This is a genomic window from Singulisphaera sp. GP187, from assembly GCF_900129635.1.
Lineage (GTDB): Bacteria > Planctomycetota > Planctomycetia > Isosphaerales > Isosphaeraceae > Singulisphaera.
Genome location: NZ_FSRB01000001.1, coordinates 3,191,615 through 3,306,957, shown reverse-complemented (window position 1 = coordinate 3,306,957; position 115,343 = coordinate 3,191,615). Strand labels below are relative to the sequence as shown.

At 63.1% G+C, this 115,343-nt stretch carries 85 protein-coding genes and 3 pseudogenes (2 of these 88 running past the window's edge); 44 read left to right on the top strand and 44 right to left on the bottom strand.

What is annotated here, in order from left to right:
* Both BUS42_RS12940 and lpdA (BUS42_RS12935) read left to right on the top strand, forming a co-directional pair.
* Positions 1 to 184 carry the 3' portion of a dihydrolipoamide acetyltransferase family protein gene (locus BUS42_RS12940; protein WP_074307268.1) on the top strand. Its footprint begins 1,088 nt before the window's first position, so the window shows 184 of its 1,272 coding nt (coding positions 1,089-1,272); its start codon lies off the left edge, out of view; the stop codon is at positions 182 to 184.
* A 110-nt stretch (positions 185 to 294) separates the two neighbouring features.
* Positions 295 to 1,680 carry a dihydrolipoyl dehydrogenase gene (gene lpdA / locus BUS42_RS12935; protein WP_074307267.1) on the top strand — a complete coding sequence of 462 codons (1,386 nt, stop codon included), beginning with the start codon at positions 295 to 297 and terminating at the stop codon, positions 1,678 to 1,680.
* 312 nt (positions 1,681 to 1,992) lie between these two features.
* Here the strand turns inward: lpdA (BUS42_RS12935) and BUS42_RS12930 are convergent, their stop codons facing one another.
* On the bottom strand, positions 1,993 to 4,473 hold the full coding sequence (locus BUS42_RS12930) for a tetratricopeptide repeat protein (RefSeq protein WP_074307266.1): 2,481 nt from the start codon (positions 4,471 to 4,473) through the stop codon (positions 1,993 to 1,995).
* Between the two features lie 724 nt (positions 4,474 to 5,197).
* On the opposite strand from BUS42_RS12930, the gene BUS42_RS12925 reads away from it, so the two are divergent.
* On the top strand, positions 5,198 to 5,818 hold the full coding sequence (locus tag BUS42_RS12925) for an ATP-grasp domain-containing protein (RefSeq protein WP_074307265.1): 621 nt from the start codon (positions 5,198 to 5,200) through the stop codon (positions 5,816 to 5,818).
* Positions 5,819 to 6,106: 288 nt separating this feature from the next.
* Here the strand turns inward: BUS42_RS12925 and BUS42_RS12920 are convergent, their stop codons facing one another.
* The 5 genes from BUS42_RS12920 to BUS42_RS12900 all read right to left on the bottom strand — a co-directional run bounded on the left by BUS42_RS12920 (position 6,107) and on the right by BUS42_RS12900 (position 9,516).
* Positions 6,107 to 6,511: an HNH endonuclease gene (locus tag BUS42_RS12920; protein ID WP_074307264.1), complete on the bottom strand. Its 405-nt coding sequence runs from the start codon at positions 6,509 to 6,511 to the stop codon at positions 6,107 to 6,109.
* Between the two features lie 4 nt (positions 6,512 to 6,515).
* Complete coding sequence (locus BUS42_RS12915) at positions 6,516 to 6,815, bottom strand: hypothetical protein (protein WP_074307263.1); 300 nt, start codon at positions 6,813 to 6,815, stop codon at positions 6,516 to 6,518.
* A gap of 475 nt (positions 6,816 to 7,290) precedes the next feature.
* A complete protein-coding gene (locus BUS42_RS12910) occupies positions 7,291 to 7,596 on the bottom strand; it encodes a hypothetical protein (RefSeq protein ID WP_074311005.1) in 306 nt (101 codons plus the stop codon).
* A gap of 179 nt (positions 7,597 to 7,775) precedes the next feature.
* Positions 7,776 to 8,816, bottom strand: a complete 1,041-nt coding sequence (locus tag BUS42_RS12905; protein WP_074307262.1) for an LLM class flavin-dependent oxidoreductase — start codon at positions 8,814 to 8,816, stop codon at positions 7,776 to 7,778.
* 166 nt (positions 8,817 to 8,982) lie between these two features.
* Entirely contained in the window at positions 8,983 to 9,516 is a 534-nt protein-coding gene (locus BUS42_RS12900; RefSeq protein ID WP_074307261.1) for a hypothetical protein, read from the bottom strand.
* A 501-nt stretch (positions 9,517 to 10,017) separates the two neighbouring features.
* On the opposite strand from BUS42_RS12900, the gene BUS42_RS12895 reads away from it, so the two are divergent.
* A complete protein-coding gene (locus BUS42_RS12895) occupies positions 10,018 to 10,440 on the top strand; it encodes a BlaI/MecI/CopY family transcriptional regulator (RefSeq protein ID WP_074307260.1) in 423 nt (140 codons plus the stop codon).
* Positions 10,437 to 13,244, top strand: coding sequence for a M56 family metallopeptidase (locus BUS42_RS12890; RefSeq protein WP_074307259.1), 2,808 nt, complete (start codon positions 10,437 to 10,439; stop codon positions 13,242 to 13,244). Before BUS42_RS12895 ends, BUS42_RS12890 begins: the two co-directional genes overlap by 4 nt.
* Before the next feature lie 167 nt (positions 13,245 to 13,411).
* On the opposite strand, the gene BUS42_RS12885 is transcribed toward BUS42_RS12890, so the two are convergent.
* The 6 genes from BUS42_RS12885 to BUS42_RS12860 all read right to left on the bottom strand — a co-directional run bounded on the left by BUS42_RS12885 (position 13,412) and on the right by BUS42_RS12860 (position 21,443).
* The gene (locus BUS42_RS12885) at positions 13,412 to 13,951 is read right to left on the bottom strand and encodes a hypothetical protein (protein ID WP_074307258.1); all 540 of its coding nucleotides are present in this window, start codon (positions 13,949 to 13,951) and stop codon (positions 13,412 to 13,414) included.
* Positions 13,952 to 14,229: 278 nt separating this feature from the next.
* Complete coding sequence (gene lpdA, locus BUS42_RS12880) at positions 14,230 to 15,645, bottom strand: dihydrolipoyl dehydrogenase (protein WP_074307257.1); 1,416 nt, start codon at positions 15,643 to 15,645, stop codon at positions 14,230 to 14,232.
* Between the two features lie 119 nt (positions 15,646 to 15,764).
* Complete coding sequence (gene odhB / locus BUS42_RS12875; RefSeq protein WP_074307256.1) at positions 15,765 to 17,027, bottom strand: 2-oxoglutarate dehydrogenase complex dihydrolipoyllysine-residue succinyltransferase; 1,263 nt, start codon at positions 17,025 to 17,027, stop codon at positions 15,765 to 15,767.
* Between the two features lies 1 nt (position 17,028).
* Positions 17,029 to 19,833, bottom strand: coding sequence for a 2-oxoglutarate dehydrogenase E1 component (locus tag BUS42_RS12870; protein WP_074307255.1), 2,805 nt, complete (start codon positions 19,831 to 19,833; stop codon positions 17,029 to 17,031).
* A gap of 311 nt (positions 19,834 to 20,144) precedes the next feature.
* Positions 20,145 to 20,870: a lipoate--protein ligase family protein gene (locus tag BUS42_RS12865; RefSeq protein ID WP_074307254.1), complete on the bottom strand. Its 726-nt coding sequence runs from the start codon at positions 20,868 to 20,870 to the stop codon at positions 20,145 to 20,147.
* A gap of 120 nt (positions 20,871 to 20,990) precedes the next feature.
* On the bottom strand, positions 20,991 to 21,443 hold the full coding sequence (locus BUS42_RS12860) for a cytochrome c (RefSeq protein ID WP_074307253.1): 453 nt from the start codon (positions 21,441 to 21,443) through the stop codon (positions 20,991 to 20,993).
* 309 nt (positions 21,444 to 21,752) lie between these two features.
* Between BUS42_RS12860 and purM the strand changes: the two genes are divergently transcribed.
* The 3 genes from purM (at position 21,753) to BUS42_RS12845 (ending at position 25,180) form a co-directional block, all read left to right on the top strand.
* A complete protein-coding gene (gene purM / locus BUS42_RS12855; protein WP_074307252.1) occupies positions 21,753 to 22,829 on the top strand; it encodes a phosphoribosylformylglycinamidine cyclo-ligase in 1,077 nt (358 codons plus the stop codon).
* Between the two features lie 131 nt (positions 22,830 to 22,960).
* Entirely contained in the window at positions 22,961 to 24,046 is a 1,086-nt protein-coding gene (locus BUS42_RS12850; protein WP_074307251.1) for a sugar-binding protein, read from the top strand.
* 819 nt (positions 24,047 to 24,865) lie between these two features.
* On the top strand, positions 24,866 to 25,180 hold the full coding sequence (locus tag BUS42_RS12845) for a hypothetical protein (RefSeq protein WP_074307250.1): 315 nt from the start codon (positions 24,866 to 24,868) through the stop codon (positions 25,178 to 25,180).
* A gap of 6 nt (positions 25,181 to 25,186) precedes the next feature.
* On the opposite strand, the gene BUS42_RS12840 is transcribed toward BUS42_RS12845, so the two are convergent.
* Positions 25,187 to 26,128: an IS630 family transposase gene (locus tag BUS42_RS12840; protein ID WP_074307249.1), complete on the bottom strand. Its 942-nt coding sequence runs from the start codon at positions 26,126 to 26,128 to the stop codon at positions 25,187 to 25,189.
* Positions 26,129 to 26,518: 390 nt separating this feature from the next.
* Here BUS42_RS12840 and BUS42_RS12835 point away from each other — a divergent pair, with 390 nt between their 5' ends.
* Positions 26,519 to 27,997 (top strand): IS110 family transposase, encoded by a 1,479-nt coding sequence (locus BUS42_RS12835; RefSeq protein WP_159452220.1) that lies wholly within the window; start codon positions 26,519 to 26,521, stop codon positions 27,995 to 27,997.
* Positions 27,998 to 28,283: 286 nt separating this feature from the next.
* On the opposite strand, the gene BUS42_RS12830 is transcribed toward BUS42_RS12835, so the two are convergent.
* The 6 genes from BUS42_RS12830 to BUS42_RS46425 all read right to left on the bottom strand — a co-directional run bounded on the left by BUS42_RS12830 (position 28,284) and on the right by BUS42_RS46425 (position 40,484).
* A complete protein-coding gene (locus BUS42_RS12830; protein WP_254053475.1) occupies positions 28,284 to 29,570 on the bottom strand; it encodes an IS4 family transposase in 1,287 nt (428 codons plus the stop codon).
* A gap of 429 nt (positions 29,571 to 29,999) precedes the next feature.
* Entirely contained in the window at positions 30,000 to 30,491 is a 492-nt protein-coding gene (locus BUS42_RS12825) for a pentapeptide repeat-containing protein (RefSeq protein ID WP_083670182.1), read from the bottom strand.
* A 472-nt stretch (positions 30,492 to 30,963) separates the two neighbouring features.
* Entirely contained in the window at positions 30,964 to 31,695 is a 732-nt protein-coding gene (locus BUS42_RS12820; protein ID WP_074307246.1) for an RHS repeat-associated core domain-containing protein, read from the bottom strand.
* A 95-nt stretch (positions 31,696 to 31,790) separates the two neighbouring features.
* On the bottom strand, positions 31,791 to 32,261 hold the full coding sequence (locus BUS42_RS42695) for a hypothetical protein (protein WP_143206315.1): 471 nt from the start codon (positions 32,259 to 32,261) through the stop codon (positions 31,791 to 31,793).
* A gap of 11 nt (positions 32,262 to 32,272) precedes the next feature.
* Positions 32,273 to 39,568 carry an FG-GAP-like repeat-containing protein gene (locus tag BUS42_RS12815; protein ID WP_159452219.1) on the bottom strand — a complete coding sequence of 2,432 codons (7,296 nt, stop codon included), beginning with the start codon at positions 39,566 to 39,568 and terminating at the stop codon, positions 32,273 to 32,275.
* A 577-nt stretch (positions 39,569 to 40,145) separates the two neighbouring features.
* Positions 40,146 to 40,484 carry a transposase gene (locus tag BUS42_RS46425; protein WP_074307244.1) on the bottom strand — a complete coding sequence of 113 codons (339 nt, stop codon included), beginning with the start codon at positions 40,482 to 40,484 and terminating at the stop codon, positions 40,146 to 40,148.
* Between the two features lie 428 nt (positions 40,485 to 40,912).
* Here BUS42_RS46425 and BUS42_RS12805 point away from each other — a divergent pair, with 428 nt between their 5' ends.
* From BUS42_RS12805 to BUS42_RS12775, 7 genes and pseudogenes are all read left to right on the top strand, one after another.
* Positions 40,913 to 46,399: a hypothetical protein gene (locus BUS42_RS12805; RefSeq protein WP_074307243.1), complete on the top strand. Its 5,487-nt coding sequence runs from the start codon at positions 40,913 to 40,915 to the stop codon at positions 46,397 to 46,399.
* Positions 46,396 to 46,701, top strand: a complete 306-nt coding sequence (locus BUS42_RS12800; RefSeq protein ID WP_143206313.1) for a hypothetical protein — start codon at positions 46,396 to 46,398, stop codon at positions 46,699 to 46,701. The genes BUS42_RS12805 and BUS42_RS12800 overlap by 4 nt, the downstream gene beginning before the upstream one ends.
* A gap of 106 nt (positions 46,702 to 46,807) precedes the next feature.
* Positions 46,808 to 48,475, top strand: a complete 1,668-nt coding sequence (gene nadB / locus BUS42_RS12795; protein WP_074307241.1) for an L-aspartate oxidase — start codon at positions 46,808 to 46,810, stop codon at positions 48,473 to 48,475.
* A gap of 431 nt (positions 48,476 to 48,906) precedes the next feature.
* A complete protein-coding gene (locus BUS42_RS12790; protein ID WP_074307240.1) occupies positions 48,907 to 49,071 on the top strand; it encodes a DUF3309 family protein in 165 nt (54 codons plus the stop codon).
* A 143-nt stretch (positions 49,072 to 49,214) separates the two neighbouring features.
* Positions 49,215 to 49,439, top strand: coding sequence for a hypothetical protein (locus tag BUS42_RS12785; RefSeq protein WP_074307239.1), 225 nt, complete (start codon positions 49,215 to 49,217; stop codon positions 49,437 to 49,439).
* 22 nt (positions 49,440 to 49,461) lie between these two features.
* Positions 49,462 to 49,664, top strand: a pseudogene (locus tag BUS42_RS12780) (CsbD family protein).
* A gap of 117 nt (positions 49,665 to 49,781) precedes the next feature.
* Positions 49,782 to 49,991 carry a hypothetical protein gene (locus tag BUS42_RS12775; RefSeq protein WP_083670538.1) on the top strand — a complete coding sequence of 70 codons (210 nt, stop codon included), beginning with the start codon at positions 49,782 to 49,784 and terminating at the stop codon, positions 49,989 to 49,991.
* A gap of 311 nt (positions 49,992 to 50,302) precedes the next feature.
* On the opposite strand, the gene BUS42_RS12770 is transcribed toward BUS42_RS12775, so the two are convergent.
* A complete protein-coding gene (locus BUS42_RS12770; protein ID WP_074307238.1) occupies positions 50,303 to 51,829 on the bottom strand; it encodes a tetratricopeptide repeat protein in 1,527 nt (508 codons plus the stop codon).
* A gap of 291 nt (positions 51,830 to 52,120) precedes the next feature.
* On the opposite strand from BUS42_RS12770, the gene BUS42_RS12765 reads away from it, so the two are divergent.
* The 3 genes from BUS42_RS12765 to BUS42_RS12755 are packed head-to-tail and all read left to right on the top strand — an operon-like array spanning position 52,121 to position 54,367.
* Positions 52,121 to 53,029 carry a TIGR04222 domain-containing membrane protein gene (locus tag BUS42_RS12765; RefSeq protein WP_074307237.1) on the top strand — a complete coding sequence of 303 codons (909 nt, stop codon included), beginning with the start codon at positions 52,121 to 52,123 and terminating at the stop codon, positions 53,027 to 53,029.
* Entirely contained in the window at positions 53,029 to 53,874 is an 846-nt protein-coding gene (locus BUS42_RS12760) for an MbnB/TglH/ChrH family RiPP precursor modification enzyme (RefSeq protein WP_074307236.1), read from the top strand. Before BUS42_RS12765 ends, BUS42_RS12760 begins: the two co-directional genes overlap by 1 nt.
* Positions 53,864 to 54,367, top strand: coding sequence for an SCO6045 C-terminal-like domain-containing protein (locus BUS42_RS12755; protein WP_074307235.1), 504 nt, complete (start codon positions 53,864 to 53,866; stop codon positions 54,365 to 54,367). Before BUS42_RS12760 ends, BUS42_RS12755 begins: the two co-directional genes overlap by 11 nt.
* Before the next feature lie 209 nt (positions 54,368 to 54,576).
* Here BUS42_RS12755 and BUS42_RS12750 read toward each other — a convergent pair whose 3' ends face one another.
* The 4 genes from BUS42_RS12750 to BUS42_RS12735 all read right to left on the bottom strand — a co-directional run bounded on the left by BUS42_RS12750 (position 54,577) and on the right by BUS42_RS12735 (position 60,378).
* Complete coding sequence (locus tag BUS42_RS12750) at positions 54,577 to 56,364, bottom strand: GIY-YIG nuclease family protein (RefSeq protein ID WP_083670178.1); 1,788 nt, start codon at positions 56,362 to 56,364, stop codon at positions 54,577 to 54,579.
* A gap of 231 nt (positions 56,365 to 56,595) precedes the next feature.
* Complete coding sequence (locus BUS42_RS12745) at positions 56,596 to 56,997, bottom strand: hypothetical protein (RefSeq protein ID WP_074307234.1); 402 nt, start codon at positions 56,995 to 56,997, stop codon at positions 56,596 to 56,598.
* A gap of 105 nt (positions 56,998 to 57,102) precedes the next feature.
* A complete protein-coding gene (locus BUS42_RS12740; protein WP_074310997.1) occupies positions 57,103 to 59,238 on the bottom strand; it encodes a polymorphic toxin-type HINT domain-containing protein in 2,136 nt (711 codons plus the stop codon).
* A 243-nt stretch (positions 59,239 to 59,481) separates the two neighbouring features.
* Entirely contained in the window at positions 59,482 to 60,378 is an 897-nt protein-coding gene (locus BUS42_RS12735; RefSeq protein ID WP_074307233.1) for an HD domain-containing protein, read from the bottom strand.
* Between the two features lie 519 nt (positions 60,379 to 60,897).
* Here BUS42_RS12735 and BUS42_RS12730 point away from each other — a divergent pair.
* The 3 genes from BUS42_RS12730 to BUS42_RS45075 all read left to right on the top strand — a co-directional run bounded on the left by BUS42_RS12730 (position 60,898) and on the right by BUS42_RS45075 (position 66,155).
* Positions 60,898 to 61,908 carry a DUF1559 domain-containing protein gene (locus tag BUS42_RS12730; protein ID WP_074307232.1) on the top strand — a complete coding sequence of 337 codons (1,011 nt, stop codon included), beginning with the start codon at positions 60,898 to 60,900 and terminating at the stop codon, positions 61,906 to 61,908.
* Positions 61,909 to 62,325: 417 nt separating this feature from the next.
* On the top strand, positions 62,326 to 65,394 hold the full coding sequence (locus tag BUS42_RS12725; protein WP_254053470.1) for a serine/threonine-protein kinase: 3,069 nt from the start codon (positions 62,326 to 62,328) through the stop codon (positions 65,392 to 65,394).
* A 32-nt stretch (positions 65,395 to 65,426) separates the two neighbouring features.
* The gene (locus tag BUS42_RS45075) at positions 65,427 to 66,155 is read left to right on the top strand and encodes a hypothetical protein (RefSeq protein WP_254053469.1); all 729 of its coding nucleotides are present in this window, start codon (positions 65,427 to 65,429) and stop codon (positions 66,153 to 66,155) included.
* 579 nt (positions 66,156 to 66,734) lie between these two features.
* On the opposite strand, the gene BUS42_RS12720 is transcribed toward BUS42_RS45075, so the two are convergent.
* The 6 genes from BUS42_RS12720 to rpmA form a co-directional block, all read right to left on the bottom strand.
* Positions 66,735 to 68,396: a S8/S53 family peptidase gene (locus BUS42_RS12720; RefSeq protein ID WP_074307231.1), complete on the bottom strand. Its 1,662-nt coding sequence runs from the start codon at positions 68,394 to 68,396 to the stop codon at positions 66,735 to 66,737.
* A 47-nt stretch (positions 68,397 to 68,443) separates the two neighbouring features.
* On the bottom strand, positions 68,444 to 69,037 hold the full coding sequence (locus tag BUS42_RS12715) for a hypothetical protein (RefSeq protein ID WP_074307230.1): 594 nt from the start codon (positions 69,035 to 69,037) through the stop codon (positions 68,444 to 68,446).
* A 459-nt stretch (positions 69,038 to 69,496) separates the two neighbouring features.
* Positions 69,497 to 70,723, bottom strand: coding sequence for a GTPase (locus BUS42_RS12710; protein WP_074307229.1), 1,227 nt, complete (start codon positions 70,721 to 70,723; stop codon positions 69,497 to 69,499).
* Positions 70,724 to 71,098: 375 nt separating this feature from the next.
* Entirely contained in the window at positions 71,099 to 71,872 is a 774-nt protein-coding gene (locus BUS42_RS12705) for a type III pantothenate kinase (RefSeq protein WP_074307228.1), read from the bottom strand.
* A 5-nt stretch (positions 71,873 to 71,877) separates the two neighbouring features.
* On the bottom strand, positions 71,878 to 72,918 hold the full coding sequence (gene obgE, locus BUS42_RS12700; protein ID WP_074307227.1) for a GTPase ObgE: 1,041 nt from the start codon (positions 72,916 to 72,918) through the stop codon (positions 71,878 to 71,880).
* 30 nt (positions 72,919 to 72,948) lie between these two features.
* Positions 72,949 to 73,215 carry a 50S ribosomal protein L27 gene (rpmA, locus tag BUS42_RS12695; RefSeq protein ID WP_015249678.1) on the bottom strand — a complete coding sequence of 89 codons (267 nt, stop codon included), beginning with the start codon at positions 73,213 to 73,215 and terminating at the stop codon, positions 72,949 to 72,951.
* Positions 73,216 to 73,456: 241 nt separating this feature from the next.
* Here rpmA and queC point away from each other — a divergent pair, with 241 nt between their 5' ends.
* Entirely contained in the window at positions 73,457 to 74,152 is a 696-nt protein-coding gene (queC, locus tag BUS42_RS12690; protein ID WP_074307226.1) for a 7-cyano-7-deazaguanine synthase QueC, read from the top strand.
* A 62-nt stretch (positions 74,153 to 74,214) separates the two neighbouring features.
* On the opposite strand, the gene BUS42_RS12685 is transcribed toward queC, so the two are convergent.
* Complete coding sequence (locus BUS42_RS12685; RefSeq protein ID WP_074307225.1) at positions 74,215 to 75,033, bottom strand: hypothetical protein; 819 nt, start codon at positions 75,031 to 75,033, stop codon at positions 74,215 to 74,217.
* Between the two features lie 322 nt (positions 75,034 to 75,355).
* Here BUS42_RS12685 and BUS42_RS12680 point away from each other — a divergent pair, with 322 nt between their 5' ends.
* The 18 genes from BUS42_RS12680 (at position 75,356) to BUS42_RS12590 (ending at position 98,146) form a co-directional block, all read left to right on the top strand.
* The gene (locus BUS42_RS12680) at positions 75,356 to 76,387 is read left to right on the top strand and encodes a S1C family serine protease (protein ID WP_254053468.1); all 1,032 of its coding nucleotides are present in this window, start codon (positions 75,356 to 75,358) and stop codon (positions 76,385 to 76,387) included.
* A 187-nt stretch (positions 76,388 to 76,574) separates the two neighbouring features.
* Entirely contained in the window at positions 76,575 to 78,401 is a 1,827-nt protein-coding gene (locus BUS42_RS12675; protein ID WP_074307224.1) for a hypothetical protein, read from the top strand.
* 270 nt (positions 78,402 to 78,671) lie between these two features.
* Complete coding sequence (locus BUS42_RS12670; RefSeq protein ID WP_074307223.1) at positions 78,672 to 81,029, top strand: peptidylprolyl isomerase; 2,358 nt, start codon at positions 78,672 to 78,674, stop codon at positions 81,027 to 81,029.
* 847 nt (positions 81,030 to 81,876) lie between these two features.
* Positions 81,877 to 84,465: an ATP-dependent helicase HrpB gene (hrpB, locus tag BUS42_RS12660; protein WP_315850725.1), complete on the top strand. Its 2,589-nt coding sequence runs from the start codon at positions 81,877 to 81,879 to the stop codon at positions 84,463 to 84,465.
* Positions 84,466 to 85,076: 611 nt separating this feature from the next.
* Entirely contained in the window at positions 85,077 to 85,523 is a 447-nt protein-coding gene (locus tag BUS42_RS12655; RefSeq protein WP_254053467.1) for a hypothetical protein, read from the top strand.
* 402 nt (positions 85,524 to 85,925) lie between these two features.
* Positions 85,926 to 88,253 carry a type II secretion system protein GspD gene (locus tag BUS42_RS12650; RefSeq protein WP_074307220.1) on the top strand — a complete coding sequence of 776 codons (2,328 nt, stop codon included), beginning with the start codon at positions 85,926 to 85,928 and terminating at the stop codon, positions 88,251 to 88,253.
* Positions 88,250 to 88,984 (top strand): LysM peptidoglycan-binding domain-containing protein, encoded by a 735-nt coding sequence (locus BUS42_RS12645; RefSeq protein ID WP_074307219.1) that lies wholly within the window; start codon positions 88,250 to 88,252, stop codon positions 88,982 to 88,984. The genes BUS42_RS12650 and BUS42_RS12645 overlap by 4 nt, the downstream gene beginning before the upstream one ends.
* A 327-nt stretch (positions 88,985 to 89,311) precedes the next feature.
* Positions 89,312 to 89,770, top strand: a complete 459-nt coding sequence (locus BUS42_RS12640; protein ID WP_074307218.1) for a type IV pilin protein — start codon at positions 89,312 to 89,314, stop codon at positions 89,768 to 89,770.
* Positions 89,771 to 89,905: 135 nt separating this feature from the next.
* Entirely contained in the window at positions 89,906 to 91,408 is a 1,503-nt protein-coding gene (locus BUS42_RS12635) for a hypothetical protein (RefSeq protein WP_074307217.1), read from the top strand.
* A gap of 29 nt (positions 91,409 to 91,437) precedes the next feature.
* Positions 91,438 to 91,992: a hypothetical protein gene (locus BUS42_RS12630; protein ID WP_074307216.1), complete on the top strand. Its 555-nt coding sequence runs from the start codon at positions 91,438 to 91,440 to the stop codon at positions 91,990 to 91,992.
* 6 nt (positions 91,993 to 91,998) lie between these two features.
* On the top strand, positions 91,999 to 92,703 hold the full coding sequence (locus tag BUS42_RS12625; protein ID WP_074307215.1) for a hypothetical protein: 705 nt from the start codon (positions 91,999 to 92,001) through the stop codon (positions 92,701 to 92,703).
* Positions 92,700 to 94,427: a GspE/PulE family protein gene (locus BUS42_RS12620; RefSeq protein WP_074307214.1), complete on the top strand. Its 1,728-nt coding sequence runs from the start codon at positions 92,700 to 92,702 to the stop codon at positions 94,425 to 94,427. The genes BUS42_RS12625 and BUS42_RS12620 overlap by 4 nt, the downstream gene beginning before the upstream one ends.
* Positions 94,428 to 94,451: 24 nt before the next feature.
* Entirely contained in the window at positions 94,452 to 95,546 is a 1,095-nt protein-coding gene (locus BUS42_RS12615) for a type II secretion system F family protein (RefSeq protein ID WP_074307213.1), read from the top strand.
* Positions 95,543 to 96,034, top strand: coding sequence for a type IV pilin protein (locus tag BUS42_RS12610; RefSeq protein ID WP_074307212.1), 492 nt, complete (start codon positions 95,543 to 95,545; stop codon positions 96,032 to 96,034). The genes BUS42_RS12615 and BUS42_RS12610 overlap by 4 nt, the downstream gene beginning before the upstream one ends.
* A gap of 2 nt (positions 96,035 to 96,036) precedes the next feature.
* Positions 96,037 to 96,558 (top strand): hypothetical protein, encoded by a 522-nt coding sequence (locus tag BUS42_RS12605; RefSeq protein ID WP_143206312.1) that lies wholly within the window; start codon positions 96,037 to 96,039, stop codon positions 96,556 to 96,558.
* Positions 96,555 to 97,070: a PilW family protein gene (locus tag BUS42_RS12600; RefSeq protein WP_074307210.1), complete on the top strand. Its 516-nt coding sequence runs from the start codon at positions 96,555 to 96,557 to the stop codon at positions 97,068 to 97,070. The genes BUS42_RS12605 and BUS42_RS12600 overlap by 4 nt, the downstream gene beginning before the upstream one ends.
* Positions 97,067 to 97,492 carry a hypothetical protein gene (locus tag BUS42_RS12595; RefSeq protein ID WP_074307209.1) on the top strand — a complete coding sequence of 142 codons (426 nt, stop codon included), beginning with the start codon at positions 97,067 to 97,069 and terminating at the stop codon, positions 97,490 to 97,492. Before BUS42_RS12600 ends, BUS42_RS12595 begins: the two co-directional genes overlap by 4 nt.
* 93 nt (positions 97,493 to 97,585) lie before the next feature.
* The gene (locus BUS42_RS12590; protein WP_074307208.1) at positions 97,586 to 98,146 is read left to right on the top strand and encodes a DUF5658 family protein; all 561 of its coding nucleotides are present in this window, start codon (positions 97,586 to 97,588) and stop codon (positions 98,144 to 98,146) included.
* 288 nt (positions 98,147 to 98,434) lie between these two features.
* On the opposite strand, the gene BUS42_RS12580 is transcribed toward BUS42_RS12590, so the two are convergent.
* The 6 genes from BUS42_RS12580 to BUS42_RS12550 all read right to left on the bottom strand — a co-directional run bounded on the left by BUS42_RS12580 (position 98,435) and on the right by BUS42_RS12550 (position 106,878).
* The gene (locus BUS42_RS12580; protein WP_074307206.1) at positions 98,435 to 99,802 is read right to left on the bottom strand and encodes a DUF1501 domain-containing protein; all 1,368 of its coding nucleotides are present in this window, start codon (positions 99,800 to 99,802) and stop codon (positions 98,435 to 98,437) included.
* A gap of 193 nt (positions 99,803 to 99,995) precedes the next feature.
* A complete protein-coding gene (locus tag BUS42_RS12575) occupies positions 99,996 to 102,041 on the bottom strand; it encodes a M48 family metallopeptidase (RefSeq protein WP_074307205.1) in 2,046 nt (681 codons plus the stop codon).
* 122 nt (positions 102,042 to 102,163) lie between these two features.
* Positions 102,164 to 102,796: a LemA family protein gene (locus tag BUS42_RS12570; RefSeq protein ID WP_074310993.1), complete on the bottom strand. Its 633-nt coding sequence runs from the start codon at positions 102,794 to 102,796 to the stop codon at positions 102,164 to 102,166.
* 283 nt (positions 102,797 to 103,079) lie between these two features.
* Entirely contained in the window at positions 103,080 to 103,607 is a 528-nt protein-coding gene (locus BUS42_RS12565; protein ID WP_074307204.1) for an IS5/IS1182 family transposase, read from the bottom strand.
* 125 nt (positions 103,608 to 103,732) lie between these two features.
* Positions 103,733 to 104,858 (bottom strand): IS3 family transposase gene (locus BUS42_RS12560; protein WP_410001682.1). Its coding sequence is split into 2 segments (ribosomal slippage): positions 103,733 to 104,588 and positions 104,587 to 104,858, totalling 1,128 coding nucleotides; the frame shifts between segments, so codons are not numbered across the junction.
* A gap of 265 nt (positions 104,859 to 105,123) precedes the next feature.
* On the bottom strand, positions 105,124 to 106,878 hold the full coding sequence (locus tag BUS42_RS12550) for a GspE/PulE/PilB domain-containing protein (RefSeq protein WP_074307201.1): 1,755 nt from the start codon (positions 106,876 to 106,878) through the stop codon (positions 105,124 to 105,126).
* Between the two features lie 413 nt (positions 106,879 to 107,291).
* Between BUS42_RS12550 and BUS42_RS12545 the strand changes: the two genes are divergently transcribed.
* Positions 107,292 to 107,531 (top strand): DUF4287 domain-containing protein, encoded by a 240-nt coding sequence (locus tag BUS42_RS12545; protein ID WP_074307200.1) that lies wholly within the window; start codon positions 107,292 to 107,294, stop codon positions 107,529 to 107,531.
* A 431-nt stretch (positions 107,532 to 107,962) separates the two neighbouring features.
* Here BUS42_RS12545 and BUS42_RS12540 read toward each other — a convergent pair whose 3' ends face one another.
* From BUS42_RS12540 to BUS42_RS12530, 3 genes and pseudogenes are all read right to left on the bottom strand, one after another.
* Complete coding sequence (locus BUS42_RS12540; protein ID WP_074307199.1) at positions 107,963 to 108,568, bottom strand: FMN-dependent NADH-azoreductase; 606 nt, start codon at positions 108,566 to 108,568, stop codon at positions 107,963 to 107,965.
* Positions 108,569 to 108,634: 66 nt separating this feature from the next.
* On the bottom strand, positions 108,635 to 109,123 hold the full coding sequence (locus tag BUS42_RS12535) for a MarR family winged helix-turn-helix transcriptional regulator (protein WP_074307198.1): 489 nt from the start codon (positions 109,121 to 109,123) through the stop codon (positions 108,635 to 108,637).
* A 90-nt stretch (positions 109,124 to 109,213) separates the two neighbouring features.
* Positions 109,214 to 109,696 (bottom strand): annotated as a pseudogene (locus tag BUS42_RS12530) (NAD-dependent dehydratase); the annotation flags it as partial.
* Between BUS42_RS12530 and BUS42_RS12525 the strand changes: the two are divergent.
* Positions 109,692 to 109,838, top strand: a pseudogene (locus BUS42_RS12525) (helix-turn-helix domain-containing protein); the annotation flags it as partial. The pseudogenes BUS42_RS12530 and BUS42_RS12525 overlap by 5 nt on opposite strands.
* Before the next feature lie 911 nt (positions 109,839 to 110,749).
* On the opposite strand, the gene BUS42_RS12515 reads toward BUS42_RS12525, so the two are convergent.
* Entirely contained in the window at positions 110,750 to 111,895 is a 1,146-nt protein-coding gene (locus BUS42_RS12515) for an ISAs1 family transposase (protein WP_074304534.1), read from the bottom strand.
* A 553-nt stretch (positions 111,896 to 112,448) separates the two neighbouring features.
* On the opposite strand from BUS42_RS12515, the gene BUS42_RS46005 reads away from it, so the two are divergent.
* Positions 112,449 to 112,580 (top strand): hypothetical protein, encoded by a 132-nt coding sequence (locus BUS42_RS46005; protein WP_256386141.1) that lies wholly within the window; start codon positions 112,449 to 112,451, stop codon positions 112,578 to 112,580.
* Between the two features lie 521 nt (positions 112,581 to 113,101).
* On the opposite strand, the gene BUS42_RS12510 is transcribed toward BUS42_RS46005, so the two are convergent.
* The 3 genes from BUS42_RS12510 to BUS42_RS12500 form a co-directional block, all read right to left on the bottom strand.
* The gene (locus BUS42_RS12510) at positions 113,102 to 114,304 is read right to left on the bottom strand and encodes an MFS transporter (protein WP_074307197.1); all 1,203 of its coding nucleotides are present in this window, start codon (positions 114,302 to 114,304) and stop codon (positions 113,102 to 113,104) included.
* Positions 114,301 to 115,110, bottom strand: coding sequence for a class I SAM-dependent methyltransferase (locus BUS42_RS12505; RefSeq protein WP_074307196.1), 810 nt, complete (start codon positions 115,108 to 115,110; stop codon positions 114,301 to 114,303). The genes BUS42_RS12510 and BUS42_RS12505 overlap by 4 nt, the downstream gene beginning before the upstream one ends.
* Positions 115,111 to 115,215: 105 nt before the next feature.
* Positions 115,216 to 115,343, bottom strand: the final stretch of a protein-coding gene (locus BUS42_RS12500) for an amidohydrolase (RefSeq protein ID WP_074307195.1). Its footprint extends 1,675 nt past the window's final position; the window shows 128 of its 1,803 coding nt (coding positions 1,676-1,803); the start codon falls outside the window, past its right edge — the gene reads right to left on this strand; it ends in the stop codon at positions 115,216 to 115,218.

The following is a 115,343-nucleotide window of genomic DNA, read 5'->3' as shown; positions in this document are numbered from 1 at the left end:
CGCCATTCTCGCCGTCGGGGCCGCCGAGAAGAGGCCCGTCGTTCAGGGGGATTCGCTGGTGATTGGCACGGTGATGACCGTGACCCTCACTGCCGACCACCGCGCCGTCGATGGTGCCTTGGCCGCCGAGTTCCTCCGGACTCTGAAGGGTTTCCTCGAAGAACCAGCGTCGATGCTCCTCTAAGGCCCAGATCGATCTCAGTCGGGCGCGCGAGCCACGTCGTTTCCCTTCGGGGAGAATGGCGTGGCTCACACGCATGATCGGGAGCCGCTCGTTTTCCCTCGAAGGTTTTCATGGCATACGACTACGACATTGTGGTGATCGGTGGCGGTCCGGCGGGCTATGCGGCAGCGATTCGTGCCGCGCAGCTCAAGAAGCGGGTCCTTTGCGTGGAACGCGACAAGCTGGGGGGGATCTGCCTCAACTGGGGCTGTATCCCGACCAAGGCGTTGCTGACCAACGCTCACCTCGTCGACCTCATCAAGAACCACGGCAAGACGTTCGGTTACAGTGGGGAGGCCACCTGGGACTTCTCGCAGATGATCGCGCGCAGTCGCGGCGTTGCCAGCAAGCTGAACAAAGGTATTGAAGGCCTGTTCCGTAAATATAAGGTGGCGTCCAAGCTGGGCACCGCCAAGGTGATCGCGCCCAACACGGTGCAGGTCGGCGACGAGAAGATCACGGCCGAGTCGATCGTGGTCTCGACCGGCGTGCGGCCTCGTCCCCTGCCCGGGGCCGAGTTCGACGGCAAGACGATCCTCTCGTACAAAGAGGCGATGAGCCTGCCCAAGCAGCCCAAGTCGATGCTCATCATCGGCGCCGGCCCGATCGGCCTCGAGTTCGGTTACTTCTACAACGCGATCGGCACCCAGGTGACGGTTGTCGAACTGTTGGATCGAATCTTGCCGGGCGAGGACGAAGAGGTCTCTCAGGGCCTCCGCGAAAGCCTGACCAAGCGTGGCTTGACGATCCACACCAGCTCGAAGACCGGCAAGGTCGAGAAGACCGCCAACGGCGTCAAGGTCGAGGTCGAGACACCCAAGGGCAAGCAAGTCATCGAGGCCGAGACGATGCTCGTCTCGATCGGCGTGCTCGGCAATGTCGAGAATCTGTTTGCCGACAGCCTGAAGGTCGAGCTCTTCAAGAACCACATCAAGGTCGACCCCAAGAACGGCTACCAGACCAACGTCAAAGGCATCTACGCGGTGGGCGACATCATCGGCCCCCCCTGGTTGGCCCACGTTGCGCACCATGAGGCGATCTGCTGCATCGAGCGGCTCTGCGGCCATGCCGATCACACGGTCGACTACACGAATGTCCCGGGCTGCACCTACACCGATCCCGGCGTCGCGAGCGTCGGCCTGACCGAGAAGGCCGCGCGCGAAGCGGGGCACGAAGTCCGGGTCGGCCGGTTCCCGTTCTTCGCCAGCGGTCGTGCCGTCGCGTCCGACGAGACCGAAGGCTTCGTCAAGCTCATCTTCGACGCCAAGTACGGCGAACTGCTGGGCGCTCACCTGCTCGGTTCGCAAGCGACCGAGTTGATCGCCGAGCTCGTCATGGCCAAGAAGCTCGAGGCGACCGAGGAAGAGATCATCCAGGCCATGCACCCCCACCCGACCTACTCCGAAGCCGTGATGGAAGCGGCGGCCCAGGGGCTGGGAGCATCCGTCCACATTTGATGGGATGACGGAACGACCAGGCCGGAACGCATGAGTGGTCCGCCGATTGAGTTTCATGTCGGGCCGGCCGAGCGCTTTCAGAAGCCCGGCCGGCCCGTCGTGTTGGGTGGGCATGGCCCTCCATCTTTGTCCTCGCTTCGACAGCGATTTTCGCTCGCGTTGTGCACAAGGCGAGGAAAGAGGGGTGGCCCTGGCAACAGAACAGGTTGTCCTCAACCCGTGAGCAGAGGCCTGGGATTTGGGCTTACGGATTGGGTACGATTCGTGGCGTCCAGGGTCTGTGTGTGTGTTTGTGAAAATGCATGTTGAAATCTATTTGTTTTTGTCGATCCATTGGTGCCACATCGTACGGTAGGCATTTTCGAGGTTTTTCGTCCAGGTCTGGCCGTCGCCCATGGGCGAACAGTTCATCCTGGTGCGCATCGTGCGCCGAAGCTCGGCCAGATGGGTGCGATCGCTTGCGAATCGCTGGGCGATGTCGAGATACTGCTGAGGGGTTTCCGCGATCCAGTCGTTCAGGCCGAGGCAGGTCAAGACGCTGGCCGTCATGCGCCCCGCGTGGCGATTGCCTCGAAGGGTGACGATCGGCACGCCCATCCAGACCGACTCACAGGCGGTCGTGTGTCCGCTCCAGGGAAAGACATCGAGCGAGATGTCGATATCCTGATAGATCTGGTAGTGGTTGCCTCCCCCCTCGACGATGTTCCGGAGTTCGAGCCGGTCCGCGGTGATCCCTTGCGCCCGGAAGAAGGCTTCGATTTCTTCCTTGCGTTGCCCTCGTAGGTTATTGCGATAGAGCAGGAGTCGTGCGGTCGGAATCGACCTGAGCAGTTCGGCCCAGAGTTCGAGGACTCGCGAATTCAGCTTCGGGAGTTTATGAAGCGACCCGAACGTGACGCCTTGAGCCTGGAGTGCCGGGAGCGGATTGACTTCGGGGGCTTCCTCCGGCGGAGAGTAGCAACAGAAGACGTCGGGCAGGTGATACGGGATCTCGCTCGACCAGGTTGGATCGTCGGGCGGGTCGGCGATGGCATCCGTGAGCAAGTAGTCGATTGTGGCGAGGCCGGTGGTGTTCGGGTAGCCGAGATAGGTGACCTGAATCGGCGCCGGCTTATGGGCAAACAGGCCCATCCGGTGGCGTGCGGTGTGGCCGGAGAGATCCACCAGGATGTCGAGCCGATCGCGCTGGATCAATTCGGCCACTTGTTCGTCATTCATGCCGTAGATCGGTCTCCAGGCGTCCGAGAGCGACTCGAGCTCCGCGGTCATGGCGTCGGGGGCGGTGACTTCGGAGTAACCGATCGGTTCGACCTGGCGGCGATCGTGGTGCCTGAGGACGTGTCTGAGGAAATAGGCCACCGGGTGGACCCGGAAGTCGGCCGAGACGTAGCCGACCCGGAGCGGACGATCTCGCGCTCGGTCGTGAGCCGAGCTCAGTTCGATCGTCGGGGCGTCCTCCTGCTGGCGCAAGCCCCAGCGGCGGTGTTCCGCGAGTAGGGTTTCGGGATCGGCCTCGGGGTCGTAGTTCAGGCCGTAGAGATAGCTGCTTTGCACCGGCCGGGAGTTGGGATCAACCCGCTCGGCCTCGCGGTAAGCCGCCAATGCCTCGGCGATATGCCCTTTCTCGATGAGGACGAAGCCGAGGTTGACGAGGGCCTCGGTCCGGTTCGGGTCGAGCCGGACCGCCTCGCGACTGCACGCCTCAGCCTCATCGAGCTTGCCGAACTTGCCGAGGACGCTCGTCAGGTTGACGTAAGGATCGACGAACTCCGGTTTGAGCTCGATCGCGCGGCGGTAGTTCGCCTCAGCCTCGGTGAGCCGTCCCCGCTCGCTGAGCGCAAACGCGAGGTTGTGGTGGGCCTCCGGCGAGTCGGGGGCGAGGGTGATCGCTTGCCGACACTGGGATTCGGATTCCTCGAATCGCCCCAAACGCGAGAGCACGCTTCCCAGGTTGTAGTAGGCCTCGACGAACCGGGGATCGAGCCGGAGGGCTGCGTGGAAGCAGGTGATGGCCTCATCCCACGTCCCCTTCTTCTCGAGGATGACCCCGAGGTTGTTGTGCGCCCCGGCGAAGCTCGGATCGAGCCGAACGGCTTCCCGGCCGCTCGTGACCGCCTCGTCGAGTCTCCCCATTTGCTTGAGCACCACGCTCATGTTGCTGTAGGCGCCTGGGAATTCGGGGCGGAGCCGAATGGCGGCCTGGTACTGCGCGACGGCCTCGTCGAACTGGCCGGTCATTTCGAGGAGGAGGCCGAGGTCATTGAGGGTCTCGGGAATCTCGGGCTTGATCTGGAGGACCCGCTGGAGCGAACGGATCGCTTCGTCCCACCGCCCTTGCTTCCGCAGGAGTACACCCAGGTGGCGATGGGCGTCCGCGAGGTCGGGCTTGAGCTCGACCACCCGGTGATCGCAGGCGATCGCCTCGTCGAGTCGTCCCAGGCGTTCGAACGTGACGGCCAGGTTTTTATACGCGTCGAGCGAGTTGGGTTGGAGCTGAACCGCGAGTCGAAAGCAGCGAACCGCGTCCTCGAGCGATCCGGCCTGGGCCCAGACGATCCCGAGCTGATTCTGGGCGTCGACATGATCGGGCTGGAGCCGGAGCGTCTGCTGGAACGCCCCCCGCGCCTCGGTCAGGTTGCCGAGTCCGTGGCAGGCCACACCCAGCAGATACCAGGCCGGGACATGCGAAGGCTCGGCCTGAAGAACCTGCCGGTAGGCCAGCTCTGCCTGAGCCACCCGGCCCTCCTGGTGGGCCAGCTTCGCCCGTTCAAACAGGCTCTCGATCGTTGCCATGGATGGTCCGTCCCTCTCACTCACCGTTCCGTGCGTCTGGTCCCGCCCACCAAGACGGAATCGGCCCCCACTATCGCGTTTTTTGAGACCCGTGATCGACACTCCCCGTCGGGTAAGGGGGACCACCACCCCGCGATCGCCGGAGCGAGTGGAACCTCCGACCCTGCCTCCACGGCTCGTTGAAGTTGCGGCGGATGTCTTCGGCCTCGGAAATCGGCACGTCGCCCGCATTTTTATCACAGATCCGCCATCCGCAGCTATCGGAACCCCAAGGCCGATCTGTTGAGTGGGCGACCCGACAAGCGAGAATCTCTGATTGGGCCTCTGCCCGGCTCATCATGAACCTTGCGAGCGTTGACTCCCTTGAGGAGTTGAGGAGGCTTCGCAAGCTGGCGTCGTCGTCTCGCTGATGTATCCTTGAATATCCGACCAAGCTCACGACGCCGGGGGATCAAGAGGGTTGCGGATCCCCTTGCTCCGGGGTGTCGTTTCTCAGATTCGAAGAGGGGTATGAGATGCGTCCGGTTTGGTTGATCGAGGCCGGCGTCTACGGGGCCGAGGTCGAGCCCTTGCAGGCCGAGATCCGCCGGCAGGGGATGACGGCCGATTTCGTGCCGCATCGGGCGCTGAAAAAGGGCTCCGAGGTCGTCGTCGAGGGACGGCCGCTCGGCCCAGAGGACTGCGTCATCGGATATGGGACCTACCCTTCGCGCGGCAGATCCAGTTGCATCGTCGTTGGCTCCCCGGGGCCTGGTGCAGTCCGGAGAACCTGGATTGCGCCACGTATTATGCTTATTTCGGCAAATTTCTCCTCAGTCAGAACTATGCCATCATGCCCGGCATCGAGGCGACTCGTCAGAGCGCCTGGTTGTTCTCGGCCTTTGGGAGGGATGGCGCCTTGTTCGTCCGCCCGACGGGGTGTCACAAGCTATTCGTAGGCCGGTGTGCCACGAAGGATTCTTTCGCCAGCGCACTGGCCCCCTCCCGGTACGACCCAACGACCCTCGTCGTCATCGCGGCACCCAGGCCGATCGCCCGGGAGTGGCGATTGATCGTGTCGGGGGATCGCGTGATCGGGGCCAGTCAATATGCCGTGGAGGGGGCACGCGGCATTGCTCCGGGTTCCCCCGGTGAGGTCCGCGAATTCGCCGAGGCCATGCTCGCGGAAGTGCGCTGGCGACCCGACCCGATCTTTATGCTGGATATCTGCGAGTCGGACGGTCGGCTCTGGCTGGTCGAATTGAATAGTTTCAGTTGCTCATGGCTGTACCAGTCCGACTTGGCTGAGGTGGTGGCCGAAGCGAGCGAACTGGCGGCCCAGGCGTGGGCGAAGCGCCTTTCGTAGTCCATTGACGAACGCCCGGTCGGAGGACGTTCCCCGAGCCCTTTCGGAGATGGGCTGGACAAGACAAGACCGCGGACACGCCATGATCGCTGGGTGCAACAAGTTGTACACAAGCCGTGAGCCAAAAACCCAGGCGATCCTTCACGGGTTGAGTCCAACCCGTGGCACCCAACGGCGATTGCAGCACCGCGGTCACCGATCAGAAAATCAAAGAAAGCCGAGACCAACGGCTTCGGTGCCAGTCCCTGTTCGCCGTTGACCGCCTCTCTTTAGACTCGGTCTGATATCTTACCGCGGCGGAAATGCGCCTTCCTCGATCAGCCCATCCCTGAGTTCGACTCGGTATTCGTCGTTGATGCGAAGCAGGGCGACAGTAACGCGGCCTACCGGCGTGCGGCCCAGGAGATAAGCCCCTTGCCAGAGGAAATGCCTTGCCCATTTGTGGCGGCGGGTGTTAAACAGCGGCGTCAACTTGCGTGTTTTCGGGTCCAGGCTGCCGATATCCGACCCCTTAAATGAGTTGCAGTAATAGCAACTTAAACATGAATTGTTGGTGGCCGTCGGCCCGCCGTGCTTGCGGGCGATGACATGGTCGATCTCAAAGCTGGCGTCGTCCGCCACTTGGGGCATCTGACAATATTCACAGCAATCCATCGCCCGCTGCCAAATCAGTCGCGTTAATGCGGCGTCCATGCGATCAGGTTTTCGGGTGATTCTGAAGCTTTACGCCGAGGGTGCGCCGGGCTTTGGATTTCAGGATGGAAAGCAGTGTGGTGGCCTTGCCGTATGCGTGCATTTCCTCCTTCTCGGCGGGTGACAGGGACTCGTCTTGATTCCGCACCGCCAAGTCGTGCATCCGGGTTTTATCCCGCTCGCTGACATGGAGATCGAGAATATAGCGTGCCAGATCCTTGGGAAGTTGGCCATTCTCGTTACCGAGGATACGGGCCAGGATCGTCACTTCGTTCTCGCTGGCATCGCGGGTCGCGGTGGCCATGGGTATTCCTCTGCATAAGTGCTGTCTGGAAGAGAGTATAGCACTTTAGCTCTCACGGAGAAACAGGGACGGTGCCGGGCGCCTCAGGCTGTCCGAATTTCCGGCGAGGCCTCATTTCGAAGCTCAATCGAGAATCGGCCCCATCCTGGTCCCGTCTCGTGATCGTCGGATTTTGTGGGTATCCCGGCGATGCCGGTCGCCCCTTTCTCCCCGTCGGTACGGTCGGCGTCGGATGCGCGGTAGGAAGTCGTTCCTCATCTTCCACTCAAAGGCCAATCGTAATAGACTGAAATTTCATTGTGCACTTGTTGAGTTCAGCGATTATCGCCCCTGGCTATGGAGGTACGGTCGTCCCTTCGGGGCTACGAAATGCGGACACCCCATGATCGCGCTGGACCAATGCGGCGGCGGCCGTCTTGGTCTCCGCGTCAGCTCACGGTACGGTTCCTGGCGCTTCCGGGTCGAAAATCAACCGTCAAGGGAGCGTGTGGGGCGGTTCGCCCACGGCGCGGGACCAGGGCTGTTCGCGACTGGCACGCCAGGCGTAGCTGCCTCGGGGGAGGTCGGCGAGTTCGAGGAGGCTGGGATCGAACTGGGTCATCTCGCCCAGATCCACGACGAGCGCATTCTCCTCAAGGACATGCTCGCCGTCCAGGAACTGCCAGGATCCATCGTCGTCGTCATGCGTGACCAGCAATAATTCCGACTCGCCACGAAGGATGCGGTCGAGGGTGATGACTTCGGTGCTCTCGTCGTCGGTGAACGTCCAACCGGTGTTCATGTCCAATTACCCGGCTCTTGAAGAGGGAACGGGCCACCCCTCGTTCGTCAGAAATCCCCAAAGCGCTGGCCCTTCCTGAGAAATCTCACTCCCGAGATCATAACGAATGTCGCGACGTGTATCAGTAGGACTTCGCCGCAAGAATTCGTCGTCGTTTCCCCAGGTCCACGTGACGCCCTTCAAAGCCGTGTCCGAGTGTTGTGTGCGGGGCAGGGCCTGGCGTTTTTGATCCGCGGCATCACGTCTTCCATGAGCCGTTGCACGCTGTCGCAGACCCGTTCATGGGACAGCCCGGCCCACCGGACCTCGACGTTGGCCACGTCGAAGGGCGACTGCTCGTGCAACCTGAGGAGTTGCCGCGCCACGGTCTCAGGGCCGCCGACGATGAAGTTAATCGGGTGAGCGCACAACGCTTCCGGATTGGCGGGTTCGCGGGTCTCGGCGGGAATCTTCCCCTCCTGGCGGAACCGTCGCCAGAGCGTCCGCAACGCCGGCTCCACGCGAGCGAAGGCGGTGGCATCGTCCGGGCCGACGAAGACCGGGCGGTTGGCTGCCACGAGCCCCGCGCCACCCGCCGCGCGATAGGCAGAGCAGTAGTCTCGATACTGCTCGGGTGTGCGCAGGTGAGAGAAAAGCATGTTGAAGCCAAGATCTCCGGCAATCCGTGCTGAGCCGAGGCTGTTGACCGCGACCCAGCAGCGGCCCGCCAAGCTCGCCGAGGGGACCGGCAGCGTGCGGTGCGGAGGCACGGAGAAGGCGTGTGGAGTGGTTCCAGACCAATCTCCGCTCCAGGCCGACTGGATCACGCGCAACGCCTCCGCGAACCGGGCTTGCCGCTCCCGGTCGTCGGCTACCGCGGAGCCGAACAAGGCCGACTCCTCGGGCGTGCTCCCACTGCCAAACCCGACCGCCATCCGCCCTCCCGTGAGGATGTCCGCTACGGCCACCTGCTCGGCGACGTCGAGCGGGTGATGGAGGTTGAGGCAGATGATCGCGGTCCCGAGGCGGATTTCTTGTGTCTGGCCGGCCAGGTGCAATGCCATGAGCAAAGGCGTGGGCAGGTGCCCCTGGTGCGCGTGGGCGTGGTGCTCGGAGAACCAGGCGTAGCGCACCCCGAGCCGATCGGCCCGGCGGACCAGGTCGGTCACTTCGGTAAAGATCGCCTCCGAGGGGCCGTCCAGTGGCCCTTCGAGGTGGTCGGTGAGCCCAATCGTGAACATGCGCGGGAGGATCCTCAAAGGTTCGATTCGTTGGCAGCCGCGGTGGCCAGCCTCGGGAGTGAAGTCCCTCGTTGTTCAATGCCGATACCCGCTGTTCCCTCGGACCGCGGGCGTCCCGTCCCCAAACCACTTGACGGATCTTCTCCGCCTCGAACGTGTTCGTGTCTTACTCCGTGTCGGAGATTGGCCGGACCTCCTCGATCGAGACGCCGAGCTTTTTCATGAAGCCTTCGAGGAAATGGAGGTAGCCCTGAGGATGGAGAGTCTGAGAACGCCAGAGATCGAGGGAATGGAGAATCGTCCTCAGAACCCCGATCAGGTCGTCACGACCGGGCATTTCCCCTTTCTCCTCCAGGATTTCCCAGTTTCGGCGGATGCTCTCAATGACTAACTCCTCTTCGTTCCCTTCGACGACGGTGATCACGTTGGATTTGAAGAAGTGCGGGAGCGGCCCTTTGCGCATCTGAATCACCATCCGTTCGATCGCCGCCTCGATCAGGTCGTCGGTCAACTCACGACCGCAGATGACATACGACTCGTAGATGCCGACCTCGGTCCGAAATAGAATCGGTGCGAATTCTTCGGTTTTGTATTTCCGTCCCGAGTAGGCGAGCTTCTCGTGCTTGCCGGTCCGCTCGGCACGTTGCTTGAGCTTGGCTTTGCGCTTCTGGTCGTGGCTCAGTCGGTCGCGCTTGCCCACCAAACACCTCCACGTTCTGAACCCAGAGGATTCCGATGCGTTCTCGCGGGCTGCGAGTCGTCCGCCGTCGCGCGAGTTTCGGGACCACGAGATCTGCTTTTAAACTAGCGATCGAAGTGGGAAAGCTCCATGAGGGAGATTCCCTCGCGGGACGAGTGGAGCCGGTTCACGTCGCCCGATCGTGTAACACTTACGCCTCCGAACCACACATTCTTGGAAGGCACGGAACACCTCGGGGCAGACAAAGCCAGGCGCTTGATCGCGCGGGCGAGCGTCGCCGCAGTCGACCGCAATCGCTTCCAAGTTCCCCCTTGACATCCGTCAGTGCTTGGCTACGATAAAACCAGATCTAGAAAACCAAAACTCAAGCGGTGGGGACGATCGCTGTCGCCTTGAGTCCTTGGGTACAGCTCGATCGTCACGAACCTGACGCGATCCCGCACTGGGGGCGGCCGTGCCGCTGCGCCCTTTTGTCGGGAGCGGAATGGAGGAACCGACACGATGGCCCGTCCGCCCGCGAAGGAGCTCACCGAGCGTGAGCTCCAGCTTATGCACACGTTTTGGAGCAGGGGGGGGACTCCGGCAACGGTGGCCGAGATCCGCGATGCCCTGGCGGCCACCGGGCTCGAGCTGGCTTATACCACGGTCGCCACGGTAGTCCGGATCTTGGCCGATAAGGGGTTCCTCCGCCAGACCAACGCTGACCGGCCGTTCCTCTATGTGGCTGACCGGTCTTATGAAGATGTTTCGCGAAGTCTCTTGGGGGAAGTTCTCGATCGGGTCTTTCGGGGCTCGCGTGAGATCTTGCTCGTCAGGCTGCTCGAGCAGGAGCGGCTGGGCGAGCGCGAACGCGAGCGGCTTCGCGCGATTCTCGATGAAGGGAAAGCTCCCGAGGACCAGCCGAAGAAGGGACGGAAGCCATGAACGACCTCGGTGGCCTTTTGGTCGAAGCCACAGCACGCGTCACCGCGCTCGCGGCCGTCGGCGTCGCGCTCGTCCTGCTCCTCCGCCGGCGGGGACCCGCGGCGGGTGTGCTGGTCACGATGACGACGCTGCTGGGCCTGGTCGCTGTCTCCGTCTCGTCGCTCTCTCCCTGGCCGCGGTTCTGGTCGATCGACGTGGGGACCACGGCTCCCTCCGCTCCGCGCTCGGACGTGGCCGTGAGCCGCCCACTGACGACACCGACGGTGGTGCCCGAGGCGCCGAAATCTCCCCAGGTGAGCGACACGCGGCTCAATGACTTCGCCCGGGAATTTGTCCGGGACCTCCAGAGCCTCGGGATCCGCCCCGTCCCCGAGGCCGCGAGCCGATGGCAGTGGCCGGCCTGGTTTGCGGCGGCACTGCTCGCGGCGTCGGGCTTAGGGATCGCTCGGCTTGCTCTGGCGTTGCGGGCGGTGGCCTCCCTCCGGCGCGGGAGCCGACCGATCGCCGACGCCCGGTTGTGCGACGAGGTGGAGCGGTTGCGACTCGAGTCCGGGTGCTCGCGCCCGGTCGAGCTCCGCGCGACCGATGACCTGACCACGCCGGCCACCATCGGTTGGCGACGACCGGTGCTGCTGCTGCCCTCGGATTGGCGCGACTGGGACGAGCACGAGCGGCGGGCGGTGCTGGCGCATGAATTGGGACACATCCACCGAGGTGATTACATGCTCGGTCTCTGGGCTCAGGTGTGCCTGGCCGTCCACGTCTATCACCCGTTGGCGCACTGGCTGGCGGCCCGGCTCCGGCTCGAGCAGGAACTGGCGGCCGACGCCTGGGGCGCGCGTCTCTCGGGGGGCAATCGCCCCTACCTCGAGGCCCTCGCCCGATTGGCGCTCCGACGTTCGGGCACGCTCGAGTCGTCACTGGCCGCCTGGCCTGCTCGTCCTTTCCTTCCGACCCGTGGGACTTTGCTCAGGAGGATCGACATGCTTCGTGAAGCTGACCCGAACCCGCTCCGGACCCACGCGCTCCCGCTGATCGGGCGCGTCCTCACCGTCGCCGCCCTCGCGGTCGTCGGCCTGCTCGTCGCCGGCATCCGCGGCCCTGCCACGACCGCTCTCGCCCAGCAGAAGGCGACTCGACTCGAAGTGGCCGTCGATCAGGTCGAACCGGACGATGCCGGCACGGATGTTTTCGACCTCTCGCATGCTCCCGTCAACACGATGATGGCCGTTGTCGGCAAGCCGGCCGAGATCCTCCGTCGGCCCGAGTTCCAGCCGGTCGCCGCCCTGCTCAATGACCCACACGAGCGTCTGTGGGCGGGTTCGCCCAACCTCAAAGCGGACGAAGTCGAGAGTATGACCGTGCTCATCCTCCGCGCTCGGGAGGGTGGCGGGACCCCTGGTACGCCGAATCCTCCGACCGTGATCTTGCACTCGACCAAGCCACAGGACTGGAAGGCCGTCGCCAAGTCGTTTGTGAAACGCCCCGAGGTGGTCCAGTTCGACGGCAGCTCTTATACACGTTCGATGGGGGCTCCCAATGACTCGGGGGTTTTCACACCCGACGATCGCACGATCGTCATTGGTTCGGAGGATGCCCTCAAACAGGTAATCACCTCTCGCAAGGGTGGCCCGAGCCGACATGCCTGGGACGGTGCCTGGTCGCGTGTGAAGAAGGGGCAGATCGCGTTTGCCTTCGACCCCATCTGGGTGCTCGCTCAAATGGGGCCAGGGGTGCCGTCGCCGCTTTTCGACGGCATCATTGGCCTGTTTCCCCCACTCCTCGACTCGGCCACGGCCTACGCTGTTGGACTCGACTCGGACAATGGGCTTGGCCTCGACCTGGTCGCGACCTGCTCCTCGGACGACGGGACCAAGCGAGTCAGTGAGATGCTCCAGGCGGTGATCACCTTGGCTAAGAACGCGCTACCGGGCCTCCGGCGGGAAGTCCTCGCCCAGCCTGACCCGACGCGGGAATCATCGCTCAGGCTGTTCGGCTTGGCGGAGCAGCTTCTGGCCAACGCGCGGACCGAGGTTGTGGGGGACAACCGGGTCGTGAGTCTCCATGCCAGGAGTGATGGCGATCTGGCCGGAGTGGTACCGCTCTTCCTGACGGCGGGAACTGCTTCACGGTCCGCCGCGCGACGGGCTCAGAGCCAAAACAATTTGAAGCAACTCCTCCTGGCGATGCACAACTATGCCGATACCCATGGTCACCTGCCCCCGGCCGTCATCCGGCCCGACGATGGCAAGCCCCCCTATAGCTGGCGGGTTGCCATTCTGCCCTTCATCGATCAGAACGATCTTTTCAAGAAGTACAACTTCAACGAGCCGTGGGATAGCGTCTCGAATCGGAAGCTGATTGAGAAAATGCCCGCGATCTATCGATACCCGTCTGACGAGTCCGGCAACAATGCCTACTTCGTGGTGACCGGTGAGCCGACGCTGTTCCCACCGGGCAACCCCGGGGTGAAGTTTGCGGAAGTGTTTGACGGACTCTCAAACACGATCATGGTCGTCGAGGCGAAACGCGAGATTCCCTGGACCAAGCCCGAGGATCTCGCATACGACCCGGCCAAGCCGATGCCCGAGTTCGGCGGATTCACTAAGGAGGGAGGCAATTCCGGGTTCGCCGATGGCTCGGTCCGTTTCATCTCGACGCGGCTCGATCCTCAATTGCTGAAGGCACTCCTGAGTCGAGCAGGGGGTGAGGTCGTCAGACTCAACGACGACCACTCAAACCCCATCCCCGCGACTCTCGACATCCCGACACAGCCGCCAACGGCCACGCCACTGAAACGTTGAGCTCGACCTGATTGCGGCATGTCCTGTCCGACCAGTCCTGGGATTGTGGCCGGCGCCGCCATCCCAGGACTGGTGTGGGGAAAAAGTGCCAGGAGCCGTTGTTCCCTAGTTATCGACGTTCCCTAGTTGTCGACATGTCGTCGGTGGTTTCGGTTCTCAACAAGTGGCTACTCCTCCAGACTGGGGAGCGGCCTGGGGGCTGGTATCACCCGTTGAACGGTGACACCCACCTTTTTCACGAAGCCTTCGATGAAATGGAGGTAGCCCTGGGGATGCAAGGTCTGAGAACGCCAGATCTCGATCGAATTCAGGATGGTTCGGAGGATCCCGATCAGGTCGTTCCGTCCGGGTAACTCCCCGGCCTCGTCCAGGTATCGCCAGTTCCGTCGGATGTTGGCGATGATCAGATCTTCCTCGCCCCCATCGGTGATGGTCACCTCGTCGGACTCGGATTCCGGAGGGAGCGACCCGTCCCGCATCTGAATCACGAGTTGCTCGATCGCTGCTTCGACGTCGTCGTCGGTCAGCTTGAAGTCGCACATCACATACGACTCGTAGATGCCGACCTCCGTACGTAAGAAGATCGGCGCGTTCTCGTCGGTCTTGTACTTCTTGCCCGAGTAGGCGAGCGGCTCATGCTTCCGAGACCGCTCGGCACGCTTCTTGAGCTTGGCCTTGCGTTTCTGGTTGTGACTCGGCTTGGCCATCAAGCACCTCCCTCTCCCTGACGTGGCTCTGCGTCGTGATCCCCGAGGTCTTTTCATTTGCCACCGGCAATCCGACTGCGAAGCGATGCTTGTTGTCGTGTAGGCTTTCACGACCAGCAACCCGAAAAGAGGGCCGCTAAAGCCTACCCTACAAAGCATCCTGAGGACTTCGCAATCCTCCTGCTCAGGACGCGCAACGAAAACCCACGGGTTGCCGGCGCTCCGGCAAATCCGTGGGTTGGTTGTGAGGGCAGAGTGGGGCAGGGGCCTTGGCTTACTCAGCCGTGGATGGCGCGGCGATCGACGGCCATGGCGGCTTCGCGGACGGCTTCGGAGAGGGTGGGGTGGGCGTGGGAGATCCGCGCGATGTCCTCGGCGCTGCCGGCGAACTCCATGATCGTGACCGCCTCGGCGATCAGGTCCGAAGCGCGGGGGCCGAAGATGTGGACGCCCAGGACCCGGTCGGTCTTCGCGTCGGCGAGGATCTTGACGATCCCTTCGGACTCGTCCATCGCCTTGGCGCGGCCGTTGGGGAGGAACGGATACTTGCCCACCTTGTACTCGAGCTTCTGCTCCTTGGCCTGCTCTTCAGTGATCCCGACGCTCGCCATCTCGGGCCAGGTGTAGATCACGCTCGGGATCGTGTTGTAGTCGACGTGCCCGGCCTTACCGGCGAGGATCTCGGCAAACGCGACCCCTTCGTCCTCCGCCTTGTGGGCGAGCATCGGTCCGTCCACCAGGTCGCCGATGGCCGAGATCGTCGGCACGTTCGTGCGGTAGTGGGCGTCGATCGGGACCTTGCCGGTCTTGGGGTCGACGGTGACGCCCGCTTCGACCAGGCCGAGCCCTTCGGTGTGCGGCCGACGGCCGACGGCGACGAGGACCCGGTCGCAAGGGACCGTGAGGACCTGGCCGTCTTTCGTCTCGGCGGTGACGGTGACGCGGTCCCCTTCGACCTTCGCGCCTGTGACCTTGGTCTCGAGGTGGAACTCGAGGCCTTGTTTGATCAGGCTCTTGTGGAGCAAGGTGCCCACCTCGAGGTCGGCCATCGGCACGATCCGAGGGAGGAACTCGATGACCGTGACCTTGGCGCCCAGCCGCTTCCAGACCGAGCCGAGCTCCAGGCCGATGTAACCGCCGCCCACCACCACCAGGTGTTCGGGGACGCGGTCGAACGTCAGGGCTTCGGTCGAGCTGACGATCGTCTTCCCGTTGAACGGGATAAACGGCAGGTTCACCGGTGCACTTCCGGTGGCGAGCAGGATGTGCTTAGCTTCCAGCGTGGTCTCCGCGCCCTTGGCGTCGCGGACCACCACCGTCTCGCCTGAGGTCACGCGGGCGGTGCCGAAGACCGGTTCGATCTTGTTCTTCTTGAACAGGAACTTGATCCCTTCGGTCAGGCTCTTGACGACCGTGTCTTTGCGGGCAAGCATCGCCGGGAGGTCGAGCCCGATCGCATCGACCTTGATTCCGTGCTTGGCGAACTTGGTCTGCGCCAGGTGGTAGAGCTCGCTGGAATCCAAAAGCGCTTTGCTCGGGATGCAGCCGATGTTCAGACAGGTCCCGCCCAGCGACTCGCGTTTCTCGACGCAAGCCACCTTCATCCCGAGCTGCGCCGCGCGGATCGCGGCCACGTAGCCCCCGGGGCCGGAACCAATCACAACCAGGTCGTAGCGATTTGACTCGGGAGCCATTAACGTTCCTTCACTCGCAAAGGGAGCAGACGAGAGACGTGGAAAGACGTTGGGGCGCGTAACGAAGCGGCGGGGGGTGATCGTTTCGTTTCACCCCCCGCCGCATATCGTGACGAACCTCAGATTTCCAGCATCAGCCGTTCGGGATTCTCAATGCATTCTTTGATGCGAACGAGGAAGCTGACCGCCTCGCGACCATCGACGATGCGGTGGTCGTAGGAGAGCGCCAGGTACATCATCGGGCGGATCACGACCTGGTCATCGATGGCCACGGGCCGTTTCTGGATCGAGTGCATCCCGAGGATTCCGCTCTGCGGCGGATTCAGGATGGGCGTCGACAGGAGGGATCCGAAGACGCCGCCGTTGGTGATCGTGAACGTGCCGCCCTGGAGGTCACTGACCGCCATCGTCCCTTCGCGGGCCTTGACGGCGTAGGCGCCGATCGCCTTCTCGATCCCGGCGAACGTGAGCCGGTCGGCATCCCGGATGACCGGGACCATCAGCCCCCGTTCGGTGCTGACGGCCACGCCGATGTCGTAGGCGTTGTGGAGGACGATCTCGTTGCCGTCGATCCGGCCGTTGACCGCCGGGAACGCCTTCAAGGCCTCGACCGCCGCCTTGAGGAAGAACGACATGAACCCGAGGGCCACGCCGTGCTTGGTCTTGAACGTGTCCTTATAACGCGCCCGCAGGTCCATGACCCGCGACATGTCCGCCTCGTTGAACGTGGTCAGGATCGCGGCGGTCTGCTGCGCTTCGACCAGGCGCTGGGCGATCTTCTGGCGGATCCCGGACATGCGCTTGCGCGTCTCGCGCGGCAGCCCCGAGGTGGTTGCCGGCCCGTTGGTGAGCGCGGCCGGGGCCGCGGCTGGCGCACCGGACGGGGCCGCCGGTTCGCCGGGGGTCGCCGCGACGTGCGCCAGGACGTCCCCCTTCGTGATCCGTCCTCCTCGGCCCGTTCCGTCGACCTGGTTGGGATCGACGTTCTCCTCGGCGACGATCCGTCGCACGGCCGGCGAGAGCGTCACCGCCGCGCCTCCGTTGGCCGTGGCCGGAGCGGTGGCGGCCTTGGGGGGAGCGACCGCAGACTTGGAGTCGGCCGGCGGCTTGGGAGCGGCGACCGCCGCCGCGGCCGAGGGCTGGCCCTCGGGGTCGATGGTGCCGACCGTGGCGCCGATGTCCACGGTCTCGCCCTCGGCGACGTTGATTTTCAGGACGCCCGAGGCGGAGGCGGGCACGACGTTATTCGCCTTGTCGGTCTCGAGCTCGAACAAGGGTTCGCCCGCTTTGACGGCCGAACCGTCGGCCTTGAGCCAGCGTGACAGGATCCCTTCGGAAATGGACTCGCCGACTCCCGGCACGGTAATGGCGACGGCGGGCATCTCAGCTCACTCCTTGCTTAAGCGACAGGGCGACGGCGGGACGGACCGGATGAGCGTGGACCAGGTGGGGGATCGCCGACCCGATCGCGGCTTCGACCAGCTCGTTTTGTTCCCGTTCGTGGACCGAGTGCGATCCGGTCGCGGGACTGGCGCTGGCGTCGCGACCGACGTATTGGAACGGGAAACCCATCAGTTCTTGGAGCCGAGGCGCGACGAACGTCCAGGCCCCCATGTTCTGCGACTCTTCCTGGGCCCAAACCCACTCGCGGACGTTCTTGTACCGCGAGAGCGCGGCCTTCAGGGCTTCTTCGGGCCAGGGGTAGAGCTGTTCGAGTCGGACGATTGCGACGTCACGCGTCTTGCCCACTTCCTCGCGCTTGGCGATCAGGTCGTAGTAGACCTTGCCGCCGCAGACCACCACCCGGCGAATCCGCTCGGGGTCGGCGGCGGGGTCGTCGATCGCTTCGTAGAAACGATTCGAGACGAGTTCATCCACCGGCGAGACGGCCAGTTTGTGACGCAGCAGGCTCTTGGGCGTCATCACGATCAAGGGCTTGCGGAAATTACGGCGGACCTGCCGGCGGAGCACGTGGAAGTACTGCGCGGGGGTCGAGGGGGTCACGACCTGAATGTTGTCCTCAGCGCAGAGCTGGAGGAAACGTTCGAGCCGGGCGCTGGAGTGTTCCGGTCCTTGCCCTTCGTAGCCGTGCGGCAAGAGCATGACCAGGCCGCTGGCGCGCCCCCACTTCGACTCGGCCGAGGCGATGAACTGGTCGATGATGACCTGTGCACCGTTGGCGAAGTCGCCGAACTGAGCCTCCCAGAGGATCAGCATATGAGGTTCGTCGAGCGAGTAGCCGTAGTCGAACCCGAGCACGGCGGACTCGGAGAGCAGGCTGTCGTAGATGCAGATCTCCGCCTGCTCGGCCGCCAGGTTTTTGAGCGGGTAGTAGCGCTCTCCGGTCTGGCCGTCGACGATGACCGCGTGTCGCTGGCTGAACGTGCCACGACGGCTGTCCTGGCCGCTGAGCCGCACCGGGGTGTTTTCGATCAGGAGTGACCCGAAGGCGAGCGACTCGGCAAACGCCCAGTCGACTCCCCCCTTGGCCTCCATGACCTTGACCCGGTTGCCGTAGATCCGCTCGATCTTCGGGTTGACGGCGAATCCGGCGGGGACGACCGCCATCGCCGTCGTCATCTGCGCGAGCGTATCGTACGGGATGCCCGTCTCGGTGGGCGCGAACGAGTAGTGGGGGGTGAATCCTTGCCAGTGCGAGCCGAACCCGGGCTGCAACGGCTTGGGGGTACTCTGCCCCTCGTGGACTTCCTTGTAGACCTCTTCCATCTTGTCGCGGAAGGTCTCGGCGATGGTCTCGACCTCGTCGGTCGAGAGCTCGCCGATCATCACGAGGTTCTCGGTGTAGAGCTCGCGGATGCTCATCCGGTCCTTGATTTTGCCGTACATCAAGGGCTGGGTGAACGCCGGCTCGTCCCCTTCGTTGTGGCCGTGGCGGCGGTAGCAAACCATGTCGATCACGACGTCCTGGCCAAACGTCTCGCGGAACTCGAGCGCGAGCTCGGCCACGTAGACGACGGCCTCGGGGTCTTCACCGTTGACGTGGAAGATCGGCACTTCGATCATCTTCGCAACGTCGGTGCAATAGCGGGTCGAGCGGCCCTCGCTGGGGGCGGTGGTGAACCCGATCTGATTGTTCACGACGATGTGAATCGTGCCGCCGGTGCGATAGCCGGGCAACTGCGACAGATTCAAGGTTTCGGGCACGAGCCCTTGGCCGGCGAACGCGGCGTCGCCGTGGATCAGGATCGGCAGGCCGAGCTTGCGGTCGCGGTCCTTGAAACGGCGTTGCTTGGCGCGAACTCGACCTTCGACGACCGGGTTGACGGCCTCGAGGTGGCTCGGGTTGGGGGTCAACGAGAGGTGGATCGAATGCTTGTCGGTCGTGACGTGGTCGGCCGAGAAGCCCAGGTGGTATTTGACGTCGCCGTCGCCGCCGACGGTCTCCGGCATGTTCCCTTCGAACTCGCTGAAGATCATGCCGTAGGGCTTGTTGAGGATGTTCGCCAGGACGTTGAGCCGTCCTCGGTGGGGCATCCCCATGACGATTTCGCGGACGCCGAATTTCGACGATCCCTCGATGATCGAGTCGAGTAGGGGGATGAGCATTTCCCCCCCTTCGAGCGAGAACCGCTTCTGGCCGATGTAGTGGCTGTGCAGGAACGACTCGAAGAGTTCCGCCGCGTTGAGCTTGAGGACGATCCGCCGCTTCTTGCGGAGGTCGAAGTTCGGCCGGTTGCGGTTCGGTTCCATCCGCGACTGAAGCCAGCGACGGACTTCAACATTGCGGATATGCATGTATTCGACGCCGATTTTGCGACAATACGTCTCGCGAAGGACCGCGATCAGTTCGCGCAGCGTCGAGTGAGGGGGGTCGCTGAGTTTGTTGTAAAAGGGCTTATCGAGATCGGCCGAGGAGAGGCCGAACGCGGCAAGGTCGAGCAATTCGTGCGAGTCGCGTGCGGGGTTGAGCTTCAAGGGGTCGAGGTCGGCCAGGTAATGACCGATCTCGCGGTAGGCGTCGATTAATCGGGTGACCGCGGCCTGAGCCCGCGCGGCATCCAGATCGACGTCGGCCCGGGCCATTCCGTCACCGGATTGGCCGAGCTCATAGCCCTCGAAGAAGAGCCGCCACGATTCATCAACCGAGGCGGGGTCGGTCCGCCAGCGCTGGTAGTTACCCTCGATAAGATCGAGATTCCACCGGTTCGCGACCGTCGAGCGATTCATTGGAAAAGATCCCTAGTTGGGCCCGGCGCATGGCCTGACCCGTTGCCGAATTGGCAATCCAGGACGATGGTCGGTCTCGCGGAAAAACGCGACGACACGCATGATCTCAGCATAACCCAAAGGGTCCTGGGCCCAAACCCCTATCCGTTCTCTTTTTCTCAGGATACGCACCCTGGGCAAACGGATCGATATCCATGCCAATTTGAGGCCGTGCTGAGTCAAAAACCCGGATGTTCGTGAACTCACTTTGGGGCCGCAGGTATACATTCGGCGGAACTCTCCCCGAGGTTTGAAGAAGGCTGATAAAACTCCTATAACCGCTCGATCCAGGCAGCATCAGCGAACTTGGCGGCGCGGAGCTCACGAATCAGATCTTCAGGAGGAATCACGAGTTCGGGAGGACGATGGGCCGGCAACCAGGCGCCGGTGACGGCTTCGATCAGTTTTTCGCGAGTGAGCGGGAGGTTGGTCAGGAAGTCCTCATGCGTGCGTTGGCCGCGGTAGGGGGGCTGACGGCGAGGAAGTCCAGTATAGCGGGGGACCAGGTGGAGTGGGAAGTCGTATAGGATCGATGCGTGGACCAGAAAGTGATTGCGCAGCCGGCGCTGGGCACTGCCCGAGAATTTGCGGAGATCGAGGGTCAGGTCGCCTGAACCGAGGACTTCGACGGCCGGCCCGCGCGCCCGGATCGCGTCGGCCAGGCGGTCGAGGACGAACCGCTGCGCCACGTCCACGGCCGTCAGGCCGGGGGCGACGTCGATCGCCAGCACGACCGACACGTTCAGGGCGCCCGGCCCGATGACGACAGTGCCTCCGCCGCTCGCGCGGCGCGCGATTGCCACGCCATCGGCCTTGCAGGCGTCGACCAGGACGTCGTCGTGGAGGCGTCCCGAGGCGCCGAGCACGACGGCCAGGGTCGGCGACTCCCAGATCCTCAGGGAGGCGCCGGCCGCGCGCTCCTCGGCGGCGACCAGCAGGGCTTCGTCGAGCGCCAAGTTGCTGGCGATTTCGGGCAAGGTCAGGTCGAGGTAGCGCATCGCGACGGCAAGGCCCAGGAGAAGCGAAAGCGAACGCCCCGGCCTTCCCGTGAGTCCGCGGGAAGGCCGGGGCCGAATGGATTGGCGTTCCGAATCAGAAGTCGAGGTCGGTGGGGCGGATCAGAAGCCGTCTTCCTCGACGCGGAAGACGTCGTGGCACTTGGTGCAGCTCTGGCTCACCGGGCTGTACGCCGACTTGGCCTGCTCAGCGTTCGTTTTGGTGTCGCTCACCTTGACGTGGAACTTCTCGAGTTCCTTGGTGAACGCGTCGCTCAGTTCGGCCCACTGCTTCTCGGCATCCTTGACGTTCTTGGCCTTCTTGACCGCGTCCTTGGAGAGCTCCTTCGCGTCTTTGGAGAGCTTGACGAGCTCTTCGACCAGGGCCGGCAGTTCCTTTTGGGCCTTGGCGTAGTTCACCTTGCTGCGCGTCGCCTTTTTGATGGCGCCATTCTTGACGTTGACCTTTTCCATCAGATCGTGGAGCGGTCCACCTTCGTCGGCAACCGAGAGGCCGGCGACCAGAGCGCTGAACGAGAACATTGTGGCGATGGCAACGATCCACTTTCGATTCATGACTTCTGGCTCCTCGTCGTTTTTTCGGGAAAGAACCGATGGCGGCGGGAGGGCCGCTCAATCCACGGCCCAAGCGTGCGGAAGGCTCAAAGATATCCCTCGCCGTCAGCCCGATCAAGCGCGTACAGTGGTATTGCCCACGAGAGGTGCTCGGCGGATCCAATGCGCCGCGTACTGGTGGTACAATGGGTGGGGAGCGCTTTGTAAGAACTGCCCGGTTCCTGAGCGCGATCCGAAGCCAAATCAGTCAGGGCACGCTCCGTTGACCGGGCGTACACCTGGACGACCCCAAAGCCCCGCGGAAGTTTTATGTCCGAGTCGATCGATTACCGGGCCGCTGGCGTTGACCTCGATACCTACGAGGAAACAATGGCCCAGCTCCCCCCTTTGCTGAAACGGACCTACCCGCTGACTCCCGCGCGGGTGATCGAGTGGAAGGACGGGTTCGCCGGTCTGTTCCGGCTCGATGCCAAGATCGGGCTCCTGACGCGCACCTACCGCGACCCGGTGCTCGTTGCCTCGACCGACGGTGTCGGCACCAAGCTGAAGCTGGCGTTCGCCACCGGCCGGCACGCGACGGTCGGAATCGACCTGGTGGCGATGTCAGTCAATGACTGCCTCTGCGCCGGGGCCGAACCGCTCCTGTTCCTCGACTACGTGGCCATGAGCAAAGACGACCCCAAGCTGACGCGCGACGTCGTCCAGGGGATCAGCGACGGCTGCATCGAGGCCGAATGTGCCTTGCTCGGCGGCGAGACCGCGATCCTTCCCGACTTCTACAAGGCCGGCGAGTACGACCTGGCCGGGTTCTGCCTCGGGGTCGTCGAGCGCAAGCACATCCTCGACGGCAAGGAAATTCGGCCGGGCGACAAGGTGATCGGTCTCGCCAGCTCGGGCCTCCACTCCAATGGCTACAGCCTGGCGCGGAAGATCGGGCTCGAAGCGGCCGGCCTTGAGCCCGACTCGTTCGTGCCCGAACTCGGGCGCACGGTTGCCGACGAATTCCTCGAGCCGACCCGGATTTACGTGCGGGCCATGAAGACGGTTTACCGCCACTATCGCGTTAAGCGGATCGTCCACGGCATCGCGCACATCACCGGTGGCGGCCTGGTCGACAACACCCCGCGGATTCTGCCCGAAGGCTGCTCGGTCCGGCTCCGACGCGGCTCGTGGGACGTCCCCAAGGTCTTCCCCTGGCTCCAGAAGATCGGCAACGTTCCCGAGGCCGAAATGGATCGGGTCTTCAATATGGGGATCGGCCTGGTGATGGTCGTCGCTGACTACTATGCCGACGCGATCGCGCGGTACGTCACGTCCGAGGCGAAAATTCCGGCCTGGGTGATCGGCGAGGTTGTGAAGGGCGACCGGACGGTGGAGTGGGCCTGACCGAGCCGCTGGGACGGTCGACTTGCTCCCGACCGTCCCAATGCTTGCAACCGGTCGCGGGCGCCCGTAGCATCGGCATTCCTCGACCTGACGGATTGGTCCCCTTTCCCCGTTGCCAAGAGACATTGACGATGCGCCATCTTCTCGGGGTCGGTCTGGCCCTCCTGGTTTGCTGTCCATTCTCGGCTCGCGGCGACGAACCCGCGCCTGTCCCCCTCGCGAACGGGGTGCGTGGTCTGGTGACGCTAGCTCCGAGCAAGGTCGAGATGGACGGCCGGCTCCGCGAGTGGTCGCAAGCCTTCTGCACCCCGCTCAGCTACAACCACAAGGCGGTCGAGAACCGCGCGGCGCAGTTCTTCTATATGTGGGACGACGAGGCCCTGTACATCGGCCTCCGTTGTCTCGACAAGATGCAGGCCAACCCCGCTCCTCTCTCGGCAACCTATAACGGGGACGCCGTCGAGTTTTATCTCGACACCCGCCCTGGTGCAGCGCTCCGAGGAAAAGAGTGGACCCCTGGCGCCATCCATTTCTACTACTCGCCGTTCGAAGGGGCCGAGGTCAAGCCGCGCTGGGTGATGCGGGACCGAATCGCCACCAGCGACACCGTGTTGAAGGGCGTTGAGATCGCCGCGTCGAGCGACGCCGACGGCTATGAGTGCGAGTTCAAGCTACCTTGGGCCAATTTTCCCGAGTTTTCGCCCAAGCTTGGAGCCGTTCTCGCCCTCGACGCCGAGCTCTGCAGCGGCGACGGCAAGTTGCGAGTCGATCGCACCTTCGCATACGGCTCGCCGCTCTCGGTCCAGCAGCCGGCCTCGCAAGGCAAGGTCGAGCTGGTGAAGGCGTTCGACCCGGACTACCTGAGCGTCGTCGGCCCCGCGAGCTTCCCGTTCTGGGTCGATACGCCTTGGGTCCAGCCGGAACGGGCGCAAGTGCAAGCGGTCGTGGCGATCCCCCCGGCGTTCACGGAGATTGTCGGCCAGGTTGAGATTCGGATCCATGACACCGAGGGAAAGGTGGTCAAAACGATCCCGGCCGAGATCGAGGCGTTTGGTCCCAAGGACAGTTCGTTCGTGCGGGCCATCGCTCGGTGGTCGATCGATGATTTCGCGCCCAACACCTACTTTGCCACCGCTCGGATCGCCGCGCGAACCGACAAAACCCTGACGACCGTGGCCCCTCGAATGGTCGCGGAGGCGATTGTTCAGGGGCGTTGATCGGAATCGTTCGCTACTCCGCCGTAAGGGTCTCCCCTCTTTTCCACCTCCAGCGGTTTACGTTCGGGCGACCACGGTTCGAGCGATCTGGGTGGTTAGGGTGATCCAGGGCGTGTCGATTCGGTCACGCCAAGCGCTCTGGACCATCAGATGTCAATCGGGCCACGGGCACTGTGCCGCACAAAGTGCAGGTAGACGGTATCGCCTGGATGGAGAATAAGACGCGGTAAACCCCCTTGCGGCGGCCGTAGACCATCCGCTGGAGGTGATGCCTTGCTGTTCGGATTCCTCCTCAGCGATGGGATGGCGTTCGGGGAAAGTGCGCAGCTTGGCGATCGCTTTTTCCAGGCCCACATACCAGGGGACGGAGGGGATATTGATTCCTGTGGCGTGGCGACCCGTCGCTCCGCGATCCGGCCTGGGTCGATCGAGTGAACGAACCCATCTCGGCGTCCGACTTGCAGAGGCTTCGGGAATCGGTCGCCCGAGAACGCCCGTTCGGTGGCAAGGAGTGAACCCGCCAAACGGCGTAAGCGCTTGGGCTCGAGTCGACCCTCCGAAACCGAGGACGGCCGCGGAAACAGTAAATTCGCTCCGTCCCTTTTCGGCCGCCGGGCGCAAAGACGTAATTAGCTCGCCAATCCGTATGTCAGGAGACTCTGGCAATTACATCCGTGAAGTCGACGTCGGCGAGCTTGTTGGAAAACTCCCAGTGAACAAGGGAGGCACGCCCACCAGCGTGATTACCGTTATCACGGACGTGAAAGGTAACCTTGTGAATACGTTCCCTGGCAGATTGGGGAGAAAGGCAGCGCTTTGATGATGACGATAATTCTTGAGAACCAGGAGGGGGATGTTCTGGCCAAAACTGCCGCACCGGGCAATGAGGAGTATTTGTGCCAGGACGATCCAAGTTTTCCGCTGCTCTTTCAATTCAGCACATCTAGCTATGATTGTTTTGCGGCAACCGACATGCCAGAATTGATTCGTGAACTGAAAAGGCTTCAGTCAATATTAAATGATGAGCTCAGTATAAAATGTATCGATTACGTTGTGGAATTGGCAGGCATGTGCCATTCGTTGCCTGGATCAACTTTGACATTTACGCCTTTCGAAGATGTCATGGAATCCTAGAGCGCCTCACAGTTGCATAGCATACGCCGCACGGTCCTGGAACCATCCGGCGATGTTTTCGGGGGTGACGTCATGCAAGGCCGAACCGAACGCCGCATAGACCGTCTCCTTCGTTCGCGCCGCCGCCGACCTCATCGCACCCTTGACCTTCGAAAACATCTCCTCAATCGGTGTCAGGTCCGGACTCCACGGCGGCAACGGCACCACCTCCGCTCCGGCCGTCTCGACGGCCTCGATCGCATCTTCCGACTGGTGCGGCTTGAGATTGTCCCAGATCACCACGTCCCCCGACTTCAACTCCGGGACCAACACCTGTTCCACGTAGGCCTCGAACACGTCGGTGTTGGTGGCGCCCGGGAAGGCCAACGTCGCCGTCACCCCGGAGAGGCGCATCCCGCTGGTCAGCGTGATCGAATCCCAGTGCCCGGGCGTCGTGGAGTAGACGCGTTCTCCCACCGGGGCGCGGCCGTAAGTCCGGGTCATCGCCGTGTTGGCCCCGCATTCGTCCACGAAAACCAGGCGTTTCGGGTCCACGCCAGCGAGTCGCTCGCAGAATTCGCGCCGCTGCTCCTGGACGTCCGGGCGGTCCTGCTCCTGGGCACGGGGCACCTTCTTCTTGCGTGGCAGCCCCAATTGGCTCAAGGCGCGCGAGATGGTCATCAGGCAGCACGAGAGGCCGAGTCGTTGGCGGCATTCCTCGAGTGTGGCATCGGGTTGCTGGCGGATCAATTCTCGAAGCCGTTCCAAGTCCTCGGACCCGAGCACGGCGGGGTTGCCACCGCCGTGCGGTCTGGGTTCGACCGAGCCGGTCGTGCGATGGAGTTGGAGCAAGCGTGTGACGAAGGAGATACTGACCAGGAACCGTTTCGCGATCTGGCGTACCGACCCGTCACCGCGCTGGATCGTCTCGAGGACCCGCAGTCGGAGATCTTGAGAATAGGGTGTCATCGGCCACCTCCTAACTCAGATCTCCTTTCAAATGGCGTGCCATCCAACTGTTAGGCGCTCTAGTTCTCTAAATAATGTGTAGAGAATCGTTGGGAGCCATGTCAGACCAGGACGTCGAGCATCGCCCACCTACCGTCTTGTACCCACTCGGCCTGGCCGCTCGAGGCGATGTCTCCCTTTGTTTGCCTATGTCCCCCTGGTATGTAGCAAATCAGAGAGAATAACTCTTAACTCTCTGGCTCATAAAGACTTCCATAGTAGGAGTGGGATTTCTTCCCGGTCCTTTCTTGGAGGTCCATTCGCATGGCAACTCGCACTGCTTCCAGGCGGCATCGTCGCTCCCACGAGATTCAGAAGCCTACGGGAACCTTGCATCCCCGAGTGCAAGCCGTGGGCCCAGAACGGTTTGGGATCGTCAGCATCGATTGCGCCAAGGCACGATCCAAGTTCCTGCTGGCCGATTTCTATGGGACGGTCCTGCTCCCTCCCACGGTCATCAACCACGATCGCGGGGGGGTCGAGGCAGCGATTCATGCGGTCCACGAGGCGGCTCAGCGGCTTCGGCTCGGGGTGGTGATCGTCGTGGTCGAACGCACGGGGCGGTTTCACCTGCCGGTCCAGGCCGCGTTCCAGGCGGCTGGCTTTGAGGTCCGGATCGTCCATCCCTTCGCCACCAAGCAATTTCGCCAGCCCGCCGATCCCGGCAATAAAACCGATGACACCGACCTCTCCGCCATCCATCGCGCGGCGGTCAACAGTTTCGGACTCCTCGAGCACGAACCCGACCCCCTCTACGCTGACCTCCAACTCCTGGCTCGTCATCGCCGCGATCTTGTCACCAAGAACGTCACACTTCGAAACCAAATTCACGACCATTTTCAATTGATTATGCCAGGGTTTAGTGCGGTCATTGATCCGTTTGACAGCCCACTGCCGCTCTGGATCGTCAAGAACTTGCAATCGGCCGACGCGATTCTCGAGGTCGGTGTCCTCGGGCTCCTCAGGCGGCTTCGTGAGGCGGGATTCCATCCGCATCTGAAGACCGTCGAGAAGATCGTCGCCTGGTCCAAGGCGGCTCCCGCACAACATTCGCAATCGCCAAGTCATCTGCGGTTGCTCATGTCACTTGATGGAGATCGGATGACCAAGCTTGAGGCCATCCGGACCGTCGAAGGGGATCTCGCCGGGTTCCTGGCTCGCACCCCCTACGTGCTGTTGCTGGGAATTCCGGGGATCAACGTGGCGACCGCCGCCGAGTTCGCTGGCGAGATGGGGCCGATCGGCCGTTATCCCAAAGCCCGTTCGATCACCGGCCGCGCCGGGCTGTTTCCCTCGCGGTATCAAAGCGACACCGTCGACCGGAGCAACGGGGCGTTGGTGCGCCGCGGCAATCACTCGCTCCGCGAAGTGATCCTCCGGATCGCCGACAATTTGATCACATGTAATGATTATTTCAGGATCCAAGCCGCCAAGTGGCGATTGAGTGGCAAGGATCCGCGCGACATCCATGTCAAGGTCGGCGGACGATTCTGCCGGATCGCCTACCAGATGGTGGCGGGGCAATCGGTCTACCGCCACCCGAGCTGTCAGCATCGGCATTATGTTCTTGAAAAACTGATCAAATTTTTGAACGAACACAATGTTGATTGTGCACGTACTATGTTGATCTTGGATTCGGCGGTGTGCCAGCTTCCCCGATCGGAGCATCGGTCGGAGGCGGTCCCGCTGACCGAGGAACTGTCGCGGCCCCGGTCGAAGCGGGGAACCGGTCCGCAACTTTTGGGCGAGATTCTCCCCGCGGTCTTGGCGAAGCTGGGGGTGAATTTGCTACCATCGAGCGTGTCAGGGGAGCCTGATCCCACAGAGTGACGACCCGGCCGAGGGACCGAATAACGTCGAATGTCCCCGTGGCGCAAAGCCGTGGTTAAAGCGTGGCGCTCTGTCCGATCACCAACGTCGGATCCGGCTGTGTGGGGTCACTCCCCTGATATTCAATAGTGTCCGGGATTCCTGATGGCGAGGAGGCTTTTCGTCAGGACATCCCAGAATAATTCGATTTGAACAGCCTTGCAGCCGCCTCCTTCGGTTTGGAGGGCGATCCCGGCGCATGCCGCGGCATGACCTCGTCCGCAGCGCGTGGACGGGCCCTGATCGCTTATTTGGGTTTTTCGGCACGCTTCCGCGCAACGCGGTCACGCTGTAATTGGCACTGACGCTCCCGCTCGCGAAGGATCGGCATGATCTCGTCCATCGTCGCCGTTCCGTTGGCCACCATTCCCAGCAGACTAAACATATACTTGCTGGGGCGATTCCCTGTATGGATGTACATGAGCGTGACGCCGATCACGGCGACGTAGAAGCTCAACAGCACACCCTCGCGGCTGTGACTGATCAGATGATCGAACCGCGCGTAGCTTTTCAGCCAGCGGAAAAACAGTTCAACTTGCCATCTATGACGATATAATACTCCGATAATTGATGCGTCGGGCTCGAGCAGGGTCGTCAAGAGGTAGACCGGATTCTCGGGGTCATCCTTGGGGACGATGACCACTTCGCGAAGGACGATGCCCAGCGGTTTGCGATGCGTCGAGCCGGGAAAACGGACCAGTCGATCGGAGATGACGTCCGCGTCGCGGGCCTCTTGGGTGAGTTCCCTCGTCTCGGTCGTCTCGAGGTTGGGGGTGCGTTCTCCGGGTTTCCGGAACCGCATCACGAAATCCGCCGCCGGTTCTACGTGGGCCTTGATCAGCTTGAAGCTGAAGATCCCCCGGTCGTAGAGATGGATCGCCCCGGGGGTGATGGAGTACGCGGCGGTGGTCGCCTCGCTCTGGCCGGCCTCGGGGACGACGATCAGCTCGGGGAGCCAGGTTTGGGCATCGACATGGAAGTCGAGGCGAGCGCCGGTCTTGCCGCCGCGGCGGCGGACGCTCCAGGCCACTGAGGCGGCGGCATGAAGGAAGGTGCCATCGACGGCGAGGACCTGGCGGTGAAGCGAGCTCAGGGGATCGGCGGCCTGGTTCGGGTTGGGACTGGGCTTGAGAACGTTGCGTCGGAGCTGATCGAGGATCGGCTGCAAGCGAGTGTGGTCGGCCAACTTATTGAAGTCGGAGAGGGTGCTTTTGCAGAGTTTCTGGATCGAGAGGAATTTTTGGGCTTGTCGGGTTTGGCTGAAATCCTCGCTCGTCCTGAGGGTCCGCAGAGTGGGGTTGAAGAAGGCCAGGAGCATGGCAACGAAGACGTCGTCGAGGAAGAGGTCGCGGTTGCCATGGGGGTCCTGGTCGCGAAGTTGTGCGATGAGCCGTTCGATCGAATGGATGTGCTTGGCCCCGACCACTTGATCGGGCCAGATGGGCAAATCACGAGAGAGCCACCCCGGTGCCCCGACCCGTTCAGGTCGCTGGGAAGGGGGAGTGTCAACCAGGGGTGGTTTCTTGGCCGCCATGACGAATACTGTGGCCGACCGTAACCAAAAGCGCAAGCGAAGATTTGATGAAGGTCAATCCCGGACACTATTGCTGATATTACCAGTGTGGCGAGCGTGATCTGCAGCGACAGAGATGGTCCATCGGCCCGCGGTTCGTCCCCGGAATCTGAACAAACCGCCAGTATTCCTGGCCGGGACGGGGCCACTTCGTCCCCAGGCTGCCCGCCCTCGTTTTGACCGATTCCTACATGGCTGTCTTTATTCGCCCATGAATGGCAACATTCCCGTGCAGTTCTGAGGGGAGGGGGTGACGGCGACGTCACCTCCTTACCCGACCCCCGGGGAGCAATCCCCGGTGCGACCCGGCCACTACATAGAATGCGTGACGGCAAGCGTTTGCTCGATGCAGTGCATGTCCTTGTGCGCTCTGGGTGCAGATTCAGTTAGCTACGAAACTTTAATTGCTCCCGTACTTGCAGGATCAAATCCCACTGGCCATTGCGTAAAATCATCGTATTTGGAACCATTGAAATTTGCGGATTTTATATCCGTGCATTTCATGTTCGCCCCAAACAGGGTCGAGTTCCTAAAATCAGCTCCTTCGACATCAACATCCGACAAATCCGCATCACTCAAGTCTGCTTGTGAAAAATTGGCAAAAATAGCCCGTGATCGAGTAAATTGGGCACCTCGGCAGTCGGCCCCAACGAGCCAAGCATTGATCAGCGTGCAATTCGTCAAATTCGCTGCTCGAAGCACCGAACGATCCAAAGAGGCCGACCTAAGATCGGAATCAACGAAGCTTGCTTGAGTAAGGTCTTCACCGTCCAAGACCGCTTGGTGGAGATTGAGACGCTCTAAGTTTGCGCCCGCTAGCCTGTCAGCGTGAATCGTGACATGCGCCCCCGTATTGCATTTGATTTGAAACGTGTGATTCATCTGTTGCCCCAGTCCTTTGGAGAGAACTTGAACTGGTCCCAAGGAACGATGCGAGAGGGATCACCCCCCGGCCAATCTTGAATGGGCGGATTCTTTCCGAAAAGCCTGCCAGCAATGTATCGGTGGACGCCATCAACTATCACACCGTAATCGTTATCAACATTGATGGGCGGAGGTACATCCTCAGCCTCCAGTCTGCGGACATATCGCTCGATAACGGGAATTGAAGCTCCGCCTGACTGCTGAGAGTGCAATTCAGCACCTTGCATGGCTTGTCTAATGGTCTTCTCATTGACTTCGATTGGATTGGGTTTTGTATTGTTTGGAGCAGGACAGGTCTGACGGCTCGGCATTCGACCCGGACGATTGCCGCCAGGGTTGGGCTTGAAGAATGGTCCGGTGGGTCCAAGCTGCAAACCGGTATCCCATCCGCTCCAAAAGGCACCTCTCAACGTGGTATCGGGCGGTGACGTCAATGCCCCCAAGCGCCACCTACTCCGTCTAGAATTCCTCCGAAACTGCTTCCTGACTCGGCCCCAATCCCAAATCCTGCCACGGCTCCTGGGGGGCCTAATACTACCCCTCCCGCCACCGTATCTGCCACTCCCCAGGTCACTCCTCCTGATATCGCTCCACCAGCCCCACCTCCGAGTCCACCCGCCCCAATCACGCCGAGGGACTGGCCGTATGCTCCGACTGTATTTCCCACCCCGCCCCAACTTGGGGTCCAGTTCCAGGGCCACACGTAGCCCTGGCCCCCGAGGTGGAAGTCGGCCAACCCGGACGGGTCGACTTTGCCGGTCGGCCCGTTGCCGACGTAGCGGTAGAGGTTGGCGTCGCCTGCCGCGAACCCGATCGGGTCTTCCTGGGTCCAGCGGCCCAGCGCCGCATCATAGTAGCGGGCTCGGTGGTACTGCAATCCCGTCGCGGCGTCGAGCTCGCGGCCGGTGAACTTGAACCGGTCCCCGGCTGACGGGTTGGATTCGGCCGTGACGCGGCCAAAGCTGTCGTAGACGACGTGGTCGATCACCGTGCCCGCTGTGTTGGCCAGATCGCGGATCGAGCCCAGGCGGTCGGCCAGATACCACGCGGTGGCACCGGTGGCGTCGGTCCGGGCCAGGAGCATGTCGACGGCCGGGCCGTGCAGGTAGCGGGTCCGCAGCGTCCCGGCGGTCGGCGAACAAAGGGGGACATAGGCGAACAAAGGGGGACATAGCGATTATCGACAACTGTCGATAATCGCTATGTCCCCCTTTGTTCGCCCCTTTATTCGCTCTGGCGAGAGGACGATCGCAGATCTTACCGTTGAGGAGGCACTAGCCAGAGACTTCTCCTGAACTCAGCCTCCGTTGATTCTTTGTATTCAAGATAAAGTGCAACTGCATCAGAAAGAATACTTAAAGGCAACGACGGGTCGAGTCGAACGAAATCATGACTTTGATCGTTCCACGGCTCTTTTCCGAGCGGGAACAAATAAATCGACGGAGGTGTAATATCGAGTTCGTAAAAAAGATCGTCTTCGTCTCCAAAATTTATGCCGAGCCGATCCGTCGAGGATCGCAAACTAATACAACCTGCCAGAGTGTATTCTGCGCCATTGGCACAATGTGTCAACATGGAGCCTTCGGCAAGTACTTGCTGGATTCCTCTGATCCACTTGTCCTGGGAATTCAGACTTGGGTCGAGTTCATTTACGTGTATGTCGACAATTTGTCCTGGCGTAACCATGCATGCATGGTTAGATATCCATCTATTGATGTTTTTGCGCATGGATTACGTACTCATTTCGGGATGTTGATCCAGCCGTTTCCTTTCAGCCAATCTTTTTCTGCATTCGAGAGTTGCCGGCCACCATGTTTCCAGGAACCATCAATGTTGAGCGCTGATCCATCATCCAAATGGACGTGCGTCTGCTCACCCTTGATCTTTCCGATGTCCACTCGTTCTATCGATTTCGGTGCCTGGCCGTTCTGAATCGCCTTATTCATCTGGTTCGGGCTGATTTGCTTCGTCGCAGCCGTCGGCTTTGTTGGTAAATTCCCAAGGTCACGTTGAGACGGCTTTGATCCAGATACCAACTCGTCGATTTTGTCCCTGTATCTCTTTGGAGTCGGACAAAGGTCATCAACCTTGCCGCCAATTTTCCCCAGCTTGGCGGCCTTGCCGATGCCCGGCCCGCTGACTACGCCGAGCGCCGCACTACCCGCCTCCGCAGCGGCCAGCAGGCTTCCGCCCGTATCCTTGCTGACGAAGCTGCCTCCTCGCTGGTGGACACCACCCATGGACGGGGCGTTGGCAGCCTCGAGAGCCTCGAAAGGGCTCATCCCGTAGCCCGCTGTCACGCGGCCGTTTGCCTGATGGCCTGCGAAATCGCTATTAATGTTACTCCCAGCTGCCGCAAGGCCGTCCAAATCGACGATCCATCCAAGCGTGTTGTCCAGGAGACTCCAGCCGAACCCTCCTACAAAGGCCCCTGTGGGTGATGCCCAACCACCGGGGGGAGTGCTTTGGGAAGGGGCACCTGCAGCTAGCCCCAGGGGGTCGGTGGCGTTGGTCGGCCCATTGCCGACGTAGCGGTAAAGGTTGGCGTCACCGGCCGCGAAGCCGATCGGGTCCTCCTGCGTCCAGCGGCCCAGTGCCGCATCATAGTAGCGGGCCCGGTGGTACTGCAATCCCGTCGCGGTGTCGAGCTCGCGGCCGGTGAACTTGAACCGGTCCCCGGCCGACGGGTTGGTCTCGGCCGTGACGCGGCCGAAGCTGTCGTAGGCGACGTGGTCGATCACCGTGCCCGCCGTGTTGGCCAGGTCGTGGACCGTGCCCAGGCGGTCGGTCAGGTACCATGCGGTGGTCCCGGCGGCGTCGGTCCGGGCCAGGAGCATGTCGACGGCCGGGCCGTGCAGGTAGCGGGTCTTCAGCGTGCCGGCGGCGTCGAAGTCGGCGTAGGGGTTGACGCCGTCGTAGGCCGTCCAGGACTGCACCGGGGCGGCGGCCCCGGCGCCGTCGGCGTCGACGACAATGCCGATGCGGCGGTCGAACGCGTCGTAGGTGTAGGTCGCCTGCATCACGACGACGCCGCCGGCGTTCTTGCGGGTGACGGCGGTGAGGCGGTTGCGGTGGTCGTAGGCGTAGGTGGTCACGGCGCCGCTGGCCGTCTCGGTCCGGGCCGTGAGGTTCCCCTCGGCGTCGTAGATCAGGGTCGATCCGGGCGCCTGCTCGAGGCGGTTGCCGGTGCCGGTGACGTAGCCGGGCAGGGTCCGGTTGCCGTTGAGGTCGTAGCTGTAGCCTTCGGAGCGGGCCCCGCCGACGCCGGTGAGCTGGCCGGTGTCGTCATAGGTGTAGTTGAACGCCCCCTCGGCGTTGGTCTCGGTGGTGAGCCGGCTGGCGGCGTCATAGCCATACGTGTACGAGGCCAGGGTCGCGCCGCCGGCGACCTGGTGGATCAGGGTGGTGAGCCGGTCGAGCGCGTCGTAGGCGAAGCTGGAGTTGACGGCCGTGCCCGTGCCGCCGAGGGTGCGTGCGAGCGCGGTGAGGCGGCTGTCGGCGTCGTAACTGAAGCCGACCTGGGGGCCGATGTGGGACCCGAGCGATCGGGCGATCGTGGTGAGGCGATCGAGGGCGTCGTAGGCGAAGGTGGTGACCCCAGGGCCGGCCCAGCCGGTGCCGGCGAGGTTGTCGGCCAGGCGGGTGCGGTTGCCGACGGCGTCGTAGCCGGAGGTGAGGGTGAGGCCGGGCTGGCCGGTGGCGGCGCCTGAGGTGGTGGCGGTCGTCTGGCGGCCGAGGTTGTCGTAGGTGAAGGTCAGGGTGGCGTCGGGGTCGGCGATCCCGAGGAGCTGGCTGGCGGCGTCGTAGGTCGAGGTGAACGTCCGGAGCGTGTTGCCGGCGCCGTCGAGCCAGCGTTCGTTGGTACGGCGGCCGAGACCGTCGTAGGCGAATGCGGTGCGACGGCCGAGCCGATCGGTGACGCCGGTGAGTTGGTCGGCGGCGTCGTAGGCAAGGGTCGTGGCGAGTCCGCGAGGGTCGAGGATCGCCGTGAGCCGGTCGAGAGCGTCATAGCTGAAGGTCGTGCGATTGCCCAGCGGGTCGGTGACGGCGGTGCGGTTGCTCACCGCATCGTAGGCGTAGCGGGTCAGGCCGGAACGGGGATCGGCGACCGTGACGAGGCGGTCGAGACCGTCGTAGGTGGAGGTGGTGGTCTTGCCCAGCGTGTCGGTGACGGCGGTGAGGTTGCTCACCGCATCGTAGGCGTAGCGGGTCAGGCCGGAATGGGGATCGGTGACCGTGACGAGCCGGTCGAGGCGGTCGTAGGCAAAGGTGGTGGTCTTGTTCAGCGGGTCGGTGACGGCGATGCGGTTGCCGACCGCGTCGTAGGCGTAGCGGGTCACCGGCGCGGTCAGCGGCCCGACCCCGTCAGGGTCGGGGGCGGTGATCGTGGTCAAGCGATCGCGCAGGTCATAGGCGAAGGTCGAGGTCCGCCCCAGCGGGTCGAGGGTGGTCGCGAGCCGGCCCAGATTGTCGTAAGTGAAGATTGACACCGGCGCGGTGAGCGGGCCGGCGCCGTCGGGGTCGGGGGCCGTGACCTTGATGAGCTGACCGGCCGCGTCGTACTCGGAGGTGGTGACCCGGTTGAGGGGGTCGGTGACCGTGGTCGGCCGGCCGACGGCGTCATAGCTGTAGACCGTCACGGGGGAAGCGAGCGGGCCGGCGCCATCGGGATCGGGAGCGGTGATCGTGGTCAGGCGGTCGCGGACGTCGTAGGCGAAGGAGGTGATCCGCCCGAGGGGGTCGGTCGTGGACGTCAGCCGGCCCAGGTTGTCGTAGCCGTAGCTGGTCACCGGTGCGGTCAGCGGGCCGGCGCCGTCGGGGTCGGGACCGACCACCGAGGCGAGCCGGCCGGCCGGGTCGTAGTTGGAGGTGGTGACCCGGCCCAGCGGGTCGGTGAGGCTGGTCAGGCGGTCCTCGGCGTCGTAGGCGTAGCGGGTCACCGGCGCGGTGAGCGGACCGGCGCCGTCGGGGTCGGGCGCCGTGACGCTCGCCAGTCGTCCCGCCGGGTCGTACTGGTAGGTGGTGACCCGCCCCAGCGGGTCGGTCTCGGTCGTCAGCCGGCCCGCGGCATCATAGGTGGCGAAGGACCGCGGTGCGGCCTGCCCGAAGCCGTAGTAATTGCCGGGCGCCGGCAGGTCGTTGGGCTCGCCGAGGGAGATCGGCTGGCCTTGACCGGCGAGGAACAATTGGCCGGTGCTCGGCCGGTAGGTGGCGAGGTCAGCCGTGCCGTCGCCGTTGTAGTCGGCCGCCGCAGGCCGGTCTTGGGACCCGCCGTAGGAGATCGGCTGGGCTTGACCGGCGATGAACCATTGGCCGGTGCTTGGCTGGTAGACGGCAAGGTCGGCCTTGCCGTCGCCGTCGTAGTCGGCCGCCGCCGGCAGGCCGTTGGGCCCGCCGAAGGAAACCGGCTGGGCTTGACCGGCGATGAACCATTGGCCGGTGCTTGGCTGGTAGACGGCGAGGTCAACCTTGCCGTCGCCGTCGAAATCGGCCGGCGCCGGCAGGTCGTTGGGCCCGCCGAAGGAGATCGGCTGGCCTTGACCGGCGATGAACCATTGGCCGGTGCTCGGCCGGTACACGGCGAGGTCGGTCTTGCCGTCGCCGTCGTAGTCGGCCGGCGCCGGCAGGTCGTTGGGGATGCCGAAGGAGGTGGGGACGCCGGAGAAAGGGGCGATGAACCATTGGCCGGTGCTCGGCCGATAGACGGCGAGGTCGGCCTTGCCGTCGCCGTCGTAGTCGGCCGCCGCCGGCAGGCCGTTGGGCCCGCCGAGGGAGATCGGCTGGGCTTGGCCGGCGATGAACCATTGGCCGGTGCTCGGCCGGTAGGTGGCGAAGTCGGCCGTGCCGTCGCCGTTGTAGTCGGCCGGTGCCGGCCGGTCTTGGGACCCACCGAAGGAGATCGGCTGGGCTTGACCGGCGATGAACCATTGGCCGGTGCTCGGCCGGTAGACAGCGAGATCCGCGGTGCCGTCGCCGTTGTAGTCGGCCGGCGCCGGCAGGTCGTTGGGCCCGCCGAAGGAAACCGGCTGGGCTTGACCGGCAAAGAACCATTGGCCGGTGCTTGGCCGGTAGACAGCGAGGTCAGCGATACCGTCGCCGTTGTAGTCGGCCGCCGCGGGCAGGTCGTTGGACCCGCCGTAGGTGATCGGCTGGGCTTGACCGGCGAAGAACCATTGGCCGGTGCTCGGTCGGTAGACGGCAAGGTCGGGCTTGCCGTCGCCGTTGTAGTCGGCCACCGCGGGCAGGTCGTTGGACCCGCCGTAGGCGATGGGGGAGGCGGGGGCGCCGGAGGGAGCGGTGATCAACCACTGGCCGGTGCTCGGCCGGTAGACGGCCGGGTCGGCCGTGCCGGCGCCGTCGGGGTCCGACTGAGTGGTGCCGGTCTGACGGCCCATCGCGTCGTACTGATAGTAGGTGATGCGGCCCAACTCGTCGGTTTCCCGGATCAGGTCGTCGGCCGCGTTGTAGGCGAACTTCTGCGTGGCGCCCCCTGGCAAGGTGATCGTCGTCAGACGCCCCTTGCTGTCGTAGGTGAACCCCGTCGTCGGCGCCAGCAACGGGCCGGCTCCGTCGGGGTCGGGACGGGTGACGCTCGTCAGGTTGCCCCGGCTGTCGTAGCTGGAGGTCGTCACCCGGCCCAGCGGGTCGGTCTCGGTGAGTCGGTTGCCCCGGCCGTCGAGCGTGTAGGTCGTGGTCCGCCCGGTCTCATCGCGATAGCTCAACGGCTGGCTGAACGTGGGGTCGTAGGTCCAGACGCGGGTGGACAGGTCCGGCAGGGTCATGCCGGTCAGGTTGCCCCGGCCGTCGTAGGCGAAGGTCGTCACCGGCGCGGTCAGGGGGCCGCCGGGGCCGTCAGGGTCCGGCCCGGTGATCTTGAGGACCCGGCCGTGGGCGTCCCGCTCGTATTGGGTGACGTTGCCCAGGGGATCGACCTCCTCGGTGACGTAGCCGAAGCGGTCGGTGGTGAGGGTGGTGGTGCGGTGGGTGGCGTCGACGACGGTGGCCTTAGCGGCGCTGGGCAGCGCCATCGGCGCCGGGTTGGCCGCGGTGCCCACACCGGTCGTGGGGTCGACGAGCCCCCGGATCGCGATCGGGGTCACCTGCTGCGCATCGAGGCCGGAGCGGGCCATCGAGAGCACCCTCAGCGAGGAGGGGTCGTAGGTGAACGTGGTGACCCGGCCCGTCGCGTCGTGGCTCGCGGTCATCAGGCCGTTGTCGTCGTAGGCGAAGGTCGAGACCGAGGAGGTCAGCGGGCCGGCGCCGTCGGGGTCGACCTGGGTGATCGACGTCAGCCGGCGGCCGATATAGCCGTAGGTGGTCACTCGGCCGGCGTAGTCGCGCATCGCCTGCAGCAGGCCGCCGCTGTAGGTGTAGGTGGCGACCCGGCCGTAGGGATCGGTGGCCTGCCCGAGCTCTCCGGCTACACCGTCGCCGTCGCCGTCGACATAGGCATAGGTCGTCGCGTTGCCGTTGCGATCGACGCGCGCCGTGAGGAGGCCGCTGGCGTTGAATTCGCTACGGCCGCCATCCTTGTGCGTCAGGACCCATCCGCCCGCTCCCGCGTGAGCCAGCCGCGAGGAGCTCCCCTCCGGGGTGATGTAGCCGCCCGCCCCGTCGTCGGCGAACCAGCCGGCGGTGGCGTCGCCGCGGATCAGCGCCACGCCGCCGGCGGCGGGCACGATCCGGTCGAGGTCGCCGATCCACCACCGATTGCCGTACGGGCTGTCGATCCGGTTGAAGATCTCCCTCGCGCCGGTGATCGTGTAGGTCGAGAGCTCTGAGCCGAAGGAGGCCTCGAGGTCGATCGCGTAGTCATAGTGGCCGGTGGGCAGCGCCGAGGCGTTGACCTGCATCACGAAGAGGACGGTCTGGCCGGGGACCAGGCCGGCGGTGCTGTAGTGGATCGGGGTGCCGACGATGCCGCCGAAGTTGAGCGTGGCCACGATCTTGTCGGGGACGGGGCCGCTGTCCGGTAGAGTCCACTCGACGGAGACGATCGGATGGGGATTGGTGTGGTTCGAGTAGTCCGGTCGGGGGGCCTCGCAGAAGGGCTGGCCGTTGCCCGAGGGAGAGTAGTCCATCTGCCCGGTCTGCGGGTTGATGCCGGGGGTAGGACAGGGGGGGGCACCAATGTTGAGGGGCGGCTGGTCGTAGGGCGACATCGGGCCCATGGGCCCATTGTCGCGATCGCGGTTGTTGTCCGTCGTCGGCCGGCCGCGGTTGCTATCGTTGTCGGCGATGGTGACCGTCGCCGGATTGCCGACCACGGTGTAGCCATAGCTGGGCCGCGGCTTGAGGGTCACCTTGACCGTCTCGTCTAACTCCTTCAAGGTGTCGTGCTTGGGAGTGACGTCGATCGTGACGCTGGTCTGCCCGACCGGAATGGTCACGGTGCCCGCCAGCGTGGTGTAATCGGTGCCGGCCGTCGCGGTCCCGCTGACGGTATACTCGACGGTCAGCGAGCTCGAGGTGTCGCCGGTGCGCGTGATCGTGAACCGGCCCTTGTCCGGATTGGCCTGGGTCGTGTTATTGGGCTCGGCCGCCTTGGGGTCGGTTGCCTCGATGCGGACTTCCGCCGGCTGTGGCTCCGACGTATCATTATCGTGGATCGTGACCGAGAAGCTCGGGGCGCTCGGTTGGACTAAATAGTCGTTGGGGCGATGCTCGATCGACAGCACGACAGTCTCGTCGTCCTCGTCCAATGCGTCATCGATCGGGGTGATCTCTACATATGCATCACTCGAACCGCCAGGAATGGTGACGCTACGTGCTATGGATTGGTAGTCCAAGCCCTCCGTCGCGGTCCCGCTGATGGTATAATAAATCGTTACCGGGCCTTCTCCATTGACGATCCAAAAATGGAAGGCGGCGGTGTCGGCTGGCCCGGTTTGCGTCTCAGAGCCGTTGCTGTAGGGGCCGTAGTCTACCGTCGGCACCGTCAAGAGTTGCCGGACCTCCAAGGCCTGGATCAGGGGAGGAAGGCCATGGCGCGATCGGTCAATACGGCGGGAAGCCGGGCGGCGGGGGCGTCGCACAGTGCAGTCCTCACGTGGGGGGAGCCCAGCCCGGCGGCGCAAAAGGGCGGCCCGGGGGTGGGACACGAGGGGCCATTTAGATTCGGTTATCGTCGATTCAGATATCGTCGATGAGGGAAATATTCGAGAGGTAGCCATATCATCAGGGACCATCCCGGCTTGCACTGCCGGGATGGTCTTCGGACGATGCGGCTCCGCATCAAGGTCGGAGTTTAGGTGTGTCCCCCGAGGGATTGCAAGATCCTCCCCGGTGGATTCTCCCCAATTTGGCCGAAATCGGGTGGGAAGCCGATTTGAAATGATGACCTAGTAGTTTCTTACATAATGCGCTTACGTCATTTATTGAACACATCGAGTCGAGCGAAAAAAATCCTTCGCTATCCCCTGGGAAAAATCATCGTCTTGGCCGGGCAGACCGTCGTCCTTCCATCGGCAGAAAAATCTAAGACTGCCATACGGGTTTCGAGACCGGGATCTGAACGCGTAGCTTCATCAGCCTCGCTGGCTGACGAGGTTGTGGGAGACATTTGACCAGACGACCGCTTGGCCAAGAGGCCACCTCTGTCGTGGGTACTGATCACCCTGCGCCATAGTTTGGTTCATCAGGAGAGCGACCCCACGCTGCCGAATCAGGCGTTCGGTGACCCGACAGAGCGCCACGCTTTTTGCCAAGGCTTTGAAACCACCACGGGGACGGAAGGCGTTGTTCGGCTCCCTGGGCCATCGTGCGGTGGGGCGGGTCGGTGCGGAGGGTTTGCTGGTCGTTGAGGTCCTCATAGCCGACGGCGAGGATGATGATCCGCTGAGTGAGCATGGACTTCTGGTCGTGGATGACAGTGGGAAGCCAGCGAGGGTCGGGAATGGCTTGGTCGAGGACGTCGAGGAGTCCGAGTCGTTGGCCGACCTCGCGAAGCAAGAGGATGTCGGCGTCGGAGGTGAGCCGTCCCCCCCCCCCTGAAAATCGGCGACGACCGCTTGGGAGCCGAGCCTAGAAAAGTCGAGGGTCTCGCGGTTACAGTGTGTCGTAGCGACGACCTCGCATTTTGAGGGTGTGGGGTGTCGTTAATCTCTATTTTCCAAAATGTTTCGGCTGACGCGCAACTCATTTTTTTTCGGAGATCGGATGAAATATCCGGGCTAAGGTCCGTACTCGGACCCCGGTGCGCGGTCCATCATGAAGACCGGGGGCCAAGGGACTGCAGACACCCAGACGTGAGCCACTCGAGGGTAAATCGCAGTCGGATCGGGAATCATTGCGGCGGGTTAGCTTTTTCGCGTCTCCGAATCGTATAATAGCGTGAGCCGTCGCGCCCCCTCACGTCTGTCCCAAGGGAGTCCGCATCCATGGCCTCGAGCACGCAGCCATACGGCAAGATGCTGGACTACGAGCAATACATCGACCATCAGCTCAGCAGGACACGGTCGCGGATCAAGATGACCGACCTGTTGACCGCGAGCCTGATGCTGGTGGCGTCGGCGATTGCGCTCTTGTTTGTGGAGGTGGTGCTCGACCACGCGTTTGGTCTGCCGATCTGGCTGCGGCGGATTGTCTTGTTCACCGGGGTGACGGCGGGGCTCGTGTTTACGGTCCTGCGAATTGTGTTTCCGCTGATCGGCCGGGTCAACGGGTTCTACGCGGCGAAGACGATCGAGGAGTCTGACCCCGCGTTCAAGAATAGCTTGATCAGTTATCTCGACCTGAAACGGCATCGGAGCGAGATTTCGAAGGCGGCGATGACGGCGATCGAGGCCAAGGCGGTCAACGACCTGACCGGCATCGAGATCGACGCCGTCGTCAATCAGCGCAGGCTGATCCAGGTCGCCTATACGCTGTCCGCCGTCCTCGTTCTGTTTTGTCTCTATGCGTTTCTGACGCCGAAGAGCATCTTCGACTCGACCAAGCGGGCGCTCCTGGCGGACGTGGTCCGACCGACCAACACCCGGCTGATGAATATCAAGCCGGGGGACGACCCGGAACTCTCCAAGGTTGTGGCTGGGAGTCACGTCTCCTTCTTCGTGGACGTCTCTCAGGGGCTTCGACCCGACCGCGTGCTGCTCCACTACAGCGTTGATGGTGGCAAGTTCTACACGGTCCAAGAGTTTACGCCGGGAACGAACCGTTACGACCCCTGGCAAACCGCGCTTCGTAACGTCCAGCAGAGCATCGACTACTATCTGACGGGGGGCGACGCCGAATCGCTGAAGTATCACGTCGAGGTGACGCCCGCCCCGATGGTGACGTCGGTCTCGATCGACTACGACTTCCCCCGCTACCTCAAGCTCGATCGCCGCCCCGGGATCGAGGGAGGGAACGTCGAGGCGATCGAAGGGACGATCGTGACCGTGCACGCGCGGACGAACGAGCCCGCGCGCTCGGCCGCGCTCTCGTTCACCAAGGCCGATGCGGTTGCGATGGAGGTGGCCTCGTCGGACCCGAAAGAGTTGGTCGGCAAGTTCAAGGTCGACAAGTCGGGCAGTTACACGATCAAGTTCCGGACGAGCGGCGGTCAGATGAACCCTGACCCGGTGGTCCATGACATTATCGCGTTGCCCGACCTCGCTCCGACCGCGTCGTTCGAAAAGCCCGAGACGCCGGAGATCGAGGTTGCGAGCAACGTGCAGGTCCCGTTGGTGATGAAGGCCAGCGACGACCATGGCGTCAAGGACGTCACGCTCCACGTCCACCAGAAAGGGGAGACGCTGCTCTCGAAGAACTTGCTCGAGCAGCGACCCCCGACCACCAGCTTCCGAGGGACCGAGCTGCTCGACCTGACCTCGTGGAAGGTGGAGCCGGGTACGGAACTGGAATACTGGCTCACGGTCCGCGACACCAAGGAGCCGCAGTCGAACCGGTTCGAGACCGCGCGGCAGAAGATCAAGATCGGCGCTCCGCTCCCTCCGAGCGAGAAGAAACAAGCGGATCAGAAGGCCCAGGAAGCGAAGCGACAGGACGAGCAGCAGCAGAAGACCGCCGCCGAGAACCCCGATCCCGAGTCGTCGGAGCCGGCACCTCGACCCCGGCCGGACCAAGAGCAAGAGCCGCGCGACCGCGGTGAAGGTGCTGACTCTCAAAACGCGCGTGCGAACGACCAGCCAGGTACGCAGAAAGAGGACAGGGGAACCGTCGACTCGACCGACGGCCAGGGACAGAAAGCCGACCCACGCGAACCGCGTCCGATGTCCCCGGAGGACCTCAAAAAGCTTCGTGACCTGCAAAAATCACTCGGGATGGATCGGCCGAAGTCGTCCAACGGATCAGGCAGCGGCACGGACAACACGAAACCGTCGTCGGCGAATCCGAGCCCGCCCCGGACTGGTCAGACTTCGAGCCCACCGCAGACCGGTTCGAACGGAGCTCGAGAGCCTGTTTCTCCGGCAACGCCACCGCAGACGGGATCGTCAAATTCTTCGCCATCGGACAACACGCAGCCACCCCGCGGCGATGCTTCCGATGTCGTGCGTGGTAATATGTCGAATCCGCCCTCGGACTCGGCACCTCAACCGAATGTCAACTCGAAGCCAAATGCGACGGATGGTCAGCAGTCCAACGGCGCGTCGAAGCCAAATGGCCCGCAGCCCAACGGCACGTCGAAGCCAAATGCGACCGATGGTCAGCAGCCCAACGGCGCGTCGAAGCCGAATGCGACGGATGGTCAGCAGCCTAACGGCGCGTCGAAGCCAAATGCGACCGATGGTCAGCAGCCTAACGGCGCGTCGAAGCCAGATGGTCAGCAGCCCAACGGCGCGTCGAAGCCAAATGCGACCGATGGTCAGCAGCCCAACGGCGCGTCGAAGCCAAATGGCCCGCAGCCCAACGGCACGTCGAAGCCAAATGCGACCGATGGTCAGCAGCCCAACGGCGCGTCGAAGCCGAATGCGACGGATGGTCAGCAGCCTAACGGCGCGTCGAAGCCAAATGCGACCGATGGTCAGCAGCCTAACGGCGCGTCGAAGCCAGATGGTCAGCAGCCCAACGGCGCGTCGAAGCCAAATGGCCCGCAGCCCAACGGCACGTCGAAGCCAAATGCGACCGATGGTCAGCAGCCCAACGGCGCGTCGAAGCCGAATGCGACGGATGGTCAGCAGCCCAACGGCGCGTCGAAGCCAAATGCGACGGATGGTCAGCAGCCTAACGGCGCGTCGAAGCCAAATGGCCCGCAGCCCAACGGCACGTCGAAGCCAAATGCGACCGATGGTCAGCAGCCCAACGGCGCGTCGAAGCCGAATGCGACGGATGGTCAGCAGCCTAACGGCGCGTCGAAGCCAAATGCGACCGATGGTCAGCAGCCCAACGGCGCGTCGAAGCCAAATGCGACCGATGGTCAGCAGCCCAACGGCGCGTCGAAGCCGAATGCGACGGATGGTCAGCAGCCTAACGGCGCGTCGAAGCCGAATGGCCCGCAGCCCAACGGCACGTCGAAGCCAAATGCGACCGATGGTCAGCAGCCCAACGGCGCGTCGAAGCCGAATGCGACCGATGGTCAGCAGCCTAACGGCGCGTCGAAGCCAAATGCGACCGATGGTCAGCAGCCCAACGGCGCGTCGAAGCCAAATGGCCCGCAGCCCAACGGCACGTCGAAGCCAAATGCGACCGATGGTCAGCAGCCCAACGGCGCGTCGAAGCCGAATGCGACGGATGGTCAGCAGCCTAACGGCGCGTCGAAGCCAAATGCGACCGATGGTCAGCAGCCCAACGGCGCGTCGAAGCCGAATGCGACGGATGGTCAGCAGCCTAACGGCGCGTCGAAGCCAAATGCGACCGATGGTCAGCAGCCCAACGGCGCGTCGAAGCCAGATGGTCAGCAGCCCAACGGCGCGTCGAAGCCAAATGCGACCGATGGTCAGCAGCCCAACGGCGCGTCGAAGCCGAATGCGACGGATGGTCAGCAGCCTAACGGCGCGTCGAAGCCAAATGCGACCGATGGTCAGCAGCCCAACGGCGCGTCGAAGCCGAATGCGACCGATGGTCAGCAGCCCAACGGCATGTCGAAGCCGAATGCGACGGATGGTCAGCAGCCTAACGGCGCGTCGAAGCCGAATGGCCCGCAGCCCAACGGCGCGTCGAAGCCAAATGCGACCGATGGTCAGCAGCCCAACGGCGCGTCGAAGCCGAATGCGACGGATGGTCAGCAGCCCAACGGTGCCGCGAAGCCCAATACATCCGAAGCAGAGCGAGCGGCCGAGAAGCCTCAGACCGATGGTCGGAATGCACGCCCGCAAACCAAACCAGATGAGGAGGGGCGTCCGGGCCGACAAGAGGCTCCTAACCAGACGGATCCATCAACTCGTCCATCTAACGCGATGGATCAGCAGAAGGCCGCGACCGACCGAAGTTCGGAATCGCCTTCGACCAAGGACGGGCAATCCAAAACGCAGAAAGACGCGACCGATAAGGCCACGGCGACGACCAAGAAGTCTGACCAAGCCAAGAATCGTCCGCAGCCCGAATCGACCAAGAAGGCTCAACAGAAGACTGTGACCAAGAAGGATCAGGAGAAGGCCGCTTCCAAGGACGAGCAAGCCAAGAAGCCAGAGGACAAGGGTCCAAAATACGAGATCCCGAAGAAAGAGCAGGAGAAGAAGAAGGCCGAACGCAAGCCGCAGCGGCCTGAGGAAGAGCCGGCGCCGCCCGAGCAGCGACAGCCCGATCCGCAACAGCAGCCTGCTTCGCCACCCCAGCCGCCTCAGACTCAGTCTGCTCCCCCGAGCCCTGCTGGTGGCCAGTCCTCCTCGAGCGGCTCGCCCGAAAGCCAGTCTGGAACGCAATCCAATCCAGGTTCCTCGCCCGGCAGCCCGTCGTCGTCGGGCGGCAAGGAAGGGTCGAATCCGGGGCCGGGCTCTTCACCCGGCAGCCCGTCGTCGTTGGGCGGCAAGGAAGGGTCGAATCCGGGGCCAGGCTCTTCACCCGGCAACTCGCCTTCCGCAGGTGGCCAGCCAGGTCCAGGCTCCTCGCCCGGCAGTCCGTCGTCGTCGGGCGGCAAGGAAGGGTCGAATCCGGGGCCGGGCTCCTCGCCCGGCAACTCGCCTTCCGCAGGTGGCCAGCCAGGTCCAGGCTCCTCGCCCGGCAGTCCGTCGTCGTCGGGCGGCAAGGAAGGGTCGAATCCGGGGCCGGGCTCCTCGCCCGGCAACTCGCCTTCCACAGGTGGAAAGCCAGGTTCGCAACCGGGTTCGGGGGCTTCCTCGGGCAACTCGCCCTCGTCGGGTAATCCGACGCGGCCCGATGCTTCGCCGAACCCGAAGGATGTCCCGACGAATCCTCAAGGGAACGCAGGGCAGGGGGCGGAGCAGCGGGGTTCGATGAATTCGGGAACTCAGAAAACAGGGACGGATTCAAACGCCCCGCCACGCACGGGTGATGGCCAGCGATCGGGTGAGCCCGCGCCTCCTAACGATGCCCCTTCGCAGGGATCGGAGCGCAATGGAGAAGGGGCGACCGGCACTCCCACCCAGGGAACGGCCGGGCCGGGCCAAAAGCGTGAGTCAGCGGGCCAACCCTCGGGCGAGCCGAGCCAGGAAGGTGGCCAAGGGGACTCGCAGGATCGGCAGAAGGGGCCGGCAGGCGGCAAGGGGGGGGCACCACTCCGTCGGGTGGCGGACGAGCGGCCCCCGGGGATGCCGGCGAGCCGATGGCTCCCTCGACCAAGGATCAAGGCGAACTCCCGCCTCGCGCGGAAACACCCCCTGCGAACTCGGCCGAGACCGTCGCTCCTGACGTACCTCAGACCGACCTCGTCCTCAACAAGCTTGAAGATCTCCTCAAGCGAAATCAGGTCACTCCGGAACTCGAGCAAGCGACCGGGATGTCTCGCGAGGAGATGGAGCAGTTCGTGACGAAGATGAAGAAGCTCGAAAAGGCTCCCACCGGCCCCGGCCGTGAGATTCAGGTCAAGCCGGGTGTCGACCGGAAGTTCGACCCGAACCGGACGCTGCCCGACCTGAGCCCGAACGCTCGTCTGGGCACCCGCACCGATCGTGCTCGCGGAAGCATTGCCCAAGATGAGCTTCGCGATAACCTTCAAGGGGCGCGCTTCGAGGTTCCCCGCGAACTGCGGCCCGGCTTCGAAGCCTTTAAGAGCAGTCTCTCGCGACCGAAGTCGCGCCGGCCCGCGGCCACGAGCCCCAGCGGCGAGTAACCTTTGGTCGGGCCGATGATGATCAGTGATCGATGGGCAGGGAGGCGTTCGGCTTCTCCTGCCTGCCCATCGCCTCATGGTAATGGCACTTATGCGTGAGACTCCCATGGCCGCCCCGCTCGATCTGCCCCGCCGCTACCTCGTTGGCTTCGACCCGCGGGAGTTGCCCCATCACTTTGCGGATGTCCTGATCATCGGCGGCGGTGTCGCCGGGATGCGGACTGCGCTCGGGATCGACGAGCCCCACCGGGTCCTCGTCGTCACCAAGGACGAGGTTCGCGAGAGCAACAGCAGCTACGCCCAGGGCGGCATCGCGGGAGTGCTCGACCCTGAGGACCACTTCGAGGACCACATCGCCGACACGCTGGCCGCCGGCAAGGGCCTCTGCGATCCCGAGGTCGTCGCGATGGTCGTTCGCGAAGCGCCGCGGCGGATCGCGGAGCTGATCGAGTGGGGAACCCACTTCGACGAGGTCGATGGCCAGGTGGCGCTTACTCGCGAAGGGGGGCACTCGCACCCCCGAATCGTCCATGCGCTCGGGGACGCGACCGGCCTGGAGGTCATGCGGGCCGTGATCCTCAAGGCGAGCGCCCGAGCGAACACGCGGATCTGGCAGAACAGCTTCACGATCGACCTGCTCACGCACGAGGGGCGGTGCCGAGGGGCCTTGGTCTGGGATCGCAGGCGCGGGCCTGCCTTGGTCTGGGCCCGGGCGGTCATGCTTGCGACGGGAGGAGCCGGCCAGCTCTATCGCGAGACGACCAACCCCGCGATCGCCACGGCCGACGGCCACGCGCTGGCCTATCGCGCGGGGGCCGAGCTCCGCGACATGGAATTCATGCAGTTCCACCCGACGGTGCTCTACATCGCCGGCTCGGCGCGCCACCTACTGACCGAGGCGCTTCGCGGGGAGGGGGCGTATCTCCGCGACCGCAATGGCCGCAGGTTCATGCCCGAATATCACCCGCTTGCCGAACTCGCTCCCCGCGACGACGTCTCGCGCGCGATCACCGAGCAAATGGCCAAGACCCGGCACCCGAGCGTCTATCTCGATCTTTCGCATCTGGATGCCGCCTACATCCGCCGCCGGTTCCCAGGGATCGACCGCCTCTGCCGCGGCTTCGACCTGGATATGACCCGCGACCTGATCCCGGTCCGCCCCGGCGCCCACTACATGATCGGTGGCGTGACGATCGACGACGACGGCCGGACCACGCTCCCCGGCCTCTGGGCCGCCGGAGAAGTCACCAGCTCCGGCCTCCACGGCGCCAATCGCCTGGCCTCAAACAGCCTGCTCGAAGGCCTCGTCCACGGCGCCCGCGCTGCCGAGGATATCGTGCGGATGCTCGAGAGCGAAGGCCCGGCCCGCCTCGAAGTCCCCCCCATCGCCGGCGCTCCGGTCGAGGGCGGCCACGAAACCCTCGACCTCGCCGACATCCGCGACTCGTTGCGCTCCCTGATGTGGCGGTCGGTCGGCATCACCCGCGATGCTGCCGGCTTGGCCGAAGCCGCCGAGCAGGTCGAGTTCTGGCGCCGATACGTCCTCGGTCATGCCTTCACCGACCCCGCCGGGTGGACCATGCAAAACATGCTGATGGTGGCACGTTTAATGATTGCCGCCGCGAGCCAGCGTGAAGAGTCGCGTGGCGTCCACACCCGGAGTGATTTTCCCAACCCCGACCCCGCCTGGGTCCGGCATATCGCCTTGCGCGTCCCTTCTCTCGAGATCGAAGGGATCAACCACGCGATCGCGACGGCTGCTCACGAGGTTTGACTTGGTGGTTGCAAACGATCATGCGACCTGGGGAAGGAAGAGCCGCACGACGCTTCCTTCCCTGTTCCTTAACCTTGAGCGAGCTGCTTCCTCATCATGGAACACCGTGAAGGAAACGGGTCATCGAATTTCTCACTCGGGACACTCGAGGATACCAGACTCGGCGACCAAATTCTCTTGCGTTTCTTACTCGGAGTTGTGAGACTGGAATATCGTAATCGTTGGATGACTTAATGAAGGACAACGCGGCCGTGCCGGGGGGCACTTAGTTCCTTAGAGAGTCACCGGACGTGTTCGTACGCCGGACATCGACGATCGAGCACATCGAGGTTTTTCGCTTTCGAGTATGCGGGATGGCTTCCGCTACGAGGAGCGAACGTGTTGGACGAATCCACCTCGCCAACTCCGTAAGCGATCGATGGGAGCGAACCATGGGTTCGATCTTGCTCGTCGTGCTGATCATATTGCTTGTGGGTGGCTTGCCACAGTGGAATTACAGCCGAGGCTGGGGATATGGTCCCAACGGCGGCTTGGGGCTGGTGCTGGGGATCGTTCTGATCCTCCTGCCTCTTGGGTACATCCCGCGTGGTTTCTAAGCGAAGTGGGTGTGCCTCAGCTCCGGTGGCTTGGTCGCCGCACCCCTATCATGACAGCGATTTCTGACGCCCAAACTCCGTCGCCGCCGTGTTTCGACCTGAGGTCGAGGACACCTCAAAAAAACAGCAAGGGAGATCCCATCATGGCGATGTTCGGACAGTACAAGCTCTCGGACGCGATGCGCCAATCCCGTCGCAAGGTCGGTGGCGAGAAAGGCGGCCGTTCGGTGGTGACCCACGAGACTGCCGCCGAGCAGATCCGGGAGGGTAAAGAGAGCGAGGAGGCCGCCGATGCCGGGGTGCGCAACCGGGATCGAATGGTCGACATCGGCCGTGGCAACCAACAAGCGGGACGCCAGGGGCAATGATGTCCATTCACGGAGGCTCGTCATAAACTGGGATCAAATCGCAGGAGACTGGAAGTAGTTCACTGACAAGGCCAAGGAACGGTGGGCAAGCTGACCGACAACGACCTCACGACCATCACCGGCCAGCGCAACCAACTGGCCGGACTCTTGCCGCAAAGGAACGGCTATGCCAAGGACCAGGCGGAAAGAGAAGTCGACGAGTTCTCGCGGGCGCTGAAGCCGTAAGCGTCACTCGGCTGCTGGGCATGGCAGCTCCTGATTGAGGGTCGTGGTCAACCTGACTCCAGGATGGCCACGGAAGCAATGATCCGGAACCCAATGACCCCGATGGAGACGAGTACGATGCAGACCGCAACGAAGCACGCCGCAAGTGAACATCATCACATGGCCGCCGCTCACCATGCGGCCGCCGCTCATCACCACTTGGAGGCGGCCCACCATCACGATGTGGGCGAGCACGAAGCCGCTAAGAAGCATGCCGAAACCGCGCACGAGCACGGCGAGCACGCTCATAAGGCCGCAGCCACCGCGCACGAGCATTCGAGCAAATGAGGCTTCGCCTCGAGTACCCACGTTCCACCTCCTCCGCCGGAAGCCATTCTTGGGGAATTGTCGCTCTCCGGTGGAGTGAGGACAAATCTGGGTGACCTGCGGCACTTGAGCCATGGCGGCCCGTGATCTCACCGGCGCAGTTTTCAGCGAGCGTGGTGTCGATGTCGCTCGGCATTAACCTCTCGTGGTCAATGATCGCTCCGCCTGGCCATCGCCCTTTGAGCCGTGATCGTGGAGAAGGTCCGCGACGTCGTTGGACTCGATGCGAGCCTGCCGGAGAACGCAATCGTGAGGAGGCGGGTTGGGAATCGTTATTTCAGTCCAAGGGTTTCGCACCAAATCGGGCTTGTGCCACAATGATAAGGCTTTTTGTCTTCAAAAACCTTTAACATCTGCTCGAATGTTCTGCAGTCTCTTCCCTCTTTCCTAAAGCCAGCAATGGCTTGATGTTGCCAGAGCACAGCCGAGTTGAAATCGCCGGATTCCGCGTAAGCAACCGCGAGGATCAACGGGACAACCGTTTCGTTGTAATCCGTTAATTCCTTGGCTCGTGTTGATACCCTCAGTGCGGCCGCGACCGCTTTACGACCATCGCGGATCCGTGGATCAGGGGCGGTGGCCCAAACCCACGCTCGCATCATGTCAGCGAAAGGGGTGAGACGAGTTTCCAGTCGCGCTGCCTCTTCTAGATCAGAAAACAGATGATCATAGTTTTGTTTTGATAGCCATGCCCCGGAACGGTCGTAATAGACGAAAGCACGATACTCTGGCGCACGCTGAATTGCCTCGGAATAGTCATCCAAAGCGAGGTCGAGATCGCCTTTCTTCCGGCGCGCACTGGCTCGCGCTAAATAGACCACACCGAGCTCTGGGGAGAGCCGCAACGCCTCATCGCAATCTTCGATTGCACCCACGTAATCCTTCAATTCCTTCCGCACTTCGGCTCGATTGAGGTAAAAAGCGGCGGTTTTCGGATCGATCCGGATCGCTTCGCAGATGTCTTGCAAGGCACGCTTGTAGTCCTTCTTCTCTTTCCAGAACATTCCACGATTGCTTTGAGCCATTGCGCTCTGGGGATCGAGTTGGAAGCCAGCCTTGTAGTCGGCCAAGATGAGATCATCATCCTTCGACAATCTCTTCAGGACATAGGCGCGGTTAAAATAGAGTTTGGCACATGTGGGGTCGAGGGTGATGGCCTCAGTATAGTCCGCATTTGCCTGCTCTAGCATTCCTGTAGACTCAAAAAAGTAGCCGCGAAGTTTAAGCGCTTCTGCGGATTTCGGGGCAATTCGGATCGCCACGTCGAAGTCTTTCCGAGCGGCCTCGAAGTCCTTGAGCGTGAATCGCGAATAGCCTCTGTCGGCGTACGCCGCGGCAAATGCAGAATCGAGTTGGATCGCTTCCGAAAAGTCGGCGATTGCGTGCACGTTATCGCCATTGGCGGAGCGGGTACGTCCACGGTGATAGTAGGTTTCTGCCTTGCCAGGGTCGTTCTTCAAGACCTCAGTCAGATAGGCAGTCGCCTTGTCGAGGGGGACCACTTCGAGGCGTTTGGCCCACCCCTTGAGGTTCTCATACTCGGCGACCAACCAAATCCAGTCGCCTTGCACTCGCTCGACGTGATAGACATGAAACTTTCGCCCTACAGGGACAACCTGTCTGGCGACCCTTAAGTTTGTGTCAAGCGACTTGAAGACCACACATTCCACACCGGCCGGTCGATCTGCCGAGTCCGCGGTTGCCTCGGATCTCATCGAAGTGAGAATTGCAAAAACTACCGATGCGATCAAACGACAGGCGACGCTGAACATCCCCCTCATAAAGACCTCCTGAGCCATGAGACTCTTGTGCCTTCTGGATTCACGACGATTTCGATCCATCGAGGTGGGGCGCGGGGGACATATACAACAACGCCGAAAACCCCGCAAGGCAGGTTGCGTTGTCGGATCAGGTGTTTGCCCCCATGCTGTGCATGTGGCCCAGATTCGCGGTCGGGAGCCGAAAAGGGGCCGATGCAATCGTGTTCCCCAGTGGCTTTGGCTCCGCCCTGGGGTACGTTATCATGGTCCGACAGGGGGGGATGACCGAAGGGCCGACGAAGCGGTCGCCCGGCATGGGGAAGGTTCCCGATGGATCTGCTCAACTTGACGGGTTCTCACTTCTTGAATTTCTATCTCTGCCTCATGTCTGGAGCCGTTGTTATGGCGGCGGTACTCCGGTGGGGGGCACGCTCCCCTTCTGACGACCCGGGCATCGAGACCATGGACCTCGATCCGTACGAAGTCGCGTACCTCTCCGGAGGCGATGAGCCGGCCGCGGATGCCGCAATCGCGAGCTTGGTTCAGCGTGGGGCGGTGTCGGTCAACCCTGCCCGCAGGACGATCAAGGCGGAAGGTTCCCTGCCGCGCAGGCTCCACTCGGTTGAGCGAGCCGTCGCGCCGGATCCAACGTTCGCCATGGAAGCTGAGCGGACGATCGCGGCAGCCCGACAGGCCGCGAAGCCGGCGCTGGAGGGAACCCGAAAACGTTTGGTTATGCTTGGCTTGCTGCTGGATAACGGCCCGGCCCGGATTGCCCGTTGGCTGCCGACGTTGCCTCTGCTTGCGGTGTTACTGCTCGGGCTGGCCAAGATCCAGGTGGGTCTCGCGCGTGGCAAGCCCGTCTCCTACCTGGTCGCGCTCTGCCTGGTCACGGCGCTCGTCGGGATCGGCTTTGGGTTTGTGCGCCCGTGTCGCTCACGGAGGGGGGACTCGGTGCTGAAACAGCTCCGCCGTCAGAACGCTGCGCTGCGGTTGACCGGCTCGCGGCGGGCGGCGAAATTGGCGAATCATGATCTGACGCTGGCCGTGGCCCTGTTTGGCACGGGGATCCTGGTCGGTGGACCCTTGAATGATCTGAGGACGGCCCTGGCACCTCCCCCGAGCCTCGGGGGAGGCGGCAGCGGAGGAGCCGACTGTGGTGGAGGAGGATGTGGAGGCGGCGACGGCGGTGGCGGTGGCGGTGGGAGCGGTTGTGGGGGATGCGGGGGCGGAGACTGATGAGTACCGGGCGATCACCACTCGGTCTGGGACTCGGCTGGCGCCCTGAACTGGCGTTGTTGATCGAACGCCATCGCGACTTGCAGTTTGTCGAGGTCCTTGCCGAAGACCTCGACGCCTCGGGTTCGCTCCCGGTTCCGATTGAACAACTCCGCGAGCGGGGCGTCACCGTCATCCCGCACGGAGTGACCCTCTCGCTCGGCGGTGCCGAGCCGCTCGACCGCAGGTGGCTGGAGGCGTTGGGACGACTGGCAACGCGGCTCGGAGCCCCCTTGGTCAGCGAGCATATTGCATTCGTTCGCGCCGGCGGGATTGAAGCGGGGCACCTCCTGCCGTTGCCCCGCACGCACGCGATGCTGGACCTGCTCGTCGCGAACGTGCGTTTGGCCCAGGAAGCGTTGCCGGTCCCGCTTGCCCTGGAGAACGTGGCGACCTTGCTGGAGTGGCCCCACCCCGAGATGGACGAGGCGACCTTTCTTGCGGAAGTGCTGGAACGCACCGGCGCCTTGCTCCTGCTCGATATCGCCAACGTCCACGCCAACGCGCGGAACCACGGCTGGGATCCGCTTGCGTACCTCGATCGACTCCCACTCGATCGGGTCGCGTACGTCCACGTCGCCGGTGGCGTCGAGCGCGAGGGGTTCTACCACGATACACACGCCCACCCGATCGCTCCCCCGGTCCTCGACCTTCTCGAAGCCTTGGCGGCCCGAACGGCCCTGCCCGGCGTTCTGCTCGAGCGCGATGATCGCTTCCCCTCCGACGCGGAAGTCGCGTCGGAATTGAACGCAATCCAAGCCGCCGTCCTGCGAGGGGAAAACCGGAGGAGACAAGGTGTCACTTGATCCGCGCGAGCGCCTGGCTGTCCAGCAGGCTGAGCTCGTTCGAGCCCTGACCGGCCAGGTCGGACCTCCCGAAGCTTTTATCCCGGGACAGGTCCGAACGGCGGCCCTGGCTCTGGCGCGGAAACGGGCCCGGTCCGTGGCGCGGGCGTGGCCCTCTCTGGTCGAAACCCTGGGGCCAGGTTTCGAGCCTTGCTTTGCGTCGTACGCCACCGAGGCGCCGCTGCCCCGTCGTGGAGGACCGTTGGCGGATGGACGCAACTTCGTCCGGTCCCTCGATCGCCAGGGCAAGCTCTCCGACCTCGCGCGGCTCGAAGCGTTGTCGGTCGACCTCCACTACGCCTCGCGATCGGTGGGACTGGTCGCACGCCGCGGTCCTTCGCTGGCGATCGCCCTTCTCAGGCACCCACGCCGGCTGATCCTGGCCGCACGGTGGCCGGGCCTCCGGGCTCGACGGATTGCCGTACCTCTCGGGCGTAGGATGGCTCATAAATGAACGTCGGTGGAAATGACGAAGGTCTTGGGGCCTCAGGTACTGTCGCTACGTTATCGGGGCTTCTGCCCAGATCCATCAACCCTGCGTCATTGTCACAGTGTCAAAAGAACCAGCCCATGCGAAGGCCCAAAGACAGGGAGCTGATCGCGCTCTCTGTCTTCCGACGGACGAAGAGCCCCCAGTCACGTGGCGACAACCTCGACTAGAGGTCAAATGACCTCTTCAGCGAGGACGGCATTCTCATCCTCTTGCTCCGACTCATCACCTTCATCGTCGAACGGGAGACGGGATTGGTACGCAGACTCGGATTCCGTCCAACGCTTTCTGAATTCCGGGTCGACCTGCATCTGTCGCTCGAGGGCGAGCGAATCGCGGTAGTCCCTGGCCTCGGCCGCCATCGTCCATTTTACCTCAGGTGCCAGTTCCTCGATTACGGCGCGGATATCTTGGAGTTTCAAGCGAAAGAATTCCTTGCGGCGATTGACCTTGTTGACCTGATTTTGCAGGAAGCGACGGTGTAGGGCCGCCTCGAGTGCGGGCGCGTCTTCCGAGCGGATCATGGCATGGACGTCAAACGCAAATGGGACGCTTGCGTCGCCCAGTTCCTTGACGCGGTCCAACGGCTCCAGCCTACGCGTCAGGCCGATCTTATAGACGTCGTCCCCGAACGAGCCGATGTTCGAGATCACATAGACATTCCCACGCTTCGTTTGTTGGGCCATTGAGATCGCACGCTGATTTTTTTCTTCGGCCGTCCGTAGCTTTTCCGCGAGATCCTGGAGCTGCGCCTCGTACTTCACCCGGTCTTCGGCGTTGGCCATCTCGTATTCCAGGCGGGCTCGTTCGATAGCCTTCGTGATGGTCTCTTCTTCACGTTCGGATTGCTTGATCGCTCTCTCGATTTCCTTGCGTGCCCTCTCATCCTCACGGATTTGTTCACGGATCGCCCGCTGTTCTTCACGCTGCTTCTCCTTCACCCGCTGGACCGCCACGGTCCATTTCAGTTCCTCCAGCCTGGCGTCCAAGAATTCCTCGTGGATTCTCGCGTTCTTGAAGACCTCCCCGTTGTGGTTGGCGAGTGCGTACACGTCCCTAATTTCCTGGATCAGTTTGCCCTGATTGGCGGGCTTGAGCCTGGCGAGGATCGAGTCGACCTTGCCGTTGAAAGCGCCCAGGACAAAACTGATGGCATACTCCCTCTTCCACCCCTCGGGATAGTTGCAGGTGGCGGCAACTCCTCCTTTCTCCATGATTCTCGTCCGGTCCCGAGCGATTTTGAGCCGTTCGCCTGCCTTGTGGAACCCAAATTCCTCGGCCAGTTCATCAATCACGTGGGAGGCAGGCACCATGTAAGTGTTCGCGTAGCCGCTTACGACGTTCTGCATCGCCGTGGCTGTGGCCTCGTAGAATTCTTGCCGCTTCAACGCCTCATAGGCCTTGCTGCCAATCTCATGAGCCCGCGTCTCGGCTTTTTCCCGAATCTCCAAGGCGTAGGTTGTGGCTCGATTGAGAGTGTCATCGACCTTTTGGGTTTTCTCTTTTGCCTCCTTCCTCGCCTGGGAGGCAATCTGCTTCGCTTCCTTCGTGGCGGCTTCGATGAGACCTTGGGCCTGCAATTCCGAAGTCCTGAAAGTTTCCTTCGCCGCCGCCGCACTCTTCTCGATTTCGGTCGTAATCCGCTGCTTTAGGGTATTGGCCTCGCGAGTCGCCGTCTGCACGATCTCAAATGCCTGCTGCTGGGCTTCGTTCGCCCTGGCAGCGATCTCGGCTTCGAGTTTCTTCGACCTTTCAAGAATATTGGGTACGTGTCGAAGCTTTTCAAGTTTTGCTAATTCACTCCTCAAGGCCACAACTTCGGCCGAATCGCTGGCATCCTGCTCTTGGATCTCGGCCTCCAAGGCGGCGACCCGGGTAACCAGTTCACTCTTACTGATGAGAGCGTAGACGGCTAATCCAATCGATACGAGGACGACCAGTCCAGCAACGACGTAAAACATGGTAATACTCCGGTGTATCGGGGCGGAGAAGGCGCGAGAAGATGATAGCGTATAAGAAGGGCTTGCTTGTAAGCAAGAGGTGAGGGAGGAATGCGGACGACAATAAAATTGATAAAAAACAACAACTGTAAATTGATTGATTTGGCAAATGATGGTGAAATAACAATTTGGATCGTTCTGCAGATTGGTGGGAAATGGGGCCGATTCCTGCCCTTCAGAGCGATACCAAGCTTAACTGGGAATAGTGGATTGAGGTTTTGCACCGGTCCGGATGTAGCCGGATGGTCCGACGTCACGTGCTATCAGGTCGCTGGGGCGTCGGGTATCGACCGACCGGCCGTAACCGCCTCGCAGGCCGAGGAGGATGTGGCCGCTGAAGACCGCAACCGGCACCGTGCCCAGGAGCAGGCAGGTCAGCGCGTGCGCCCGCCCTGGTCCGAGGATCAGCCGACGCGTGGCGGCCCCCGCCAGGAGGACCGAGGCGACCGCCAGTGCGGTCAACAAGGCCGACACCGGCAGGTAATGCGGGTGCCCGGCGCGTCCGCGCACCATCGCCGCCAGCAGTGCGAGCAAACCGAGCCAGAAAGCCCAGACCGCGACGGCCAGTCGGGAAAGCCGGCCAGTCCGCCTCATGAACGATGCCCCCGATCGCCCTGACAGAAGTGCCGTTCAACGCACGCTGATTCTGTCAGGGACGATTGTCGGAGGCAAGAGGGGGCGGCGACAGCAGGCCGAGAATCAGGGCGCGCTCACGGCGAGTGCCGCGAGTTTCGGCGGGGCGTCGAATGGGGCCGTCACTGGCTTCACCAGGCTATTGTCATGGGCCAAGGTGCCCGCCGCGCCGACGAAGAAACTGGCTCCCTCGGCGACTTGAAGGTTGAAGACCGGCTGGACCTGGTCGGTCACGACCGACTGGACTCGCGCCGTGCCGTTGAGGGTGCGGAGCGGATCGCCGGGCTGCAAGTCGCGGGCCATGACCCAGCCTTGCCCCGCCTTCCAGAACCGGTGGATGGTGGTGGCGACGATCGGCTCCAGTTCGCCTTCGAGCGCGATCCGCAAGGTCGCTCCAGGGGGGTTGTGGAGGACGACCAGCACGGGCTGATAGCTCAGCGCCCCGGTCTGCACGTCCTGAGTCAGGACCTGGTCGCCCACCTGGATCGTCTCGATCGGCCGCGGGCCGGCCAGGGTGCGGACCGGTGTTCCCGCCTTGAAGCAATTATGGTGGAATTGGGCGCCGCCGGGTGAGAACGTGCTGGAGACCGACGTCGTGGTCGACGACGGACCGCTCTGCTTCAGGGTCGGTGTGGCAACCCCCTCGGGGATGTAGCCAAGCGGAATATTCTCCACGAATGTCGGCACCGGCTGGGACTGCGGCGACTTGTACGCATAGCCGAGTTGGTCGACCCACCACCCGGTCCAGGACTGGGGATCCTCGCCGAAGTCTTCTCCCGTCACCCCCCGAAGGACCTGGGTCGCCCGATCGTTGAGGCGGCCGACGACGGCGTTGTAGTCGTCGACGACCTGGATGTCGTTGCGCTGTTGCTGCCGGGCAATGAGTGCCGCCGTCTGGTATTGGAGCATCAGTTGACCGATCGGGATCTGGATCGAGTAGTCGACGGGCGTGGTTGTGGTCTCGGTGGTCGTCGTTGACCGGCTCGCGCCCACGGTGAACCGTCGAGGATTGAGGCCGGCACGTTGGACGGCGGCGACCACCGCCGCGGGGGCGGGACCGAGGTTCCCCTGAGACTCAAATCGGCTCACCTGTTTGGTCTCGATCGTTGAGCCGAGGAAGCGCTGAATGACCGGCAACCCGGCCGGGTCGTAGGTGACCAATTCACCGGGGAAGAGCGGGATGTTGGGCATCGGCGGCGGGGCGTAGAGCCGCTGGACGTTGAACCGCTCTCCTGCGACGAACAGGACTCCGGGCGCGCCCGGCCCGCCGACCGGTCGAACCTCGTACTTGACCCGTTTGCGCAACAGGGCGATGACCGAGGCGAGGTACTCGCGCGTGTCGCGGCCCCGGAGCGTCTCGGTCGCCGAGCGGCGCACTTCCGCCGAGTCGCTGAAGACGGCCAGGAGCGCCAGGTCGCGCGAGGCCCGGGACGTATCGATCTGGCCGAGCAGTTGTACGGCCCTGGCCTGGCCCCGCTCATTGCCGCTCCCCTCGACGAAGACCGCCCAGATCGACGGGACGGCGTAGGGGTCGGTCACCGCCGCGAGCGCCCGCTCGGCCTCTTCCCACTTGGTCTTATCCGTCAGAGCGTTGCGCCACCGGGTCAGCAGGGGTTTCCAGCGTGCATCGCCCTTCTTCTGGGCTTCCCGCTCCTCCTTCTCGGCGGCGATTTGCGTCTCGGTCATCCAGCGCCCTTGGTGCTTCTTGCAGCCGAGGCGTTTCCACGCCGCGTCCCGGCTCGGGTCCAGCCGCACGACGGCCGCGAGGTGGGCCGACGCCTCGGCTTTCAGCCCATGCGCTTCGCACCAGAGCGCCAGCCGCCACTGGGCCTCCGCGGTGTGGGCCGCCTGCTCGCGCCTGGCGTTGTATTCCGCCAACGCGGCGTTGAGCGCGGGATCGTTTTTGACGTGCTCACCCACCGTCTCGGGTCGTTGCCAGCGGCCTCGGTAGGCCACCAGGCCCATCAGACCGCGCGCCATCGCGTGGGACGGGTCGTTCAAGACGGCCAGGGCCAGGTGCCGGACCCGCTCGGCCTGAAGGCCGTGCGCTTCGCACCAGAGCGCCAGCCTGACGTGGGCGTCGGGGTCGTGCCCCACTCCGGCCTTCGCGGTTTCGTACGCGGCAAAATCAGGAGCCGTGAGGGTTTCCCCTCCGGGACCGGCCGTGAGCAGGGCGGATCCGAGCAACAGCGTGGAGATCATGGCGATCGCTCCGAAGTTCGGTGAGAGCGAGTCAGCGAGCACGGAACGAAAGTCAATCCCGAGGAAGCAAGTCGGCTCGAGATCGACTCCGCCACGGACAGCCTGCTCTCAATGGAGAGTCTGGGGGTGGGGAGCAAACCTAACGAAGAAAACCCAGATTCTGTGCCGATTCTCAGCGGACGCCCGGCTCAAGAGGTCGTCGAACGCGTCTGATTTCGGGGAGGACGAGGTGGGTCGGCCGCTTCAGTGCAGTTCCGAAAGTTTTCGGTAGGAGGCGCCGACCTGAACCGGAGGGTCGAGCCAGCGGGTCTTGGGAATGACTCGGGGGGTGTAGCCTTCGAGCCGCTCGGGACGGAAGCAGACAATGCGGTCGAGCTTCTCGGCGATCAGCGGGTTGGCCGAGGCCTCCAGAATCGCCATCACCGAGGCGTCGTCGCGGAGCAGGTCGTCCTTCCGCAACAGGCCGATCCGTAACGCTTCGCGAAGGGCATCGGCAAATTCATTATAGATATAAGCTTCGGTAGGGCTCGCCCACCAGTCGCGATTCATCCGGGCATAGGCCGCGGTGGCTTCGCGGGCGACCTCCGCGTTGGTGAACACGATGGTCCGGTCGATCACGGTGAGATGGGCGAGGAAGCGAGCCACCGTCTCAGGCGCGGCTGCGCCACAGGCCAGGCCGTCGCGAAAGAAGTAGTCGAGCCGATCGGCGCAGAGCCAGGGGAGCGGCCGTTCCAAAAGCGGATAGATCGAGTCGTCGTAGAACTCGGCCGGCCTGTACCCGAGGGTTTTCAGTGCGGCCACGAGGTCGGGTCGTTCGAGAAATTCGGGTTTGAGCCCTTCATGATGATCCTGCTCGACCGAGGAAACAATGAAATCGACCGCATGGGAAAAGGCGGTGTGCGAGATGTCGTGGAGCAGGCCGGCCACCTGCTCGCGGCGATCGGCGCCGAGGCGTCGCAAGAGGAGGTAAACCCCCAGGCTATGCTCGCTCCGGGTCACTTTCTTGAAGGGAAAGGCGTACGCCGAGGGGCCCGCCTGCTTGATTCCCCGCAAGCGTTGGAAGGTGGGGCATGCGATCAAGGCGACCACGTCCGGGTCATCGATCGTCACCTCGCCGTAAACCCTGTCAATCAGATGCATCAAAACCTCTTGGTGGGTCAGCGCGACGAGCGGCCGGGACGTCGCCTGGTCCCATTATGAGGATCGGTTGAATAGGATGCGAGACCAACGAGGGGGAACCGCCCCGTCCCCACTCCCGACCGGAAAGCCCCGCCCGTACCGCACCCATGGGTGAGTTCCCCTCGACCGCGATCGCCCCAAAAAAGTTCCACCCGCGCATTGACTTGTCGGGACCAGCTTGGCACACTGAGTTCGGCTATGAGACTGAGTCTCAATTCGGCTCGCGGTTGAAAAGGCGAGCTCCCCCGTTGAGATGAGAGTCAAGCCTTTCGCTGCAGGGTGAGTTTCCTCCCACCGACTCCGCTTGCTCGGGACGATGGCTGGCAGGTGTCGCCTCGTTTCGCTTTGACAGATTCTTTGAGACTGGGCTTTGTCCCGGTGGTCGCTCTCGGGATGTCAGACGAATCCCATTGGGGACTTCTCGCTGATCCCTCGAGCTTACTTCACCCGGTGATACGGCAAAATTTGGAGCCATGTTTCATGCGACGTTCCGGTTCACGAGCGTTCACTCTCATCGAGTTGTTGGTGGTGATCGCGATCATTGCGGTCCTGATCGCGTTGCTCTTGCCCGCGGTCCAGGCAGCTCGTGAGGCGGCTCGCCGCATTCAATGCACGAACAATCTCAAGCAACTTGGCCTGGCGCTGGCCAACTACGAGGGGTCGCAGAGTGTGCTTCCCCCCTCGGTCGTGGTGGCGAATAACGGGGCCGGTTTCTGGTCGAACGGCTGGAGTGCCCATGCTCGTCTGCTGCCCTACATCGAGCAGGCCTCGTCGTTCAACTCGATCAATTTTACCTTTGCCTACTCGATCGCCGACAACACGACCGTGGCTCGGCTTACGATCGCTGGCTTCATCTGCCCGAGCGAAGTGCGTCCCGAGCCCAAGACGTCGGCCACGAGCCAATACGGGGTGGCGAACTACAACTGGAACGTGGGCGACTGGTACGTTTTCGGCGGGATCGGCACGTCCGGGAATCGCGGCGCATTCGGGGCCAACCGGAGCCGGCGCCTGGCCGACTTCACCGACGGCCTGAGCAATACGGTCGTGGCCTCGGAAGTCAAAACCTATCAGGGCGTGCTCTCGTCGTGCACGATCGCGTCCGTGCTGGAACCGAATAAGATTCCTTCTCCCAATGCCGACCCCTACTCGGCCGTGCCTGAGTATACGTCGGGTTGCACCTTGAAACTGACCGCACACGCCGAGTGGGTTGACGGTGCGGCACTCGAAACCGGGTTCACGACCGCCTGGCCGCCGAACAAGGTCATCAAAGGGGGCTCGCCCCCCATCGACGTCGATCTCGTCGGCGTGGGCGAGAAGAGTGGCGGCCCCACTTACGCGGCGATCATCTCCCGGAGCTACCACCCCGGCGGCGTGAATTCGCTCTTCGGCGACGGCTCTGTTCGGTTCATGAAGAGCACGGTGAATGGAACGACCTGGCGTGCCCTCGGTTCGGTCGGGTCGGGTGAAGTCATTAGCGCCGATTCTTACTGAGACACGGTCTCCGTTGCGGTCAGGATGAACCAGCAGGGCGAGCGCCCCGATCCGCCAACCGAGCGGACCTGGGCTCTTGCCATTTTTTTTGGGTGTTTCTGAATCAATTATCGCCGCGAGGGGAGTGCTCATTCCGGCCGGTCGGATGCGAAATCCGCACGGTTCGCAGGCCGGCGACGCGGTCGGCCTGCGCGAGCTTGGCCCCACTCGACCCCGCTCACGGGAACAGCCAAGCGAATGGTTCGGCACGCGTCGATACGGTACAACTCGATTGACATCGTCGATCGCGATCCCCTATAGTTTGGGGGGATCGACGCGATTGCATGCTCCTTTCTTACCGCGTCTCCTCCGCGACCCGCGTGCTGCAACGGATGTGCCGCAACGTTTGAATTTTCCCGTTCACGAGAGAACCGGCTGATGCAGGAACCCGAGCCGTTCCTACCTCCCGAGCGCTCCGACCCTACCAGCTTGTGGCAGGCTCCCGGATCGACGCCCAAGCCGGGACGGGGGGACCAGACCCAGCCGACCGTTCTCAGCGGATCGACCGCGCACCGGATGCGGGTGCTGGGGGCCGTCACGCCGGCCACGCTCCCGCTGCCTGGTGAGCACATTGATTCCTTTGAGCTCGAGGACGCGATCGGCGTCGGTGGTATGGGGGCGGTCTTCCGCGCGCTCGACGCGCGGCTCGATCGTCATGTCGCCTTGAAGATTCTTCCTCCCGAGCAGGCGGGCGATTCGGAAGTTGTCCAACGGTTTTATCAAGAAGGGCGCGCCGCCGCCCGGCTCGATAACGAGAATATCGCGCGGGTCTACACGATCGGCCACGACGATCGGTATCACTATATCGCCTTCGAGTACATCGAAGGCACGACGATCCGCCAGCGGGTCGAGCGCAACGGTCCGCTCCCGATCAGCGAAGCGATCAACTTTACGTTGCAGATCGCCGGCGCCCTGGTGCATGCCTCCGAACGCGGGGTCGTTCATCGCGACATCAAGCCGTCGAACATCATCGTCACTCCCCAAGGGCGAGCCAAACTCGTCGACATGGGGTTGGCCCGCCGGTTCGAGCGCGGGGGCGACGACGGCCTGACCCAGAGCGGAATGACCCTGGGCACGTTCGACTACATCAGCCCTGAACAGGCCCGCGACCCACGTGACGTCGACGTCCGGAGCGATCTTTATTCGCTCGGGTGCACGCTTTTTCACATGCTTACGGGGCGACCTCCCTTCCCCGATGGAACGGTGCTTCAGAAGCTGCTCCAGCATCAGGAGGACCAGCCTCCCGACGTGCGCGAGCTCAACCCGGACGTTCCTCAGGACCTGGCGAGCATTCTTGTCAAGTTGATGGCCAAGGATCGCGACCGGCGGTATCAGACGCCCGAGCAACTCGTCCGCGACTTGCTGACCGTCGCCGGGGCGCTCGGGTTGCGGTCGGTGAGCCCCGAGGGCTTGGTCTGGATGTCCGCCGCGCGTCCGCCCGGCTGGGAGCGGCACCTGGTCTGGGGGCTGCCCGCCGTCGCGCTCGCGCTGGTCGTCCTGGGCCTGGTCTGGTGGGGCCAAGAGGCTGGTCTTCCCCACGCGCGTCCCACGGCCGAGGGGGACGGGAAGTTGGCCGGCACCGCCGGGGTGCGTCGGCCGTCGAATCCGTCGCAGCCGCCGGTTTCGCCGACTCCCGCCGGTCCCACGGAGGCTGCGGCTCTGGTGGCGGCCGAGGGGGCGGATCCGCGGCCGCGCGAGCTCACGGTCGATTCCGGTGATGACCTCCTCAAGGTTCTGGCGAACGCGCCGCCACGATCGATCGTGGTCCTAGCCGACGATGGACCCTATCTGATCGGCGATCGGGGGGAGGATCTTTCCACGCTCCGGCTGCTCCAACGCGACCTGATCCTCAAGGCGGGGCCACGGGCTCATCCCGAGATTCGCCTCGCGCACGGGACCGACGCGTCGAGCGACGCCCCCGCGGCGCTCTTCGACTTCGTCGGCGGACGCGTCACCCTGGAGGGACTCGTTTTTATCCTCGAGCCGGGCGACCGGGAGGACTCGCTCGCGGCGGTTCGCACCCAGGATACGGAACTGACGGTGCGCCGCTGCCTGTTCCGAAGACGAGGGGAGCGGCTCTGGTGGGGACGACTCGCCGCGCTCGAGGCGAGAGGGAACTGGTCGAGTAGTGAACGCCCCTCCGCGGTCACGATGAGCGGCTGTCACTTCGACGGTGGGCAAGTGGGCGTTCTGGCCAGCGGGCCGGCCGACATCACCCTCCGTGACTGCACGATGGCGGGCACCGACCCCGCGGTCTGGTTTGAAAACGGCAAAGCCTCGAGGCCGGTGCAGGCCGAGCTCCGGCTCCAACACGTCAGCATCGCCGCCGGCGAAGGACCAATCTTCCGGTTCGAGGGAACCGCGCCTCGGATTCGAATCGACGATTCTTTGATGGCCCCGGCACGGGATGGCGAGGCCACCTTGGTCTCCACCGACAATCCGGCCAATCTTGATTGGCGAGGTCGGAGTAACCTCTACAGCAGGATCGGCATTTTTCTGCAGCCGACGGGCTCGCGGCCCCCGCGCGAGCCGATCCGGGACTGGTCGACCTGGGAGGGTTCGTCGGCGGATCTCCGTGAGTCGGACTCGGTCACCGGACGTGCCCGGGTCTGGGAGGAAGCGGATCCCGTCCAGGCGTCTTCACGCGACGTTCAGAATCCGATGCGGGCGTTCCGTCTCCTTGCGACCCACGCGGGATCGCCCGCTCTGGGGGCGCGTCTCGATCCGGCGGGAGCGACGGCCTCAGGTATCAAGGTCGTCACCAACGTGCCTGACATGCGTCGCGAGTCCTCGTCGCCCGGCATCCGCCGCGACCCGCCCGCTTCGACGAAGCCTGATCTCCCGGTCCCGGCGCCGAGTCAAACGGCTGACCCACCACCCACCCGGCCGTCGACCAGCCCCACCACGGTTTCGACGGAGATCGCTTCGGGCTCAAAGCCCAAGCTCAACCTGAGCGGGATGCCCGAGATTCCCCTGATGCCCCCCATGGATCAGGAGCCGATGCCGATTCGAACCGGCAATGGATCGGAACCGCGGCCGGTGGACGAGGCGAGCCCCGCGGTCGTGGTCCCGAAACCGAATCCCGCGGAGTCCGACTCAGCGATTTTGCGAACGGCCGATCAGTTCCTCAACGCCTTGAACCAGCCGGGCGCCATGGGGGGCACGCTCCGGCTGGCGGCCGACGCCGACTGGGAACTGCCCAGGGCCACGATCCGAGGCAATGTGCGATGGGTCTTGCGGGCTGAGCCGGGAACGACTCGGCCGCGGATTCGCTTCCGCCCCTCGCCGGCCGACCCCAAGACGCCGACGGCCCGGTCGGTCTGGATGGAGCTGCACTCGGGATCGCTCCAACTGGATGGGATCGATCTCGTTCTGGCTCAGGAGGATGCGCCTCGGATTGGTCGCTGGGCCGTGTTTGGAGTCTGGGGGGGGCCGACCTCGGTTTGACTCACTGCACGGTTACGGTCGAGGGGGATGAGGTGGATTCGGCGATCATCGTGATTCCGGCGGATGAGAACGAGGCCGAGGAAGGGGTCGTCGGCGCTGAACCGTCGGCGGCGGTGATCCGGACCACGGACAGCTTGCTTCGCTCGGGGGGCGATGTGGTCGACGTGGCCGCCGGGCATCGGCTCGAGCTGGAGTTGGACAATATGGTCGTTTCGGCCGGCGGGAGTCTCGTCCACGCGCATGGTCTTCCTCGGGGAGTGACCTCCGAACCGATTCGGATCTCACTGACTCAGGTGACCGCGCGGACGGCCGGGGGACTCGTTCAACTTGAGAGTGCAGGGGGGGAGCCCGAACTGCCGATCGCCGACGTTCGCGTCCGCGACTCGATCCTCGCCACCACGTCCAAAGGGGCGCCTTTGTTTCGGGTGGATGGTCAGGATTCGCTTTCGGCCCTGCGTGACCGCATCAAGTGGGAAGGGCATGGCGTCGCCTATCACCAGATCAATGCCTACCGCCGTGACCAGTCCGCGCAGGTCGGTTCGGTGCCTACGATCTACGATCGCTCGTCGTGGGTGGTCGCGATCGGCACCAAAGAGGCCGATCCGTTCCACGGGGATGTCAAGTTTCTCCAGGATTGGGATCCGGAACGGACCGCCTGGACCCTCAACCGCGATGACGTTCGGCTGGCGCGCGATAGCCCCTCGCCTCGCGCGGGGGCCGACCTCGATACGATTCCAAACGTGGCGCCCAGCGAGCCCTGAGACTTAATCTCGAATCGTTTGAATCCTTGCAGACTCAATGTCCTCATGGTTTTGTGCTGTTTGAAGGTCGAGCTCTTAAATGGTGGGTTATGTTTCCCCTCCGGGAATCATTGGGCCTTCCACGATCTCCTGTTTGGTAATGCTGATATTGTGATGCGAGGTTCTTGTGCGTGCCAGCCCCGAAATGGCGAGCGTCAGAGCCGGCCTACGCGTTTGACGATCGCCCCTTCGGGCCGCAAGGCACCCGCAAACCGGTGAACGCTTCACGGTAATCGCTCGAAATCACCAGTCTTGTGCCGCCTGATAACCTGGAAGACGGACCACTTCGTTCGTGATCTGGTGCCACACGATGCCTCGAGCCGCCGATCCCGCCTTGGAACTCCTCTGACGACGACTGGACGCTGTCGCCGCGTTACCGGGTTTTTCGCACGGGTCCATCAACCCGGTGCCGTTGCCAAAGTGTCAACCGAGCCAGCCCATGCGAAGGCCCAAAGACAGGGAGCGTGAGCTCCCTGTCTTCCGACTGACGAACAGCCCCCGGTCACGTGGCGACAGTCTCGTGAATGGCCCTATATCGTCCTATTTGTCGATCTCCCCGTAGCCGGTCCTCGGGTTCCAGGCCGGCAGTTTCGCGACCGAGAAAACCTCGCGGGCGAGATCATCGAGCGTGGCGCACTTGGCGGCCAAGGGCGGTGAGAGGACGTTGGCGGCGTCGGCGGCGGCGCGGGGGCACGCGTAACTTGTCCCCATCCTCCCTCCCCGCCTGTATTGGACGAGGTGCGCCAGGCGGGGGGCCGATACTGGAGTATGACTCCCATAGTCGCCGACCGGGCCGCGTGAGGAGCGGGCCCAGGGCTTATTCGTCCCAGTGATACCCGAGACGCAGAGCACCTCGGGAGCACTGGCAGGTACACAGATCGTGCCCGATGATCCGCCCTCGATAAATGCGCTCTGCGACCCGCCGCCGACGACGATCCATGCTCCGACAGTGATGTCGACCGTGCTCTCCAGGGTGAACTCGATGTCGAGCGTTGGGAGCGCCGCGCCCCCCGCATTGCTCAGGGCCAGGGCCGCGCAATTCATGTTCCCTTTGCATCGGGCGTGCATCAGCGTCTCGCAGAGGACGCCGGTCGGTGAGGCGGCCGCTCGAGTCATCGTCGTCTTCGGCCGCGACGAGTTGATGCGGACCGGCGTGGCGAAAACCGGCTTCCCACTCCGCTCTGACACCGCAGCCGCAATCGAGAGCGCGGCGCCGGTGATCTCTTCCCACCAGAACTCTACGAGGAGCTCCGGGCCGTGGGAGGGCCCGGTCTGGAGACGGAGGAAGTCGCGGAGGTCGGCCGTTAACTCGAGACGTCCGGCGATGCCGCTCAGGCCATCGTTGCCGGCGGCGGCGTGGAAATAGCGGGAGGAAGACGGCGAGAAGTGGCTGGCGATATACTCCTCCAGCGGCGAGTCGCCGTTGTGCGGCCCGACATGCGTACCGAGCGACATCGTGATGACGGCCGGCTCGGAATGTTTCTTGATCGCGAGCAAGAGGTCGTCGAGGGCATCGAGCAGCTCGACGGCTCCGGCGTGCTTGAAGCACGTGCTCCCGACCGGCGCGGTCGGCGGCGTGAAGAGCGAGGCGAGGAATCGCGTTTGGGAGATCTTTCCGTGGCCGTCGAGCCGCTCAAGGAGAATCTTAAGAACCGCCAGGGCGTGGTCCGACATCTCCAGGTCGGTGGTCCGGGCGTGGACTAGCTTCCCCCCGAAGTCCTCCGGAGAGCTCCCGTGAACAGTCTTGCCGCTGTCGACCATCGCCACGGTGACTGCGACGGTCCCGGTCGCCGCGTTTTTGATCAGACTCTGGCAGTCGGAGACGAGCGTGCCCCCAGACGACTGTCTTTTGACCCGAGTCCCGAGGTCTACGTACTCCTGCTTGGCCGCAACCTCTTTCCGGTCGCGCATGAAGCCGACAAGCAGGTCCACCGGGAGCCGCCCCCAGAAGAAGGAGCCCGCGGGTGAATCGGAGTGGGAGATGCGAATTCGGTCGCCGAAGTAGTCCAACGCCGTCGCCGGGTTCGACGTCCGGGCGACGACCGGAATCTCGGGGTTCGTTGGGGATGGGAACCGTTGGAGCGATTCGTGCAGCCGGTCGATGAGCTCCCCCATCCCAGCATACGATTTGTCGCTCCGCAAGTGCTCCGAAGTGGCCCAGACGCTGTGGAGCACCATCGAAACAAGACTCGGGGTGATCATCGGCCGCCTCCCGATCGAGGGCCCGTGACGATGGAGATGACGCCGGATCAGGCCGTGTCCTTGAGGACTAAATGCCGCGACTTGAAGCGAAGCGTGTCGCCCTTCTCGTCGATCCAATCCTTGTTCCGGAGCACTTCAAGCAGGTCTTCGAATTTCTCGTCAGTTTCGAGGGTCTGCTCGAGCTCGTCGATCATCGGCTTGGAGATAAAGATATACCACGGCAGGACTTGCTCGCCGCCAAGGCGAATGAAGTCTTGGAGGTTCTTCTTGAATTCGCCGACCGGGATCCCTTCCTCGGAGCGGGAGAGGACCACGCAGGCAACGTACTCCGCGCCGCCCATGTGCTCGCGCAGGGCGTCGAGCGTGGCGACGACGAGCGTGAAAGCATCGGAGGCGAGGCCCATCAACGTCGCTGGTGAAAGGTCGCCGGTGAGCTTGATCTTCTCGGCGGTAAAGTAGATCTTCGCCGTCGTCCAGGCTGCCTTGAAGGCCTTGGAGACATTGATGCGGAAATTTATCCCGAAGCCGAGCGCCTTATCGTAGTCGGTACCCTCGCCGACCCTCTCGACCGCGTTATGCCAGGCCGTCTGGAGTTCGGCTTGCACGTCTGACGGCAGCGGATCGACCGTCGCGTCGCTCATGGGCGGCACCCTCACTCGGATTCATGATATTGAGAGCCATTCCTCAATTATGACTAGATGAAGTGGCTGATGGCAATGGGCGATCCAGCCTCAGTCGTTCGGGAATTGGGAGTCGAAGGAGCGTCAGGGCGTGACAGCCTCAAGCGACTCCATGAAAATGACTTGTGCCAAACCCATGTCTCACGGAGGGTGCGATGCACATGTCCACCAGCAGCCTGACACCCGCCCAAGTCTTTCGCTACGCCGTTTTGGCATTCCAGCCCCACCTGAAACTTTCCATGCCAAGGGGGTCGCCGCCGCAAGGATCAATCAGTTCCCTGACCGACACCTGCCAGCGACTTCGCGGTGTCCCCGACGAGCATGTCGTCGCAATCCGAAGTGATCCCAGGGCGGGCCGACGTGGGGAGTGGTGGCAATCGGAATTGTGCCCCCCCGCTGGAAATCTCGAGCGCTTACACTTCACGTGCATGACGATTCTGCCCCGCTCTCGCTCGAAGGCCGAGGAGAACGGTCGGGCAAGGGGGCGAGGAGTTCTCCGAGAGCCTGCCTCGCCGCCGTGGGATCATTGGCTTCGAGGGCCTTGAGTGCCTGACTGAGGTGTCGCACCTGTCCGGGGCGGAACGGGACGCCGGCTCCGGGGGGAGGCGGTTCGGGGACGAGTCGGCGGGCGATCGCTGAGCCGAGCGGTTCGATCCCGTCGCCACGCTCAGCCGAAACGGACAGGGCCTGAGCCTGGGCCAGGACTTCGGTCTGCTCCGGATCCCAGGCGGCCGGAAGGTCGCATTTATTGACGACGATCAAGGTTTGCTTGTGCGACTCGATGAGCCGGCGGTCGGAATCGGTCAGGGGCTCGGAGCGGTCGAGGACGAGCAAGACTAGGTCGGCTTCTTTCTGCCGGGCGCGGGCCAGGGCGATGCCTGAGGCTTCGATCATGTCGTCCGAGGAGCGAAGCCCCGCCGTATCCGCGAGCTCAACGGGCCAGCCGTCGAGTGCGGTCCGCACGGTGACGACATCACGCGTGGTCCCCGGCGTTGGCGCGACGATCGCCCGTTCGTAGCCAGCCAGGGCGTTGAGGAGCCGGCTCTTGCCGACGTTCGGCCGCCCTGAGAGGACGACGCGCCAGCCTGAGACCAGTCTCAGACCGAGGTCCGAGCGGTGGAGCCACGTTTTCACGGCTTCGGCGCACGACTGCGGATCCGTCCCGAGCCGTTCGATGCAGCCCCGGATTTCGACCTCGAATGCTCCTTGGGCCTGTTCGAGCAAGATCTCGGCCGTCCGGGTCGTCTGCGCCCGCATCAGATCGACGTCGGCCTCAGCCGCGACGGCGGACCGTGAGGCGTGTCGAATCCAGGCCACCGGTTGCCGGCGCTCGGCTCCCTCGGTTTCCAGGGCGTTGACAACCAAGGCCAGCGCCGCCGAACCGCCGTGGCAGTGGATCTCGACCTCAGGCGGGTTCGCTGAGACCACGACGGCCACGACCTCGTCCCCAAGATCCGCTCCGACACGCCCGAACCGCAGCCGGCCCGGAGCCGACTGGGCCAGCGAACTGCCCCGGATCGGGCGAAACGCTCGGTTGGCGACATCGATCGCTTGCGGTCCCCAGACTCGCACGACCGCAATCGCGCCACGCCCCTCGGGGGTCAGGACACAGACGCGGGCGACTGGCGAACGGGGGATTGGGCTCATCGCAACCTCGAGAGAACTCGCGGAGACTCGCTAGGCAAACGGCCTCACCGGAATTGGCCTGAGATTAGGCGAAGGGAATGCTTGGTCGAACCCGAATTTCCCTACTTCGACGTCAATACCGGGGCAAGCATTGAAGAATTTAATCACGAATAACACGAATGGATTTAATAAAAATGATTGATTTTAAAGAGATTGTTGGTTTTGTTTGTTCTGTTGATTTGATTAATTATTCGTGTCATTCGTGTCATTCGTGGTTAAATTCTTTAAATTTTGGCTTATTTGGGACAAGGAGATGGCGATGGGGGCCTGTGCTGTGTCCACTCGACGGGGCGGATCCGAGCCACATCGCGATACGATCGTGAATGGGGTATGGCTTTATAACGGGTTCGGTGAAGGTTTCCATGCGAAGGCCACCTGGGCCAGGCCGTTAAGCACGAGGTCGGGAACGACGACGGCTCCCTCCCAGGCGATTGGGGAGGCGAGGATCGAGGCGTCGCCGCCGGTCCAGACGAGCCAAGGGGTCGGCGTCAGTCCTACGGCTTGTCGCGTGAGCAATTCTCGGATCGCCCCGACGACTCCCCAGAACAGGCCGGCTTCCAGCGCCGGTCGAGTCGACCGACCCCAAGGGGGCGGGGCCTCGCACGGGATAATCAGGGGGAGCTGCGCGGTGAGGAGGTGGAGTGCCCGGGAGGAAAGGGCGAGGCCGGGGGCGATGGCCCCGCCTTGCCAGACGCCGTCAGGGCCAACGCGCTCCACCGTGATCGCCGTCCCGCACGAGACGATCAGCCCGGGGCGTCCGGAGGGGTGCATGGCGACTGCCGCCCCCACCGCGAGCGCCCGGTCGGCCCCTGCGGTCTCAGGCGCATCGAGCTGGTGCCTGGTCGGTACTTCGGCCGCCGAGCGATACCAGGTCGTCTCGCGAATGTTCCGGTCGGCCAGAAAGGCCGCGAACTGCTCCGCGACCGGGGGATTGACGGTAGTGATCGCCCACTCGGAGGAGCGTTGCGCGGGATTCCAGCGCAACCAGGCCCCTGCCCAAGCCTCGGGGTCGTCGTTCGGAAGGGCGAGGGACTCGACCACGTTCCCGGTCCGATCGACGCGGCCCCACTTGAGCCGGGAGTTGCCCAGGTCGGCGACGATGCGAAGCACGACGCTTATCCGTCCTGGTTCTGGTCTGCCGTCTCAAGCGGAGCGTCAGCCGGTTCGGGGATTTCATCCAGGCGGTCGACGAGGTGGTGGATCAGGGCCGGAATTCCCTGCCCGGTCACGGCCGAGATTGAAAGGACGTCACGGCCAATCGCTTCGGCGAACCGGACTCGCGACTCCTCCGCCCCTGTCAGGTCCATCTTGGTCACGACCAGAATCTCCGGTCGATTCGCCAACTCAGGGCTGTAACGCTCGAGTTCCTGGCGGATGGTCCGATAATTGGCGATCGGGTCGGAGCCGTCACTGGGAGCGACGTCCACGAGGTGAACGAGGAGGCGGGTCCGCTCGACATGCCGAAGGAACTCGTGCCCGAGTCCGTGGCCTTCGTGGGCGCCTTCGATCAGCCCTGGGATGTCGGCCACGACGAAACCGTGGTCGGGGCCGGCCTGGACCATTCCGAGGTTGGGATACTTGGTCGTGAACGGGTAGTCGGCGATTTCGGGATGGGCCCGCGAAATCCGCGAGAGCAGGGTCGACTTACCCGCGTTGGGGAGACCGACCAAGCCGATATCGGCGATGACTTTCAGTTCCAGTGAGATCCAACGTTCCTCGCCCGGTAGCCCTTCCTCATGCTGCCGCGGGGCGCGGTTGGTGCTCGACTTGTAGTGCGCGTTGCCGAATCCGCCTCGACCTCCCTGGGCCACGGCCACGAAGTCTCCGACCTCTTTCAGGTCGCGCAGCAGGTGGCCGCGGTCCCGGTCCTTGATGATCGTGCCCGGCGGCACCTCGATCACCTTGTCCTCCGCGCACCGACCCGTACAACCGGAGCCTTGGCCGTGATCACCACGGTCGGCCTTCCAATGCCGCTGGTGCGACAAGTGGGCGAGGTTGGTTATCCCCTGAACGGCGCGGAGGATGACGCTGCCGCCATGTCCTCCGTCGCCACCGTTCGGGCCACCCCGAGGCACGTATTTTTCACGGCGGAAACTCACGCAGCCGTTTCCGCCGTCGCCGCCTCGAACGTAAATCGTCACCCGATCCACAAACATTGCTATTCCCGTCGCAAACGAAAGCCGTGCTCAGTTCTGAGCGGCGGCTGTGGCGAGGGGGACGACATTGATCCGACGTCCCTCCTGGTCAAACTTGATCTTGCCGTCGATCAGCGAGAAGATGGTCCAGTCGCGGCCGACCCCGACGTTCTTCCCCGGGCGCCATTTGGTGCCCATCTGGCGGCAGATGATGCTACCGGGCTTGGCGAGCTGACCACCGTACAACTTGATGCCGAGCATCTTCGGATTCGAGTCGCGACCGTTACGACTGGAACCCTGCCCCTTCTTGTGAGCCATCGCGTCACTTTCCTTCGTTTCTTGGCATGTCACGCTCGAGGTACGAGCCGGATCCACTGAGCCCGACTCAATACTCCGCCGCCCAAACGAGGGATTGTAGCCGGAGAGTCGGCACGGCGGCAAGGGAAGTTCGAGCAAGGTTCATGCTGCCCTGAACGCTTGGCTGCGGAATCGCGCTTGCCCCTCGGGTGATAATCTTCCAGGATGGTGGACTGGGAGACGCACAACTTAGGAGACAAGCATGGCGGTCGGGGCGAAAAAAGCAGTCGTTCTTCTGAGCGGAGGGCTGGATTCGGCGACGGCGGTTGCCGAGGCGAAGGCGGCCGGGTTCGAGGTCTATGCGCTGACGATTCTCTATGGGCAACGGCACGTGGTGGAGCGTGACGCCGCCAGGCGGGTCGCGAAGGCGCTTGGGGTGACTCGCTACGTCGAGCAGACGATCGACCTTCGCGCGTTCGGGGCCAGCGCCCTGACCGATGAGATCGCGGTGCCCAAAGACCGCCCGGCTGAGGATATGGCCTCGGGAATCCCGATCACCTATGTCCCCGCACGCAACACGGTTTTCTTATCCCTGGCCCTGGCCTGGGCCGAGGCGCTCGGTGCGTTCGACCTCTTCATCGGCGTGAATTGCGTCGATTACTCGGGTTACCCCGACTGCCGCCCCGATTTTTTGAAGGCGTTTGAGACTCTCGCCAACCTGGCGACCCGCGCGGGGGTCGAGGGGACCGGCCGATTTGTGATCCACGCTCCGTTGCTGACCATGACCAAGGAGCAGATCATTACCCGAGGTCGGGAGCTTGGGGTCGATTTCGGACTCACGCACAGTTGCTATGACCCCACGCCTGAGGGTCTCGCCTGTGGACGCTGTGATGCCTGCTCACTCCGGCTCGCGGCTTTTGCCGGGCTCGGGCTGACCGACCCGGTTCGCTACCAGTAAGAAGTCAGTCGCGGACGCCTTCATCCTCGTTCATCAGGGGACGAGTCGTCCGCGACCCGAGGTCACCAGTAGATCCACTCGTAGGGTGGCTCGAGGAGCTGGATTTCCCGCTCGCTCAGATTGCGATCGTCGCCGCGACGGATGAAGTCGATTCGCAGAGTCTTGTGCCGGACGGTCGGTTTCCCGCCATCGGGCGCGGGGAGGAGCTGATAGCCGTCCGAAAGACCGCGGACGTAGATTTTGAAGCCGTCGGCCTTGGGGTCGACGCCTTCCCAGACGGCTGTGCCAAACACGGCGTCGTCGATCCCGACCTTCGTGCTCGGCGGGATCGTGCCCATGATGTTGACCGCGCCCAGCAACGGGATGGACGGGTCTTCCCGGGCTTCGATAATTGGGACCGCCTGGGGCAAGACCGTGTCCTCGTACCGTTTCCCGGTATCGGTCACCAGGGTGAACTGCGGAACGAACACCTGCGGCTTGCCGGAGTGGTTGACCACCCGGTAATACAGGTAATGAACCTGTCTTCGCCCCTTGCCCGGAATTTCGGTCGTGATCAACCGAACCGGTTTGAACGCGAAATCGAGGACCCAGATCCCCTCTTTGTCGCGTGGCAGGAGCGAGGCATCCACCATCTGCACGTTAAAGCTGGGCGCACCCCGGCGCACCGGCACCGTGCGTAACGGCGGAAGTTTGAAGTCGGGGATGGGCGCAGGCTGCTCAAGGACCTCCTTGGCACCCTCATCGCCTTTTTGCGGCGGATCGGCAGGAACGGGTGCCTCGGGCTTGACTTTTGCTTGATCATCCTGTGCCCGGGCCGAAGACAAGCCCAGCGCCACGACAGCCAAAGCAATCGACACCACTCGAATCAGTTCGGTGGACACGGGCCATTCTCCCCAGCGTCGGTGGGTTGTGCTGATGGGCGACGAAGAGGACGAAAATGCGAGAGGATCATCCATTGAGGTCATCTTAACCTAACAGGAGCCCGGCGGTTCCGTCAAGACGACCTCACTGGTTTTTGGGGGATCACGTAGCTTGAGCGGTTTAGGTGAATTGGCCGTTGCGGATTCGGGTCCTCGAGCCGAAATCCTTCGTCGCTCTTGGGTTGAATCCTCGTCCCGGATTCTTACAATGGGGCCGCATCGAGGCGGAGCTTAGAACCGGATCGAGGCTGCGCCCTACCTATTGATGAAGGGACTTCGGACGATGCGCTTGGTCGTGCCGGTCGCCGTCACCGTGTTGGTTGGGTTATTCTCATGTGGGGCGCACCGCGGGGGAGCGGCCGAGGTTATCGGGTTGAAGGACGGGCACGAGGTCACCGGCGAGGTGGTTGCCGAGAAGCCCAACGCGCTCTACGTCGACCTCGGATTTGATATCCTGCGGATTCCCCGCGATCAGGTGGTCCGGCGGGGGAAGCCCGGCGCCGCGGACCCCGCGACACTTTTGGCTCACGAGCCCGAGACCGAAGCGAGCGGTTTCTTCACGTTGGGGCCGCTTCGCCCCGCACCGGTCAAGGAACTGGTGGCGAAGTTTGGCGAGGCCGTCGTCTCGATCGAGACTCCCTCGGGCAAAGGCTCAGGGTTCATCATCAATGATGATGGATATGCGGTCACGAATCATCACGTGATTCACGGGGAAACCCGGATCTCGGCGGTGCTCTACCAGAATGTGGCGAGCGGATTGGCCCGGCGGCGGATTGAGAACGTCGAGATCGTGGCCTTGAATCCGTTCGTGGATCTGGCGCTTTTGAAACTGCCGGCCCAGAAGGATTTGAAACTTAGTCACGTGGTGCTGGGTAGTCTGGACGACCTGAATGCCGGGGATGGCGTGTTCGCGGTGGGCAACCCGCTCGGTCTGGAGCGGAGTGTGTCCCAAGGGATTGTGAGCACGCGGAACCGGAATTTCGAGGGTCAGATCTATCTTCAGACCGACGCGGCCATCAACCCCGGTAATTCGGGGGGGCCGCTGTTCAACTTGCGGGGCGAGGTGATCGGCGTCACCAACATGAAAGCGACGCAGGGTGACAACCTCGGTTTCGCGATCCCAATTTATTACGTGAAGGACTTTCTCCGAAACCGCGACGCGTTCTCGTTTGATAAAGAGAATCCGAATACCGGTTATCGCTACCTCGACCCGCCGCGCCGGCTTCGCGTGGGCGATCCGCCGCGGGCGCTCGAGGTTTCTGCCCAGGAGAAGGTCTCGGCGACTGGAGCGCCCGAACGTTCCGAGGTTCCGTGAGAGGATAAAACCGAGGAGCCGGGGGAAGGCATTGGATCCCGCGACTTCGGCTCGTCGTCCTGGTCTGACTGCGAAACAACGTGCCCCAACTCGCCTAGTGATGGGAGAGGTGGGGGGATTGGCGTGGCAAGGTCCCTCCGCCGGTGCGCCGGGGGGTGGAGTTCGAGTGGAAACGGAGTTTTCAGCAATGCATACCCCGAAGCGGGCGGCTTTCCGCCTCGCCCTGGCCGGCTGGGTCGGCCTGGCTGGTCTGTCGCTCGTGGCGGCCCAGAGCCGGGCCGCGACGCCCCCGGAAAAGGTCTACCCGGATTCGACGATCGCCTTCTTGAAGGTTAACGACGCCACCGCCTTACGCGAGTCGTTCAAGCAGAGCCAGTTCGGCCAGCTCTGGAACGACACGGGCCTGAAGTCGTGGCGCGAGGATTTCGCGGAACGGCTCAATGAGGCCGGCAAGTCGTTGAAAGCCAAGATCGGCGTCACGTATCAGGAGCTGCTCCAGCTGCCCCAGGGGCCGGTCTCGATCGCCGTCGTTCGGCGCGAGGATCCCAAGCTTCCCGTCGCGATCCTGATCACGGCTGACGCCGGCAAGAACACCTCGAAGTTGAACGAAGTGTTGGCCAAGGCGACCCAGCAGAGTGAGCAGGCCGGCTCCAAGGTTGCCACCGAGACGTTCAAGGGGGCGACGCTGCATGTGATCCAGCCGCCGCCGTCCAAGGACAAGCCGAAGGATGACGCCAAGGACGATCGGCCCGAGCCTCCCGTCGTTTGGACCAACCAAGGGACCGTCTTCATCATCGGCAGCGACGTCGATGCGACGAAGGACCTGTTGGCCAATGCCGAAGGCCGAACCAACTCGCTCGAGAGCGTGGACTCCTACGCCCAGACCCAGAAGAAGATCGGGGCGGACGCCCAGGTTTCCTGGTTCGTCGACCTCGCCAAGGTCATCAAGCTGGCGGCACAGGGAGCCGCGGCCCAGAACAAGGGCAACGCCGCCCAGACGCAGCAGGTCGAGGCCATCATCCAGATGACCGGTCTCAACGGCCTGAAGGCCGCGGCGGGCAGCTTCACGCTCAACAAAGGGAACTTCGACAGCCTGACCAAGACCTACGTTTACGCCCCGGGCGCCCCGCAAGGTCTGCTCAAGATCTTCTCGTTGCCGCGCGTGAACCTCCGCCCCGAGAGCTGGGTTCCGGCCACCGTCGCCAGCTACCAGACCTGGAGCTGGGACCTCGATAACGCCTACACCGCGATCAACGACGTGGTGAACATGATCCAGCCCGGGATGCTCCAGGTGCTCGAGCAGCAGCTCGTGGGCCCCAACGGGGGCGAGCCCTTGAAGTTCCAGAACGACATCTTCGGTCCGCTCGGCGACCGGATCACCCTGATCAGCGACTTCAAGAAGCCGATCAAGGAAGACAACCAGCGGATGGTCCTGGGGGTCGCCCTCGAGGACGCCAAGGCCTTCCAAAGCACGCTCAACAAGCTGATCGGCATTGCCGGCGGTGCGCCCAAGAAGCGTGAGTTCCAGGGCACGACGATCTACGACTTTGAGATCCCCGACGTTCCCAACAACGCGAACCTCGGCAACGCTCGCCAGTTCAAGGGGCCGATCAGCGTCGCGGTCGCCAAGAACACGGTGTTCGTCTCGAGCGAGCCGACCCTGCTCGAGTTGGTCCTCCGCGGTGGCGGACCCTCCCTGGCCGATAGCCCGGACTACCAGGCCGTCGCCAAGGAGATTCCCGAGAAGGCGAGCACCCTCTCCTTCGTTCGCCCCGAGGAGCAGGCTCGTCTTTCCTACGACATGGTCAAGAGCGGCCAGTTCGAGAAAGCCCTGCAAGGCTCTGCGGTGGCGGGCGGCCCCGACCTCGGGAACATTGGCAAGTTGATCGACAAGGACAAGCTTCCTGACTTCTCGATCTTCGCCAAGTACCTCTCCCAAGGGGGTAGCTACGGTGTCCAAGAGGAAGACGGCTTCAGCGTGACGGGCTTCTCGCTCCGGAAAGCGAATCCCTGACGTCGTTGTCGAATCGATTCTGAATGCGGTTGTAAACCCAGGGCGGCGAGCTGATTTCGATCAGCTCGCCGCCTTTTGCGTTTCAGGCGTCGAGGTTCAGGCGGGTCGAGCCACTGCCCCGTTCCTTGGGTGCGTCCGGTGATTCTGGACTTTTCGGTTCAAGCCGGGCAATCGTTACGTCCGAATAAAGGAAGACAGGCATCAATGAGAAGTGCGCTGGGCGTGCGCGTCCGGCTCGGGCAGTTCGATCGAGGCGCAGGGAGGTGCCGGATGTTTGACCGGACTTGGGGCGGATCGTTTCTGGGGAGCCGAGAAACCCGTGATGGGGAAACCCGCCAGGTCGGCCGGAGGCATCGTCCACAGCTCGAATCGTTGGAAGAGCGCCAACTGCTCGCGGCCTCGCTGGCTCCGCTCCCGGATATCTCGGTGTCGGCCAACCTTGGCTCCCAGGTCCCTCTCGACGGCAGCGCCAGCGGCGCCGCGTCGCAGAGTTTCACCGTCACGTCGAGTAATCCCGACATTCCGGCGAGTGTTGCGGTCGGCAAGTTCTTGACCCTCACCGTGACGCACGAGAAGGCCGCCGGCGATCCCAATGATGTTCTCATCAGTAACCGACCGATCACTTATCAACTCTTTGATGACTTGACTCCCTTGACGGCCGGCAAGATCGAGTCATTTGTCCAGATGAACCCGCCCTTTTATACGGGTAAGAATTTTCACCGAGTGGCTTCCGGCTTCCCCACGGCCAATGACTTCATCATCCAAGGGGGCTCGCTGAGCGGGACCGGGTCGGGCTTCAGCGGGATTGCGGGCAACCCCTTTGTCGACGAGTTTGTTCAGCAGTTGAGCTTCTCGAATAAGTATCAACTCGCCATGGCCAACTCCGGGCCGGATACCAACGATACCCAGTTCTTCATGACCACCGGTGTTCCGCAATTCCTCAACTTCAAGCACACGGTCTTCGGCCAGGTGGTCTCGGGCTTCAGCACGGTCGACGACTTGACCAAGGTGGCGGTCGGCGGGACCGACGGCACCACCCCTGATAGCCCGATCCTGATCAATAGCGCGGCCCTGACCACCGAGAATCCCAACGGTGTGATCCATGTGGATACCACCAAGGCGAAGGCCGGCGAGACCTCGGTGATCACGGTGACCGCCACCGATCCGGCGACCCACACGACAGCAACCCAGACGTTCAAGGTCACCGTGGCTGCCCCTACGCAGAATTCACGTGCCTTCATCCAGCAGTTGCCGTTCCCGACCCAAGTCGTGACGACCACTCCGGGCACCGCGGCGCAACCGGCGGTCGTTTACACCCAGACCGTCGCGGAGAATCAGAAGAATATCTTCAAGATTCCCGCCGTCGATCCTGAAGGCGACAAGCTGACCTACATCGTCAAGGGGGGCGTGTCGACTTCGACAGGGGTCGCGACCTTCACGGACATTCCGGCGACCCAGGCCACCGCGACCGTTGATCAGAATACCGGCATTGTCACGGTCACGCCCGTGCAAGGCTTCAATGGACCGATCAACATGCTGGTCGGCGTCCGCGACCAGACCAATCGTGGTTCGTCGAGCGAGACGATCGATAGCCCATCCAACTTCAGCTACCATCAGATCATTCTGAACGTGAGCGGGGCCACGCCGGTCGCACTGACGCCGATCGCCTTGCCGGTCACGCAGACGGTGGCCGCCGCGAGCCCAACGACCGTCCAACTCAAGGGGGTCAGCGCCAACCCGTCGACCTCGACCGGCCTGACCTACAGTCTGGTCTCGCAGCCCACGCATGGCGCGATCTCTCAGTTCGACGCCACCAAGGGAACGTTCGTCTACACGGCCGCACCCAACTTCGAGGGAACGGATACCCTCCAGTACACGGTGACCGACCACGGCACGGGGACCACGGATCTGACTAGCCCGGCGGCGACCGTGAACCTCACGATCACCCAAGCGGCCACCGGTACGGTGCGGCAGATCGGTAACGTTCTGGTGGTCACCCCCGCGCCTCGGACCGACGGCGGGACCAACGTCATCTCGGTCACGCAGATCAACGACGCGACCAACGCGGCCAATGACAAGATCCAGGTCACGATCAACGGAGTGATCGACCAGACCCAACCCCTGGTCAACGACCTCGACCGCATCGTCGTCTATGGCTCCAAGGCGAGCGATCGGATCACGATCGACCCGAGCGTTGACTCGTTCATGCGTGTGACCCTCGACGGCGGTCACGGCGGCGTCAACGTCCTCCAGGCCGGATCGGGCTTCACGCGTGAACATGGCTGGTTCGGGGCCAACACCCTCAAGGGAGGCGCTGGCCCGAACGTCCTGATTGGCCGCGAGGGGCACGTCAAGTTCAGGCCGACGGCGACGACCGCCGTCATGTTCGCTGGCCGGGGCCACGCGCCTCGGAAGCATCATCACACCACCCCGCCGACCGGCACCTTCTTCAAGAATGTCAATGGTCGGATCGTTCCCGTCGATACTCCGACCGCACGGCCGAGCCATCAATCGGGAAACCTCACGGCTCAACGGCAACTCGGACAAGCTCAACTGAGAGCCACGATGCGGAAGAACCTGACCTCCAAGGTGCATAAGAACCAGGGCGGATCAGGGACTCAGGCGTAATCAAGACGCCTGCCCGTTCTCTTGCGAGGCGGCTTTCGGAGCCGCCTTCGTCTTGTCCCTCTCCCTCTCTCACTCTCACTCTCGTCCTCAAGGCGTCCGACGAAGGCCGTCATGGTTGGGGCGTTTCCGAGCCGAAGTCGTCTCGGAAGCGCCGATGCGGGAGCCTGTGATGGCTTCACCGCGGACAGCTCCGAAACGGGCCGAAACAGCCATGAAATCCACGTCCCGCACCAAGGGACCGTGGATTATGACGCTGGCCAGGGGCCGATTCCGCCGCACCGCGCCACCATTCCGCTTGCGCAACCGATCCGACGACACTTCGCGCCCACCCCGTGGGAAATCCCTTGCCGACATGCAGGATGGCGAATGCGTGTCGCCGCGATCGGCACGTCCTATGGCGAGGTGACGACGCGGCATTGCCCCGGCTCATCGGTCGGATTCATATTGGTACGAGATTTGCACCTTGGTCGCCTCGTGCTTATTGACCTCACTCGCCGATCGGCGGGTCGAGCGGTCAATAAACGGAGGTCCGTGATGAAGTCGCTTTTGAGTTGGATAGCCGACCCTTGCGTTCACTTGGTCTTGATCGGGCTGGCGTTTTTTCACTTGGCAACGATGTCGAAATCGGAATCAAAACCGGTAGATGAAGATGTTGTGATATGCCGCCGATGTGATAGGTCGCATTTGGCCGATGCGATCTGCCCGGCAATCGCCTCGAAGCTTGAGCCCATTCGTGTGCACGACTGAGGCTGGCGGGACCGCCTGATCCTTCGGTACGTGGTCGGGGTGGCTTGTTGCGATCGGTCTATCAGCCTGGGTCGCTCTGCTGGTATGATCGACTCACCCAATGTCCGGAGCCACTCCTCCCGAAGCTATGACTCCCCTTCCAATCGACGCTCATCTTGCCGAAATCGTCGCGCGCACGCGGGAGCGTCGGAGCCTTGTCCTCGTGGCGCCGCCGGGTGCGGGCAAGACCACACGGGTACCGGTCGCGCTCGTCAAGGCGGGGGTCTTGTCGCCCGAGCATCCCGCGCTCGTTTTGCTCCAGCCAAGGCGGGTCGCAGCTCGGGCCGCCGCCGATCGGATCGCCGCCGAGAACGGATGGACGCTGGGCGAGGAAGTGGGTTATCAGATCCGGTTCGAACGGAAGTACGGACCGAGGACACGGATTCGCGTCCTGACCGAGGGAATTCTCAACCGTCGGCTGATCGCCGATCCGTTCCTCGAAGGGATCGGCGCGGTGGTGCTCGACGAGTTCCACGAGCGGAGCCTCCACACCGATCTGGCCCTGGCCTTGCTCCGTGAAATCCGCGACACGGTCCGTGACGACCTGGTGATCGTGGTCATGTCCGCCACGATGGATGCCGAGCCGGTCTCGCGTTTCCTGGCCGACTCTCCGGTGATGCATGTGGAGGGCCGGACCTTCCCGGTCGAGGTCAGTTATCGCCCGACGGTCCGCCCATCATCCGCCGAGGCCGTCGTTGCGGCCGTGGAGGAGGCGTTGGCGGCGGGCGACGATCAGGGCGACATCCTCGTCTTTCTTCCCGGGGCGGAGGAAATCCGCAGGGCAGGGGCCCGGCTCGGCCCGTTGGCTGCGCAGCAAGGCCTGCTGGTTCTGCCGCTCCACGGCGGGCTCTCGACGGAGGAGCAACGGCGGCCTCTCTGCCCGAGCGAGCGCCGCAAGTTGGTCCTCGCAACCAACATCGCCGAGACCTCGCTGACCATCGACGGCGTGCGGACGGTCATCGATTGTGGCCTGGCCCGATTCGCCAGCGTCGATCCCCAGCGCGGGCTCGACCGGCTCGAACTAGGGCGGATCAGCCGGGCGTCGGCGACCCAACGGGCGGGGCGTGCGGGGCGGACATCCCCCGGGCGTTGCCTGAGACTCTGGTCCGAGCGCGAGCATCGTGGTCTCGCTGAGGCCGACCTCCCCGAAATCCACCGGGTCGACCTGTGCGGGACCGCACTCGTGCTCCACGCCTGGGGGCAGGCCGATCCTCGTGGCTTCGGCTGGTATGACCCGCCCACCGAACAACGCCTCAGTGCGGCCGAAGACCTGCTCACCTGGCTCGGTGCCCGCGACGCCTTGGGCCGGATCACACCGCTCGGCCGGCAGATGCTTGAGCTCCCCGTCCACCCGCGACTCGGTCGCCTGCTGATCGCCGCCGCCTTTGACGGCTTCGTTCGCCAGGGGGCGGCACTGGCGGCCTTGCTCTCCGAAAAGGATATTCTCTCGTTCCAGCCCGGCGCCGCGGGCCCTCGGGTCTCCGGTCGCGGTTCGTCCGATCTCCTCGTTCGCCTCGATCTCCTGGCTCAGGCCGAGCAAGCGCGGTTCTCCCCGGGGCTGCGCGACCGCGGCTTGGATCCCGGAGCGGCACGCCGAGTCGCTCAGATTCGCGATGACCTGGTGCGGACCAGCCGGCGACTTCCCGGCGCTCGCGAATCGTGGAACGAGGAACCTGATGAAGAACTGATGCTGCGTTGGGTCGCCCTCGCCTATCCCGATCGGGTGGTACGCCGCCGAGGGAGTGAAGTGACCGGTGTCATGGTCGGCGGTCGGGGGGTCAGGCTGGCGCCCGAGTCGGTCGTGCGGGACGCGGAGTTTTTTGTCGCGCTCGACCCGCGCGAGGACCGCCGCGGTGGGACGAGCGAGGCCCGAGTCCGGCTCGCAAGCGCTCTCTCGCTTGACTGGCTCGAGGAATTGTTCCCCGACGCCGTTCGCCGCGAGCGTGTGGTTCGGTTCGACGAGGAACGACAGAAGCCGGTCGGAGTGAACACGCTCTCCTATCGCGGCCTCCCCCTGCGTGAGGACCGCAACGCCCCCGTCGCTCCGGCGGAGGCGTCGCGAGCGCTTGCCGAGTTTCTTCAACCGCGTGCGGCGGCATTCTTCCAGGAAGATGAACCGGCCGCCGCTTGGCTGGCCCGCCTCGAATTTCTCAGGCAGACGCTGCCCGACCTTGATGCCCCCGTCATCGATGATGGGGTTCTGGCCGAGATCCTCGCCGAAGCGTGTGCCGGCAAGCGCTCGGTCGACGAGCTGAAACGGGGCCAACTCCTTCCATTACTCAAGGGTCGGCTCACCTACGCCCAGAGTCAGTCGCTCGACGAGCTTGCTCCCGAAGCCCTCGTCGTCCCGAGCGGCAATCGGATCCGCCTGACCTACGAGCCGGGCCGACCGCCGGTCTTGGCCGTGCGCCTCCAGGAACTCTTCGGCTGGACCGAAACTCCGCGCGTCGCCAGGAAGCGGGTCGCCGTTCTCCTGCATTTGCTCGGGCCGAATTACCGCCCGGTGCAGGTGACCGAAGACCTCAGCAGCTTTTGGGCGACCGCTTACTTTCAGGTCCGCAAGGACCTCCGGGCCCGCTACCCGAAGCATTCCTGGCCCGACGACCCCCTGACGGCGCGGGCCGAGGCGAAAGGAAGTCGGCGATCGTGAGTCGGTGCCTTCGCCTCAATCGGGGCGGCCGTCGAGCAGCAGCCTCACAGGAATTCTCTGTCTGGGTTTCCCGGCGACGGTCTGCTTCAGGTTGACACTCCCCACGCCTGACGGCGGGGGATTCTCAGTTCAACGTGGACCGCCTTCAATAAGAAGGTCTTACACCCACTCCCTGAGCGTTTGGAGGCCGAAGCCCCCCGTTCCTGTGTGCCCCACAGTACGTATCTGACGAAGACGTCTCTCGACGTTTCCGACAGCGTCGAGATGGGGATGACTTGGTTCTCGCCACCCCAGACGCTTTCTGTCGCTTCAAAGTTTTACGCCGGGAAGGATGTTCTCCCGGCAACCGGCAACTTTGAGTTGTCAAAGAGCGGTCCTCGAAAGGACGATTCAAGAATGCGAAGTGTCTGTTCAGACGTCAAGCAGATTCACGCCTTATATCCCCACGACTGAAGTCGGGGGGGACGGCCAATTTTGATAAGGGTTGACCGGCCTGTATCGAATGATTCGTGCGATCGACGACGCCGATCCATTTCTGGCTTTGCCCGAAGGCCCGATCGAGACGAAAGGAGGAACATGACCAGGAGGTTGATGAACGAGGAGGAGTGTTGATGCGCACGTTATTCGGGGCCTTGGGAATCGCGCTCTGTGCAACCTGGGTCACGGAGGCCCGATCCGATGACGGCGTGGTCCGCTCATCGAATGCGGAGCGAATCCCCCAGAACGCCGCGAAGGTCAGCGACTTCTGTGCGCATCTGGACCGGAATATTGAAGGGTTCCTGACCCCACCGTACCGCGACACCAACCTACTTTACGGTTATTACGATCATGCCGTTGGTCGAGGTCCGGCCATTACCCTCGGCTCGCGGACCCTGATGCCGGGGTTTCGTGGGTACGGACTTCTCGGCAGTCCGGGGTATGGGATCGGGGTACGGCCGACATCCGCCATCGATCTGAAACACTTCAACGGTGGCCCTTGGTATCATAAGTTCCAGCGACAATATCTCGCTCCACCGGGAGTGAATTTTGATCCCGGGACCCCGCGCCGACGCTTCTGACCACTCATGTGATGGCAGCCACTTTCGTCTTTGCAATTGACCTTGCCTCTGGATCCTCTGTCGCTGGGTTGCCTTGTTTCGTGCCGCATTCAAGTCCTGCTAAATTCGGCTTAAACCTCAAGAGCGATTCAGTCGTTACCGATTACCATTGAGACGAGATCCGAGAAATTAGGCTCGATCGAATTTAAGCGATTGCGCCACCGTCCGCGCCTGGAATGGGAAGTGGCGGTGGTGCCCATCCGGATGAACGGGTAAGGTCCCGACTTCGCTTGGCGAAACTCCGTGGACGTGGAGAATCCGACCCGCGCCGGCCAGACCGCGGATCTGGATCCACCTCGTATCCGAGGTTGGCAATCAGGTTTTCGGGACGACCGGCGTCGGAACAGTGGATGGTGAGTGTTCATGCGCCACGAGAAACGGGGGGTCTCGAAACAGGTCTGGTTCCTCGGTCTCGAGATCGTGTTGGTCACCCTATTGGCATTGGGATTGATTCGGTCGACCTTCGTTCCCCGAGGTCAGGATCAGACCAACAACGTCGGGTTGGAACCGCCCCTTCGAGAGCGGGAAAGGGCGGCACTCCTCGAACCGTCCCTGAGCCAGGTGGCCGACGACGCGATGGTCCGGGCGGGCCTTACAACGGAATCGTCCTCGGTGCCTTTGTCCCCCGATCCGCTCGCGGCGAGTGGTTCCCCGGCGGTCCCCGCTGCCATGTCCCTCGGTGCACGACTGCCCGATCCTTCAACTCCGGCTGGAACCCACGCGTTTGGCGCCCGCCCGGAGCTGGTGCAGGCCCTTCCCGGGCTCGAGCCGCTGAAATCGACGACCACAACGCCGGAAATGAGCCTTCCGGACGCGATCGAGCGCACGCCGCGGGCTGACGATCGCCTCACGCTTCGCGCTGAGGATCAGGACGTTCGCCAGGTGCTCGCCCTGCTCAGCCGGCAATCGGGCGTGAACATCCTTGTGTCCCCGGCCGTTCAGGGACGGATCCGGCTCGACCTCCAGGACGTCACGTTCAAGCAGGGCCTCGACGCGATTGCGCGACTGGCCAATCTTGGCGTCAAGGAGGACAAGGGCCTGGTCTACGTGTATTCCGGCCAGGAACTGAGCGAGATGAAGGCCAAGGAGCGGGAGCCGGTGGTGAGGGTCTATCACCTCAACTACATCCGTGCGTCCGACCTCCAGGCGATGATCCGGCCGTTCCTCAGCCCGGAGGCCTCAGTCACGACTACCCCACCCGCGTCGCAAGGCCTTAAAGGGGCCGGGAGCAGAGTCACAGGGGCGGGCGGTGCCGCCGCCGGAGGATTGGGATCAGGATCAGGGGCGGGGTCGGGCAGTCCGAATACGACGGGGGGGCCGTTAGGCTTGGGGGGGAGTGGTGCGTTGACGGCCGGTGGTGGCGTCGCCGGCACCTCCGACACCGGGGGGAACTCACTCTCGTTGCACGACATCGTCATCGTACGCGATTATCCCGAGAACCTTACGACCGTCGACGAGGTGGTGCGCCGGATCGACGTCCAACCGCCCCAGGTGCTGATCGAAGCGGTAATCCTCAGCGTCCAGCTCAACAACACCCAGTCGTTGGGCATCAATTTCTCGGTGGTGGACAACATTCAGCATAAGGCCTTGGTCAGCGGCTCAGGAGCCCTGATCAACGCGGCGGCTGGGTTCACTCCCGCGCGTGTTTTAGCGGCGGCTCCCTTACCCTCGCCCTTCACTCGCCTCCAGCATGGACAATTGATACCAGGTTACACGGGATCCGATTCCGGACTGAAGTTCGGTTTCATCAACCATAACGTGTCGGGCTTCATTGAGGCCATCGAAGCCCTGAACAAGACCAACATCCTGGCGAGTCCGCGCGTCCTCGTCCTGAACAAGCAGCGGGCGGAGATTCAACTTGGTCAGCGACTTGGTTTTAAGAACACGGTGACGAATCTGACCAGCTCGCTGCAGACCGTGGAGTTCCTGAGCATCGGCACTCTCCTGACGCTCCGACCGTTCGTTTCCAACGACGGAATGATCCGCATGGAAGTCCATCCCGAGAAGAGCACCGGGGCGCTCGATTCGCAGGGCATTCCGCAGACGAACACCTCGGAGGTGACCACCAACATCATGGTTCCCGACGGGGCGACGATCGTCATCGGAGGTCTGATCGACGATCAGGACGAGATCGTCGAAGAGGGGATCCCGGGCCTGAATCGGATCCCGGTTCTGGGCGCGGCGTTCCGGACGCGGCGAACGAGGAGCGTGAAGAACGAGTTGATCGTGCTCTTGACTCCCCGGATCATCCACCGTGGCGGCTTGCCCGATCCGGAAGTCGGCCTTCCCCCAAGGGCGAAATGGGAATCCCCAACTCGGGCCCGATGCCCGGCCCCGCGGTGCCGCCAGCGGAATTGCTCGTGGTGCCCCCGGGCCTCGAGCCGGCCGGCCCGGCCGGCCCGGCCGGGGATACGTACCAGCTCCCGCCGTCATCCGTGCCGGCTCCCTCGCCGATCGGGGGAGCTCGGCCGTCGCTCGAGCCGTCGTCGGGCTCGTCGTTGCCGGACACCCCACCGTTGCCGCCACTCCCCATGCCGCCGCCATCGGAATCCGAATCGCCACAGGCGGGGACGCCCGGGCATCCTGTCCCCTCACACGATTTCGGTCCGGCACCGACCCCGGGCGATCCCGTTCCCCGACGCTATTTTGACCCGGCACCGACCACGCGGGCCGCGACTCGGCGCCAGGTGACTCGTGATCCGGCCACCGTCACCGCCTCTCTGGCCCCGTCTGAACCAGGGACGGCACCGCTGACGAGGAAGGGTTTCCCGCATCGGGTTCGCGCTGGCGAGGACTTTGCCTCCATCTCCCGGTACTATTACGGAACACCGAAGCACGCCGCCGCACTCTGGATTGCGAACCGCCAACGGGTTGCTGCCCCGGACGCACTTCGCCCCGGGCTCGAAATCGTCGTGCCGCCCGCCCAGTTGCTCCCGGCGGCGGAGCATCCCGAGCGAGACCGGGAGCAGACTCCGCTCCCGGCCAAGCGATCGGTCATTCCGGAGGGTGAGCGTGATCCGACCGGCCAACCTGGCGGGGTCGAGCCTGCGAAGCCAAGCCGAGCGGGGCCGAAGGCGAACGCCCTCGATCCGGGTTCACGATCCCGGTCGGGCAACCATTCCCCCGGTTTTCTCAATCGGTTCCAGGTCCAGGAATTGGCGTCCTGGCCGGTCCCTCCCGGTGTGTCCCGGGAGGAAGCGTTGAAGAACCACGGCGGCGACCCGGTCCGAGGAATGCTCCAGCGTTTTGCCCCGAAGCGAGCGGACACGTCTCGGGCGGAAGCAACCGCCCCTGTTCCGCCGCCTTCCTCTTCCTCCCCACCCCCGGCCGTGGCGATCCGGCCTTCCCTTGGGCTCCGGCTTTTTGGGGCGGGCCGGAAATCGTCGCAGGCGATGCCCGACGCGGGTGCCTCCAAACGCTGAGTGTTGCGTCTCGTCATCGCGACGCAGGCCATTGCCGACTTTGGGCATCATCCCCGTGTGCGAAACGCCACGTGATGCTGTCGAATCGCTTTATGATCCCGCCGCGGTTTGACAGCCCCACATCGACGACATACACCTCTCGAGGAGATCGAGACCCGTCCGAGACAATGCTCTCGAATGTCGCAACATTTCATCATGGGATTTCTCATAGGATGTGCGATCTGGTGGGTCTCACCATGAACCAGAGCCGGTGATTGGTCGATCCGGCTCTGTTCGTGATTTCAAGAATCAACTTGGCCAATTGATAGACATCTAGGAGAAGAACAAATGTTAGGTCAAAAGCGAAAGGTTTCTCGCGGGTTCACCCTGGTCGAACTTGCCGTGGTCGTGGTCATCATCGGCGTGCTGGCGGCCTTCGGCGTGCCGCGGTTCCTCCAGTCGGTGGAACGGTCGAAAGCCTCTGAAGCGTTTGCCTATCTCTCGGCCGTCCGCACGGCGCAGGAGCGGTATCACGCCCGTGAAGGTACCTATGCGAGTGCGATCACCGAGCTCGACATCCAGGTGCCGACCCCGAAATACTTCACAGTGGGGACGATTGCGGCAGGCACCACCGGTACCTCGCCCACCCTCGAGAACTCCTGGACGTTAACCTTGACGCGAGCCGGTGCATCGGCCGGCTACGGCGCTTATAAGGTCACCTACACCGACCAAGGGTATGATACGGGGAGCGATATTCCCGCCGCAATCAGCCCGTTCGCCCAGCCGACCGGCACGACCACCCCCTGAATTCCATAATCACGGCCCGGATGACAAACCGGTCGGCTACGCGTTCCGCCCCCGCCCCGATCGACGCTCGGTCGGGGCGGTGGGCGGCTTGCATCTGGAGGCGATACAAGGTTTCGCGTTGGGGAACCGATTGGAATGAAAAAGCTGCTGGGTAAATTGGCCACCGGACGGGCCATCGGACTCATGATCGGCCATCGTGAACTCGTCCTGAGCCAGGTCGCGTTCACTCCGATCGGGCCGCTCGAGATGGGACGCCGGACCGAGCCGATTGAGGGCGACACGATCGACGTCGTGATTCCCCGCATCCTGGCACCGGTGCTCGAGAGTGAAGCCTGGAAGAACGCACCGATCGCGATTGGTTTGCCGGTGCTCAGCGTTTTCTTCTCGACGCGGCCGATCAAGTCGATCAACCTTGACGCGGCGCCCCAGATCTTGCTCCACGAGGTGCTCCGGTCGTCGAACCTGGTGATCGACGATATGGACGTGGATATGATCAAGAGCCAGCCTGGCAAGCTTCCGGTCGCCAGCATCATCGCGACCCGCAAGAAATACCTGGCGCCGATCCTCCACGGCTTGGAAAAGTGCGGCGTACGACCATCGCAGGTCGAGCCCGCGCCCTTCGCTCTTCTGAGGGCCGCGATCCGCCGCCATCGGACGGATCGGGGCACGAAATCTTCGTTGCGGATCTTCCTCGGCGCCGAGAGCGGGCTTGCGATGCTGACGGCTCAGGACCAACCCCTGGCCTGGCGATACTTCGAGATGCTGGAGGGCGAGGAGGCCACGGCGGTCGTCTCGAGCGTCCGATCGCTACGTACCCTGAGCCGCTATTATGGGGTCGATACGCCTCCCGACCTCGTCTGGGTGCATGGCCGTCCGGAACTGCTCCACCTCGATGATACCCCACAGTGGCGCGAGACCCATCTCCGAATGCAGCGATTCGATGGGCCCGGCTTCAACGCGGCTGACACGGCCTTCGGTCTGGCCATGGGTTGCCATGCCGAGGCCAAGGGGCTCAACCTTGCCCGCTCGATGCGCCCCCGCGATTCCCTGCTTCGGCTGCTCCCCCTGGGGCAGATCGGTCTCCTGGTGGTCACCATGGCGATGGCCACGGTGTTTCTCCAGTCGGGTCAGGATGAACTCAAACGAAATCTTTACGCAGTGCAAACCGCTCTGATCAATCATAAATGGATGAAGAATCACTCGGTCGCTGATCTTGAAAAAGAGAAAGCCAGCCAGACGATTCGAGCCAAGGCGATTCAGCAATACCTCGGCACTCGGATCTTCTGGACCGACTGCCTCCGCGAAATCAGTACCCCGTTGCCGTCCACGATGACCGTCAGCACGGTCAGTGGGCATTGCAAACTCGGCGATACGAAGCGTGATATGACCAACGATCGCCTGCTTGCCTTGAACATGCACGCCCCCATTACCGGCAACGGGGTCGTGCCCGCCGAGATCGATACCTATCTGGCTGCGATGCGATCGAGCCAGGTGATCCGCAAGGCTCTGCCCCAGATCAAGCTCTCCGCGCTGCGATGGGGAACCAATGGGCGTACCTACCGCCCCTTCGTCGCCTTCACCGTCACCTGTCAGGCCGAGACCAAGAAGAAACCCAAAGCCAAGGTAGGCAAGTCCTAAGCCGGTCCGCGTGCCGGCGGAAAACTCCCATGAGCCAACGTACCCCCCCGAGTTCCCGATACAAGGTCTGGTTCGAGAGCATCCTGCGGAGCCCGTTCAAGCTCCGGGCCGTCGTCGGCGCGACTTTGCTCGGCACCTGGTACTTCGTCCTCTACCAGCCCATCGTCGCGCAGATATCAACAATGACCCAGCGACTGAATACCGACCGGAAACGGCTCGAACTGGCCACGACGATCGAGGACCTCCAGCTCTTGACCCGCCGGTTTCAAGAGAAGGTGACGCAATCTTCGGATCAGAACGAGGTCGTCCAGTATCTCATGGGAGGGATCCGGCAACGCCCGATCAAGCTGGTCTCCCTCGTTCCCATGTCGACGTCCGAGCTGGGAGACTACAGGCTCGTCCAGGTGTCCATCTCCGTTGAAGGGAGCTACACCAATATGGAAGCTCTGATGCGTTGGATCGAGGCCGACCCCCACCTGTTCCGGATCGAGCAGTTTCAGTTCGGGCTGGCCCGGACTCAGTCGACTTCCAAGCCGGACGGTCTCTACAGCCTGAACCTGACCGTAGTGGGCATCTTCGGATGAACAACCATGGCGTCGAATCTCCTTGTACTGAAGTTCATCCCGTTGCTCGCCGTCGTCGCGGCTGTCGGTTGGTGCGTGTGGCCCTACGTCGACTCGCCCCCGATTCCTCAACCGACGATGTCCGAAGTGCTCGAAACCGAGGCTCGTCTGTTCAATCTCAGCCTCGAGCCTGCGGCCGGGCGCAACCCGTTTGTGGCCCTGGACGGACCAGAGGCAGAACCGGCGGAGCGATCGCAAACCAGGGGTGAGGTCCGTTCCTTGACAGCGGAGCAAGGGCCGAAGGCGACCGATCAGGGGGGCAACGCCGGTGCAAACGGTTCGAGCCCACAGGAGGCCGCGCACCATTGGAACCTTGGCGCCACGCTGGTCCATGGCCGTCGTCGCGCGGCGGTCATCAACGGGCGGATCTACCTCCTCGGCGAGATGGTGGCCGCGACGTCCCCCGACGGCGACCCCGCACGACTCGACCGGATTGAACGCGACCTCGTCTTCCTCCGGATCAAGGACCGACCCCGCCCGGTCGTCCTGGCTTACGCAGGCGTCGCCTCACCCCAAGTGCCCTCAGGACCAGCTCCCGGTGCGGCAATGAACGCCGCCGCCCCGGCCAAATCGGAGGTCGGCGCGGACCTTAGCCGGCTTCTCTTGGATGGGAAAGCCGCATCGATCCTTGATGTTATTAAGTCATTAGGCCTGGGAGGCCTCGCTCCGTGAACGCCGCCGCACCCGTAAACGGTCACTCATTGACCATCCAGTTGCTGCTGGATCGGGAGATCATCGACCACAAGAAGCTCCGCGAGTTCCGCACTCGCGTCGGTGAGTTGACGGTGCATGAGCTCATCAAGTCGGGCCTGGCCACGGACCAGCAGATTGCCCAGACGTATGCTCAACACCTTGTGCTCCCTCTGGTCACTGAAGAAACCCAGGGGGGGGCTCCGCCGCCCGAGCTGGCGCGACTGCTTCCCGAGAAGCTCTGTCGCGACCAGTTGGTCGTCCCGCTTGCGGTGCTCGGCGAACAGCTCGACCTGGCGATCGTGACTCCCGACGCCATGCTCGTCATCGACGAGATCCAACTTTTGACCGGCCTTCGGGTTCGGCCCAGAATCGCGGCGTTGTCGGTCGCTGAGACCTGGCTCGACCGACTGTTCAACGAAACGCACGCAACCGATGGGTTTATTCCCGGCACCGAGGAATTCGAGCAGATTGATTCGGACCAGGGCGAGGAAGACGACGAAGACGATACGATCCTCCACCTGGACCAGCCCCCTCCACCGGGCCGCAACGGCCGGGTCATCCGGATGGTCAACCAGATCCTCGACCAGGCGATCCGCTCCGGGGCCAGCGACATCCACCTCGAGCCATTTGAGGATAACTGCCGGATCAGGCTCCGGATCGACGGCCGGCTTCAGGAGATGCCGCCGATGCCGCGGTCGACGTTCACGATGGTGCTCTCACGGTTCAAGATCCTGGCCAAGATGGATATCGCCGAGAAACGGATCCCCCAGGACGGCGCAATCGGCTTGAAGAGCGGTGAGCGTCGGATCGACCTCCGTGTCAGCACGGTGCCGGCGATCGTCGGTGAGAAAATGGTTATGCGACTGCTGGACAAGGGGAACATCCCGCTCGACCTGACCACGCTTGGGCTCGACGAGCGTCAGGCCAGCGACCTGATCGAGTCGATCCATCTGCCCCATGGCCTGATGCTTGTCACGGGCCCCACCGGCAGCGGCAAGAGCACAACTCTTTATGCCTGCCTGAACCTGCTCAATGAGGTCCACTCCAACATTTGTACCGTCGAGGACCCGGTCGAATACAAATTCCGGGGAATGAACCAGATCCAGGTCAAGGGCCAGATCGGCTTGACCTTCGCCACGGCGCTTCGGTCGTTCTTGCGGCAGGACCCCGACATCATCATGGTCGGCGAAGTCCGTGACCAGGAGACGGCGGAAATCTGTCTCCGGGCCGCCTTGACCGGCCACTTCGTGCTCTCGACGCTGCACACCAATGACGCATTGGCCGCCGTCAATCGTCTCCAGGACATGGGGATCGAGCCGTTCCTGCTGGCCTCCACGTTGCGCGTCCTCGAGGCCCAGCGGCTGGTCCGCCGGCTCTGTCCCGAGTGCAAGGAACCGTACGCCTGCGAGAAGGAACTGGCCCTGCGCCATGGCCTCGAGCCGGGCGAGACGCTCTACCGGCCCCGGGGCTGCGCGAAGTGCAGGGAGTCAGGTTACAAGGGGCGAGTCGGTGTCTTCGAGGTCATCCGGATCACCCCGGAGATGGCCCGCTTGATCCAGAAACGGACGCCGCTGCCCGATCTCCGCGCCTCGGCCCGTGATCAAGGCATGAAACTGTTGATCGACAGCGCCATCGATAAGGCACGCAAGGGCGTGACCAGCCTCGAAAATGCCTTGAGCGTTGCGATCGGCGACCAGGACTGACCCCCAGAGAACGGCACGGCCCCCATGAGCTACGACACCTGGATCACCGCCCACGCGCGGGTCGCTACCAAGAAGCACAAGCGGCTGAAGCTTGATGACATCATGAGTTTTTTTCAGCAACTGGCGACCCTGGTAACCGCAGGCATGCCGCTCTTGCAGGCGATCGAGCTCTCCGCCCAGCAGACCGAAAGTCTCAAGCTCCAACGGGTCCTCGAGGAGATCGGCGCGAGTATCGAGGCCGGGAACTCATTCTTCGCGGCCGCGGCGAATTATCCCGATGTGTTCGAGCATGCCTGGATCGAAATGATCCGCACCGGCGAGATCACCGGCAAGATGAGTTATGTCCTGGTGGAGCTGAACAAGCAGGTCCGCGACTCCCGCGACACCCGCCGCAAGGTCAGTGGGGCCTTGATGTATCCCATGGTCCTCCTCTGCGTGGCCTGCTTGGCGATCACGGCCATGCTCTGGTTCGTTGTCCCGACCTTCACGAAGATGTTCGATGAGATGGGGGCCGAACTTCCTCAGATTACCCAGATGGTGGTGAACCTCTCAAACTTCGTGGTCAGTTACGGGTACTTTCTGGCGGGCGGGGCGATCCTCGTCGTGGTCGCGTTCCGGAGGTACATGGCAACCGAGCGTGGCCGACGGACGATCAGCGGGTTTCTGATCGTCGTGCCGACGATCGGCGACATGATGGTTCAGATGATGATGTATCGTTTCTCGTCGAGCCTGGCCCTTCTGCTCAAGAGCGGGGTACCCATGCTCGAGACGATGGAGACCCTGCGCGGGATCTTCGACCATACCCCGATTTACCGCGATGCGCTGGCCCATGTTCAGTTCCGGATCGCGTCGGGACACCCCCTGGCGGCCTCGCTCGAGGAGACCGGGTTGTTCACGAACATGATTATCAGCACCGTTCGCACCGGAGAAGAAACGGGTCAGCTCGCGAACGTCATGGAACAAATTGCGCCCTATTATAAAGAGAAGATGGAGATACTGATTACCCGGGTCTCGAAGATGCTCGAGCCGATCATCATCGTTGGCATGGGCACGGGAGTCGCATTTATGATGCTGTCGATTTATATGCCGATGTTCGAAATGTCGGGGAAGGTCAAATGACCGTGGCGGGAATACGAAGGCCACGAGGGACGCAGCGACGCGAAGCCGACGGGCCGGCGGGGAGTCGTGGCTTCAGCCTGCTCGAAGTCATGGTGGTCGTCACGATCATGGGCGTGTTCGCGGCCATCGCCGCGCCCTCGTTCCGCCGTGCAGTGGAACGATCGCACGCGGACATGGCCGCGGCCAACCTCCAGACGGTCTGGGTTGCTCAGCGGTTCTATCGGCTCGACCACGGCAACTATGCCCCGGACCTGGCGACACTCGAAGCCGCACAGCTTGTCGAACCGACGGTCCGGATGGCGTCCACGCCCTATACTTACGCGATCCTCTCAACCGAGGCCTCGACCTTCACGGCCACGGCCACACGGGTTGGCAGTAACGTCTGGTCCGGAACCCTGACCCTCGACCAGGATGGTCAGATCGCGGGCGTCATCAACGAGCAAGGCATTCCGACGATCGCCCCGGGCTACCTCTTCACCAAGGGATGAACATGAGAACCGCTTGCCGCATGACCGCGGGTGTGCGACCCGGCGGCGCACGACGAATCGGGCTGACCTATCTCGAGATTATCGTGTCCATGGCTGTGCTGGGGGTCACCTTGTCCGGGCTGTCGGCGACGGTCGCCACCCGCCTGCGGCTGGTCGAGGCGCTGGAGCAACGTGCCTACTTGCTCGTTCCCCAATCGGCGACCCTTCGGCTCGACACGTTCGACGCTCGGACGGGTGAATTCTCGGCGGTCTGTCTTTTGGATGACTCCAGGTCCGACGTCACCGGACCCGCTCAGCGCTGGGCGACGCGGCTCGGAGTTGCCGTCCTGGCTTTGCCCGATGCACGGCCCGATCGGCGTGGGACGACCCGGTTCCCGATCGAGATCGGGCCGCGCTTTACTCTCCAGTTCGATGCAACGCCTGCCACTTATGAACACGTTTACGATCTCAAGCTCGACGGCCTGATCGACGATGGCGTTGAGGCCCGCGCGACCGTGGTGCTCTCGACCGCCGAGGGACCATGAGGAACGCAACACCTCGGCCCTTGGGACGACGTAAGGGCTTCTCGCTCGTCGAGTTGATGGTCGCCTGCGTGATTTCCGTGGGCCTGATCGCGATCATGGTCTCGATGACCGCCTCTTTCGAACGGAGTGCTTCCGAGGTGATCGCACGCTGTGAGCTGGCCCAGGAAGCGGATTTCGCCATGGCTCGGCTTGCTGATGACCTCCGAGGCTTCAGCTCGACTCGGCCGGAAACACGCACTCTGTTCATGGCACCCGAGGAGCTCCAACTCATCTTCGGCGACCGGACGATCACCTACTCGGTTCAGAATGAGACCCTCATTCGCTCAGTGGACCCTGGGGCGGAGCCCGATCTGATCGTGGCCCATCACCTCCAGCATCTCCAGGCCTTGCGCATCGATCCACAAGAACCAATATTCAAATTTTCACTGACCTTCGCCTTGCCGTTTCGCGAACAACGTGCCACCCCTCTTGTTCTGGAGCGATCTTATCACCTCATTGCGGTGCTTCCATGAAACGTGTTGAAAAACGCCGGGGTGCGGTCCTGGCGATCGTCATTATCTTCAGTACGATGGTCCTTGCAACCTGGGCGCTGGCGAGCCGCCGGACGCTTGCCCTGGTCCGTCTCAAGGAACAACTGGTCCGGCGTGAGACGCGGGCGGAAGAAAAAGCGCGGCGTTGCTTTGCCTTGGCGTTCGGCCTCGCCTTGCTGGAGACCGGGAGCCCGCCTGTCCCGGAGGGCGAACCGGCCTACCTCTGCGAGACGTCGATCCTCAGTGGCGATGGCACCGAGCGAACCTACCTGCTCCGGTTCGAACGGATCGAGGAAACCCGATGGACCGTCCGTGCGCGTTTGGCCGTTCTCGGGGACCCCGGCAATCTTCCGAGGCCGACGCGGTTCCCGGCCGCCGCGCCCGAGCGTCCTCCCCGTCCGTAATCGAGTGAACATCAACCGCTATGCTCCGCAATTCCATCGTGGCGACCTGACGAGATCCGCAACCGAATCATCCCTACCCTCGTGGCGACTCCGATGACGAGACACGACCCCGAACGGCGACAGCGGCCAACCCGATGGTGGGATGTTTTCCACACGGCCGGCCGCCGCTCTCACTTCCGTCGGTCCAGCGATCTCGAGGCGTCGCGTTATCCCATCGTCGATCGGCACGATGCCACAACCGGAGTCCTCGTTGTCCTCGTGCTCCTGTTCACCCTTGCCGACGGCGTTCTGACTCTGCTGCTGCTCGATCACTCGTACGAAGAGGCGAACCCGCTCATGGCCTATCTGGTCGAGCGCGGACCGCTCTGGTTTCTTGCCGGCAAGTATCTCCTGACCGCGATCGGCCTGGCCGTGTTCCTGGTCTTGAAGTACTACCGTCTGTTCGGGACCCGGCTTCGCCTGGGCCACTGCATTCCGATCCTTGCGGTCCTGTACGTGGTGCTACTGGTCTATCAACTGTCCATCTTCAGGATGATGCGGATTGCTCAGCAACCCTCCGGCTCCACCCCCGGCCTGGCGCGAGTCGGGCCGCGTCGGGACAGTCGCGCTCCCCTCACAAAACCCGACCGAAGCCGCAAAGAAGTCATCGAATGAACGGACACCGGCTTCTCGTTGGACCTGCGAGGTATGGGGGGCCCTCTTCGGTGCCTGACCTTTCGGTTTGCCTCTGATTCACGCGGAGACGCGGAGCGGAGAGAGGACAGGAAGTTGTTGATCGATCAGCCGACGGAAAGGTTCATGTTAACCGATGGATCCACAATCGCCCCCGTGATCTCATCGGACTCGATTATGTTCGTCTCCCTCCGCGTTCTCCGTGTTTCCGCGTGAATCAGTCTTCCGATTCAGCGATGAGTGACGGCCCATCCTCATCGAAGAAACCGGTCATCCCGCAAAGAGGGAGCGGAGCGGCTGGCCTTCCGCGAGCGGATAGGGTCGCCCGGACAAGTCTCGGACTTCGGATTTGGGTTCGAGGCCGAAGCGCCAGAGCAGGGTGGCGGCAAGGTCGCCCGGCGAGACGCCGTCGAGATCGGGATAGGCGCCGAGCTTGTCGCTGGCGCCGTAGACGGTGCCGCCGCGGACACCGCCGCCCGCCAGCACTGCACTGTAGCAGTGGGGCCAGTGGTCGCGGCCCCCTTGAGCGTTCAGTTTCGGGGTCCGACCGAACTCCCCCAGTGCGATCACGAGCGTCGAGTCGAGCAGGCCGCGGCGGGTCAGGTCCTCGATCAAGGTGGCGAAGGCCCGATCGGCCGGCGGGAGCAGGTCGTTTTTGAGGCGAGGGAAGACGTCCTGGTGGGCGTCCCAGTTGGCGACCTGACCGTTGGTCTCGTGGTCGTTCACGGTCACGAAGCGGACGCCCGCTTCGACCAGCCGGCGCGCCAGCAGCAGGCTCTGGCCGTGCTTGGTGCGACCGTACTGGTCACGGAGCTTGGGGTCCTCGTTGTCGAGTCGAAAGGCGCGGCGGACGGCGTCGGAGTGGAGCAGTCGAACTGCTTTCTCGCGATAGGCGTCGAGGTCGTGGGTGGGGGTTGCCCGTTCCACCTGCTGAAGCATCGCTTCGCGGTGGCCGAGTCGGTCGAGCGAGACGTTCCCCGGCAGTTCGAGCTCGTCGAGCCGGAAGTCGGGCGCGTTCGGGTCGGATGTGACTTGGAACGGATCGTGCGCCGAGCCGAGAAAGCCGGCGACCTGGCCCGGCAGCTTGACCACGTTGTGCATCACGTGCGGCAAGGCCACGAACGTCGGTAAGCCAGGGCGCTCGAGCAGCTCATGACTCAAGACCGACCCGAGGCAGGGAGGGTCGTTGCGATCGTTCGCCAGGAGCTCGAGGTCGCCTTTCGCGGGCGAGCGGCCGCTGAGCGCGGCGAAGGCGGCCGCGTTGTGATTGGTCATCGGATGGTGCAGGCTGCGGATGATCGCCAGCCGGTCGACGACCCGCGCTGAGTGCGGCAGGTGCTCGCTGACCTGGATCCCGGGCACGTTGGTCGCGATCGACCGAAACTCGCCGCGGACCTCGCGCGGTGCGTTTGGCTTCATGTCCCAGGTATCGAGGTGGCTTGGGCCGCCGTAGTAGAAGATCAGGATGCAGGACCGGAGCGGGGTGAACGAGAGACGGCCAGGCGCCGGCGGATTATTGGCCCGGAGTCGCCGTGCGAAGTTCAGCCCGAGCACGCCCAGGCCGCCGCCGAGGAGCAGGCGACGGCGATCCAGGGAGAGGCTTGGGGGGCGTCCCGGTTCATCATGGTCCCGGCTCATGGGAGCATGCCTCCGTCGCGGTGAGTCGCGTCGACGATGGGCTAGGCGCCACGCCTGTCCCATCGTCGGCGGGAGTGTTTAGCTAAGGTTTAACAGGTTTGCCTTGCGAATTCTAGCGGGTGAGGCCGCTCATCGTCTGGAATCCGATTCGCGGAGGTTTCAGGAACAGGTTTTTGATCGTTGATGCTTTGGTTTATTTTGATGCATGGATCGAATGGGCGTGCGATGGACCGTCAGGATTCGAGTCGGGTGAAATCTCGGAGAGCAGGGGGGGCATCGGACAGTCGAGTGAGTCGGCGATGGCGCGGAGCAACTCGGCTTCGGCGATCGTCACGAGGCCGTCGGCGGCGATGCAGGTTGCGCAGGCATCGAGGACGAGCTTCTTGATCGGAGGCGAGGCCAGCGCCAGGCGGTCGAGCGTCCGATCAATCGCGACCATCGAGCAATCCTCGATCGGTGCCAGGCTCACGTCCTGAGGCGGAAGCCCGAGGGCGCGGATGCCCTGGGCGAAGTCCTGAACGGCCTCGGCTTCGCTTCGGCCACCGAGTCGGGACAACGTCGAGAGCACCCGAATACAGTCGTTGACCAGGGGCCGGAGCGACTGGAACCGGACCACGGTGGGGGGGCGCTGCTCGAAGTGGTTATCGAGATGACGCAACAGCATGCGTTGGAGGGTGAATTCGAAGAGACTTCGCTTCTGGTCGGCCCGAATCAAGGGGTCGATCCGATCGCGAAACGACTGGTACTGGCGGGTCGAGAGTTGCCGAAGCGCGGGAATCGCCAGGTCGGCCAGCGGCAACCGAGCGCGCTCATCCAGCGAGTCGACCAGCGGGGCGACGCGTAAGACCTCTTCGGCGGTCCCGGGCTCGGTCTGGTCGGCGACGATCTGGATCTGGCGGTCGCGGATGGCGGGATCCTGGTCGAGCAGGAGGGCGTAGACCACGGCACGCGCTCCGAACGGTTCGCGGGCCGTGGCGGCCAGGTCTTCAGGGAGTGATTTGATCAGCGCCGAGGCGAATGCGACGTGGGCGCCGCTCGTGGTGCCGACCGAGGCCACGGCCCGCCTGGGATCGAGCGAGATTTCGGCCCGACCCCGCCTGAGGTTGGGGGTGAGCGCACTCTGGCTGGCAAGATCCGGGGCGAACCGCGGGAGCGGAGGACCGCGCCGATCGTCCTTGGCGACGGGGACAACCTCGTCGGCGTCGATCATTGGGAAGGTCCCATCGAAGCTGGGATCGATCCGTTTGATCCGCTCGGCCAGGGGAGGGTGGGTCGCCATCGCTTCGGTCCAGAACGAGACGCCTGGTCCGAAGAACATATGGCAAGCTTGCTCGGCGTTCTGGTTCTGGATCCGGGAACCGGAGGCGAGGCCGCCGATTTTCTTGAGCGCCCCGGCGATTCCGTCCGGATTCCGGGTGAACTGCACCGCCGAGGCGTCGGCCAGGAACTCGCGCTGACGTGAGATCGCGCTTTTGATCAGCCGGCCGAAGAAGACACCGACATAGCCGACGGCCATCAATCCCACGCCCAGCAAGAACATTGCCATCGCCCCGCCGTCGCCTTTACCGTCCTCCTTGCTCCGCGACCGGCTTGACGACGAGCTGTTGCCCATGACCCGCATGATCGTGTAACCGATCAGGGCGATGAGCAAGATGCCGTGCAGCAGGCCGATCAGGCGAAGGTTGAGTCTCATATCCCCGTTGAGAATATGACTGAACTCGTGGGCGATGACTCCTTGGAGCTCGTCGCGATTCAAGTGGTCGAGGCTCCCTTGGCTGACGGCGATCACGGCGTCGCCGGGTTCGTGTCCCGCGGCGAAGGCGTTGATGGACGTTTCCTCGGGGAGCACATAGACGCTGGGCACGGGAGTCCCCGAAGCGATCGCCATCTCCTCGACGACGTTCAGGAGCCGCCGCTGCGCGGGGGTCGCGGCGCCTGGGTTGACGAGCTCGCCGCCCAGGAGCCGGGCGATGGCCGCTCCTCCTTCCCGGAGCGTGGCGATCTTGTAGAGGCTCCCCGCGAGGATCACGATGCCGACGAACGCGGAGACGAGCGCGAGCCGCTCCCAGTCCCAGAGCTGGCCGATGCCGTCTTGCCCCTTCGTCGAGGCGATCAGGCAGGCCGTTGCTACGCCGTAGACGGCCAGGATGATCAGGACCACCGCGACGATGAAGTAGCCGATCAAGAGGCTGGTGCGCTTCCTTGCGACGAGCTGATGATCGAAGAAGTCGGTGGCCATCGGATCGCGATTCTCGGGGGAAGGTGAGGGAAGTGGAATCACTCAGCAAGGGGGACGTATCGGCGGCGCTCGGACCGGACGGACGGTTAACGCCCCGCTGGTCCGAGCGCGGCAATCCTGACTCAGGCGAACGAGACCCGAGGCGCTTGCCGTTCGGTCTCGGTTTCCACCTGAAAGAGGTGGGCTTCCGTGAAGTTGAGGAAGTTGGCCACGACGATGGTCGGGAACGTCTCACGCTGGGTGTTGTACTGCATGACGGCGTCGTTGTACGCCTGCCGCGCGAACGCCACCTTGTTCTCGGTCGAGCTGAGCTCCTCCTGGAGCGAGAGCATGTTCTGGTTGGCCTTGAGGTCAGGGTAGGCTTCGGAGAGGGCGAAGAGCCGTCCGAGCGCACCGTTGAGCTGCGACTCGGCGGCCGAGAGGCTCGTCATGGCCGTGGCGTCACCCGGGTTCGCGGCGGCGTTCCGACCCGCGGTCGCGGCCGAGTTCCTGGCCTGGATGACCGCCTCGAGCGTGCCGGATTCGTGCTTCATGTACCCTTTGACCGCCTCGACGAGGTTCGGGATCAGGTCGTATCGGCGTTTCAACTGGACGTCGATCTGGCTGAACGCATTTTTGAACCGATTCCGAAGCGTCACGAGCCGGTTATAGGTTGCGATCACGAAGAGCGCCAGCACGATAAACAGCACGACCCCGATGCCCAAGGCACCGAGCAGGATGGTTTCCGTGGAGGACAAGGCCCAGAGCACGTTCATGATCACGCCCCTCTATCCTTCTGCGAGATCGCACGGTGACGACGGTGGACGATCCACACACTTCAATGGTCGGCTTCGGACGAAGCGCATCCGAGTCGGAGTGTTGCTCGTCATTGGTGCCCAAGCTACCCCGCTGGTCGCGGGGTCGCAATGAGTCGATAGTCGTTTCGTATCCCAGCGTCGAATATTGAGTTGAGGTTGAGCCCTCGTCCTCTGAACTTTTCGTCACCCGTTGCGAGACAGCCCCTGCGCCGCGATCTTAGAGACTGTCCCATAAGCCGGGTTAGACCGCTGTTCGGGAGTGGAACTCGGCATCCACTTTCGAGGGCTCGAGTCGGTGGACCATCAATTGGATCATGGCCAGTTTGACAAACGACTCCGACGACAGCACGCTCTTCTCCCGGTCCTTGGACAGGCGGCGGCATCGGCCCAACCAGGCGAACGTCCGCTCGACCGTCCATCGAATCGGTAGCTTCACCCAGCCTTTGGAGCCCTCGGGGCGGCGGACGATGATCAGATCCCACTTCGCGTGCTCGTCGACCCACTCGTAGAGATTGAAGTTATGATACTTCGAATCGGCGAACATCCGAGCGACCTTGCTGATCGGCTGGCCCTCCAACCGGGCGAACAGTTCGGTTGCCGCTACGCCGTCGTCGACGGAGGCGGCCGTCACCAGGACGGCCAGCAGCAAACCCATGCTGTCGACGACGATATGACGTTTCCGACCGTCCACGTTCTTGGCGTTGTCGCGGCCCCGCTCCTCGCCGCCGGAGGTCGTGTCGACCGACTGGCTGTTGAAGTGGTCCCCAATGTCCAGACCACTCGGCCCGGTTTTTAAGTTATGCTTCGGCCCCGCTCTCCCCTCTCAAGGCCCGACCGGCTCGGCACGCAATCGGTGGCCGGAACGAACGTGGGACTCCACCCCGCTCTCCCCTCTCAAGGCCCGACCGGTTCGGCCCCATGGTAGACCTCGGCGGGCGTGCGATAGGCCAAGCTCTGATGCAATCGCTCGTGGTTGTAAAACGCAAACCACCTTTCAAGGCCGGCTTCCAGCTCTCTGGCACTGCAATATGCTTTCAAATAAATGCCCTCGTATTTAAGAGGCCGCCACAGCCGCTCGACGAACACATTGTCCAACGCCCTCCCGCGTCCGTCCATGCTCACGGCGATCCCTTCCGCCTCAAGCCGGCCGGTGAAGGCCCGCGCCGTGAATTGCACGCCCTGGTCGGTGTTGAAGATCTCGGGGCGTCCTCCCTCCAACGCCGCGTCCAACGCCTCCAGGCAGAACCGGCCGTCGAGCGTGTTCGACAGCCGCCAAGAGAGCACGAACCGGCTGTGCCAGTCGATCACCGCCGCCAGGAACATGAAGCCCTGGTTGAGCGGGAGGTACGTCACGTCGGTGGACCAAACCTGATTGCGTCGCTCGATCGTCAGGTCGCGAAGCAAGTACGGGTAAACCTTGTGGTCAGGGTTCCGCGTCGTGGTTCGAGGCCCGGGATGAAGCGCCTCCAGACCCATCAATTCCATCAGGCGGCTCACGCGTTTGCGGTTGACCTCCTCTCCTTGCCTCGTCAGCCAGGCCGTCATGCGGCGGCTGCCGTAGAACGGCGTCTTGAGATATTGCTCGTCGATCCGCCTCATCAGGCTCAGGTTCTCGAGGGTCTCCGTCGCCGGCTCGTAGTAGAAACTCGACCGATTGAGTCCCAGCAGCTCACATTGGCGACGAACACTCAATTGAGGATGCATGGATTCGATTAAGGCTCGTTTGGCCTCGACCTCACAAGGCAGATTTTTTTTTCACCCAGGCCAGCTCCATTTGGAGCCGCCCGATCTGCTCGTACAATTCGGTCTGGAGCTTCTCGTGGTCGGGCCGACGGGCGGCCGACCCGTTCTCGAAGAGGCCCTCCAGGCCATCGAGGAGTTGCTTCTTCCACTGGCTGATCTGCACCGGGTGGATCTGGTGCTGCTTGGCCAGTTCGGAGATCGTCTTGTCCTGCTTGGCAGCTTCCAAGGCGACCTTCGCCTTGAACGCCGCCGAGTGTCGCTTGCGGATTTGTCCCATGCTTCGCCCTCGGTAAGACCTCCCTCAATGATAACTTACCGAGTGGTCCGAAATCTGGGGGCCACTATAACCGTAACGCTTTGGACACAAGACCCCGCCGGTCGAACTCCATCTTGAGTGGGGTCGACGGTGACCAGGCCCCTAAATTCGGCCGAGGCCGTGACAGCTCGCTGATTTTTACTGAGTCTCCCAGGCCTCTCAACTGAGGTGTCTGGCGAATCAATCCCGATCCAAGCATGAGGCTCGAGCCGCGAGCCTCGCACGTTCAGGACGATTCTTCGGGCAAACCGTTCGAGCCTCGGTTCGGGTCGAGGTGAACGTGGGTGGCTCCCTTCGGCCCGCGGAGCTCGATGACCCGATCGGCCCGGTTCTGCGTCAGGAAGGCGGTCAGGTCGACTCCCATGTCGCGAAGCGACGCGAGGTGTTCACGCTGCTGGGCATCGCGCTGGGCGTGGAGCTGCTGGCGGAGATCGGCGTCGAGCTGACCCTGTTGCCGCTCGAAGCTCATGCGCGCCTCCCGGTCGGTGAGGCTCGCTTCCTGCTTCTTTCGGGCCAGCTCGAGGTCGTGCTCGACCTCGGACGTTTGCTCGTGCCGCCGCTTGCCGGCCCGGTGCATCTGGCTGTCGAGCTTGAAGTTCTCGAGGTCCTGCGCTTGCTGCTCGGTCGCTCGCTCCAGTTGGAGCCTCGTCCGCGCCTCGATCGCCTGATCGTGCATGAGCTGGAGCCGCTCGGGAGCGCCGTAGCCGCGGTAGACAACCTTGTTGAGCCGATAGCCGCACTGGGTCGCGCGTCCCGTAAGCTGGCGATAGGTCGCCAGCTCGTTGAGCTTGTCGGTATTCCGCTTGAACGACTCGAAGTCATGGCGGGAGGTGAAGTCGACGACGTCGCTGGTGGCTGCGTTCACGAAGTCGCCGATCGGGTCATGGGTCGTCTCCAGCATGGTCGTGATGTCGAGCAGCTCGAAGAAGATCATCAGGCGGATTGTGAGCACGGCGTCGTCCGCAGTCCGCACGTCAGTGACGTCGTGGTACATCTGGTCCGGCATCAGCCAGAGCTTTTGAAAGACCAGGCCGCCGGGCACCTTGCGGGCTCCCTGGGACCCGCCGTCCGAGGAGTGCCACGCGAACGTGTGCAGCCACTCGCCGGGCCGCGGCGTAAACAGCGTCGGACCGTTCTCGATCCGCCGCTGGACGGTGCTCGTCCCTTCCTTGCTGCTGTAGACGACCACCGCCTCCTTGGCTGCCACCTGGAGCGCTTCCTGGCGTGTCACCTCTTGATGGATCCGGGGATCGAACCAGACTTCGGCCGGTCCGGGCTGGTGTTCCTGCCGGCCGTCGCGGAAGCGAACGATGAGGTAATCGCCCGGGTGGGCGACGAAGTGCTGCATCGGCCTGAAGATGTTCTTGCCGCGCCAGACGCGTTTCGGCCCCACGATGACGTCCATCGTCCCGTTGGGACGCCGCATCAGGACGCGCTGGCCTTCTTCGATAACATAGGTGAACACGCCTGGATCTCCCACGGAACGAGTCGGATCGAGACCGGTCGGACCCGCGGCGGCAGGAGCGGGTCGGGGTTGCTCCCACTTGGAAACGGGAACAGGCGAACGGGACGCGGCCGCGCCACCCGTCGACCCCACTTCAGCGATGGCGGTGTCACAGAACTCTTGCAACATCGAGTCGACCGACTCCGACTCACCTCGGCTGCCGTAGTAGCGTTCGATCAGGGCGAGGATCCGCTCACGGGGGTACGGGATGAGCTGGATCTTCTTGGCCAGGACGAAGGTGAGCTTGTCAGCCAGGGCGATATCGAGGGGATCCACCGTCGCGACGACCAGGGTCTCTCCGCGCAACTTGACGGGGATCGCCAGAGTTTCTCGGGCGAGCGATTCGGGGAACAGCTCGATCAGCTTCCGCGGAATGGAGGGTTCGTGAACGTGGCCGTGCCGCACCGACGGCGCATCGGACGACCTGAGCTCGGCGTCATTCAGCGCTCCGCGTGCCCGGAGATAGCGGTATTCCATAACCTTGCTTTGATCGACTCGATTTCGTGCGGGAGATCGAGTGTTTGGATCCACACAAACAACACCACCTTGCACCCTTGCCATGCTAGCCTATGGCTTTGAGGCAAGCGAGAGTCCAGTTTCCCGGCCTAGGCTTGTCGGTTTCCCCGTTTCGGCGGTTGAAACGATCTTGGTGCTCAGGCTGCTACAGTGAATAACACAACGGTGGCAAGCTCCCAAAGAGGGTAAGACAGGAGGTCTGGCGAATTCGGCTGAGCCGGCAACAGTTTGCCCATCTTTGCTGAATCTCCCAGGCCTCTTAACTGGGGTGCCTGGCGACTCAATCCTGGCTACACAATCCGATACCCTTGGTATGATTCCGACGTCGAACGAGCCGAAGAAACGCCCCATCTTCTTTATAAAAAGGAGTTCAAGTGTCTTTTCAAGCCTACCTGGCCAACATCAAAACGAAAACCGGCAAAGGGCCGGATGACTTCAGAAAGCTCGCCGAGGAGAAGGGCTTCATGTCAGACGGTAAGCTCCGCGCCGACATCAAGGCAGGCCAGGTGGTCACCTGGCTCAAGGAGGATTTCGAGCTTGGTCACGGCCATGCCATGGCCATCGTGGCGGTGCTGAAGGGCACGAAGCAGGAAGGCGACGAATCGTCTGGTTGATGTGGACGGTTCTCCAGGGAGATGCATAGGGGCCGAGACGATCGCTGTGGATACCGTAATCCCGCCGAGGTCGAAGCGTATGGCGGCCGATAATGTCGTCCCACGCATCGGGATTCGAACACTAAAAGGGGGGGATGCTTCGCCTGGGCATGACGCGTGAGAAAGCTCAACCCCTACTCGGCCGGGACATACAGGGGCACGAGTATGACTTCACGGTTATGAACATGAGCCTATGGCGGCTGCACGTTAGATCTGCATTGTGATCAAAAGTGCGTGTGTTGACGCATCAACCTCTATGCCTCGGGAGTACTGTGACTCCAAGACGATCGCTCGCATGCGCGAGTGGAGCGGGTTGCCTCCGCTTCCCGATCCAGAGGCCTGACCCGCCCCGGCGGCACTCACTCCCTCGCTTGCGGCGACTGAGTCCGAAGTCAAACCAGAGCGGCGATGGCCGAGTGCGCCGCGTTCATTGAGGCAGCCCGGTTATCGCTCATGGCCAGGCCTTCGGCCCGCACGACGCGGATGTCGGTGATTCCGAGGAATCCGAACAGGATCCGCAGGTAGGGCTCCTGGTGATCGAACGACCCCATCGGCGTCTCGGAACCGTACAGCCCGCCCCTTGTGGAGACGATGATCACCTTCTTGCTGCCAGCGAGCCCTTCGACACCTTGCGGGCCGTATTTGAACGTCTGACCGGCGACGGTGATGCGGTCGATCCACGATTTGAGCTGGCTGGGGATCGTGAAGTTGTACATCGGAGCGCCGACGACAACGATGTCGGAAGCGAGGAACTCCGCCAGTGCCGCCTGCCCGAGCGCCACATCCCGCTGCAACTCCGGCGGCAAGTCGAGGCCCGTACCTTGCGCTGCGCCGAGGTGCCCGCCCGAGATGTGCCCCAGGGGATCGGCGGCCAGGTCGCGGTAAACGACCGTAAGGCCAGGTACGAGCCGAAGCTCCGCCTCGACGACTTCGGCCGTGAGCTGGCGGCTGGCGGAGTTGGCGCCCAGGATGCTCGAATCGACGTGGAGAAGTTGCATCTGACCTCCTGAAATGGTTTGATTTCAGACAGTCAAAAATTGAACTGTCTGGTCAAATAAAAAGGCTCAGTCCTCATCCTCGTTGAACGTGTCGTCGATGCGGCAGAGCAACTCGTGCAGGGTCTTCTGCTCCGCCTGCGTCAGGCCCTTGAGCACGCGGCCCGTCATGGCCATGTGCTCGGGCAGGATCTCACCGAGCTTCTGCTTACCGGCGGGGGTCATGTAGAGCCGGTGAAAGCGCTGGTCATCCGGGTCCGATCGGCGTTCGATCAGACCGGTGCCCTCCATCTTCTGGACCATCACGCAGATGTTGCCCTTCGTCAGCAACAGGCGTTCGGCCAGGTCCTGCTGGCTGATGCCCTCCCCATGGTTAAGGCAGAGCAACACCTCGAGTTGGGGGAGCGAGAGGCCGTGACGCTTGGCCAACTGCCCCCCTCTTGCGGTCATCCGGCCGAAGATGCGGATGAGCGTGGTCAACGCCGCATGCCCGCGATGTTCCGCTGGCACGTCGTGACCGCTGAGGATTCGCAGCTTGTTTTTACGTCCTGGCTCCATTGGTTCGATTTTAAACTGTCTTGCGGGGATGTCAAGGGAGGCCGTTCGACTTTGCCTGCCCTGACTCCCGGCGCTCCGGATCCGGCACTTTCAACCCCCGAAATCGTCCCTATGCCCGAGATCGTCGATGAGCCCGGCCTTCTGGGTCGGGTGCCAACTCAGCCGTTGCTGAGTCAGTGCGCTTGACGCTGGCATATCCATCCCAGCGAAGAACTCAAGCCAGCCGAAGTGACTGGCGGCCTCCTCGAGGGACAGGGCGACGACCGGAATCCTCAAGCCCCGGCCGATCGCCTCCGCGATCTCTCGGGCCGGAACGCCCTCCTCGGCGACCGCGTGATACCTTGCCCCAGCCGTTCCCTTCTCGAGCGCCAGCCTGGAGAGAAGCGCGGCATCGCGCCGGTGCACTGCGGGCCAGCGGTCGAGCCCGTCACCGACGTAAGTCGAGACGCTCTTTTCGCGAGCGACGGTGATCGAGTAGGTGGCGAGGCCTTGCTTGAACGGATCATGGACCTGCGGCAGGCGCACCACCGCCATGCGACCACCACGCGCCGCGAGCGTCTCTGCCGCGAATTCCGGCGATTCCATTGCGGTCATCTGTCTATCGCTCGGCTACGAGTCCGAAAGCGCCTTCAGCACGGCCTTCAAGAGGCTTATGGGCTGTTGTTCACCGCGGCAATATCGCCGTGGCCGGAACTTGGCTACCGCTTCGCCTTAGCGAGGGGAAGGGAGTGGGCGACCCCTACCCAGCGCGACGGTGGCCCAGCTCCAAAAGAGGGCAAGACGGGGAACCTGGCGAATTCAGCCGAGCCGGCCACGGCTCGCCCAGCATTGCTGAGTCTCCCAAACCTCTTGTATTGAGGTGCCTGGCTACTCAATGCTCTCGGTCACTCATCTAAACTGAATCACCCATGCGCCCCAGTTGAGGTGCCTGGCTATGACTATGCCTGGAAAGTTTGGGAGATTTAGCAGAACTGTGAATTTGTCCGTGAGTCTTGGCAACTTACTCAAGTCTCACGGTTTGCCCTGTTTGAGTGCATGGCCACTGACTCACCCTGACTCACCCCCCCTCCTGCTAAGAGAAGTGCGTGGTGGCCACGGAGGATCGTCGGGCGATCATCGGGTTACTCGGGGTCGCTGGGCTGGATGAGCTGCTACCGGAGAGGTGAACGCATCGCAAGAAGTTAGCCCTCCTCTCCGCTACAAGCCCATCGCTTCAGGATTCGAGCGAAAGGCGGCCAGCCTCGCGGACATTCTCACCTTGGTCACGAGCGAGTCTAAACCTAGGAAGCAGAATGTGGTCACCCTGACGGAGGCCGGGGGCACCAGGCATTGGATCAACGGCTCCTGGAGCAGAGAGGGTATCTCTGTCAGAACGACTGGGTTTGGGTAATTCCCTGGGTTTTCAAGCTGCTGTTCCTTCGATAACTTCCAGAAGCACGCCTTCTGCTCTTTTGTGCGATTCGCGGCGTAAGTGTAAGGCCCCATCGGCATCCGGATCTCTGGATTGGCGAGTTCGCACATCTCCATCAGGGCGTCAGCATCTTCGAAACACGCCCGTTGCTCTTTGGAGGAGTATCCCAGCGAACGTTGCCAAAAGGCTGGCCAGAAGGGCAAGGCCAGCGCATATCAAAGTGGCTGCAATGAAAGAACTTGTGTAAGATAGTCCGTATTGATCATACAGGACATCATCTTGCCGCGAAGACTATCCTTGTCGGGATGACGCTTCAGGAGCGTCACGGCGAACCGCCGAAGCCAGCTCAAATTGTTCCCCAAAGTTCGCTCGCGAGTGCGGTGCTCGTCCTCGCGAAAGTTGACATCCAGGACCCAATGCATCGACTCGATGCCCCAGTGTCCGCGCACCGCTTCGCCGAACCGCTTGCCACTGAGATCGCAAGTGCTCAGATAGTAACGCATCTCCTCCGACTCCGTACCGTCGGCATGCCGCGTGACTCGCACCGAATAGCCGATCGCTTTGACCCACGGCCACTCTTTCCCCGGGGCGAAATCACTGGGCACCTTGGCCAGAAGATAGGCCCGTTCGTCGATGCGGCCGTGCCCGTCATCGCGGGTCTCGTGATATTGATACCGGAGGTCTTCCAGGTCGCGTTCCATGTGGTCGGAAAAGAACGACTGGATCGCTGCTGCAAGCTTCGGCTGGTTGTCTTTGACGGCGATCACGCAGTCGCCCTTGCCAGTGACGATCTGCTTGACGATCTCTTTCTGGCAGCCCATCGCGTCGATCGTAATGAGCGTACCGGCGAGGTCGATCTGGTTGAGGAGTTGCGGTATCGCCGTGATCTCGTTGGACTTGGCGTCGGTGGCGACCTGGCCCAGTGCGATGCCCTCCTCGCTGGCCCAGGCGCTGACAATGTGGAGATTGCCGAGGCCTTTGGCCTTGTCGTGCGACCCGCGACAAGCCTTGCCGTCGATGGCGACGAGACGGTGGGGATTGTTGACGTCGACCGGAATCGCCTCACAGATCCAGGCTTGAAAGACGCGTTGAAACGCTTCGGGCTTGAGCGTCATGAGCAAGCGTCGGATGCAGTCCCGGGAGGGGATGCCGTTGGGCAGAGTGAGATGCAGGGCCAGCCAGGATTCTCGGTTCTTGGCCCATCGATGGATGGCGGTGGGTCCATCGCAGCCACAGATGACGGCGCAGACCGCAATGACGGCGATATCGACCAGCAAGTGCTTGCGATTGCGTGTATGACGGGGATCGGAGAGCGATTCGAAGTAGGAACCGATCGAAGCCACGTCGACAAACTTGGCCATGAGACGAGATCCTGAGTTCGGTCCGTGTCCAACCTCCACGCGCCAAGTGTCGAGGCAGGCGATCACGAAAACCGTATCTCAGGATATCGAGTTGAATCCTCTCGCGCTAGACCGCCTAAACCGTACAGCTATGCGCGCTGGCCTTGGCCAGAAGGGCCGGTTTCTTATGCCCACGACCCAGGCGGGGCCATTGCCCCTCTTTAGAATGAACGAGTGCAAGTGCGGTACGCCGTAGCGGTGGGCCTGCCAGGCAGCGACCGTTAGATGCAGGGCGAGGCCGGAGCAGAGGACGATGACCATCATCTGCTTGATCGTGAAGGCTGGAAGCCGCATGTATCCTCCGTGTTGGTTGGCCGCTCTGTGGGGCATTTTATCCCAGCAGTTCAATTTGGGCGATGCCTGACGGCCCGGGCTGTCCGCGGTGGGGAGAGGCTAACCATTCGGGCGTCCCGGCAAGTGCCGGCGGTTCCCCTCCGCTGTTCGCTCGATCGAGCGAAGGGAGGGGCTTCTCCGGGATATCTAACCCAGCACCATTCCCCTAAGGAGGTGAGCCATGACTTACGACGAAGCAATGAAACTGGTGGATCGGGATCGCGATTGGCTGATTCGGCGAGCGGGCTGGGACCGGATGATGGCGGTGTCGCTCATTGAGAAAGATTTTAATGATGAAGATGCCGAAGGATGAGTGTCAGTTGGTCCGGGAGAAGTGGTTTGGGAAGGCGATATGATTGCTGCCCGCTGGGAGCTGGATAATGCGGAAGGAACGCCTACAGGGACTTGGGGAATCTTCAAGCCTGGAATTGAGCGCGTAAAAGGGGTTCTCCCGCAGTCTTGATGATCACAGCCCTTCTTCGGCCCGGAACGACTTGGTGAACCCCTTGAAAACAAGGATTACCGCACCGGTTGGTTGCCTTCGATCATCAAAAGTGCGGGAGAACCCCTTTTACGCGTTCAGTTCCAGAAGGCGACGGCTCCCGAGTTCACGTCCTTCTCAACGAGTCGGAGGCGGTCTTCCATCGGCCCATTCTCAGAAGAAAACAAAAATGTTTTCATGAGAAAAAATGTTTATTTAATTGTGCTGTAGCATGAGCATCGATTCGGCGGATCCGGGCCACCCGGGGCTGGGCGGAAAACCTGGTAATGTGGCGACAGTCTCGTCTCATCGACGCTTCCAGGGGACGGTCCCCTTGTCACGAGGTTGCGGTACTACTGCGTTTGGTTGGTCCTCAAAAATGAAGGTTGTATGTCCTGGTGTTCCGTCTCGCCGTCAGGCAACCAGACGCAGAGGAGGCTCGAACTTGCGCAGGCTAAGGCATACGTTATCAATGCCAACTCCGGCATGTGGAGCCGGTTGGCGAGCGATGTGGTCAAGGCCACGAGGATGCCGCCGATGCCCCAGGTTACGCCCATCGTGATCGAGCTGGCGATTCGCTGACCCTCGGGCATCAATCGCTGGCCGTAGCTGACCAGGATCGGCATGGTCGCTCCCAGGAGGAAGCCCCCGATCGAGACGCTCAGGACGAGCGCTTGGACGTTGACGAACGGGCAGATCCCGATCAGCGGGGCGACGACGAGCGGGAGTTGCCAGAGCACTCGTCGTTCCATTCCGCGACGCACGAACAAGGCGCACCCTAGGCTCCCGGCGCCGATGCCCCCCAGGAAGGTCGACTGGACGATGCCGATGAAGTCGTTCGAGTTTCCCCTTGCCTTCAGGAGGTACGAAAGCGCGAGCGGGACCCCCAAGGCGGGTAGGACCCGCAAGATTCCAATCGCAAGGACCATCGTGAGCGCTGGGCCGCGACCGCGCACCAGGTCCGCGAGTGGAACCACGGGCCGTGCTTGCTCCGGTTTGGCGACGCGCGCGGGATCACGCAGGCCGAGGACCAGGAGGCCGAGAATCGGCAATCCCCAGATCAGGCTCCAGACGAGGGCGGGCAAGCCGAAATGGGTGGTGATGACGCCGCTGTAGATCGGCCCCGCCGCCTGGCCCAGGTAGCCGCCCACCGCGAAGACGGACATCGCTCGGCTCCGGTCGTGGGGAGCGCACGAGCCGGCGAGTGCGGCGGCTTCGGGGTGGAAGGCGGCGATGCCCAGGCCGCCCACGATCAAGAGCGTGCTGAGCGCCGCGAGGTTGGCTGCCAGGCCGATCAGGCTGAGGCAGAGCAAACCCACGGCGGGGCCGACCCAGAGGAGCCACCCTCGAGGACGTCGATCGCCCCAGTAGCCGAATCCGAGTTGACTGACCGAGGTGGCCAAGCCCCAGAGCACGTAGGCCCACTGGATCGAGCCGTCCTGGAGCGCCAGGCTGCGCTGAAGGTCGGGCCAGAGGGGCTGAACGAAGGCCGCAAACGCATCAACGAGTCCGTGCACCAAAGTCAAGACGATCAAGACGCGAGGCAGCGATTTCAAGCGTGCCCCGCTTCCGCTTTCACTTGACTGTTGGTTGTCTCGATCGCGCTTGGTTTGACCCCGCGCACGATTGCCCGGAAGCAATCGATCCGGAGCGCTCCGCCGGTCATGAGGGTGGGGTGGAAGCCGCGAATCCCCGGGTTGGCGAGCAGTCGCGTTCGCACGTCGGCTTTGGAGAGGGCAGGGGTGCCCCGGTCAAACCATTCGTCGAAGTCGAGCGTGAACCGTTCCTCGACCATCCGGACGTCGATCAGGCCGGCCTCACCGAAGAGGTCGACGAGGTCGCCTGCCGTCAGGTTGCGGGTGTGCGTCTTGTCGCGGCCGCGTTCGAGCTCTTCGTGAAGCGCGGAGCGGTCGGGATCGAGGTCGGTCGTGTGATCGCTGAGCACGAGAATTCCGCCGGGGCGGAGCAGCGCAACTTGGCGGGCGATGAACCCTGGCTGGTCATCGACGTGATGGAGCACGTAACGCGAGACGGCCGCGTCGAACGGGCCGCCGAGCGAAGGGTCGGTGACGGACAGCCGTTCGAATCGGGCACGGTTGCCGAAGGCTGCACAGCGACGGCGGGCGCGGGCGATCATTTCCGTGGAGAGGTCGACCCCGACGACACGATGCCCTGCGTTCAGGAAGGCCTCGGCGACCAGGCCCGGCCCGCAGCCGGCATCGAGCACCAGGCAATCCGCCGCCAGGTCGGCCTCGCGAACCAACCGCGCGAGCGCTGCGGGATCGCTCTGGACGGGGGCGAATTCGAACTTTTCTGCCTGGCCATCGAAGGCGGAAGCCAGCGCCTGATTGTGCTCGGACATCAACGGGTCTCGAAAAAATGATTGAGAAACCGGCGGCTCAGTCGGTGGATTTCGAGGCGAGTGAAGCTTCCCTATTGTTGGCTTCACGTCCATGCTTGGAAGAAATCAACGCGACTGGTAGACGATCGAGCCGCCGACCATGGTCCAGAGGACCTCGGTGGTCTTCAAGTCATTTTCGGGGCAGGTCAAGGGGTCACGATCCACCAGGATGAGGTCGGCGAGCTTGCCCGGTT

Excerpts from the sequence above, each read along its gene's own strand:
- lpdA (WP_074307267.1), top strand. The coding sequence starts at position 295 with ATGGCATACGACTACGACATTGTGGTGATCGGTGGCGGTCCGGCGGGC.
- BUS42_RS12930 (WP_074307266.1), bottom strand. The coding sequence starts at position 4,473 with ATGGCAACGATCGAGAGCCTGTTTGAACGGGCGAAGCTGGCCCACCAG.
- BUS42_RS12920 (WP_074307264.1), bottom strand. The coding sequence starts at position 6,511 with ATGGACGCCGCATTAACGCGACTGATTTGGCAGCGGGCGATGGATTGC.
- BUS42_RS12915 (WP_074307263.1), bottom strand. The coding sequence starts at position 6,815 with ATGGCCACCGCGACCCGCGATGCCAGCGAGAACGAAGTGACGATCCTG.
- BUS42_RS12910 (WP_074311005.1), bottom strand. The coding sequence starts at position 7,596 with ATGAACACCGGTTGGACGTTCACCGACGACGAGAGCACCGAAGTCATC.
- BUS42_RS12905 (WP_074307262.1), bottom strand. The coding sequence starts at position 8,816 with ATGTTCACGATTGGGCTCACCGACCACCTCGAAGGGCCACTGGACGGC.
- BUS42_RS12895 (WP_074307260.1), top strand. The coding sequence starts at position 10,018 with ATGGCCCGTCCGCCCGCGAAGGAGCTCACCGAGCGTGAGCTCCAGCTT.
- BUS42_RS12890 (WP_074307259.1), top strand. The coding sequence starts at position 10,437 with ATGAACGACCTCGGTGGCCTTTTGGTCGAAGCCACAGCACGCGTCACC.
- BUS42_RS12885 (WP_074307258.1), bottom strand. The coding sequence starts at position 13,951 with ATGGCCAAGCCGAGTCACAACCAGAAACGCAAGGCCAAGCTCAAGAAG.
- lpdA (WP_074307257.1), bottom strand. The coding sequence starts at position 15,645 with ATGGCTCCCGAGTCAAATCGCTACGACCTGGTTGTGATTGGTTCCGGC.
- odhB (WP_074307256.1), bottom strand. The coding sequence starts at position 17,027 with ATGCCCGCCGTCGCCATTACCGTGCCGGGAGTCGGCGAGTCCATTTCC.
- BUS42_RS12870 (WP_074307255.1), bottom strand. The coding sequence starts at position 19,833 with ATGAATCGCTCGACGGTCGCGAACCGGTGGAATCTCGATCTTATCGAG.
- BUS42_RS12865 (WP_074307254.1), bottom strand. The coding sequence starts at position 20,870 with ATGCGCTACCTCGACCTGACCTTGCCCGAAATCGCCAGCAACTTGGCG.
- BUS42_RS12860 (WP_074307253.1), bottom strand. The coding sequence starts at position 21,443 with ATGAATCGAAAGTGGATCGTTGCCATCGCCACAATGTTCTCGTTCAGC.
- purM (WP_074307252.1), top strand. The coding sequence starts at position 21,753 with ATGTCCGAGTCGATCGATTACCGGGCCGCTGGCGTTGACCTCGATACC.
- BUS42_RS12850 (WP_074307251.1), top strand. The coding sequence starts at position 22,961 with ATGCGCCATCTTCTCGGGGTCGGTCTGGCCCTCCTGGTTTGCTGTCCA.
- BUS42_RS12845 (WP_074307250.1), top strand. The coding sequence starts at position 24,866 with ATGATGACGATAATTCTTGAGAACCAGGAGGGGGATGTTCTGGCCAAA.
- BUS42_RS12840 (WP_074307249.1), bottom strand. The coding sequence starts at position 26,128 with ATGACACCCTATTCTCAAGATCTCCGACTGCGGGTCCTCGAGACGATC.
- BUS42_RS12830 (WP_254053475.1), bottom strand. The coding sequence starts at position 29,570 with ATGGCGGCCAAGAAACCACCCCTGGTTGACACTCCCCCTTCCCAGCGA.
- BUS42_RS12825 (WP_083670182.1), bottom strand. The coding sequence starts at position 30,491 with ATGAATCACACGTTTCAAATCAAATGCAATACGGGGGCGCATGTCACG.
- BUS42_RS42695 (WP_143206315.1), bottom strand. The coding sequence starts at position 32,261 with ATGCGCAAAAACATCAATAGATGGATATCTAACCATGCATGCATGGTT.
- BUS42_RS12805 (WP_074307243.1), top strand. The coding sequence starts at position 40,913 with ATGGCCTCGAGCACGCAGCCATACGGCAAGATGCTGGACTACGAGCAA.
- nadB (WP_074307241.1), top strand. The coding sequence starts at position 46,808 with ATGGCCGCCCCGCTCGATCTGCCCCGCCGCTACCTCGTTGGCTTCGAC.
- BUS42_RS12790 (WP_074307240.1), top strand. The coding sequence starts at position 48,907 with ATGGGTTCGATCTTGCTCGTCGTGCTGATCATATTGCTTGTGGGTGGC.
- BUS42_RS12785 (WP_074307239.1), top strand. The coding sequence starts at position 49,215 with ATGGCGATGTTCGGACAGTACAAGCTCTCGGACGCGATGCGCCAATCC.
- BUS42_RS12775 (WP_083670538.1), top strand. The coding sequence starts at position 49,782 with ATGCAGACCGCAACGAAGCACGCCGCAAGTGAACATCATCACATGGCC.
- BUS42_RS12770 (WP_074307238.1), bottom strand. The coding sequence starts at position 51,829 with ATGGCTCAGGAGGTCTTTATGAGGGGGATGTTCAGCGTCGCCTGTCGT.
- BUS42_RS12765 (WP_074307237.1), top strand. The coding sequence starts at position 52,121 with ATGGATCTGCTCAACTTGACGGGTTCTCACTTCTTGAATTTCTATCTC.
- BUS42_RS12760 (WP_074307236.1), top strand. The coding sequence starts at position 53,029 with ATGAGTACCGGGCGATCACCACTCGGTCTGGGACTCGGCTGGCGCCCT.
- BUS42_RS12750 (WP_083670178.1), bottom strand. The coding sequence starts at position 56,364 with ATGTTTTACGTCGTTGCTGGACTGGTCGTCCTCGTATCGATTGGATTA.
- BUS42_RS12745 (WP_074307234.1), bottom strand. The coding sequence starts at position 56,997 with ATGAGGCGGACTGGCCGGCTTTCCCGACTGGCCGTCGCGGTCTGGGCT.
- BUS42_RS12740 (WP_074310997.1), bottom strand. The coding sequence starts at position 59,238 with ATGATCTCCACGCTGTTGCTCGGATCCGCCCTGCTCACGGCCGGTCCC.
- BUS42_RS12735 (WP_074307233.1), bottom strand. The coding sequence starts at position 60,378 with ATGCATCTGATTGACAGGGTTTACGGCGAGGTGACGATCGATGACCCG.
- BUS42_RS12730 (WP_074307232.1), top strand. The coding sequence starts at position 60,898 with ATGCGACGTTCCGGTTCACGAGCGTTCACTCTCATCGAGTTGTTGGTG.
- BUS42_RS12725 (WP_254053470.1), top strand. The coding sequence starts at position 62,326 with ATGCAGGAACCCGAGCCGTTCCTACCTCCCGAGCGCTCCGACCCTACC.
- BUS42_RS12720 (WP_074307231.1), bottom strand. The coding sequence starts at position 68,396 with ATGATCACCCCGAGTCTTGTTTCGATGGTGCTCCACAGCGTCTGGGCC.
- BUS42_RS12715 (WP_074307230.1), bottom strand. The coding sequence starts at position 69,037 with ATGAGCGACGCGACGGTCGATCCGCTGCCGTCAGACGTGCAAGCCGAA.
- BUS42_RS12710 (WP_074307229.1), bottom strand. The coding sequence starts at position 70,723 with ATGAGCCCAATCCCCCGTTCGCCAGTCGCCCGCGTCTGTGTCCTGACC.
- obgE (WP_074307227.1), bottom strand. The coding sequence starts at position 72,918 with ATGTTTGTGGATCGGGTGACGATTTACGTTCGAGGCGGCGACGGCGGA.
- rpmA (WP_015249678.1), bottom strand. The coding sequence starts at position 73,215 with ATGGCTCACAAGAAGGGGCAGGGTTCCAGTCGTAACGGTCGCGACTCG.
- queC (WP_074307226.1), top strand. The coding sequence starts at position 73,457 with ATGGCGGTCGGGGCGAAAAAAGCAGTCGTTCTTCTGAGCGGAGGGCTG.
- BUS42_RS12680 (WP_254053468.1), top strand. The coding sequence starts at position 75,356 with ATGCGCTTGGTCGTGCCGGTCGCCGTCACCGTGTTGGTTGGGTTATTC.
- BUS42_RS12675 (WP_074307224.1), top strand. The coding sequence starts at position 76,575 with ATGCATACCCCGAAGCGGGCGGCTTTCCGCCTCGCCCTGGCCGGCTGG.
- BUS42_RS12670 (WP_074307223.1), top strand. The coding sequence starts at position 78,672 with ATGTTTGACCGGACTTGGGGCGGATCGTTTCTGGGGAGCCGAGAAACC.
- hrpB (WP_315850725.1), top strand. The coding sequence starts at position 81,877 with ATGTCCGGAGCCACTCCTCCCGAAGCTATGACTCCCCTTCCAATCGAC.
- BUS42_RS12655 (WP_254053467.1), top strand. The coding sequence starts at position 85,077 with ATGCGCACGTTATTCGGGGCCTTGGGAATCGCGCTCTGTGCAACCTGG.
- BUS42_RS12650 (WP_074307220.1), top strand. The coding sequence starts at position 85,926 with ATGCGCCACGAGAAACGGGGGGTCTCGAAACAGGTCTGGTTCCTCGGT.
- BUS42_RS12640 (WP_074307218.1), top strand. The coding sequence starts at position 89,312 with ATGTTAGGTCAAAAGCGAAAGGTTTCTCGCGGGTTCACCCTGGTCGAA.
- BUS42_RS12635 (WP_074307217.1), top strand. The coding sequence starts at position 89,906 with ATGAAAAAGCTGCTGGGTAAATTGGCCACCGGACGGGCCATCGGACTC.
- BUS42_RS12630 (WP_074307216.1), top strand. The coding sequence starts at position 91,438 with ATGAGCCAACGTACCCCCCCGAGTTCCCGATACAAGGTCTGGTTCGAG.
- BUS42_RS12625 (WP_074307215.1), top strand. The coding sequence starts at position 91,999 with ATGGCGTCGAATCTCCTTGTACTGAAGTTCATCCCGTTGCTCGCCGTC.
- BUS42_RS12615 (WP_074307213.1), top strand. The coding sequence starts at position 94,452 with ATGAGCTACGACACCTGGATCACCGCCCACGCGCGGGTCGCTACCAAG.
- BUS42_RS12610 (WP_074307212.1), top strand. The coding sequence starts at position 95,543 with ATGACCGTGGCGGGAATACGAAGGCCACGAGGGACGCAGCGACGCGAA.
- BUS42_RS12605 (WP_143206312.1), top strand. The coding sequence starts at position 96,037 with ATGAGAACCGCTTGCCGCATGACCGCGGGTGTGCGACCCGGCGGCGCA.
- BUS42_RS12600 (WP_074307210.1), top strand. The coding sequence starts at position 96,555 with ATGAGGAACGCAACACCTCGGCCCTTGGGACGACGTAAGGGCTTCTCG.
- BUS42_RS12595 (WP_074307209.1), top strand. The coding sequence starts at position 97,067 with ATGAAACGTGTTGAAAAACGCCGGGGTGCGGTCCTGGCGATCGTCATT.
- BUS42_RS12590 (WP_074307208.1), top strand. The coding sequence starts at position 97,586 with ATGACGAGACACGACCCCGAACGGCGACAGCGGCCAACCCGATGGTGG.
- BUS42_RS12580 (WP_074307206.1), bottom strand. The coding sequence starts at position 99,802 with ATGAGCCGGGACCATGATGAACCGGGACGCCCCCCAAGCCTCTCCCTG.
- BUS42_RS12575 (WP_074307205.1), bottom strand. The coding sequence starts at position 102,041 with ATGGCCACCGACTTCTTCGATCATCAGCTCGTCGCAAGGAAGCGCACC.
- BUS42_RS12570 (WP_074310993.1), bottom strand. The coding sequence starts at position 102,796 with ATGAACGTGCTCTGGGCCTTGTCCTCCACGGAAACCATCCTGCTCGGT.
- BUS42_RS12550 (WP_074307201.1), bottom strand. The coding sequence starts at position 106,878 with ATGGAATACCGCTATCTCCGGGCACGCGGAGCGCTGAATGACGCCGAG.
- BUS42_RS12540 (WP_074307199.1), bottom strand. The coding sequence starts at position 108,568 with ATGCAACTTCTCCACGTCGATTCGAGCATCCTGGGCGCCAACTCCGCC.
- BUS42_RS12535 (WP_074307198.1), bottom strand. The coding sequence starts at position 109,123 with ATGGAGCCAGGACGTAAAAACAAGCTGCGAATCCTCAGCGGTCACGAC.
- BUS42_RS12515 (WP_074304534.1), bottom strand. The coding sequence starts at position 111,895 with ATGGCCAAGTTTGTCGACGTGGCTTCGATCGGTTCCTACTTCGAATCG.
- BUS42_RS46005 (WP_256386141.1), top strand. The coding sequence starts at position 112,449 with ATGACTTACGACGAAGCAATGAAACTGGTGGATCGGGATCGCGATTGG.
- BUS42_RS12505 (WP_074307196.1), bottom strand. The coding sequence starts at position 115,110 with ATGTCCGAGCACAATCAGGCGCTGGCTTCCGCCTTCGATGGCCAGGCA.